Annotated in this window: 89 protein-coding genes, 1 tRNA gene and 2 pseudogenes; 48 read left to right on the forward strand and 44 right to left on the reverse strand. The window is 71.7% G+C overall.

What is annotated here, in order from left to right; all coding sequences use genetic code 11:
• Positions 1–52 precede the first annotated feature (52 nt).
• Positions 53–1,138 (forward strand): rhamnose ABC transporter substrate-binding protein, encoded by a 1,086-nt coding sequence (gene rhaS, locus BFF76_RS14100; RefSeq protein ID WP_031092087.1) that lies wholly within the window; start codon positions 53–55, stop codon positions 1,136–1,138.
• A 17-nt stretch (positions 1,139–1,155) separates the two neighbouring features.
• Positions 1,156–1,470, forward strand: coding sequence for an L-rhamnose mutarotase (locus tag BFF76_RS14105; protein WP_065848341.1), 315 nt, complete (start codon positions 1,156–1,158; stop codon positions 1,468–1,470).
• 162 nt (positions 1,471–1,632) lie between these two features.
• On the opposite strand, the gene BFF76_RS14110 is transcribed toward BFF76_RS14105, so the two are convergent.
• The 3 genes and pseudogenes from BFF76_RS14110 to BFF76_RS14120 all read right to left on the reverse strand — a co-directional run bounded on the left by BFF76_RS14110 (position 1,633) and on the right by BFF76_RS14120 (position 7,003).
• On the reverse strand, positions 1,633–3,213 hold the full coding sequence (locus BFF76_RS14110; protein WP_065848342.1) for a vWA domain-containing protein: 1,581 nt from the start codon (positions 3,211–3,213) through the stop codon (positions 1,633–1,635).
• Positions 3,214–3,339: 126 nt separating this feature from the next.
• Positions 3,340–4,226, reverse strand: a pseudogene (locus BFF76_RS14115) (ABC transporter permease).
• Entirely contained in the window at positions 4,223–7,003 is a 2,781-nt protein-coding gene (locus BFF76_RS14120; RefSeq protein WP_065848343.1) for an alpha/beta fold hydrolase, read from the reverse strand. The pseudogene BFF76_RS14115 and the gene BFF76_RS14120 overlap by 4 nt, the downstream one beginning before the upstream one ends.
• Positions 7,004–7,141: 138 nt before the next feature.
• Between BFF76_RS14120 and BFF76_RS14125 the strand changes: the two genes are divergently transcribed.
• Positions 7,142–7,561 (forward strand): GNAT family N-acetyltransferase, encoded by a 420-nt coding sequence (locus BFF76_RS14125; protein WP_053928707.1) that lies wholly within the window; start codon positions 7,142–7,144, stop codon positions 7,559–7,561.
• Between the two features lie 157 nt (positions 7,562–7,718).
• On the opposite strand, the gene BFF76_RS14130 is transcribed toward BFF76_RS14125, so the two are convergent.
• The 7 genes from BFF76_RS14130 to iolC are packed head-to-tail and all read right to left on the reverse strand — an operon-like array spanning position 7,719 to position 15,738.
• Positions 7,719–8,339 carry a DUF4291 domain-containing protein gene (locus BFF76_RS14130; RefSeq protein WP_065848344.1) on the reverse strand — a complete coding sequence of 207 codons (621 nt, stop codon included), beginning with the start codon at positions 8,337–8,339 and terminating at the stop codon, positions 7,719–7,721.
• Between the two features lie 50 nt (positions 8,340–8,389).
• Positions 8,390–9,430 (reverse strand): aminoglycoside phosphotransferase family protein, encoded by a 1,041-nt coding sequence (locus tag BFF76_RS14135; protein ID WP_065848345.1) that lies wholly within the window; start codon positions 9,428–9,430, stop codon positions 8,390–8,392.
• Positions 9,431–9,471: 41 nt separating this feature from the next.
• The gene (gene mmsA / locus BFF76_RS14140) at positions 9,472–10,971 is read right to left on the reverse strand and encodes a CoA-acylating methylmalonate-semialdehyde dehydrogenase (protein WP_031092112.1); all 1,500 of its coding nucleotides are present in this window, start codon (positions 10,969–10,971) and stop codon (positions 9,472–9,474) included.
• Positions 10,972–10,983: 12 nt separating this feature from the next.
• A complete protein-coding gene (gene iolD, locus BFF76_RS14145; protein WP_065848346.1) occupies positions 10,984–12,897 on the reverse strand; it encodes a 3D-(3,5/4)-trihydroxycyclohexane-1,2-dione acylhydrolase (decyclizing) in 1,914 nt (637 codons plus the stop codon).
• Positions 12,894–13,778 (reverse strand): 5-deoxy-glucuronate isomerase, encoded by an 885-nt coding sequence (iolB, locus tag BFF76_RS14150; protein ID WP_031092118.1) that lies wholly within the window; start codon positions 13,776–13,778, stop codon positions 12,894–12,896. Before iolB ends, iolD begins: the two co-directional genes overlap by 4 nt.
• Positions 13,779–13,807: 29 nt before the next feature.
• Positions 13,808–14,698: a Cgl0159 family (beta/alpha)8-fold protein gene (locus tag BFF76_RS14155; RefSeq protein WP_053928626.1), complete on the reverse strand. Its 891-nt coding sequence runs from the start codon at positions 14,696–14,698 to the stop codon at positions 13,808–13,810.
• Complete coding sequence (iolC, locus tag BFF76_RS14160) at positions 14,695–15,738, reverse strand: 5-dehydro-2-deoxygluconokinase (protein WP_053928627.1); 1,044 nt, start codon at positions 15,736–15,738, stop codon at positions 14,695–14,697. Before iolC ends, BFF76_RS14155 begins: the two co-directional genes overlap by 4 nt.
• Positions 15,739–15,929: 191 nt before the next feature.
• Here iolC and BFF76_RS14165 point away from each other — a divergent pair, with 191 nt between their 5' ends.
• Together BFF76_RS14165 and BFF76_RS14170 are read left to right on the forward strand one after the other, a co-directional pair.
• A complete protein-coding gene (locus tag BFF76_RS14165; protein WP_065848347.1) occupies positions 15,930–16,856 on the forward strand; it encodes a sugar phosphate isomerase/epimerase family protein in 927 nt (308 codons plus the stop codon).
• A gap of 169 nt (positions 16,857–17,025) precedes the next feature.
• A complete protein-coding gene (locus BFF76_RS14170) occupies positions 17,026–17,217 on the forward strand; it encodes a helix-turn-helix transcriptional regulator (protein WP_031092125.1) in 192 nt (63 codons plus the stop codon).
• An 18-nt stretch (positions 17,218–17,235) separates the two neighbouring features.
• Here BFF76_RS14170 and BFF76_RS14175 read toward each other — a convergent pair whose 3' ends face one another.
• Complete coding sequence (locus BFF76_RS14175) at positions 17,236–18,288, reverse strand: zinc-dependent alcohol dehydrogenase family protein (RefSeq protein WP_031092127.1); 1,053 nt, start codon at positions 18,286–18,288, stop codon at positions 17,236–17,238.
• 240 nt (positions 18,289–18,528) lie between these two features.
• Here BFF76_RS14175 and BFF76_RS14180 point away from each other — a divergent pair, with 240 nt between their 5' ends.
• Together BFF76_RS14180 and BFF76_RS14185 are read left to right on the forward strand one after the other, a co-directional pair.
• Positions 18,529–18,834, forward strand: coding sequence for a heavy-metal-associated domain-containing protein (locus BFF76_RS14180; RefSeq protein WP_065848348.1), 306 nt, complete (start codon positions 18,529–18,531; stop codon positions 18,832–18,834).
• A 97-nt stretch (positions 18,835–18,931) separates the two neighbouring features.
• Positions 18,932–21,406, forward strand: coding sequence for a heavy metal translocating P-type ATPase (locus BFF76_RS14185; protein ID WP_065848349.1), 2,475 nt, complete (start codon positions 18,932–18,934; stop codon positions 21,404–21,406).
• 537 nt (positions 21,407–21,943) lie between these two features.
• Here BFF76_RS14185 and BFF76_RS14190 read toward each other — a convergent pair.
• Positions 21,944–23,242, reverse strand: coding sequence for a citrate synthase (locus tag BFF76_RS14190; RefSeq protein WP_031092133.1), 1,299 nt, complete (start codon positions 23,240–23,242; stop codon positions 21,944–21,946).
• A 168-nt stretch (positions 23,243–23,410) separates the two neighbouring features.
• Positions 23,411–25,672, reverse strand: coding sequence for an SF1B family DNA helicase RecD2 (gene recD2, locus BFF76_RS14195; protein WP_065848377.1), 2,262 nt, complete (start codon positions 25,670–25,672; stop codon positions 23,411–23,413).
• Between the two features lie 195 nt (positions 25,673–25,867).
• Here recD2 and BFF76_RS14200 point away from each other — a divergent pair, with 195 nt between their 5' ends.
• Positions 25,868–26,503: an SMI1/KNR4 family protein gene (locus BFF76_RS14200; protein WP_065848350.1), complete on the forward strand. Its 636-nt coding sequence runs from the start codon at positions 25,868–25,870 to the stop codon at positions 26,501–26,503.
• A gap of 65 nt (positions 26,504–26,568) precedes the next feature.
• Here the strand turns inward: BFF76_RS14200 and BFF76_RS14205 are convergent, their stop codons facing one another.
• The gene (locus BFF76_RS14205) at positions 26,569–26,976 is read right to left on the reverse strand and encodes a RidA family protein (protein WP_053928631.1); all 408 of its coding nucleotides are present in this window, start codon (positions 26,974–26,976) and stop codon (positions 26,569–26,571) included.
• 127 nt (positions 26,977–27,103) lie between these two features.
• On the opposite strand from BFF76_RS14205, the gene BFF76_RS14210 reads away from it, so the two are divergent.
• Positions 27,104–27,487 (forward strand): winged helix-turn-helix transcriptional regulator, encoded by a 384-nt coding sequence (locus BFF76_RS14210; RefSeq protein WP_031092140.1) that lies wholly within the window; start codon positions 27,104–27,106, stop codon positions 27,485–27,487.
• A 61-nt stretch (positions 27,488–27,548) separates the two neighbouring features.
• On the opposite strand, the gene BFF76_RS14215 is transcribed toward BFF76_RS14210, so the two are convergent.
• From BFF76_RS14215 to BFF76_RS14230, 4 genes are all read right to left on the reverse strand, one after another.
• Positions 27,549–28,115 (reverse strand): hypothetical protein, encoded by a 567-nt coding sequence (locus tag BFF76_RS14215; protein ID WP_065848351.1) that lies wholly within the window; start codon positions 28,113–28,115, stop codon positions 27,549–27,551.
• Between the two features lie 220 nt (positions 28,116–28,335).
• Positions 28,336–29,169 carry a sugar phosphate isomerase/epimerase family protein gene (locus BFF76_RS14220; protein ID WP_031092143.1) on the reverse strand — a complete coding sequence of 278 codons (834 nt, stop codon included), beginning with the start codon at positions 29,167–29,169 and terminating at the stop codon, positions 28,336–28,338.
• On the reverse strand, positions 29,166–30,308 hold the full coding sequence (locus BFF76_RS14225; RefSeq protein WP_065848352.1) for a dihydrodipicolinate synthase family protein: 1,143 nt from the start codon (positions 30,306–30,308) through the stop codon (positions 29,166–29,168). The genes BFF76_RS14220 and BFF76_RS14225 overlap by 4 nt, the downstream gene beginning before the upstream one ends.
• Positions 30,305–31,456: a Gfo/Idh/MocA family protein gene (locus BFF76_RS14230; RefSeq protein ID WP_053928634.1), complete on the reverse strand. Its 1,152-nt coding sequence runs from the start codon at positions 31,454–31,456 to the stop codon at positions 30,305–30,307. Before BFF76_RS14230 ends, BFF76_RS14225 begins: the two co-directional genes overlap by 4 nt.
• Positions 31,457–31,567: 111 nt before the next feature.
• Between BFF76_RS14230 and BFF76_RS14235 the strand changes: the two genes are divergently transcribed.
• The 5 genes from BFF76_RS14235 to BFF76_RS14255 all read left to right on the forward strand — a co-directional run bounded on the left by BFF76_RS14235 (position 31,568) and on the right by BFF76_RS14255 (position 41,218).
• The gene (locus tag BFF76_RS14235; RefSeq protein WP_053928635.1) at positions 31,568–32,632 is read left to right on the forward strand and encodes a LacI family DNA-binding transcriptional regulator; all 1,065 of its coding nucleotides are present in this window, start codon (positions 31,568–31,570) and stop codon (positions 32,630–32,632) included.
• Between the two features lie 84 nt (positions 32,633–32,716).
• Positions 32,717–35,842, forward strand: a complete 3,126-nt coding sequence (locus BFF76_RS14240) for a type 2 lanthipeptide synthetase LanM family protein (protein WP_079122386.1) — start codon at positions 32,717–32,719, stop codon at positions 35,840–35,842.
• An 11-nt stretch (positions 35,843–35,853) separates the two neighbouring features.
• Positions 35,854–36,048, forward strand: a complete 195-nt coding sequence (locus tag BFF76_RS32970) for a hypothetical protein (RefSeq protein ID WP_031092153.1) — start codon at positions 35,854–35,856, stop codon at positions 36,046–36,048.
• A 78-nt stretch (positions 36,049–36,126) separates the two neighbouring features.
• Positions 36,127–39,042 carry a helix-turn-helix transcriptional regulator gene (locus tag BFF76_RS14250; RefSeq protein ID WP_065848354.1) on the forward strand — a complete coding sequence of 972 codons (2,916 nt, stop codon included), beginning with the start codon at positions 36,127–36,129 and terminating at the stop codon, positions 39,040–39,042.
• Positions 39,043–39,319: 277 nt separating this feature from the next.
• A complete protein-coding gene (locus BFF76_RS14255; protein ID WP_065848355.1) occupies positions 39,320–41,218 on the forward strand; it encodes an AfsR/SARP family transcriptional regulator in 1,899 nt (632 codons plus the stop codon).
• 29 nt (positions 41,219–41,247) lie between these two features.
• Here BFF76_RS14255 and lanKC read toward each other — a convergent pair whose 3' ends face one another.
• From lanKC to BFF76_RS32975, 3 genes are all read right to left on the reverse strand, one after another.
• Positions 41,248–43,845 (reverse strand): class III lanthionine synthetase LanKC, encoded by a 2,598-nt coding sequence (gene lanKC / locus BFF76_RS14260; protein ID WP_065848356.1) that lies wholly within the window; start codon positions 43,843–43,845, stop codon positions 41,248–41,250.
• 88 nt (positions 43,846–43,933) lie between these two features.
• Entirely contained in the window at positions 43,934–45,208 is a 1,275-nt protein-coding gene (locus tag BFF76_RS14265; protein WP_053928641.1) for an MFS transporter, read from the reverse strand.
• 200 nt (positions 45,209–45,408) lie between these two features.
• Positions 45,409–45,564 carry a hypothetical protein gene (locus BFF76_RS32975; protein WP_167359494.1) on the reverse strand — a complete coding sequence of 52 codons (156 nt, stop codon included), beginning with the start codon at positions 45,562–45,564 and terminating at the stop codon, positions 45,409–45,411.
• 363 nt (positions 45,565–45,927) lie between these two features.
• On the opposite strand from BFF76_RS32975, the gene BFF76_RS14270 reads away from it, so the two are divergent.
• The 8 genes from BFF76_RS14270 (at position 45,928) to BFF76_RS14305 (ending at position 55,712) form a co-directional block, all read left to right on the forward strand.
• The gene (locus BFF76_RS14270) at positions 45,928–47,025 is read left to right on the forward strand and encodes a radical SAM protein (protein WP_065848357.1); all 1,098 of its coding nucleotides are present in this window, start codon (positions 45,928–45,930) and stop codon (positions 47,023–47,025) included.
• Positions 47,022–47,756, forward strand: a complete 735-nt coding sequence (locus BFF76_RS14275; RefSeq protein WP_031092159.1) for an iron-containing redox enzyme family protein — start codon at positions 47,022–47,024, stop codon at positions 47,754–47,756. Before BFF76_RS14270 ends, BFF76_RS14275 begins: the two co-directional genes overlap by 4 nt.
• Positions 47,753–47,998, forward strand: a complete 246-nt coding sequence (locus BFF76_RS14280; protein WP_065848358.1) for an aroma-sacti cluster domain-containing protein — start codon at positions 47,753–47,755, stop codon at positions 47,996–47,998. Before BFF76_RS14275 ends, BFF76_RS14280 begins: the two co-directional genes overlap by 4 nt.
• A gap of 133 nt (positions 47,999–48,131) precedes the next feature.
• Positions 48,132–51,308, forward strand: a complete 3,177-nt coding sequence (locus BFF76_RS14285; RefSeq protein WP_065848359.1) for an adenylate/guanylate cyclase domain-containing protein — start codon at positions 48,132–48,134, stop codon at positions 51,306–51,308.
• A 3-nt stretch (positions 51,309–51,311) separates the two neighbouring features.
• A complete protein-coding gene (locus BFF76_RS14290; protein WP_065848360.1) occupies positions 51,312–52,193 on the forward strand; it encodes a S8 family peptidase in 882 nt (293 codons plus the stop codon).
• Positions 52,174–52,782, forward strand: a complete 609-nt coding sequence (locus tag BFF76_RS14295) for a GAF domain-containing protein (protein ID WP_031092163.1) — start codon at positions 52,174–52,176, stop codon at positions 52,780–52,782. Before BFF76_RS14290 ends, BFF76_RS14295 begins: the two co-directional genes overlap by 20 nt.
• Positions 52,783–52,889: 107 nt before the next feature.
• A complete protein-coding gene (locus tag BFF76_RS14300; RefSeq protein ID WP_031092164.1) occupies positions 52,890–53,678 on the forward strand; it encodes a sugar phosphate isomerase/epimerase family protein in 789 nt (262 codons plus the stop codon).
• 192 nt (positions 53,679–53,870) lie between these two features.
• Entirely contained in the window at positions 53,871–55,712 is a 1,842-nt protein-coding gene (locus tag BFF76_RS14305; RefSeq protein WP_065848361.1) for a glycoside hydrolase family 3 protein, read from the forward strand.
• Positions 55,713–55,821: 109 nt separating this feature from the next.
• Here the strand turns inward: BFF76_RS14305 and BFF76_RS14310 are convergent, their stop codons facing one another.
• The 7 genes from BFF76_RS14310 to BFF76_RS14340 all read right to left on the reverse strand — a co-directional run bounded on the left by BFF76_RS14310 (position 55,822) and on the right by BFF76_RS14340 (position 67,340).
• Positions 55,822–57,309: a S28 family serine protease gene (locus BFF76_RS14310; RefSeq protein ID WP_031092167.1), complete on the reverse strand. Its 1,488-nt coding sequence runs from the start codon at positions 57,307–57,309 to the stop codon at positions 55,822–55,824.
• Between the two features lie 77 nt (positions 57,310–57,386).
• The gene (locus BFF76_RS14315) at positions 57,387–57,830 is read right to left on the reverse strand and encodes a hypothetical protein (RefSeq protein ID WP_381822349.1); all 444 of its coding nucleotides are present in this window, start codon (positions 57,828–57,830) and stop codon (positions 57,387–57,389) included.
• A 93-nt stretch (positions 57,831–57,923) separates the two neighbouring features.
• On the reverse strand, positions 57,924–61,616 hold the full coding sequence (locus BFF76_RS14320; RefSeq protein ID WP_107418435.1) for an ABC transporter ATP-binding protein: 3,693 nt from the start codon (positions 61,614–61,616) through the stop codon (positions 57,924–57,926).
• Between the two features lie 304 nt (positions 61,617–61,920).
• Positions 61,921–62,796 carry a serine hydrolase gene (locus BFF76_RS14325; RefSeq protein WP_053928646.1) on the reverse strand — a complete coding sequence of 292 codons (876 nt, stop codon included), beginning with the start codon at positions 62,794–62,796 and terminating at the stop codon, positions 61,921–61,923.
• 224 nt (positions 62,797–63,020) lie between these two features.
• On the reverse strand, positions 63,021–64,703 hold the full coding sequence (locus tag BFF76_RS14330; protein ID WP_053928647.1) for a thiamine pyrophosphate-binding protein: 1,683 nt from the start codon (positions 64,701–64,703) through the stop codon (positions 63,021–63,023).
• Positions 64,700–65,677: an agmatinase gene (speB, locus tag BFF76_RS14335; RefSeq protein ID WP_065848362.1), complete on the reverse strand. Its 978-nt coding sequence runs from the start codon at positions 65,675–65,677 to the stop codon at positions 64,700–64,702. Before speB ends, BFF76_RS14330 begins: the two co-directional genes overlap by 4 nt.
• A gap of 199 nt (positions 65,678–65,876) precedes the next feature.
• Complete coding sequence (locus BFF76_RS14340) at positions 65,877–67,340, reverse strand: sodium:solute symporter family protein (RefSeq protein WP_053928648.1); 1,464 nt, start codon at positions 67,338–67,340, stop codon at positions 65,877–65,879.
• 124 nt (positions 67,341–67,464) lie between these two features.
• On the opposite strand from BFF76_RS14340, the gene BFF76_RS14345 reads away from it, so the two are divergent.
• Positions 67,465–68,943 carry a PucR family transcriptional regulator gene (locus tag BFF76_RS14345; RefSeq protein WP_031092182.1) on the forward strand — a complete coding sequence of 493 codons (1,479 nt, stop codon included), beginning with the start codon at positions 67,465–67,467 and terminating at the stop codon, positions 68,941–68,943.
• A 32-nt stretch (positions 68,944–68,975) separates the two neighbouring features.
• Here BFF76_RS14345 and BFF76_RS14350 read toward each other — a convergent pair whose 3' ends face one another.
• Entirely contained in the window at positions 68,976–69,311 is a 336-nt protein-coding gene (locus tag BFF76_RS14350) for a hypothetical protein (protein ID WP_065848363.1), read from the reverse strand.
• Positions 69,312–69,422: 111 nt separating this feature from the next.
• Positions 69,423–69,896, reverse strand: a complete 474-nt coding sequence (locus BFF76_RS14355) for a hypothetical protein (RefSeq protein WP_065848364.1) — start codon at positions 69,894–69,896, stop codon at positions 69,423–69,425.
• Positions 69,897–69,997: 101 nt separating this feature from the next.
• Between BFF76_RS14355 and BFF76_RS14360 the strand changes: the two genes are divergently transcribed.
• Entirely contained in the window at positions 69,998–70,408 is a 411-nt protein-coding gene (locus BFF76_RS14360) for a RidA family protein (RefSeq protein ID WP_031092187.1), read from the forward strand.
• Positions 70,409–70,560: 152 nt separating this feature from the next.
• Positions 70,561–71,136, forward strand: coding sequence for a M23 family metallopeptidase (locus BFF76_RS14365; protein WP_031092189.1), 576 nt, complete (start codon positions 70,561–70,563; stop codon positions 71,134–71,136).
• Positions 71,137–71,244: 108 nt separating this feature from the next.
• Here BFF76_RS14365 and BFF76_RS14370 read toward each other — a convergent pair whose 3' ends face one another.
• The 3 genes from BFF76_RS14370 to BFF76_RS14380 all read right to left on the reverse strand — a co-directional run bounded on the left by BFF76_RS14370 (position 71,245) and on the right by BFF76_RS14380 (position 75,619).
• Positions 71,245–74,133, reverse strand: coding sequence for an AfsR/SARP family transcriptional regulator (locus BFF76_RS14370; protein WP_065848365.1), 2,889 nt, complete (start codon positions 74,131–74,133; stop codon positions 71,245–71,247).
• A 206-nt stretch (positions 74,134–74,339) separates the two neighbouring features.
• The gene (locus BFF76_RS33775; protein ID WP_167359493.1) at positions 74,340–74,564 is read right to left on the reverse strand and encodes a hypothetical protein; all 225 of its coding nucleotides are present in this window, start codon (positions 74,562–74,564) and stop codon (positions 74,340–74,342) included.
• 617 nt (positions 74,565–75,181) lie between these two features.
• Positions 75,182–75,619: an Asp23/Gls24 family envelope stress response protein gene (locus BFF76_RS14380; RefSeq protein WP_065848379.1), complete on the reverse strand. Its 438-nt coding sequence runs from the start codon at positions 75,617–75,619 to the stop codon at positions 75,182–75,184.
• Between the two features lie 279 nt (positions 75,620–75,898).
• On the opposite strand from BFF76_RS14380, the gene BFF76_RS14385 reads away from it, so the two are divergent.
• Both BFF76_RS14385 and BFF76_RS14390 read left to right on the forward strand, forming a co-directional pair.
• A complete protein-coding gene (locus tag BFF76_RS14385) occupies positions 75,899–77,056 on the forward strand; it encodes an acyl-CoA dehydrogenase family protein (protein WP_031092198.1) in 1,158 nt (385 codons plus the stop codon).
• Between the two features lie 19 nt (positions 77,057–77,075).
• On the forward strand, positions 77,076–77,951 hold the full coding sequence (locus BFF76_RS14390; protein WP_065848366.1) for an acyl-CoA thioesterase: 876 nt from the start codon (positions 77,076–77,078) through the stop codon (positions 77,949–77,951).
• Between the two features lie 285 nt (positions 77,952–78,236).
• On the opposite strand, the gene BFF76_RS14395 is transcribed toward BFF76_RS14390, so the two are convergent.
• The 4 genes from BFF76_RS14395 to BFF76_RS14410 all read right to left on the reverse strand — a co-directional run bounded on the left by BFF76_RS14395 (position 78,237) and on the right by BFF76_RS14410 (position 82,943).
• The gene (locus BFF76_RS14395) at positions 78,237–79,034 is read right to left on the reverse strand and encodes a phosphatase (RefSeq protein WP_065848380.1); all 798 of its coding nucleotides are present in this window, start codon (positions 79,032–79,034) and stop codon (positions 78,237–78,239) included.
• Positions 79,035–79,231: 197 nt separating this feature from the next.
• Positions 79,232–80,755 (reverse strand): glycerol kinase GlpK, encoded by a 1,524-nt coding sequence (glpK, locus tag BFF76_RS14400; RefSeq protein ID WP_065848367.1) that lies wholly within the window; start codon positions 80,753–80,755, stop codon positions 79,232–79,234.
• A 76-nt stretch (positions 80,756–80,831) separates the two neighbouring features.
• Entirely contained in the window at positions 80,832–81,677 is an 846-nt protein-coding gene (locus BFF76_RS14405; protein WP_065848368.1) for an MIP/aquaporin family protein, read from the reverse strand.
• Positions 81,678–82,325: 648 nt separating this feature from the next.
• Complete coding sequence (locus BFF76_RS14410) at positions 82,326–82,943, reverse strand: SACE_7040 family transcriptional regulator (protein ID WP_065848369.1); 618 nt, start codon at positions 82,941–82,943, stop codon at positions 82,326–82,328.
• A gap of 99 nt (positions 82,944–83,042) precedes the next feature.
• Here BFF76_RS14410 and BFF76_RS14415 point away from each other — a divergent pair, with 99 nt between their 5' ends.
• The 7 genes from BFF76_RS14415 to glmS all read left to right on the forward strand — a co-directional run bounded on the left by BFF76_RS14415 (position 83,043) and on the right by glmS (position 92,885).
• Positions 83,043–84,659: a carboxyl transferase domain-containing protein gene (locus BFF76_RS14415; protein ID WP_065848370.1), complete on the forward strand. Its 1,617-nt coding sequence runs from the start codon at positions 83,043–83,045 to the stop codon at positions 84,657–84,659.
• 13 nt (positions 84,660–84,672) lie between these two features.
• The gene (locus tag BFF76_RS14420) at positions 84,673–86,718 is read left to right on the forward strand and encodes an acetyl-CoA carboxylase biotin carboxylase subunit (RefSeq protein ID WP_065848371.1); all 2,046 of its coding nucleotides are present in this window, start codon (positions 84,673–84,675) and stop codon (positions 86,716–86,718) included.
• A 17-nt stretch (positions 86,719–86,735) separates the two neighbouring features.
• Complete coding sequence (locus tag BFF76_RS14425) at positions 86,736–87,665, forward strand: hydroxymethylglutaryl-CoA lyase (RefSeq protein ID WP_031092207.1); 930 nt, start codon at positions 86,736–86,738, stop codon at positions 87,663–87,665.
• A 7-nt stretch (positions 87,666–87,672) separates the two neighbouring features.
• Positions 87,673–88,839, forward strand: coding sequence for an acyl-CoA dehydrogenase family protein (locus BFF76_RS14430; RefSeq protein ID WP_065848372.1), 1,167 nt, complete (start codon positions 87,673–87,675; stop codon positions 88,837–88,839).
• A 241-nt stretch (positions 88,840–89,080) separates the two neighbouring features.
• Entirely contained in the window at positions 89,081–90,109 is a 1,029-nt protein-coding gene (locus BFF76_RS14435) for an ABC transporter substrate-binding protein (RefSeq protein ID WP_031092213.1), read from the forward strand.
• Between the two features lie 614 nt (positions 90,110–90,723).
• Positions 90,724–90,999 (forward strand): hypothetical protein, encoded by a 276-nt coding sequence (locus BFF76_RS14440; protein ID WP_031092215.1) that lies wholly within the window; start codon positions 90,724–90,726, stop codon positions 90,997–90,999.
• A gap of 56 nt (positions 91,000–91,055) precedes the next feature.
• Complete coding sequence (gene glmS, locus BFF76_RS14445; RefSeq protein WP_065848373.1) at positions 91,056–92,885, forward strand: glutamine--fructose-6-phosphate transaminase (isomerizing); 1,830 nt, start codon at positions 91,056–91,058, stop codon at positions 92,883–92,885.
• Between the two features lie 193 nt (positions 92,886–93,078).
• Here glmS and BFF76_RS14450 read toward each other — a convergent pair whose 3' ends face one another.
• Positions 93,079–93,600 carry a universal stress protein gene (locus tag BFF76_RS14450; protein WP_053928654.1) on the reverse strand — a complete coding sequence of 174 codons (522 nt, stop codon included), beginning with the start codon at positions 93,598–93,600 and terminating at the stop codon, positions 93,079–93,081.
• Positions 93,601–94,413: 813 nt separating this feature from the next.
• Here BFF76_RS14450 and BFF76_RS14455 point away from each other — a divergent pair.
• The 14 genes from BFF76_RS14455 to BFF76_RS14520 all read left to right on the forward strand — a co-directional run bounded on the left by BFF76_RS14455 (position 94,414) and on the right by BFF76_RS14520 (position 103,014).
• Positions 94,414–95,643 carry a helix-turn-helix domain-containing protein gene (locus BFF76_RS14455; protein WP_053928655.1) on the forward strand — a complete coding sequence of 410 codons (1,230 nt, stop codon included), beginning with the start codon at positions 94,414–94,416 and terminating at the stop codon, positions 95,641–95,643.
• A gap of 10 nt (positions 95,644–95,653) precedes the next feature.
• Positions 95,654–96,259 carry an oligoribonuclease gene (gene orn, locus BFF76_RS14460; RefSeq protein ID WP_031092222.1) on the forward strand — a complete coding sequence of 202 codons (606 nt, stop codon included), beginning with the start codon at positions 95,654–95,656 and terminating at the stop codon, positions 96,257–96,259.
• Between the two features lie 126 nt (positions 96,260–96,385).
• Positions 96,386–96,458, forward strand: a tRNA-His gene (locus BFF76_RS14465).
• 450 nt (positions 96,459–96,908) lie between these two features.
• Positions 96,909–97,217: a gas vesicle protein GvpO gene (locus BFF76_RS14470; protein WP_031092224.1), complete on the forward strand. Its 309-nt coding sequence runs from the start codon at positions 96,909–96,911 to the stop codon at positions 97,215–97,217.
• A 63-nt stretch (positions 97,218–97,280) separates the two neighbouring features.
• On the forward strand, positions 97,281–97,730 hold the full coding sequence (locus BFF76_RS14475) for a gas vesicle structural protein GvpA (protein WP_053928656.1): 450 nt from the start codon (positions 97,281–97,283) through the stop codon (positions 97,728–97,730).
• A 3-nt stretch (positions 97,731–97,733) separates the two neighbouring features.
• Positions 97,734–98,447 (forward strand): GvpL/GvpF family gas vesicle protein, encoded by a 714-nt coding sequence (locus tag BFF76_RS14480; protein ID WP_031092227.1) that lies wholly within the window; start codon positions 97,734–97,736, stop codon positions 98,445–98,447.
• Positions 98,448–98,480: 33 nt separating this feature from the next.
• On the forward strand, positions 98,481–98,738 hold the full coding sequence (locus tag BFF76_RS14485; protein WP_031092229.1) for a gas vesicle protein GvpG: 258 nt from the start codon (positions 98,481–98,483) through the stop codon (positions 98,736–98,738).
• A 26-nt stretch (positions 98,739–98,764) separates the two neighbouring features.
• Positions 98,765–99,355: a hypothetical protein gene (locus tag BFF76_RS14490; protein WP_065848374.1), complete on the forward strand. Its 591-nt coding sequence runs from the start codon at positions 98,765–98,767 to the stop codon at positions 99,353–99,355.
• Complete coding sequence (locus BFF76_RS14495; protein ID WP_065848375.1) at positions 99,348–100,517, forward strand: SRPBCC family protein; 1,170 nt, start codon at positions 99,348–99,350, stop codon at positions 100,515–100,517. Before BFF76_RS14490 ends, BFF76_RS14495 begins: the two co-directional genes overlap by 8 nt.
• A 61-nt stretch (positions 100,518–100,578) precedes the next feature.
• Positions 100,579–101,013 carry a gas vesicle protein gene (locus tag BFF76_RS14500; RefSeq protein WP_078850560.1) on the forward strand — a complete coding sequence of 145 codons (435 nt, stop codon included), beginning with the start codon at positions 100,579–100,581 and terminating at the stop codon, positions 101,011–101,013.
• Entirely contained in the window at positions 101,010–101,834 is an 825-nt protein-coding gene (locus BFF76_RS14505) for a GvpL/GvpF family gas vesicle protein (RefSeq protein ID WP_234351761.1), read from the forward strand. The genes BFF76_RS14500 and BFF76_RS14505 overlap by 4 nt, the downstream gene beginning before the upstream one ends.
• A gap of 37 nt (positions 101,835–101,871) precedes the next feature.
• On the forward strand, positions 101,872–102,048 hold the full coding sequence (locus BFF76_RS14510) for a gas vesicle protein (protein WP_031092239.1): 177 nt from the start codon (positions 101,872–101,874) through the stop codon (positions 102,046–102,048).
• A 52-nt stretch (positions 102,049–102,100) separates the two neighbouring features.
• Positions 102,101–102,505, forward strand: coding sequence for a gas vesicle protein K (locus BFF76_RS14515; RefSeq protein ID WP_042836310.1), 405 nt, complete (start codon positions 102,101–102,103; stop codon positions 102,503–102,505).
• 53 nt (positions 102,506–102,558) lie between these two features.
• Positions 102,559–103,014, forward strand: a complete 456-nt coding sequence (locus BFF76_RS14520; protein ID WP_031092243.1) for a hypothetical protein — start codon at positions 102,559–102,561, stop codon at positions 103,012–103,014.
• Between the two features lie 82 nt (positions 103,015–103,096).
• On the opposite strand, the gene BFF76_RS14525 is transcribed toward BFF76_RS14520, so the two are convergent.
• The 6 genes and pseudogenes from BFF76_RS14525 to BFF76_RS33780 all read right to left on the reverse strand — a co-directional run.
• The gene (locus BFF76_RS14525; RefSeq protein ID WP_053928659.1) at positions 103,097–104,143 is read right to left on the reverse strand and encodes a LacI family DNA-binding transcriptional regulator; all 1,047 of its coding nucleotides are present in this window, start codon (positions 104,141–104,143) and stop codon (positions 103,097–103,099) included.
• Between the two features lie 235 nt (positions 104,144–104,378).
• Positions 104,379–105,836 carry a GH1 family beta-glucosidase gene (locus tag BFF76_RS14530; protein ID WP_031092246.1) on the reverse strand — a complete coding sequence of 486 codons (1,458 nt, stop codon included), beginning with the start codon at positions 105,834–105,836 and terminating at the stop codon, positions 104,379–104,381.
• 160 nt (positions 105,837–105,996) lie between these two features.
• Positions 105,997–106,920: a carbohydrate ABC transporter permease gene (locus tag BFF76_RS14535; RefSeq protein ID WP_031092248.1), complete on the reverse strand. Its 924-nt coding sequence runs from the start codon at positions 106,918–106,920 to the stop codon at positions 105,997–105,999.
• A 15-nt stretch (positions 106,921–106,935) separates the two neighbouring features.
• Positions 106,936–107,934, reverse strand: a complete 999-nt coding sequence (locus tag BFF76_RS14540) for a carbohydrate ABC transporter permease (protein WP_031092251.1) — start codon at positions 107,932–107,934, stop codon at positions 106,936–106,938.
• A 166-nt stretch (positions 107,935–108,100) separates the two neighbouring features.
• The coding region (locus BFF76_RS14545; RefSeq protein ID WP_244167280.1) for an ABC transporter substrate-binding protein at positions 108,101–109,129 on the reverse strand (1,029 nt) is incomplete at its 5' end.
• 2 nt (positions 109,130–109,131) lie between these two features.
• Positions 109,132–109,267: pseudogene (locus BFF76_RS33780) on the reverse strand (carbohydrate ABC transporter substrate-binding protein); the annotation flags it as partial.
• Positions 109,268–109,908 lie beyond the last annotated feature (641 nt).

A 109,908-nucleotide genomic window follows, 5' to 3' on the forward strand; every position in this document is an offset into this window, starting at 1 on the left:
GCTCCCCTCCCCTCCCCCGTCTTCGCTCCCTCTCCGAAAGGCACACGCCGCCATGATGCTCCGCAATGCCGCTGGGCGCCGCGCCGTCGCGACCGCCGCCACCGCCGTCTCCCTCGCCCTCGCTCTCACCGCGTGTTCCGGCACCACGAAGGACAGCGCGGAGAGCGGGAGCGCGAAGGCCGGCAGCTCCGCGAAGGCCGACCCGGACGCGCCGCTGAAGAAGGGCCTGAAGCTCGCCTTCCTGCCCAAGCAGATCAACAACCCGTACGAGAAGATCGTCGACGAGGCGGGCATCGCGGCGGCGAAGGAGTACGGCGGCACGGGCAAGGAGGTCGGCCCGTCCGACGCCAACGCATCCTCGCAGGTCAGCTACATCAACACGCTGATCCAGCAGCGCCAGGACGCGATCCTGATCGCTGCGAACGACCCGAACGCGGTGTGCGGCCCGCTCAAGCAGGCCATGAAGAAGGACATCAAGGTCGTCGCGTACGACTCCGACACCGCGAAGGACTGCCGCCAGCTCTTCATCAACCAGGCCGGCTCCGAGGAGATCGGCCGCAGTCTGGTGCAGCACCTCGGCGAGCAGATCGGCCACAAGGGCAAGATCGCGATCCTGTCGGCCACGCAGAACGCGACGAACCAGAACACCTGGATCGAGTTCATGAAGGAGGAGCTGAAGCTCCCGGAGTACAAGGACATGGAGCTGGTGAAGGTCGCGTACGGCGACGACGCGGACCAGAAGTCCTTCCAGCAGACGCAGGGCCTCATGCAGGCCTACCCGGACCTCAAGGGCATCATCTCGCCCACGACGGTGGGCATCGCGGCTGCGGCGCGCTATCTGAGCGACTCCTCGTACAAGGGCAAGGTCGTGCTCAACGGGCTCGGCACGCCGAACCAGATGCGCAAGTACGTCAAGGACGGCACCGTCGAGCAGTTCTCGCTCTGGAACCCGCAGGAGCTCGGCTACCTCGGCTCGTACGCGGCCGCCGCGCTGGCTTCGGGGCAGATCACCGGTGCGGAGGGCGAGAAGTTCAAGGCGGGCAAGCTCGGTGAGTACACGATCGGCAAGGACGGCGAGGTCATCCTCGGCGAGCCGACCGTCTTCGACTCCAAGAACATCGACTCGTTCAACTTCTGACCGGAGGGCCCGGCTCCATGCAGCGCGTCTGCTTTCTGCTGAAGGTCCGTGAGGACCGCAAGGACGAGTACCGCGAGCGCCATGCCGCGGTGTGGCCGGACATGCTCGCCGCACTGTCGGAGGCGGGCTGGCACAACTACTCGCTGTTCCTCCGCGAGGACGGCCTGCTGGTCGGCTACCTGGAGACGGAGGACTTCGACGCGGCCCGGGAGGCGATGGCGGCGACGGAGGTCAACGCGCGGTGGCAGCGGGAGATGGGCGAGTTCTTCGAGCAGCCGGAGGCCGCGGACGAGGTGATGGTCCCGCTGACCGAGGTGTTCCACCTGGCTTAGCGGGTCTCCGCCCCGGCGGACGCGGGCGGCCGGGGCGGACGGCGTTCAGGAGGCGGCGAGAGAGCCAGTATCTCCAAGATGGCTGTTCGACGTGTTCTGTCAGCCGCCACCGACAGGACGGGCCCGGCGGGGGCGACACCCCGCCGGGCCCGGGAGTCCGTGTCAGCCGAGCTCGCCTTCGCCGTCGTCGCCCGGCGGTTCCTCCCCACCGCCGTTCCTGATCCGGTCGGCCCGCTCGATCGCCGTGGCGAGCTTCTCCACCGAGCTGTCCTCGGTGGTGGAGGCCAGCTTCCTTGCCCGCTCGGCGAGTTCGCCGAGTGCGGGCGCTCCCGGCAGGTCGCCGCCGCGCAGCGTGTCCGCGAAGTACGCGGCCACCGCGGTCACCTGGAGCCGTGCCGTGGCGCCGTCCCAGAGCTTCCCGCCGATCGCACCGGTCGCCACCGCCCCGGTCTCCTCGTGCGCCTTCCGTGTCTTCGGGTCCAGCCAGCGCACGGTCGCCGTCGCCACATGGCCGGAGGCGCCCTCACGGAGGCGTACGGCGTAGAGCGCGGTCACCGTGTGGCCGGGGCCCACCTCGCCGCCGTCGACGCTGTCGTCCCGGAAGTCGTCGTCGGCGACCTTGCGGTTCTCGTAGCCGATCAGCCGGAACTGCTGGACGGTTTCGCGGTCGAAGGCCACCTGGGCCTTGGCGTCACGGGCCCGGAGTTCGACGTGGGCGGGGAGCTGGTCGACGAAGACCTTCCTGGCCTGGGTCTCGTCCGCGATATAGGTGGTGTTGCCGTCGCCCTTGTTGGTGAGGCGTTCCATCAGCTCGTCGCCGTAGTCGCTGCCGACCCCGACGCCGAACAGGGTGATGCCGTACTCCTCACGTGCGCCCCCGATGCGTTCCAGGATCGCGTCGGCGTCCGTCTCCCCGGTGTTGGCGAGCGCGTCGGAGAGCAGGACGACGCGGTTGGTGGCGCCCTTGCGGTGGCCCTCGACCGCCTCCTCGTAGCCCCGCTCGACACCGGCTGCCACGTTCGTCGAGTCGGCGGGCTCCATCCCCTCGATGGCGTCCCTGACCTCGGTGCGGTTGCCCTGGAGCCGGGTCATCGGGAGCCGGGTCTCGGCCTCGTCGCTGAATGTGACCAGGGATACGGAGTCGTCGTCGCGCAGTTCGTCGGCGAGGATGCCCAGCGAGGTCTTCGCCAGGTCGAGGCGTCCGGGCTCGGACATCGACCCGGAGATGTCGACGACGAAGGTCAGTGCGGCCGGCGGGCGTTCGCCTGCGTCCTGGGCGGCCTTCGTGGCCAGCCCGACCCGCAGGAGCGACCAGTCGGCGGCATCGGACCGGGCGCCGTCGACGCTGACCGCGAAGCCGTTGCCCTCCGGCCGCTCGTAGCCCTGGCGGAAGCTGTTGACGAACTCCTCCGGACGCACCGTGCCGGCGGCCGGCAGCTGCCCGTCGCCCAGGGTGCGGCGCGCGTATCCGTAGCTGGCGGTGTCCACGTCGAGGGCGAAGGTCGAGAGGTAGTCGGGCGCCACGCTCTCCCGGCTGCCGCTGTCCTTCGCCGCCCCGTCCGCTTCCTCCGTCCGCTCCGGCGCGGCGTACGGGGGCTGTTTGCCCCCGGCCGGCCCGCCACCGGTGCTGCGGTCGGCGGACGACTTGGCGCCGTCCGGACCCGAAGCGCTGCAACCGGTGATCAGGACCGCGCCCAGGAACAGGGCCAGCGCTCCCCTGTACGTCCTTGACCTGTGTGCCATCGGTACCCCCCACGTCGTCGGCATCTGTTCATGTGACGTGCGGGGCGGCCCGGCGGAGTCGTCGGAAGCGTTGCGGAACGGTCTCGATGACGCAACGACCGGGCCCGGTCCGGCAGGACATCGGTTTCAGGACACGATGTCCTTACGGCTGAACCCCCGGAAGGCGAGAGCGAACAGGATCAGGGCATAGGTCACCGATACGGCCGCGCCCTTCACCATCCCGCCCCATTCGAGGTCGGGCTGGAGCGCGTCCGCCCATGCGAACTGCCAGTGTGCGGGCAGGAATTCGCGCCACGTCCCGAGTGCGGTGACCGCGTCGAGGACATTGCCGACGATGGTCAGCCCCACGGCGCCGCCCACCGCGCCGAGCGGCGCGTCCGTCTTCGTCGAGAGCCAGAACGCCAGCCCGGCGGTGACGAGTTGGGAGACGAAGACGAAGGCCACGACGAGCGCGAGGCGCGGCACGGTGTCCGAGCTGGTGAGCGCGCCCCCGGTCGGCAGCTTGAGCGGCCCCCAGCCGTACGCGAGGGCTCCCGCGCCCAGCGCGACGAGCGGCAGCAGCACCATGGCGGCGAGGCTGAAGCCGAGCGCCACGACGAGCTTGCTCCACAGCAGCCGGGCCCGTGGCACGGGCGCCGCGAGCAGGTAGCGCAGCGAGGACCAGCTGGCCTCGGAGGCCACGGTGTCGCCGCAGAACAGGGCGACCGGCACCACGAGCAGGAAGCCGGCCGAGACGAAGAGGCAGGTCGCCGCGAAGTTCGCCGCGGACTCCGTCGCGACGTCCATGAGGTTGATCCGCGAGCCGCCTCCCCCGCCACCCTGCTCATGGGCGGGGTGCCCCCGACCGCGAAGGCGATGATCAGGATGAACGGCAGGGCCGCGAGCACCCCGCCCATGAGCAGGGTGCGGCGCCTGCGCAGCTGCCTCATCGCCTCCACACGAAGCGGCAGGGTGCGGCGGGCGTGGTATCCGGGGGCTTCGGCAAGGGCCTGGATCTCTGTTGCGGAGCTCATGCGGATCCTTGGGAGATGAGGGTGAGGAAGGCGTCCTCCAGGCGGCGGTGCGGCCCGACGCCCGTCACCGGCACGTCGAGACGGACCAGGTCCGAGACGAGTTGCGCGGCTGTGGCGCCGTCGAGACGGACCAGCAGTCCGTGTCCGTCGTCCAGGCGGACGGCGGAGCCGATGCCGGGGAGAGCTGCGACCTTCTCCGCGAGGGGTTCGGCCACCTCGGCGTCCGTGGTGACGAGCAGCATGTCGCCGGAGCCGGTGATCTCGGCGACCGGACCGGCCTGGACGAGCTGTCCCCGGTCCATGACGACCAGGTGGGTGCAGGACTGTTCGACCTCGGAGAGGAGGTGGCTGGAGACGATCACGGTCCTGCCCCCGGCCGCGTACCGGATCATCACGTCCCGCATCTCGCGGATCTGGGGCGGGTCGAGACCGTTGGTCGGTTCGTCGAGGATGAGGAGGTCCGGCATGCCGAGCATGGCCTGGGCGATGGCGAGGCGCTGCCGCATCCCCTGGGAGTAGGTGCGTACGGCGCGGGCCAGGGCGTCGCCGAGTCCGGCGATCTCCAGGGCCTCGTCGATGTGGGCGTCCTCGGTGGGCCGCCCGGTCGCCTGCCAGTACAGCTCCAGGTTGGAGCGGCCCGACAGGTGCGGGAGGAAGCCGGCGCCTTCGACGAAGGACCCCACCCGGGACAGCACGGGCGCTCCGGGACGGATCGCGTGCCCGAAGACCCGGATCTCTCCGGCGTCGGGGGTGATGAGCCCCATCAGCATGCGCAGGGTGGTGGTCTTGCCCGCGCCGTTCGGCCCGAGGAGTCCGAGGACCTGCCCCTTCTCGACCCGGAAGCCCAGGTCGCGCACGGCGTACCGGTCGCTGGACCTGGCGTACTTCTTGGACAGGCCGGTGATCTGCAGCGGTACACCGGTCAGCGCCGGATCGGGCGCTGGGGTCGCCGTACGCCGGCGCGCGGTGAGCAGGAGGGCGGCGGCGATGACCACGGCGGCCGCGGGGAGTCCCCAGGTCCACCAGGGCATGGTGGCCGCGGCGGTCTTCACGGCAGGCGCCGTGGGCACCGTCAGCGCCCCGTCGTCGAGGGACACGGTGTAGGTCGCGGGCTCGGCGGGTGAGGCGTAGGCGAGGTCCGTCGCGGAGAGGACGAGACGGAGCCGGTGCCCCGCCTCGACCTCGTGGTCGACGGCGGGCAGGGTCAGCTCGACGGGCTTCCCCTGCTCCGCCGGGGTGAACCGGTAGGGGGAGACGAGCTGGGAGGGCAGCACCTGCTGCTTCCCGTCCGGCGAGACGTCGTAGACCTTGCCGAAGAGCACCGCGTCGCCCTGGTCCGCCTTCACGTTCACGCGGACCGTGGGCGATCCGGTGACGTGTACGGCGCTGTCCAGCGGGGCGGACTCGAAGCGCGCGTACTGCCCGGGGAAGTCGAGGGAGAGCCCGACGCCGAGCGAGGACAGCTGGGAAAGCCCGCCCCCGATGCCGGGGACGGCGGAGATGGACGGCGGGTTGGCCCCGGCGGGGTTGCGGAAGGTCTGGGTCTCCCCGCCGGCGGGGGCGTTCCGCCCTCCTCCGGCCGAGGCGCCCTGGCCTTCGTCCGTCCCGGGCTGCTGCCCGCCGCCCGTCATCGTGCCGCCCTGTCCGCCGTCGTCCGGGCGCTGCTGCCCGGCACCGGTCAGGGTGATCTTCCGCCCGCCGCTGGTCAGTCCCGGGTAGGTGGCGCTGCTCGCGCCGCGCTTGAGGGCGGCGCCGTCGGTGGAGTCGACGCCTCCGGTCCGGGTCACCCGGAAGCCCGGCCCGGTGTCGGCGCCCTTGTCCTCCTTGAGGTACCGGTCGAACCAGTCACCGATCCGGCTCTCGACGCGGTCGCCCTCGTCGTCCCCTCCGTCGTGCCCGCCCGCGATCCAGTCGACGGACACGGGTGCGCCGTTGGCCTTGACGGCCTTGGCCATGGCGTCGGCGTGGCCGAGCGGGAAGAGCGAGTCGCTCTGGCCCTGGAGGATCAACGCGGGTACGTCGATCCGGTCGGCCACGGCCTCGGGGGAACGCTCGTCGAGCAGTTCACGCGCGGCGGCGTCCGGCTTGCCGCTGACCGCGACCCGCTCGTACATCTCGCACAGCTGCTTCTGGAACCTCTCGCAGCCACCGCCCGAGCTGACGAAGATCCCGGACCAGAGCTTCTTGAACACCCCGTCCGGGAAGAGCGCGTCGGAGAGGTTCCAGTAGCTGATCACCGGGGCGATGGCGTCGACCCGATCGTCGTGCCCGGCGGCGAGCAGCGACACGGCGCCGCCGTACGAGGCGCCGGTGACACCGACGCGCGGGTCTCCCTTCGCGTCGAGCTCCACCTCGGGGCGGTCCGCGAGCCAGTCGATCAGCCCGGACACGTCCTTCACTTCGCCGTCGGGGGCGTTGAGCGTGATCTCCCCGGTCGTCTTCCCGAATCCGCGCGCGGACCAGGTCATCACGGCGTATCCGTCGGCGGCCAGCTTCTCGGCCTGGGCGCGCACGTCGTTCTTGCTGCCGCCGAAACCGTGCCCGATGAGGACGGCCGGCCGGGGCTCGGTGCCTCCGGACGTGAAGTACGAGGTGTCGACCGACACCCCGTTCATCTTCATCATCCGGTCCTGCCGGTGCACGGGCGGCGCGCTGTCGTCGGCGGTAGCGGTCCAGGTACCGGCACCCGCGAGCACGGCGAGGACGGCGACGACCGCGGCCCACCGGCCTCGGGTACGGGGCAGCCGGTGCCGCCACCGGGAAGTCGGGTTCTCCATGACTCGACCCTAAACGGAGCGGTCCGCCGGCCGGAGTGCCCCCGGGGTGAGGTGCACAGCATCCCTGGGAGGTACGGTCGGCCCTCCCCGTACTCCGCCTGCGGTACACCGCCGTCACGAAAGGGCCTTTACGTGGACATCCGCATCCGCCCCGCCGCCACCGCCTCGGAGCTGCTCGCCGCCGCCCACCTCTACGACGCCGAGCCCCGCCCCGAGTGGGCGGACCGCTTCCTCGCGGCCGGCGGCCATCTGATGCTGATCGCGTACGCGGGGGACTTCCCGGCCGGGTTCGTGTCGGGCGTCGAGATGCTGCACCCGGACAAGGGTACGGAGATGTGCCTGTACGAACTCGGCGTCGACGAGCGGTACCGCCGCCGGGGCATCGGGCGGGCGCTGACGGAGGCCCTGGCAGCCGAGGCCCGGGAGCGCGGCTGTTACGACATGTGGGTCGGGGTGGAGCGCGACAACGAGGCGGCACTCGCCACGTACCGCTCGGCGGGTGCGGCGGACGACGGGGTGTTCGCCATGCTGACCTGGGAGTTCGGCGCCGAGCACTGAACGGCGGGCAGGCGGGTCGGCTGCACCCGGCCCGCCGGCTCGCGTGGCGCGGCCGGTGTGATCCGGTCCATCGACAGGTCCAGCACCACGGAGGCCGCGATGCTTGCCTGCCGACCGTCCCGCGCCGTGACCGGGGCCGTCGGGCGGGTCCGGGTGCTCATCCACCGGCCGCGACGGGGAGTGGCGCACCAAGTCCCGCAAGCGGAGTCTCCGCCGGGAGCAGCCGGGCCGCCTCGTCCGGATGACCCGCCCTGACGAGACCGTGGATCTCGTGGGCGAGCGGCGTGACGTCGGTGACGGAGACCAGCCACTCGTCCGCGTAACGACGTGCCGCCTCACCGCTCAGTCCGAGCTGGAGGGAGCGGTACGGCAGAGGGTTCAGGCTGAGATCGCGCTCCGGATCCCACTGGACACGGCTGGGGCTGCGGCGCAGGCTGTTCCGCCAGGCGGCACGGTCGGGGTGTACGCCCCTTGCGTAATGGGAGAGTTCGGCGTTCTCCAGCGCCCACGCGAAGCCCTCGCGGCTGATCTCGACGGCGAGCACGGTCTCCTGTCCCTCCTTCGTGCCCCATCCGCAGCGGTACATCATCCACAGGAAGCTCGGCTTGATCCAGGTCATGCGGTCGCGCTTCCAGGCTGACGGGAAGCGCCCGTCACGGGCGGCGGGCAGGCCGATGGACGGCTGGTACGCCTGGTAGACGGTGACCGTGGTGGCGGTGTGCTGGGCGCGGATCTCGTGCTGCGGTGTGGAGCGGATCTCGTGCTGCGGTGTGGACATGACCCCAGGATGGCCGGGGCGGTGTGCCTCCTGCCACGGAATTTCGGGAGCTACGGGCGCCTCTTCGGCACCGGGCGCACTGCCGGCCAGCGGTCGAGGGCGGCACGGCGCAGGGCCGCCGCCAGTGCGCCGAGGTGCGGCAGGTCCGAGTGGTCCGCGGTCATGTCGGCGACCACGCCGAGCCGGTGCACGAGGCGCCGGCGGGCGGTCGCCGTGCCCCAGGTCCAGTCCTCGTCCGGGAGGCGGGCCAGGTGGTCGGTGGTGCCTCGCTGGGCCCGCTGGACCAGGGCGTCGCCCCGGATCAGCCAGCCCGCGCAGGCGTCGGCGAGGCCGGTGTCCGGCAGCGCTGTGCCGGTCTCGGTGTGCCAGGCCGTGCGGTAGGTGGCCTCCGCCCGCTCCAGCAGGGGCCCGGACGCCCTCGTGACGCACCAGCAGGTCGGGAAACCGATGCGGAGGTAGGCGAGTTCCATCAGGCCGCTGCCCAGGGACGCCTGCTCGAAGTCGATGAACCTGACCCCGTCCGGGGTGTGCAGGTCGTTGCCGGGGCACGGGTCGCCGTGGAGGAGCGCGGTCCCTTCCGTCCGGCCGAGACGCTCCACGAGGGCGTGGAGCTCGTCCCGTACGCCCGATGGCGCGACGACCCCGAGGGTCTCGGCCAGGGTGAGGAACGACGTGACGTCGGCACCGGTCGGCCCCTGCCAGCGGGGCAGGACTCCCGCGTCGCCGGGACGGGCGGTGCTGTGCAGCCGCGCGAGGGCGGCGGCGTAGTCGACGATCCAGTCGGCGGGCGGCCGCCGGTCGTCGAGGTCCTCGATGACCAGGACCCGCTCGGCCGGATCGGTGCCGAGGAGCGCGGGCACGACCGGGGTGCCGGATGCCCGGGCGCCGATGCGCAGGGCGGCCACTTCACGGGCGTACCGCTCGTCGGCCCCGGGGCCTGCCACCAGGTGTTTCAGCACGGCCGGGCGCCCGGCCAGCTCGATGCGCCAGACCTGTGAACGGGGGCTGCTCTCCAGGACGCGGGGGTACGCGGGCGGGCCCAGACGGGCTGTCAGGATCTCGCCGAACGGAAGCCGCGACGCCGTCTCCATGCGGTCGGTCCTCCATTCGGCGAGCGTCCGTGTCCGGCGTGTCAGTGGTTGCGGGGGAAGCCGAGGTCCACGCCCGCCGGGGCGTCTGCCGGGTCGGGCCAGCGGGTGGTGACGACCTTGCCGCGGGTGTAGAAGTGCACGCCGTCGTTGCCGTAGACGTGGTGGTCGCCGAAGAGGGAGTCCTTCCAGCCGCCGAAGGAGTGGTAGCCCACGGGTACCGGGATCGGGACGTTGACGCCGACCATTCCGGCCTCGATCTCCAGCTGGAAGCGGCGGGCCGCGCCGCCGTCGCGGGTGAAGATCGCGGTGCCGTTGCCGAAGGGCGAGGCGTTCATGAGGGCGACGCCGTCCTCGTACGTGTCGACGCGAAGGACGCACAGGACCGGGCCGAAGATCTCGTCGCGGTAGGCGTCGGAGTCGGTGGAGACGTTGTCCAGGAGGGACAGGCCGATCCAGTGGCCGTCCTCGAAGCCCTCGACCGTGTGGCCGGTTCCGTCGAGTACGACGTCGGCGCCCTGCGCGGCGGCGCCGGTGACGTAGGAGGCGACCTTGTCGCGGTGGGCGGCGGTGATCAGCGGGCCCATCTCGGAGGCGGGGTCCGTGCCGGGACCGATCGTGATCTTCTCGGCGCGCTCGCGGATCTTCGCGACCAGCTCGTCCGCGACGGAACTCACCGCGACGACCGCTGAGATGGCCATGCAGCGCTCGCCGGCGGAGCCGTAGGCGGCCGAGACCGCGGCGTCGGCGGCGGCGTCCAGGTCGGCGTCCGGGAGGACCAGCATGTGGTTCTTCGCGCCGCCGAGTGCCTGCACGCGCTTGCCGTTGGCGGAGGCTGTGGCGTGGATGTAGCGGGCGATGGGGGTGGAGCCCACGAAGGAGACGGCGGCGACGTCGGGGTGGGCGAGGAGCCCGTCCACGGCGACCTTGTCACCGTGCAGGACGTTCAGCACGCCGTCGGGCAGCCCCGCCTCGGCTGCCAGCTCGGCCAGCAGGTTGGCGGCCGACGGGTCCTTCTCGCTGGGCTTCAAAACGAAGGTGTTACCGCAGGCGATGGCCAGCGGGAACATCCACATCGGCACCATGGCGGGGAAGTTGAACGGCGTGATGCCGGCGACGACGCCGAGCGGCTGCCGGATCGAGGACACGTCGACCCGGCTGGATACCTCGGTCGACAGCTCGCCCTTGAGCTGTGTGGTGATGCCGCAGGCCAGCTCGACGATCTCCAGGCCGCGGGCGACCTCGCCCAGAGCGTCGGAGTGCACCTTGCCGTGCTCCGCGGTGATCAGCGCGGCGATCTCGTCGCGGTGGGCGTCGAGCAGGGCGCGGTAGCGGAAGAGGACGGCGGTGCGGGCGGAGAGCGAGGAGGTGCCCCAGGTCTCGTACGCCGTCCTCGCGGCGGAGACCGCGGCGTCGACCTCCTCGGTGGAGGCGAGCGCCACCCGGGTCGTGACGGCACCGGTCGCCGGGTCGGTGACCGGACCGTGGTTGCCCGACGTGCCCTCGACGGTCTTGCCACCGATCCAGTGGTTGACGGTCTTCATGACGGGTCTCCTTCACAGGTGGCGGCGTCGGGCTGCGATCTGCCGGTCGTACTCTTTCCTGGCCTCGACCGCCGGCGGGCGGGTCGCGGCTTCGGCTACGGGAACATCCCACCACGCCTGCGCCGGAGGGGGCCCCGACACTGTGTCTGGCGTTTCGGTCTCGACGTAGACACAAGTAGGACGGTCCGCGCCGCGCGCCTCGGCGAGGGCCAGGCGCAGCTCACCCACCGTCCCGGCGCGCAGCACCCGCATGCCGAGGGAGGCCGCGTTGGCGGCGAGGTCGACGGGCAGCGGGGGGCCGGTGAACGAGCCGTCGGCGGTGCGGTGCCGGTAGGCGGTGCCGAAGCGTTCGGCGCCGACCGATTCGGAGAGGCCGCCGATGGACGCGTACCCGTGGTTCTGCAGGATGACGAGCTTGACGGGCAGGCCCTCCTGTACGGCGGTGACGATCTCGGTGGGATTCATCAGGTACGTGCCGTCTCCGACCAGGGCCCACACGGGGCGGTCCGGTGCCGCGAGCTGGACCCCGAGGGCGGCGGGGATCTCGTATCCCATGCAGGAGTAGCCGTATTCGACGTGGTACTGGCGCGGGGAGCGGGTCCGCCACAGCTTGTGGAGGTCGCCGGGGAGGGAGCCCGCCGCGTTGATCAGGATGTCGTCCTCGGTGACCAGCTCGTCCAGCAGCCCGAGGACCTGGGCCTGGGTGGGGCGGGCGTCCGGATCGGCGGTGGCGCAGGCGGCGTCGACGCGCTGCTCCCAGCGGTCCTTGGCGTCGGTGTACGCGCTCTCGTATCCGGGGTCGACGCGGTGTCCGAGTGCGCCGAGGGCCTCGCCGAGTGCTCCGATCGCGGTGCGCGCGTCCGCGACCAGGGGGAGGGCGGAGAGCTTGTGGGCGTCGAATCCGGTGATGTTGAGGTTGAGGAAACGGACGGCTGGGTCGGCGAAGAGGGTGCCGGAGGCGGTCGTGAAGTCGGTGTAGCGGGTGCCGATTCCGATGACCAGGTCGGCCTCGCGGGCCAGCGCGTCGGCCGTGGCGGTGCCGGTGTGGCCGATGCCGCCCACGTCGGCGGGGTGGTCGTGGCGCAGGGACCCCTTGCCGGCCTGGGTGGAGGCGACGGGGATGCGGGTGGCGGCGGCGAACGCGGCGAGAGCCTCCTCTGCGGCGCTGTGGTGGACGCCTCCGCCCGCGACGATCAGCGGACGGCGTGCGCTGCGCACCGCGCGGACGGCCTGTTCGAGTTCGTGCCGGTCGGGGGCGGGCCTGCGTACGTTCCAGACGCGCGTCGCGAAGAACTCCGCCGGCCAGTCGTACGCCTCGGCCTGCACGTCCTGCGGCAGCGCGAGCGTGACGGCTCCGGTGTCCGCCGGGTCGGCGAGGGTGCGCATGGCCTGCAGGGCGGCCGGGATCAGTGCCTCGGGGCGGGTGATCCGGTCGAAGTAGCGGGAGACGGGGCGCAGGCAGTCGTTGACCGACACGTCGCCCGCGTGGGGCACTTCGAGCTGCTGGAGCACGGGATCGGCGGGGCGGGTCGCGAAGGTGTCGCCGGGCAGGAGCAGCACGGGGAGGTGGTTGACGGTCGCGAGCGCCGCACCGGTGACGAGGTTGGTGGCGCCGGGGCCGATGGACGTGGTGACGGCGTGGGCGGAGAGCCGGCCCGACTGGCGGGCGTATCCCACGGCGGCGTGCACCATGGCCTGTTCGCTGCGTCCCTGGAGGTACGGCATCGCGGGGCCGGCCTCGACGAGTGCCTGTCCGATGCCCGCGACGTTGCCGTGGCCGAAGATGCCCCAGGTGGCGTTGATCAGACGGTGACGCCGGCCGTCGCGCTCGGTGTACTGGCGGGCGAGGAAGGCGATGAGGGCCTGGGCGGTGGTGAGCCTGCGGGTGGGCGCGGCCTGGCCGGTGGTGCGGCGTGGTGTGGTCACCGGGCGGCCTCCGGGCCGTGGAGGGGGAGTCGGGGGTCGGCGGGCTGCCCGGGCCAGGTGTCACGGATCCAGCGGTGGTCCGGGTGGTCGCGGATGAGCCACTCGCGCTGCTCGCCCGGGCCGGCCATGACGTTCAGGTAGTACAGGGTGCGGCCGGGCGGGGCGATGGACGGGCCGTGCCAGCCGTCGGGGATGAGGACGGCGTCCCCCGTGGCGACCTCGGCGAGTACGTCCGTGCCGCCGGGGCGGGACGGGGACACCCGGTGGTAGCCGAGGCCGCCGTCCTCGACCTCGAAGTAGTAGATCTCCTCGAGCACGGACTCGGTGCCGGGGTGGTGCTCGTCGTGCTTGTGCGGCGGGTACGAGGACCAGTTGCCGCCGGGGGTGAGGACCTCGACGGCGATGAGCCGGTCGCAGTCGAAGGTGTCGGCCGCGGCGAAGTTGTTCACCTGGCGCGAGCAGGCGCCGGCGCCGCGGAGTTCGACCGGTACCTCCGGCGCGGGGCCGTAGCGAGCGGGGAGTGGGCGCTCGCACTTCGCTCCTGCCAGGGCGAAGCGGCCTCCTGCGCCGGAGGCGATCTGGGCGGTGATGTCGCGTGGGACATAGGCGAAATCGGTCACCGCGCTGAACACGTCTTCCCTGCCCAGCAGTTCGAAGATCTCACCTGCTGCACGCACCGTACAGCCACCGGACAACGGCAGGATGATCCATTCACTTTCCCCGGTTACGAGGGTATGAACACCTCCTGGCCGAAGCTCCAGGACGCGCAGGCCCGACCGCTCCCATCCGGCCCGCTCCGGGCCGATGTCGAGGGCGTAGGGGCCGCGCGCGGCCTCGCCTGCCCTGAGGTGGTACTTCTGCTGCTCGTCGCTCGTCGTCATGGTCGATCCCTACCCGTCGTGCCGCTCGTTCACAGGAGCCCCACGGCCGTGTCGACCGCGGCGGCCACGTCGCCGTCGGCGGGGTAGAGCAGCGACCGCCCCACCACCAGCCCCTTGACGGTCGGCAGCCGCAGCGCGCCGCGCCATCTCTCGTACGTCGCGTCGGGGTCGCCCGCCACCTCGCCGCCGAGCAGGACGGAGGGGAGGGTCGAGGCCCGCATCACCCGCTCCATGTCGTCGGGGTTCTCGGTGACGGGAACCTTGAGCCAGGTGTACGCGGACGTCCCGCCCAGGCCCGAGGCGATGGCGATGGACGTCGTGACGGCGGCGGCGCCCAGGTCGGTGCGGATGCCCTCGGGAGTGCGCCGGCAGAGGAACGGCTCGATGAACACGGGCAGCCGGTGGGCGGCCATGGCGTTCACGGTGCGGGCGGCGGTGTGCAGGGTGTCCAGGGAGCCGGGGTCGTCGTGGTCGATCCGCAGCAGCAGCTTGCCCGCGTCGAAGCCCTGCTGGGAGAGGTCGACCGGACGGTGTCCGGTGAAGCGGTCGTCGAGCTCGAAGGAGGCTCCCGCGAGCCCGCCGCGGTTCATGGAGCCGATGACGACCTTGTCCTCCAGCGCGCCGAGGAGCAGCAGGTCCTCCAGGACGTCGGCGCCCGCGAGCACCCCGTCGACGCCCGGACGGGACAGCGCCGTGCGGAGGCGTTCGAGCAGGACGAACCGGTCGGCCATGGCCAGGTCGTCGTCACCTACGGCCAGCGCGCCGCGGGCCGGATGGTCCGCCGCGATGATCATCAGACGTCCGGTGGGGCCGACGAGGGGCCGCCTGCGGCGGGCGGCGGCCGCCTCGGCGACGGCCTCGGGCCGGTGGGCGCGGAGCCGGACGAGGTCGGCGACGCCGGCCGCGGCGGGCGGGGTCACGGGGTGGGGCCCGTGGCTGCGCCGGCCACGCCGTCGCCCGTGGCTGCGCCGGCCACGCCGTCGGCGAGGGCCTGCTCGACCTCGTGCGGGTACGGCATCGCGGACGAACAGGCGAGGCGGGAGGCGACGATGGCCCCGGCCGCGTTGGCGTAGCGCATGACGCGTTCGGTGTCCCAGCCGGCGAGGAGCCCGTGGCAGAGGGCGCCGCCGAAGGCGTCCCCGGCGCCCAGTCCGTTGACGACGTCGACGGGCAGGGGCGGGATCTCGGCGGTGGTGCCGTCGCGGTGGACGGCCAGGACGCCCGCCGGTCCCTGTTTGACGACGGCGAGTTCGGGACCGGCTGCGAGCAGGGCGCGGGCGGCGGCGTGGGGTTCGCGCTCCCCCGTGGCGACCTCGCACTCGTCGAGGTTGCCGACGGCCACCGTGGCATGGGCGAGCGCCTCGCGGTAGTGGGCGCGGGCGGATCCGCCGTCGCCCGCCTCCCCGCCCCAGAACATGGGGCGCCAGTCGAGGTCGAAGACGGTCACGCGCGGGGTGCCGGGCGAGTCGGGTGCCTGCGCGGCGCTGCGGGCCCGGAGCGCGGTGAGGGTCGCGGCGCGGCTGGGTTCGGCGCACAGGCCGGTGCCGGTCATCCAGAAGACCCGGGCGGCCCGCACCGCGTCCAGGTCGAGCTCCCCGCCGCGGATCTCCAGGTCGGGTGCCTTGGGCTGTCGGTAGAAGTAGAGCGGGAAGTGGTCCGGCGGGAAGATCTCGCAGAAGGTGACCGGGGTCGGGAACTCCGCCACGGCGCTCACCCACCGGTCGTCCACCCCGAACTCCCCCAGCGCCTGGTGGAGGTAGTCGCCGAAGGCGTCCTGGCCGGTCCGGGTGATCACAGCCGTGCGGCGTCCCAGCCGGGCGGCGGCCACCGCCACGTTGGACGGTGAACCGCCGAGGAACTTGCCGAAGGTCTCCACCCGGGCCAGCGGTACGCCGGTCTGCAGCGGGTAGATGTCCACCCCGATCCGCCCCATGGTGATCACGTCGTACGGCTCAGACATACGCATCCCTTCGACCCGGCGCTCCGGCCCGGCCCGTGGTCCCGCAGGTCGTCCCGGCCCGTCGTCCCGGTGGCAGGCCACGGCCCGGACCGCTCCCAGGTCTAGCCCCCGCCCGGACCCCTGTCAACACTTTGTCCGGACATTCGGACGAACTCTTGACACTCCCTTCCGAGCGCTGGAGGGTGGGCGATATGACCTCCTCCGTGCCCTCCCCGGCCCGCATCCGCATCGGTTCGGCACCCGATTCGTGGGGGGTGTGGTTCCCCGACGACCCGCAGCAGGTGCCCTGGGAGCGATTCCTCGACGAGGTCTCAGAGGCGGGCTACGAGTGGATCGAGCTCGGCCCGTACGGCTATCTGCCGACCGATCCCGCCCGGCTCGCGGACGAGACCTCCCGCCGGAACCTCGCGGTCTCCGCGGGCACCGTCTTCACCGGATTGCACCACGGGCCGGCGGTCTGGGACCGGACCTGGGAGCATGTCGCCGGCATCGCGGCACTCACCCGGGCGATGGGCGCCGGACACCTGGTGGTCATCCCGTCGTTCTGGCGGGACGACAGGACGGGCGAGGTGCTGGAGGACCGCACGCTCACCGCCGCGCAGTGGCGTGAGCTGACCACACAGACGGAACGACTGGCCCACGAGGTCCAGGACCGCTACGGGCTGCGCATCGTGGTGCACCCGCACGCCGACACGCACATCGACAGCGAGGAGAACGTCAACCGTTTCCTCGACGCCACCGACCCCGGCCTGGTCTCCCTGTGCCTCGACACCGGCCACTACGCGTACTGCGGCGGGGACAGCGTGAAGCTCATCAGGACCTACGGCGAGCGGCTCGGCTATCTGCACCTCAAGCAGGTCGACCCCGAGGTGCTCGCCGACGTCGTGGCGAACGAGGTGCCGTTCGGTCCGGCCGTGGCACGCGGCGTGATGTGCGAGCCGCCGGGCGGGGTGCCCGCACTGGAACCCGTACTGGACGCGGCGCGCGCCCTGGGCACCGACCTGTTCGCGATCGTCGAGCAGGACATGTATCCCTGCCCGCCCGAGAAGCCGCTGCCCATCGCGCGGCGCACCCGCGAGTTCCTCCGCATCTGCGGGCCCGCGCGGCCTTCCTCCTGAGCCGCACGGCCCCCTCGCACCACAGCTGTCACCTCCCTGTCACGTTTGTCCGCGTTCCGCTGAGCCCGTGTCACGGGCTCGCGACGCACGCTGCCCGGCCCGGCCCCCTGTCGTTCACCGGGGCAGAGGCGCACGGACGTGCGGAGAGACGTACAGAGAGGTGCCGTACATGACGGACAGGACGCTCTGGTCGTACAAGGACATCGCGGCACACATCCAGGTCCAGCCGGAGACGATCCGTTCCTACCGCAAGCACGGGCTTCTGCCGCCTCCCGACGACGTACGGCACGGAAGGCCCTACTGGTATGTCGACACCGTCCTCGCGTGGATCGCGTCCCGGCCCAGCAACAGGGGCCGTTGAGCCGGACAGCACGACCGTTCAGGCGGCCTTCGCCGGTTCGATGATCGTGACGCCCGCCCCGGGCGCGGTGCCCATCGCGGCGAGGGCCGCCGGGGCGGCGTCCAGGGCGATGGTGGAGGTCACCAGCAGATCCGGCCGCAGGGTGCCGGCCCGGACCATGTCCATCATCGGCGGGTAGTCGTGGGCGGCCATCCCGTGGCTGCCGAGGATCTCCAGCTCCAGCCCGATCACCCGCGCCATGGGCACGACGGGGTCTCCGGCCGCCGACGGCAGCAGCCCGACCTGCACATGACGGCCCTGGCGGCGCAGGCTCCGCACCGAGGCGGCGCAGGTGACCGGGGAGCCCAGCGCGTCGAGCGACAGATGCGCGCCCCCGCCGGTCAGTTCGCGTACGGCCTCGTCCGCACCGGCAGGGTGCGCGGAGGCGTCCACGCAGGCGGACGCGCCGAACGCCCGTGCCAGCTCCAGCGCCCGCTGCGACACGTCGACCGCGACGACCCTGGCTCCGCACGCCACCGCGATCATCACGGCCGACAGCCCGACCCCGCCGCAGCCGTGCACGGCGACCCACTCCCCCGGCGCCACCCGCCCCTGGCCGGCAACGGCCCGGAACGCCGTGGCGAACCGGCATCCGAGTCCGGCCGCCGTGGCCGAGGACAGCCCTTCCGGCACGGCGACGAGATTGACGTCGGCCTGCTCCAGCGCCACGTACTCGGCGAAGGAGCCCCAGTGTGTGAAGCCCGGCTGGGTCTGCCGTTCACAGACCTGCTGGGCGCCCGCGGCGCAGGCGGAGCACCGGCCGCAGGCACAGACGAAGGGCACGGTGACCCGGTCACCGGCGTGCCAGTTGTGCACGCCGGAGCCCACTTCCTCGACCACACCCGCCAGCTCGTGCCCGGGTACGTGCGGCAGGACGATGTCCGGGTCGTGGCCCATCCAGCCGTGCCAGTCGCTCCGGCACAGCCCCGTGGCCTCGACCCGGACCACGACTCCCCCGGCCGAGGGGGCGGGATCCGGAAGATCCCGGACCCTGGCCTCCTGCCCGAACTCCTCGAACACCACTGCCCGCATCGGCCCCGCCTCCCGTGGTCCGGTTCGCGCCCGGCCCGTCGATCCGGCGAATCTACGCTCCGGCGGTGATCCTGTCCCGCCCCCATCGGCGTGCGACCCGCGCGATGGAGTGACGGCAGAGAAACAGTTAATACCCCCTAGGGGTATAGTGGGTAGCGGCGGGCAGGCGCACCGGGCTCCCCAGTAACCTCTTGTGCCACAACCGCCGCATCTGTACGCGTCTGTGAAGAGGAGAACGCCATGACCGTCGAGACCGACACGCCCCGGACCTCCGGCTCCTGCTGCTCGTCCACCGGCTCCTGCGACGACGGGGCGGCCAGCGCCCGGGCCGGCGGCGTCACCACGGTGTACGAGGTGAAGGGCATGACCTGCGGCCACTGCGAAGGGGCGGTCTCCGAGGAGGTCTCCGGCATCGAGGGGGTCACCTCCGTCAAGGCGGAGGCCGCCACCGGCCGGGTGACCGTCGACTCCGCGGCACCGCTGACCGACGACGCCGTGCGCGCCGCCGTCGACGAGGCGGGCTACGAGCTCGTGGGCCGCGTCTGACGAGCCGCCCCGGTGCCCGGTCGGGCCGGTTCCGCCATCGGGGAGGCGGATACTGAGGCGGAACCGGCCCGACTGCCCGACCCAGGAGTCCGCACACATGGCCAGCACCACGGCAGCCGAGGCCCCGGCGCCGGAGACCTCCGACGCCGAGCTCGCCATCGGCGGAATGACCTGCGCCTCGTGCGCGGCCCGCGTCGAGAAGAAGCTCAACCGGATGGACGGCGTCACAGCCACCGTCAACTACGCGACCGAGAAGGCCCGCGTGTCCTACGGCGCCGGGACGACGCTCGACGACCTGGTCGCGACCGTCGAGAGGACCGGCTACACGGCGCGGCACGTCATCCGCCCGGTACCCGCGCCGCACCGACGGCGGTCCGAGCAAGCCCTCGCGCCCCGTGCCGGGTCCCCGGACCGGGGCGGCGGAGCCGATGACCCCCGCGATGCCGCAGGGCGCGCGGCGGAAGACCCCGGCCACGCCACCGGACCCACGCCCGAGGACCCCCGCCACGCCGCCGGACCCACGGGTGACGGCCCCCACGACACGGCCGAGCGTGCGGCCGATGACGCCCTCTCCGCGCTCCGGCAGCGACTGCGGGTCTCGGCGGTCCTGGCCGTACCGGTCGTCCTGATGGCGATGATCCCCGCCCTCCAGTTCGACAACTGGCAGTGGCTCTCCCTCACCCTCGCCTCCCCCGTCGTCATCTGGGGCGGCCTGCCCTTCCACCGCGCCACGTGGGCGAACCTGAGGCACGGCGCCGCGACGATGGACACCCTGGTGTCGATCGGCACGCTCGCGGCCTTCGGCTGGTCGCTGTGGGCCCTGTTCCTCGGCGACGCGGGCATGCCCCGGATGCGGCACGGCTTCGACGTCACAGCCTCCGGGTCCGACCCCTCCTCCGCCGTCTACCTGGAGGTCGCGGCAGGAGTCGTCGGCTTCATCCTGCTCGGCCGCTACCTGGAGGCCCGGTCTAAGCGCAAGGCCGGCTCCGCCCTGCGTGCGCTGCTCCACCTCGGCGCGAAGGACGTCACGGTCCTCCGCACGGATGCGGGAACCGCGGCAGGAGCGGGACAGCAGCACGGCCCCACGGAAGTACGCGTCCCCGTCGGCCGGCTCCTCGTCGGGGACCGCTTCGTCGTGCGGCCCGGTGAGAAGATCGCCACGGACGGCACCGTCGTCGAGGGCTCATCGGCCGTCGACGTCTCCATGCTCACCGGGGAGTCGCTTCCGGTGGATGCCGCGCCGGGAGACCCCGTGACCGGTGCCACCCTCAACATGTCCGGACGGCTGGTCGTCGAGGCCACCCGCGTCGGGGCCGACACCCAGCTGGCCCGGATGTCCAGGCTCGTCGAGGACGCACAGAGCGGCAAGGCCGCCGCACAGAGGCTCGCGGACCGGATCTCCGCGGTCTTCGTGCCCGTGGTGCTGCTGATCGCGCTGGGGACACTGGTCGTCCAGCTGCTCGCCACCGACGACATCACCGCCTCGTTCACCGCCGCCGTCGCCGTGCTGATCATCGCCTGCCCCTGCGCGCTGGGTCTCGCCACACCCACGGCCCTCATGGCCGGCACCGGGCGCGGCGCACAGCTCGGCATCCTCATCAAGGGCCCCGAAGTCCTGGAGACCGCCCGGCGGATCGACACGGTCGTCCTCGACAAGACCGGCACGGTCACCACCGGCCGCATGGCCCTCGGACGCGCCCACACCGCGCCCGGCACGGCCGAGGCGGACGTACTGCGCCTCGCGGGGGCCCTCGAACACGCCTCCGGGCACCCCGTGGCCCGCGCGGTGGCCGCCGGGGCTGCTGCCCGCACCGGCGCCGCCCTGCCCGCACCGTCGGACTTCACCGACGTCCCCGGCCTCGGAGTGCGCGGCACCGTCGAGGGTCACCACGTGCTGGCCGGGCAGCCGCGGCTCCTCGCCGATGCCCGGATCACGCTCCCGCCCTCCCTTGCCGGAGCCCTGGAGCGGGCGGCGGGCCAGGGGCGTACGACCGTCGCCGTGGCCTGGGACGGGGAGGCGAGGGGCGTGCTGGAGGTCTCGGACACGGTGAAGGAGACGAGTGCGGAGGCCGTAGCGGAGCTCCGCGCGCTGGGTCTCGACCCGATTCTGCTGACCGGCGACAACCGGGCCGCGGCGGAGGCCGTGGCCCGCGAGGTCGGTATCGACACGGTCCACGCGGAGGTCCTTCCGCAGGACAAGGCCGAGGTCGTACGGCGCCTTCAGGCCGAGGGCCGGTCCGTCGCGATGGTCGGCGACGGCGTCAACGACGCGGCCGCACTCGCCGTGGCCGATCTGGGCCTGTCGATGGGGACCGGCGCCGACGCGGCGATCGAGGCGGCCGACCTCACGCTGGTTCGTGGAGATCTCAAGGTTGCCCCTGCCGCCATCCGCCTGTCGAGGCGTACTCTGTGCACCATCAGAAGCAACCTCTTCTGGGCCTTCGGCTACAACGTGGCCGCCCTGCCTCTCGCTGCGTTCGGGCTGCTCAGCCCCATGATCGCGGGTGCGGCAATGGCGTTCTCGTCGGTCTTCGTCGTCACGAACAGTCTGAGGTTGCGCTCCTTCACATAATTTCTACAAAGAGACTTAGATCACACCGATTCGAGGGTAACCATCTGATGAGTTGGTGAGTCTAAGAGTGCGATGCCATGGATGTCTTGGGGGACGTCCGATGGAGTGTCTTGGGGGACGCTCCTGGCACACGCAGGCCGGGGCACGTGCACCGGGGAGCTTGAGCGGCCCTCCCGTACGTACCCCGGCAGTCGCACAGCAGGACCGAACCGAATAGGCACCACCTGAATAACAACGGGAGTTCAGGCTCCCTGCAGACGCCCGGCCGGATCCCGTGGGGGGAATCCGCTCCGGGATATGGGAAACGCCCTGTCCGTCGACCCGTGGGGGGATCGACGGCGGGGCGTTTCTCGCGTGCGCCCACCCGCCACACCGGGCCGGCCGCACGGCAGGCGCCGCACGGCACACGGCCTTCCGGGAACGGGGCCCGGAACGCCGAATCGCCCCGGACACCGCGCTCTGAATGTACGAGCGCGGTACGCGGGGCGAAGGATGCCCGGCCGGAGCGGCCGGGGTGCAGCAGCGGTACTAAGGGCTTCAGCGGCCCTCGACCGGGACGAAGTCGCGCAGGACCTCGCCGGTGTAAATCTGGCGCGGGCGGCCGATGCGGGATCCCGGCTCCTTGATCATCTCGTGCCACTGGGCGATCCAGCCGGGGAGCCGGCCGAGCGCGAACAGCACGGTGAACATCTCGGTCGGGAAGCCCATGGCGCGGTAGATCAGGCCCGTGTAGAAGTCCACGTTGGGGTAGAGGTTGCGCGAGACGAAGTACTCGTCGGAGAGCGCGTGCTCCTCCAGCTTGAGCGCGATGTCGAGCAGCTCGTCGGACTTGCCGAGCGAGGACAGCACGTCGTGGGCGGCAGCCTTGATGATCTTGGCGCGCGGGTCGAACGACTTGTACACCCGGTGGCCGAAGCCCATCAGGCGGACGCCGTCCTCCTTGTTCTTCACCTTCTGGATGAAGCTGTCGACGTCGCCGCCGTTGGCCTGGATGCCCTCGAGCATCTCCAGCACCGACTGGTTGGCGCCACCGTGCAGCGGTCCCCACAGCGCCGAGATGCCGGCGGAGATCGAGGCGAACATGTTCGCCTGCGAGGAACCGACCAGGCGCACGGTGGAGGTCGAACAGTTCTGCTCGTGGTCCGCGTGCAGGATGAGCAGCTTCTCCAGCGCCGAGACGACGACCGGGTCCGGCACGTACTCCTGGGCGGGCACGGAGAAGGTCATGCGCAGGAAGTTCTCGACGTAGCCGAGGTCGTTGCGCGGGTAGACGAACGGGTGACCGATCGACTTCTTGTACGCGTACGCCGCGATCGTCGGGAGCTTGGCCAGCAGCCGGATCGTCGAGAGGTGACGCTGCTCCTCGTCGAACGGATTGTGGCTGTCCTGGTAGAACGTGGACAGCGCGCTGACGACCGAGGACAGCATGGCCATCGGGTGGGCGTCGCGCGGGAAGCCGTCGAAGAAGCGCTTGACGTCCTCGTGCAGCAGCGTGTGCTGGGTGATCTCGTTCTTGAAGGCCGACAGTTCGTCGGCCTTCGGAAGGTCACCGTTGATCAGCGTGTACGCGACCTCGAGGAACGTCGAGCTCTCGGCGAGCTGCTCGATCGGGTATCCGCGGTACCGCAGGATGCCCTGCTCGCCGTCGAGGTAGGTGATGGCGGATTTGTACGCGGCCGTGTTGCCGTATCCGCTGTCCAGCGTGACCAGGCCCGTATTGGCCCGGAGCTTCCCGATATCGAAGCCCTTGTCGCCGACGGTGCTGTCGATCACCGGGTAGGTGTACTCGTCATCGCCGTACCGCAGTACTACAGCGTTGTTGGTGTGCTCGCTCACGTCATCCCTCACCGACGTAGTGCCTCTTCTTCGAGGTGCCCTGACTGTCTCCACCCTCCCCCATTTGGCTCAGGAGAGTGCACTCGGGGTCGTCCATTGGACCTACTGGCGGCACTGAGTGCCGTCAACTTTCTCATCCTGCCCGCTGAGATCCGGTTCCGGAAGAGCTCAGTGATGTTTCCCACCGTTTTGATCGATCATTTTTTCGGGGAAGTCTTCGACGGTCCCGCCACGCAGCCGGAAATCCAGCGCCGTACAGCGCCTGCCTGCGGAAACAGTGCGGACCGCCTGGCCGATGGCCTTGCGTGAACCGACCAGTACGACCAGCTTCTTGGCCCTGGTCACAGCGGTGTAGAGCAGGTTCCGCTGCAGCATCATCCAGGCGCTGGTGGTGACGGGGATGACGACCGCCGGATACTCACTGCCCTGCGAGCGGTGGATGGTCATCGCGTAGGCGTGGGCCAGTTCGTCCAGTTCGTCGAATTCGTACGTGATCTCCTCGTCCTCGTCCGTGAGGACGGTCAGCGTCTGCTCGTCCGCGTCGAGAGCGGTGACGACACCCACCGTGCCGTTGAAGACCCCGTTCTCCCCCTTGTCATAGTTGTTCCTGATCTGGGTCACCTTGTCGCCTACCCGGAAGACCCTGCCTCCGAACCGCTTCTCGGGCAGGTCCGGGCGGCCGGGGGTGATGGCCTGCTGGAGCAGGCCGTTGAGATGACCGGCACCCGCCGGGCCCCTGTGCATCGGGGCGAGGACCTGCACGTCACGGCGGGGGTTCAGGCCGAACTTGGCGGGGATTCGGCGGGCCGCGACATCCACCGCGAGCACCCCGGCGTCCTCCGTCTCGTCCTCCACGAACAGGAAGAAGTCGTCCAGTCCCTGGGTCAGCGGCGGCACTCCGGAGTTGATCCGGTGGGCGTTGGTGACGACGCCGGACTTCTGGGCCTGCCGGAAGATCGTGGTCAGCCTGACCGCCGGAACCGGGCCGCCCTTGGCGAGCAGGTCCCGCAGCACCTCCCCCGCGCCGACCGAGGGCAGCTGGTCCACGTCGCCGACCAGCAGCAGATGTGCACCCGGTGCCACCGCCTTGACCAGCTTGTTGGCGAGGAGCAGATCGAGCATCGACGCCTCGTCGACGACGACCAGATCGGCGTCCAGCGGCCGGTCCCGGTCGTACGCCGCGTCCCCGCCGGGCTTCAGCTCCAGCAGCCGGTGCACGGTGGACGCCTCGGCGCCGGTCAGCTCCGAGAGCCGCTTCGCGGCCCGCCCGGTCGGCGCCGCCAGCACCACCTTGGCGTTCCTGGCGCGGGCCAGCTCGACCACGGAGCGGACGGTGAAGGACTTCCCGCAGCCGGGGCCGCCGGTGAGGACGGCGACCTTCCTGCTGAGCGCGAGGCGGACGGCCGCCTCCTGCTCCGGGGCCAGGCTGGCCCCCGTACGCTGCGCGAGCCAGGCCAGCGCCTTGTCCCAGTCGACGTCCTGGAAGGCCGGCATCCGGTCCTCAGGTGTGCGCAGCAGCCGCTGCACCTGGGCGGCGAGGGAGATCTCGGCGCGGTGGAAGGGGACCAGATACACGGCGGTGACCGGCTGCCCGTCCTCGGGCCCCGGCACCTTCTCCCGTACGACGCCCTCCGGGTCCTGTGCGAGCTCGGCCAGGCAGTCGATGACGAGCCCGGTGTCGACCTGGAGCAGCTTCACCCCGTCGGCGATCAGCCGCTCCTCGGGGAGGAAGCAGTGCCCCTGGTCGGTGGACTGCGACAGGGCGTACTGGAGCCCGGCCCTGACCCGCTCGGGACTGTCGTGCGGGATGCCGACGGCCTGGGCGATGCGGTCGGCGGTGAGGAATCCGATGCCCCAGACGTCGGCGGCCAGCCGGTAGGGCTGGTTCTTCACGACGGAGATCGAGGCGTCCTCGTACTTCTTGTAGATGCGGACGGCGATGGAGGTGGAGACGCCCACGGTCTGCAGGAAGACCATGACCTCCTTGATAGCCTTCTGCTCCTCCCAGGCCGCGGCGATCATCTTCGTCCGCTTCGGACCGAGCCCGGGCACCTCGACGAGCCGCTTGGGCTGCTGCTCGATGATGTCCAGGGTGTCGACGCCGAAATGGGTGGTGATCCGGTCGGCCATGACCGGCCCGATGCCCTTGATCAGCCCGGAGCCGAGGTAGCGGCGGATGCCCTGGATGGTGGCCGGGAGGATCGTCGTGTAGTTCTCGACGGTGAACTGCCTGCCGAACTGCGGGTGGGAGCCCCAACGCCCCTCCATCCGGAGGGACTCGCCGGGCTGCGCGCCGAGCAGTGAGCCGACGACCGTGAGCAGGTCTCCGGCCCCACGACCGGTGTCGACGCGGGCGACGGTGTAGCCGTTCTCCTCGTTGGCGTAGGTGATCCGCTCCAGGACGCCTTCGAGGACGGCGGTGTTGGACATGGCTCCGACGGTATCGGGTGCGTCCGACAGCATGCGTCCGCACCCGGGAGAGCCTCGGCCCATACCGCAGGACTACGTCCAGCACCTCGTGGACACCTGCACGCGCGTCACCAGCCGGGTCGGCGCCCGGGCGGGCCGGCAGCGAAGTGACGACAAGGCGTCGGGCATGTCAGTGCGGGCGTCTACCTTCGACGCATGAAACAGGTGGACATCACTGCGTTCGATCACGAGTGGGCTCGATTCGAGTCGTGGCTTTCGGCCCATTCGCCCGCCGATCGGGCGGCCTTGAGAGGGCCGGCGGACCCCGAGAGGATCGCAGGGCTGGAATCGCGCCTGGGGTTCGCCCTGCACCCGGAGATGAGGAGGCTTCTGGAACTGCACGACGGCGCGGCCCTGCCCGTCGCCGAACCGGGTTCCTTCCCTCTGCCCGCCGGAGCGTTCCTGCCGTTGGGACACCGCCTGAGCGGTCTGGACGACATCGTGATTATGCACGACATACTCGTGGACGTCGGCGAGAACAACATCGAAGCCGACCTGTGGGAGGACGAGGCGCTGGCCGTGAATCTGCACCTGTGCGTGCCGATCGCCCTGCCCAATGACGGAGGCGTCGCCTTTGTCGATCACCGCCCAGGGCCTTCGTACGGACATGTGTACGAGATGGGCATCGGATCGGGAGACCTCGACGGGACTCTCTGGGCGACCGGTCCGGCCGCGCTCTTCCGGGTCCTGGCCGATTCCCTGGAGACGGGCTCGCCCTTCCTCTACTACCGGCCGTCGACCTACGAACACGAGTCGGGCCGTCACTGCGTCCAGTGGGAGATCGAGACCTGACAGTCCCTCGGTGCGCCTGGCCTGCGAAGGGGGCGAGAGACACACCCCGGCCGCGCTCCGACCCCTCAGTCGATGACCGCTGTGACCTCGATCTCGACCAGGTGTTCGGGGATGTCCAGCGCCGCGACCCCCAGCATCGTGGCCGGCGGTACCGGGGTGGCCCCCAGCCGGGCGGAGGCCCGGGAGATCCCCTCCAAGAGCAGGGGCATCTTGTCGGGGGTCCAGTCGACGACGTGGACGTTCAGTTTCGCCACGTCGTCGAAGGTGGCGCCGACGCCCGCCAGCGCGGTGGCGACGTTGACGTAGCACTGCTCGACCTGGGCCGCCAGGTCGCCTTCGCCGACCGTGACGCCGTCGGCGTCCCAGGCGACCTGCCCGGCGACGAAGACCAGCTTCGACCCGGTCGCGACCGACACCTGCCGGTAGACGTCGATCTCCGGCAGTCCCGCGGGGTTCGTCAGGGTGATGGCCATGCTGTCCGCCTCCTTGCCGCGCAGCCCGGACGGGGCGACACGTGCTCTCTTGTGGTTACTCAGGAACCGTAGGAGAGTGAGCGCTGACGTGGAAGAGCGCACTTTTCAGTGACAGGGGAACCAGAAGGTGACCAAGCAGTTCAGCGGTTCGCCCGAGGAGCAGGCCGACCTGAGGCGCGCGGATTCACTGGCGCGGGAGATCTTCTCGGACGTCGCCAACAAGTGGGCGCTCCTGATCATCGAGGCCCTGGGCGACCGCACCCTGCGCTTCAGTGAGGTGCGGAGCGAGGTCGAGGGGATCAGCCACAAGATGCTCACCCAGAACCTGCGGATGCTGGAGCGCAACGGCCTCGTCGAGCGGACCGTGTATCCCACGGTCCCGCCGAAGGTCGAGTACACCCTCACCGAACCGGGGCAGGGGCTGCGGAAGACGGTCGACGTGATGTGCGAATGGACCCACCGGAACATCGGTCACATCGAGGCGGCCCGGAGCGGCTTCGACGGCGGCTGAGGTCACGGACGAGGGCGGCCGACGGGCTCCGGGGACGGTCCGGAACCCGGTCGCCCGTTGCTCAGAAGGCTGTCAGGCCCAGCTGCCGGTGGAGCGCTTTCCTCTGCTCGGGTGTGGCGAGGACCATGATGCTGTCGTAGCCGACGCCCGGCTCACGCGCGAAGCCGACGTTGTGCCAGGAGCGCGGGTCGTCGCCGTGGGCGGTCTCGGCGATGGCCCGGCAGGCCGCCTCGTGGTCGTAGTAGTCCTCCGCGAAGTGCTCGGCCGGGATGGACACGGGCTCGGCGTTCCGCCTGAACTCCAGAAGGTCGGAGCGGCCCCCCTCGAGACCGCCTTCGCCCTCGACGACCCTGACGTCGGAGATGGTGACCCTGCCGTCGGCGACCTGGGCGGCGTGCGCCAGCAGGCCCGCGTAACCGCTGTGGATGGAGTCGATGTCGTCGGCGTGGACCGAGACCGCCACACCGAAGCTCTCCAGGGCCTGGGCTGCGGCGTACGGGGCCAGCTCATCGTCCGCGTAGGTGGCCGCGGCTTCGAGGGTGCTGCGCGTCTTCTCCTCGGACACCATGCCGGTTCCGCTGAGGAGGGCGCCTATGCGCCTGTAGGTCGTCGGGGAATTCTTCGGCATCCCGGAGATCCTGCCAGATCGGTGAGCCCGCCGCGGATGTCCCAGGAAGCGGAATGGGGCCCGGCCCTGAGGCCGGACCCCCCTCGCTCTCCCCCTCCGTCGGGCTTCCCGATCCCCCCGGACCCCTCCCCGGAAGTCCCGACGCTGAGTACGACCGGGGAAGGTGCGTAAAGGTTGTACGCCTTTGCGATCTCTTTTGACTCGGTCGTTCCGACGGCTCTCAGCAGGCGTGTTCCAGGTAGCGCGCGGCGACTTCGCCGATCACTTCGGCTCCGTCACGCGCCCACAGCCGCTCGTTGAAGATCTCGACCTCGATCGGTCCGTCGAAGCCCGTCGCCTCGACCTGACGGCGCATCATCCGGAAGTCCACGCAGCCGTCGCCGAGTTGGCCGCGCCCCACCAGAACGCCCGCCGGGAGGGGGGTGATCCAGTCGGCCAGCTGGAAGGAGTGGATGCGTCCGCCCGCGCCGGCCCGGGCGATCTGCGCGGGCACCTGGTCGTCCCACCAGAGGTGGTAGGCGTCGACGACCACCCCGACCTGCTCGGCCGGGAAGCGCTCCGCGAGATCGAGGGCCTGGGACAGGGTGGAGACGACGCAGCGGTCCGACGCGAACATCGGGTGCAGCGGCTCGATCGCGAGCCGGACGCCCCGCTCGGCGGCGTACGGGGCCAGCACCGCCAGCGCGTCGGCGATGCGCTCCCGGGCGGCGTACAGGTCCTTCTCCCCCTCCGGGAGCCCGCCGGAGACCAGGACCAGGGTGTCGGTGTTCACGCCCGCGGCCTCGTCGACCGCCGCACGGTTGTCGTCCAGGGCGCGGGCACGTCCGGCGGGATCGGCCGCGGTGAGGAAACCGCCGCGGCAGAGGCTGGTGACGGTGAGGCCCGCGTCCTTCATCAGCTGCCCGGCTCGCTCGACGCCGTACTCCTGCACCGGGGCGCGCCAGAGGCCGACCTGGCCGATGCCGGCCTTGGCGCAGCCCTCGACGAGCTCCGGAAGCGACAGCTGCCGGACCGTCTCCTGGTTGATGGACAGGCGGGACAGATCGGTGCTCATCGGCTTCCTCCCCGGACGGTCAGGAGGGCACGCATCCGTGCCTCGGCCAGCTCCGGGTCCGGGAACAGGCCCAGGCGGTCGGCCAGTTCGTACGCCTTCGCCAGATGCGGGAGCGAACGCGCGGACTGCAGGCCGCCGACCATCGTGAAGTGGTCCTGATGGCCCGCGAGCCAGGCGAGGAACACCACGCCCGTCTTGTAGAAGCGGGTAGGGGCCTTGAACAGGTGGCGGGACAGCTCGACCGTGGGGTCCAGGAGGGCGCGGAAGCCCTCGACGTCCCCGGTGTCCAGGACCCTGACCGCGTGGGCGGCCAGCGGGCCCAGCGGGTCGAAGATGCCGAGCAGGGCGTGGCTGAAGCCCCGGTCGTCGCCGGCGATCAGCTCGGGATAGTTGAAGTCGTCGCCGGTGTAGCAGCGCACCCCGCTGGGAAGCCGGCGCCGGACGTCGATCTCGCGCTCGGCGTCCAGGAGCGAGATCTTGATGCCGTCGACCTTGTCAGGGTGCTCCCCGATGACCTTCAGGAAGGTGTCCGTGGCGGCGTCGAGGTCCGCGCTGCCCCAGTAACCCTCCAGCGCCGGGTCGAACATGGGGCCGAGCCAGTGCAGGACGACCGGTTCCGTGGCCTGGCGCAGGAGATGTGGATACGTCTCCAGGTAGTCCTCGGGGCCGTCCGCCGCGGCGGCCAGCGCGCGGGAGGCCATGAGGATGGCTTGCGCGCCGCTCGCCTCGACCAGGGCGAGCTGCTCCTCGTACGCGGCGCGCACCTCGGGCAGGGTCGCGGGGCCGGTGAGCTGGTCGGTGCCCACACCGCAGGCGATCCTGCCGCCGACGGACTTCGCCTCGGCGGCCGAGCGGCGGATCAGCTCCGCCGCGCCGGCCCAGTCCAGGCCCATGCCGCGCTGGGCGGTGTCCATGGCCTCGGCGACGCCCAGGCCGTGGGACCAGAGGTGGCGGCGGAAGGCGAGGGTGGCGTCCCAGTCGACGGCGGCGGGACCGTCGGGGCCGATGTCGGCGTACGGGTCGGCGACCACGTGGGCGGCGGAGAAGACCGTACGGGAGGCGAGCGGCGCCCCGGACGGTGCGAGGTCGAGCGGGGTGGTGCGGGGTTCGTACGGGCCCTGCGGCAGGTGGATGGTCACAGGCTCAGCTCCGGTACGTCGAAGCGGCGGCCCTCGGCCGAGGACTTGAGGCCGAGCTCGGCGAGCTGGACACCGCGGGCACCGGCCATCAGGTCCCAGGTGTAGGGCTCGTCGAGGACGATGTGGCGCAGGAAGAGCTCCCACTGTGCCTTGAAGCCGTTGTCGAACTCGGCGTTGTCGGGCACTTCCTGCCACTGGTCGCGGAACGGCTCGGTGACGGGGAGGTCGGGGTTCCAGACCGGCTTGGGGGTGGCCGAGCGGTGCTGGACACGGCAGTTGCGCAGGCCCGCGACGGCGGAGCCGTGGGTGCCGTCGACCTGGAACTCGACGAGCTCGTCACGGTTGACGCGCACGGCCCAGGAGGAGTTGATCTGGGCGACGGCTCCGCCGGCCAGCTGGAAGGTGCCGTACGCGGCGTCGTCGGCGGTGGCGGCGTAGGGCTTGCCGTGCTCGTCCCAGCGCTGCGGGATGTGCGTCTGCACGTGTGCGGAGACGCTGGTGACCTGGCCGAACAGCTCGTGCAGGACGTACTCCCAGTGCGGGAACATGTCGACGACGATGCCGCCGCCGTCCTCGGCGCGGTAGTTCCAGGAGGGACGCTGGGCGTCCTGCCAGTCGCCTTCGAAGACCCAGTAGCCGAACTCGCCGCGCACGGAGAGGATCTCGCCGAAGAAACCGCCGTCGATGAGGCGCTTCAGCTTGAGCAGGCCGGGGAGGAAGATCTTGTCCTGGACGACGCCGTGCTTGATGCCGGCGTCGCGGGCGAGGCGGGCCAGTTCGAGGGCGCCCTCGACGTCGGTGGCGGTGGGCTTCTCGGTGTAGACGTGCTTGCCGGCGGCGATCGCCTTCCGGATCGCCTCGACGCGGGCCGAGGTGACCTGGGCGTCGAAGTAGATGTCGATCGACTCGTCGGCGAGCACCGCGTCGAGGTCGGTCGACCACTCGGTCAGACCGTGCTGTGCGGCGAGCGCCTCCAGCGCGTGGGCGCGCCGGCCGACGAGCACTGGCTCGGGCCACAGCACGTCTCCGTCGCCGAGGTCGAGGCCGCCCTGCTCGCGGATCGCGAGGATCGAGCGCACCAGGTGCTGCCGGTACCCCATGCGTCCCGTGACGCCGTTCATGGCGATGCGCACTGTCCTGCGTGTCACGAAAGTTCCTCCATACAGCCGTAGCAAGCGCTTTCTATGCGGTATGACGCTAGCCTGCCGAGAGCGGCCCGGACAAGAGGGGGCCGCTCCACAACTCCTCGGAGGAGAGCGATGACAGTCACCCTGGCGGACGTTGCGGCCCGCGCCCGGGTGTCCCCGGCCACCGTGTCCCGTGTCCTGAACGGCAACTACCCGGTGGCGTCGTCCACCCGGGAGCGGGTCCTGCGCGCGGTGGACGAACTGGACTACGTCCTGAACGGTCCGGCCAGCTCGCTCGCCGCCGCCACGTCCGACCTGGTGGGCATCCTGGTCAACGACATCGCCGACCCGTTCTTCGGGATCATGGCCGGAGCCGCGCAGAGCGAGATCGGCGGGCCGGGCGACGGATCCGGCCGTGCGGGCGGCGAGAAACTCGCCGTCGTCTGCAACACCGGCGGCTCCCCCGAGCGTGAACTGACCTATCTCACCCTGCTCCAGCGCCAGCGGGCCGCGGCCGTCGTCCTCACCGGCGGCGCGCTGGAGGACCCTGCCCACCAGGCCGCGATGGCCGTGAAGCTGGCCAGGCTCGCGGACGCCGGCACCCGGATCGTCTTCTGCGGACGGCCTCCGCTGCCGGACACCGACGCGGTGGCCGCCGCGCTGGCCTTCGACAACCGGGGCGGCGCCCGACGCCTCACCGAGCACCTGATCGCCCTGGGGCACCGGCGGATCGGCTACGTCGCCGGGCCTCTGGAACGCACCACGACCCGGCACCGGCTGGAGGGCCACCGCGAGGCCATGAAGGCGGCGGGGCTGTACGGGGACGAGGAGAGCGTCACCGTGCACGGCCCGTACGACCGGAGCTCCGGTTACGACGCCACGCTCGAACTCCTGCGCCGCGAGCCCGGTGTGACGGCCGTCGTCGCCGCCAACGACACCGTGGCACTGGGTGCCTGCGCCGCGGTCCGCGACCGCGGGCTCCGCATTCCCGAGGACGTGTCGGTGGCCGGCTTCGACGATCTGCCGTTCTCGGTGGACGCCGTACCGGCACTGACGACCGTGCGGCTGCCGCTGTTCGAGGCGGGGGCACGGGCGGGCCGGCTGGCGATGGGCAAGGAGACGCCGCCGCCCGGGGGTGTCGCGACGATCGGGGCCGAACTGATGGTGCGGGGCTCGACGGCGGCGCCGGCGCGCTGAACGGGCCCGCCCCCACGGCTTCGGCGTCGCGGGCACAAAGATGGGGGCGACTCCCCCATGTGCCCGGCCGGGCCGCCCTCCAGGATGAGTGCGGGAGAACGACCTGGGTCTCCCGCGGCCAGGGAGGTGAACGCGGTGGTGGAGCGCAATGCGGGTGGAGGTGCGGGCCGGACGGCCGCACCGGGCGCCCTGGCCGCGGCCCCGGACCGCCCCGAGCACGCGCATCTGCCGGATGAGGCTCATCTCCTCGGCTCGCGGGTGCCCGGCGATCCGTGGTGGCTTCCGGGCGTGGTGGGACCACACCCCGGTACGGAGCCAGGCTGGGCGAGGTTCGTCCGGGAGGCCGTGACGGGCGCGCCGCGGGAGGCACGGGTCGCGGACCGGGCCTATCCGGACCTGACCGGCTTCGAGGTGGTCGTCGCGCCGTTCGCGGTCCGCGCCGCCGGCCGCCTGGCGGACGCGGCGCCCGGAGACGGCGCACGGCCGGGGACGGCCATCTGCCCCGCGGCCGTGCTGGAGGGCTTCCGGCAGGACGTCGCGCGCCACCTGGCCCGGCTGGCCGCCAGGACACTCGTCTCCGAGCTGCACGGGGTACGGCTCGGCGGCGGGCTGAGCGGGGACGCGCCCGAGGAGCGCTTCCGGGACTTCCTGCGGCTGACCGCCGGCCGGGCCGGCCTCACCTCCCTGGTCACCGGGTATCCCGTCCTCGCACGGGTCCTCGCCCAGGCGGCGATGAACGCGGCGGACGCATTCGCCGAGATGCTCCGCAGACTCGCGGCGGACCGGGACCTCCTGGACTCGTCCGGCGTACTGCGGGGCACGGGCGCGGCTGGGTCCGCCGGTTACGGGCCGCATGCTCTGACGGGGGTCACGGCCGGCACGGGCGACAGCCATCGCGGGGGCCGGTCGGTGATGCTGCTGCGGTTCGCCGACGGCGCCCGGCTGGTCTACAAGCCGCGCCCGCTCACCGCGCACCGGCACTTCGAAACCCTGGTCGAGTGGTTCAACTCCCTTGCCGGGACGCCCGGTCTGCGTGCCCCCCGGGTCCTGGACCGGGGCGAGTACGGCTGGGCGGAGTTCGTCGAGGAGGCACCCTGCCGCTCGGCGGCCGAGACCACGCTCTTCTACCGGCGTCTGGGCGCGCTGCTGGCGCTGCTGCACATCCTGGACGGCACGGACCTGCACCACGAGAACCTCATCGCCTGCGGCCCGCATCCCGTCCTGGTCGACGTCGAGACGCTGTTCCACCCGCCCCTGACACAGGCACCGCCCGCCGATCCGGCCGCACGCGCCCTGCACGCCTCGGTCCACCGCGTCGGGCTGCTCCCGCAGTTGCTGGTCGGGGACACGACCGCGCTCGACATGTCCGCCGTCGGCGGCGGCCGGGCGGACCGGTCACCGCTGGAGACGGCCTCCTGGGCGGGGGCGGGCACCGACACCATGCATCTGACGCGTACCGCCGGACGGTTCACCGAATCGGCCAACCGCCCCACGCTCGACGGGGTCCGGGCCGACCCGTTCCGGTTCACCGACGCGCTGTGCGAAGGATTCCGCGCCGCGTACACGGCTGTCAGCGACTCGCGCGACGAACTGCTGGGCGAGAGGGGCCTCCTGCAGATCTTCGCGCGGGACGAGATCCGCTTCGTACCGCGGCCGACCTGGACGTACGCCACGCTGCTGCACGAGTCGACGCATCCCGACCTGATGCGGGACGCCACCGAACGGCAGCAGGTGTTCGGGCTGCTGCGTACCGGAGCCCTGGGAACTCCCGCTCTGCCCGGTCTGGAGGACGAGGAGATCGCGGAGCTGTGGCAGGGCGACGTCCCGGTGTTCACCACCCGCCCGGACTCCACGTACGTGTGGAGCGGCGGCGGGCACAGGTTGCCGGGCCCGGCCGGGGCGACCGGGCTGGCGCGGGTGGAGTCGAAGATCCGCGCCCTGGACACGGTGGACCGGCAGGACCAGGAGCGGATCATCCGTACCGCCATGGTGAGCACCTCCACCGAGCCCCCGCACCGCGCGGCCGGTGGCGGCAGGCCGCGGGCCGAGGCGACGGCACCGGAGCCGGAACGCCTGCTCTCCGCCGCGCGCTCGGTGGGCGACCAGCTCGTCTCGCTCGCCTACCACGGCGGGGGCCGGGCCAACTGGATCGGCCTGGAGCTGCTCGGTGAACGCTACTGGCGCCTCACACCGCTGGCGGCGGATCTCGCGGGCGGCTACACGGGGCCGGCGCTGTTCCTCGCGCAGCTGGCCTCACTCACCGGTGCGGCCAGGTACGCCGATGCGGCCCGTGCGGCGCTGGCGCCCGTACCGGGCCTCCTGGACACCCTGCACCAGCGCGGTGACGACCTCGGACTGCTCGGCTCCGGAGCCTTCTCGGGCCTCGGCGGCATCGCCTACGCCCTGACCGAGGTCGGGGAACTGCTCGACGACCGCCGGGTGTCGGACTGGGTGGGCCCCGCCACCCGGCTGAGCTGCGCGGCGAGTTCGGCCGAGGAGGGGCTCGGGGTGCGAGGCGGGGCCGCGGGCGGCCTGGTGTCGCTCCTCGCCGTGCACCGGACCACGGGCCGGGCGGAGGCATGGCGTGGCGCCGAACGCTGCGCCGAACGGATCGCGGCGGCGGAGCTCCCCGCATCCGAAAACTTCGCGGACGGGGCCGCGGGCATCGGCTGGGCCCTGCTGCGGTTCGCCGGGGCGGGCGGCGGTGCGCGTTACCGGAACGCCGGGCTGGAGGCCCTGCGCCGGGCCGCGCTCGGCGAGCACGGTGGGCCGGCCTGGTGCGAGGGCACCACGGGGGTCGCGCTCGCGGTCGCCGACAGCCCCGAGGCCGTGGCCGATCCGGAGCTCCGCGACTGGCTGACGGCACGGGCCGGCGCCCTGGCGCGGGCGACGCCCCCGGGCGACGACAGTCTCTGCCACGGCGAGCTGGGCGTGCTGGAACTGCTCGGACACGGAGCCCTGCCCCGCCTCCGCCCCCACTGGCTGCGCCGGACCGGCACCCTGCTGGCCGCCGCCGACCGGGCGCAGCCGCAATGCGGAACGCCCGCACACGTACCTCACCCCGGGCTGCTCACCGGCCTGTCGGGCATCGGACACGGGCTGCTGCGGGCGGGGTTCCCCGACCGGATCGGCTCGGCACTGCTCATGCGCCACTCCGTGGGGGCCGACCGGTCCCCCGCACCCATGACGTTGTCGCTCAACGACCAGTAGAAGAGGCAGAGATGACGCAGATCAGCGAGTCGGCCGGATACGCGGACGTCGCCACGGCGCACGAGAGAGCCTTCGAGCACCCCGCCGGCCGGATATCGCTCGGCAACAGCGGCGGGCTGGGGCTGCGCAGCAGGCTTCTCGGCGCTTCGGACGGGGATCCGTCCGGCCCCGACCTGCCGTACACCACCTTCACCGTTCCGTTGTAACCCTTTCGTGCATGGGCGCACCACCTTCGCGGAATGTGCCTACTGCCGCACTCTGTACGGTTCCAGTAGCCTGCGGCCATGCATGCGAATTCGCCGGTCACCATCGGGCGTGACGAGGAGATCGGCCTGCTGAGCAGCGCCCTGGACGCCGCACGACGGCGTTCGGGGCGCGCTCTGTTCCTCGCCGGTGAAGCGGGTATCGGCAAGTCCAGGCTGGTCGGCGAATGCGCCTTCCGTGCCTACGGGTTCGGCATGCCGGTGCTGCGCGGACGGGCGGGCTCGACCGGCCTGGTCGTACCGTTCCGCCCCCTGATGGAGGCGCTCTCGTCCCACTTCCGGGCGGCCGGCACACCGACCGACCCGGAACTGGTGCCGTATCACCCGGCGTTGGCCAGGCTGGTGCCGGAATGGCGGAGCGGCGCCCCTTCGGGATACACGGAGACCGTGGTCGAGCTGGCCGAGGCCCTGCTGCGGCTGCTTTCGGTCCTGGGCCGGGACACCGGCTGCGTGATGCTGCTCGAGGACCTGCACGACTGCGACACGGAGACCGTCGCGGTCGTCGAGTACGTCATCGACAACCTGGCGGACCTCCCGGTCCTGCTGCTGGGCACCCTGCGCCCCGAGCCGGGCACGGCGCTGGACCTCGTACGCTCCGCCGAGCAGCGTCACACGGCGACGGTGGTGGAGCTGCGGGGGCTCGGTGACGACCAGGTGCGGGCCCTGACCGGTGCCTGCCTGGAGACCCCGCCCGAGCTGATACCCACGGCTGTCCAGCAGCGGCTGGTCGAACGCGCGGCGGGCAACCCGTATCTGGTCGAGGTGCTGCTGGACGATCTGCTGGAGACGGGCGGGCTGCGGCGCACCGAGGGCGGCTGGGAGGCGGCGGAGCAGCCGGACCGGGCCCTGCCTTCGCGGATTCTCCGGAGCTGGTCCCTGCGGCTCGACCGGATGGACGAGCCGGTGCGGGACCTTCTGCTGACGGCGGCCACCCTGGGCAGCCAGTTCTCCGTGGCGGTGCTGCAGACCGTCACGGGTCTGGAGGACCGGGTCCTGTTCACCCACCTGAGATCCGCCGTCGAGACCGGGGTGATCGCCCCCCACGGAGCGGCGCCCGACCGCTACGCCTTCCGGCACACGCTCACCGCGGAGGCGATCGTCTCCTCCCTCGCGCCGGCGGAGCGGGCCGCACTCGCCCGGCGTGCCGCAGCGGCCGTCGAGCACTCCGGGGAGCCGCTCGACGAGGACCGGCGCCAGCTCGTGGCCTCCCTGGAGCTCGCGGCGGGCAACCGCGCGGGCGCGGCCCTCCAGTTCGCCGAGGCGGGACGGCGGATGCTCGCCGCGGGCTCGCACGGCTCGGCCGTGGTGCTGCTGGAACGTTCCCGCTCCCTGGCCGACGAGAGCGACCTGGCCGCCGTCACCGAGTCCCTGGCGGTGGCACGGGCCGAGGGCGGCGACCTGGACGGCGCACTCGCGCTTGCCGGTTCCCTGCCACCCGTACCCGCTCGGTCCGAGGCGGCCGCGCGGCGCGGGGACGCCCACATCAAGATCGCCTGGGTGGCGGTCATGGCTGAGCGGGCCGCCGACACAGCACGTCAGATCGCCCTGGCGAACGGCCTGTTCGGCCCGTCACCGTCCCCAGCGCGCCGTGCGTCGCTCGCGGTCGTCGACGGCCACCTGTCGCTGCTCCCCGGTGGGGAGCGGCGGGAGCCGGAGACGGCCGAGCGGGCCGCCCGCTCGGCCGCGGAGACCGCCGAGGCGCAGGGGCTCCCGGTCGTGGCCTGCCAGGCCTGGCAGTTACTGGCACTGCTCTCGCGGGAGAGGGGTTTCGACGCCGCCGACGCGTGCCTGGAACGGATGCTCGCGCTGTCCACCGAGCACGCCCTGCCGCTGTGGCGGGTGGAGGCGCTGGTGCGCCTGGGGGTGAACGGTTTCATGCGGACCGGTGACGCGGCCCGTCTGCACTCCGCACGGGGGGCGGCGGCGGCGCTGGGTTCGCTGCTGCTGACCCAGACGGTCGACGGGCTCCTCGCGATGAACGCGGTGATGTGCGCCCGGTGGGACGAGGCGGAGGAGATCACCGGGCGGTCGGTGGAGGCCAGCGCCAGGACCGGCAACCACGGTGCCCACCGGTACCTGCTGCTGGCCGGGGCGGCGGCCGCGGCGCACCGTGGCCGTCGCCGGGAGACGGAACGGTCGCTCGCGGCGTTCCGCAGGGCCGGGGGCGACGAGTCCGCGCTGGTGCCCCTGCGGCTGGGCTTCTGCGGCGCCATCGGCGCCCTCCTGGAGGAGGACCGCGTACGGGCCCTGGCGGACCTGGACGCCGCGCTGGACTGGGAACGTGACCACCCGAGCTACTACTACCTGAGCGGCCGCTACGGTCTGCGCCCGTTGCTGCGGGTGCTGGAGGGTGAGGCGACGCGCGACGAGTACGAGGTGGCGGCGGGTACGCCCGGGGCCGCCCTGGCCTGGAACAGGCAGTTCCTTGAACTGGCGGAGGCGGTGCTGCTCGGCCGGGAGGGCGACCATGCGGGGGCCGCCCGGCGGATGACGGCCTTCCACGCCAGGTCCTCGGCCTTTCCGGTGGCCCGGCACCTCGGTCTGCGGCTGGTCGCCGACGCGGCGTTCGCCGACCGCTGGGGCGAGCCGGTCGTGTGGCTGCGCACCGCGGAGGAGTTCTTCCACGGCGCAGGGGTGCAGCCCGCGGCGGCGGCGTGCCGGGCCGCTCTGCGGCAGGCCGGGGTGAGCGTCACCCAGCACCGTGGCGGCCGGGACAGGATCCCCTCGCCGCTGCGGACGAGCGGGGTGACTCCACGCGAGTACGAGGTGTTCGTGCTGCTGGCGGAGCGGCCGGGCAACCAGCAGATAGCCCAGCGGCTGTCCATCTCGCCCCGCACGGTGGAGAAGCACCTGGCCAGCCTGCTCAGCAAGACGGGCCGGGCGAACCGTACGGCCCTGTGCGAGTTCGCCGCGGAGTGTGTCGTCGACCAGCCCTGAGCACGTGGGACGCCCCTCACTGGCGTACGCCGGGACGCGGGCATGCCTCCCGACGCGGAGGCGGGCGCCCCGAGACGGGTGACCGGCCGCCCGGGATGCGGGAGCCGGCCCCCAGGGTGGGGGAACACACCGTCGGCATGGGGGACTTCGGCGGCGGAGGTCGGGCACGCCCCCCGGAATATGCGGGTCGCCCACCGATGTGCCCCGTTCGGCATCCCGGCAGGATTCGGCGGAGTACGGCAGCTTGTCACCCCTCCCCCGACCAGGAGGCCCGCTGATGACCCGAACCACCACCGGACCCGGCACCGCAGGCGCCGTGTACTTCTCGCTGCTGGGGCCGCTCTCGGCGGTGATCGACGGCAGGCCGCTGCCGCTCGGACCGCGCAAGCAGCGGCTGGTACTGGCCACTCTGCTGTCCCGCCCCAACACCCCCGTACCGGTCGATGTGCTGACCGACGTGGTGTGGCCCGAGGGGCCGCCACGGACCGCGCGCAAGAACCTGCAGGTCTATGTCAGCGCCGCCCGTGCGCTGTTCGGGGCCGTGGACGGCGACGACCGGGACCGGGTGGTGCACGACTGCGGCGGCTACCGGCTGCGCGTGGCGGAGGGCGAGCTCGACACCCTGCGCTTCCGGACGCTGGCCCGGGCCGGCCGGACGGCCGGGGAGCGCGGCGACCTGCGTACCGCCGCCCGGCTGCTGCGGGAGGCACTGGACCTGTGGGGCGAGCGTCCGCCGCTGCACGACCTGCGGGACTCCGCACGGGTGGCCGAGGAGGCCGAGCGGCTGGAGGCCCGCTGCCTCACGGTCTACGAGGACTGGGCGGAGGCCGAGATCGAGACGGGCCGGGCCGGCGTGGCCCTGGACGGCCTGCGGGACCTCGTGGAGCGCCATCCGTTCCGGGAGCGGCTCCGGGCCGCGTGGATGAACTCCCTTCACCAGACCGGGCGGCAGGCGGAGGCACTGGCGGTGTACGACGACTACCGGCAGTTGCTGGCCAGGGAGCTGGGTCTGGAACCCAGCCCGGCGATGGCGGCTCTCTACCGGGTGATGCTCGGCGAGGGCCGGACGAACCGGCCCGTCACTCCGCGCAACGCCGCGTGCGGTGTGTCACTGCCCGCGGGCAGCAGGCACTTCACCGGCCGGGACGATGAACTGGCGCGGGTGCTCGATGTGTCGGGCGACCCGGAGGGCGCGGTACTGATCGTCTCCGGTCCGGCCGGGGTGGGGAAGTCGGCTCTGGCCGTCCGGGCGGCCCACCTGCTCGCGGACCGGTTCCCCGACGGGCGTGTCCACGTCCGGGCCCGGCAGGAGGACGGTACGGCCCGCAGCCGCAACGACATGCTGGACGAACTGGGACGGCTGTGCGACGTCGGCGGGCCCGGCCGGCCGGATCCGGCGCAGGCCGAGAACACCTGGCAGGACTGGCTGTCGCGGCACCGGGCCCTGATCGTGCTGGACGACGTGGCGGACGAGACGTCGGTGCGCGGGCTGCTGCCCCGGTCCGGACGGTGTTCGGTCGTGCTGACCGCGCGCGGTCAGCTGGCCGGGCTGGAGGCCGCCCACCGGGAGGCGCTGGCCGTCCCGGAGGACGGCGAGGCACTGGAGCTTCTGGCGACGCTGATCGGCGAGGACCGGCTGCGGACGGATCCGCCGGCGGCGCTGCGCATCGTACGGGCCTGCGGAGCTCTGCCGTTGGCGGTGGCGGTGAGCGGGATGCGGCTGGCGGTCCTGCGGCACCTTCCGCTGGCGGAGTACGCGGACCGGCTCGACGACCCGACCGCGGCCCTGGACGAGCTGGTCGCCGGAGACGTGTCCGTACGCTCCCGCCTCGCCGCGGGCTGGCGGGACCTGAGCGCCCGTGACCGGGGGGTGCTCGCGCGGCTCGCGGGGCTCGGGCGGGACGGCGGTTTCACGCTGGAGCGGGCGATGACGGCACTGGAGCGCGACGAACGGGGCACCATACGCGCGGTCGAGGCGCTCATCGACAGCGGTGCGGTGACCTCGCCGACCGGTGAGGTCACCGCACACGCCGCGCTGTACGAAGTGCCGCGGCTGCTCTGTCTGTACGCCCGCGAGAGCGCGGGCGCCGAGCGGGACACCGGTGCTCCCGGCACGGTCCGGGGGCCGGCCCGCCCCCTCGGCAGCGGTGCCTCCCTGGTCCTCGGCCGGGGGTGAGCAGGTGCAGCACGGCCTGGTACTCAGCCTCAGCCGAGGGTGAGCAGGTCCAGCAGGCCGGGGAGGGTTTCCCCGGCCGCCTCCCCGTCGCCGGTGTCCCGGCCCCCGGACAGGAAGTGCAGCGCGAGCAGCAGCCCTGCCGCGCCCGTGCCGAGGTCGGCGGAGAAGCGCCGCAGCGTCGCGCCCGGGACCAGAAGCCGGTCCTCGTCGGCGACGAGGTGCCAGGTGAGGTTGCGTACGGAGGCCAGGACGGCGGGCCCGGTCCGGGTTCCGGGGTCGAGCTGGCCGACGGCTGCGGCGAGGCCCGCGCGCCCGGTGAACAGCCCCGGCTCACGGACGAACTCCATGGCGCAGCCCCTGGCAACCCCCGGGATCAGGGCACTCAGGGCGGCGTCCTCGTGCCGGGCGACGTATCGCTGGGCCACCAGCGCGACACCGGAACTGCCCTGGCCGAGGTAGAGCAGATGGCGCCGGCCGTCCTTCACCTGGAGTGTGCCGTCCGGCATGGCGACGATGTGCCCGGCCTCGCGCTCCAGGGCGGTGCGCGCGGCCTCGGCAAGCCACGCCTCGCCGGTCAGTGTGTGCAGTTCCAGGAACAGCAGGGCGGCGCCGCTCAGCCCGCGCAGCAGCCCGGCCGACTCCGGCGGGCACACACCGTCCACCGGCTCGCCCCGTACCAGCCGGTCCAGGTCCCGGGCGGTGCGCAGGGCGGTGTCGATCAGCCCGGTGTCGGGCGCGGTACCGCCGGCGCGGGCCATGCGGACAGCGGCCAGCGCGATGCCCGCGCGTCCGGTGAACAGGTCCGCCGACGCCGTCGGCGGTGCGGCGGACACCGCACGGTCCCACAGCTCCCGCCCCCGGTCCGCGCGGCCCAGCCGCGAGAGGACCAGGGCCGTGCCCGGCAGCCCGTCGAAGAGCCCGCCGGACCCGGCGGGGTCCCTGCGGAACGCCGCCGACTCGAGCCAGTCGGTCCACTCCCCGGGGACGGGGGCACCCGTCCGGTGAAGGGCGTACAGGACACCGGCCGCACCGTTCGCGAGGTCGGTCCCGCCGGTGGCGAAGAGGTCAGGGCCGCCCGGGAAGAGGCGGTCCGGACGCCCGGGTGTGGCTCCGGCGTGGATTCCGGCCAGCAGACCTGTGCGGATCCCGGCCCAGTCCACGTCCGGTCCCTCGAACAGGGCGGCCACCTCGGCCTCGCGTCGCCGTGAGGCGTCCAGGCCGAGCAGCAGCCCGGGCCGCCGCGGGCCCGCCCCGGCCGGCAGGCCGTACCGCCGGCGGGCCCAGCTCTCCAGGGTGAGGGCCTTCGCCCTCTCCAGTCCGGCCATCTCCATCACCGGCATCAGCATGTTGAGCCAGGTCGCCCAGAGCGCGTAGGCGTCGGCGTCGGCCCCCGGGGTGCCGGGGGGCGCCTGGAGACCCTGGGCACCGGCCAGCGGGGTGACGTCGTCGTCGAGCGCGGTGGCGTACTCGAAGTCGACGAGGGCGACGCGCCCGTCGGGCCGGACGATGATGTTGGAGGGGTGCAGATCACCGAAGCGCAGCCCGCGCGCGTGGATGGCCTCCAGTGCCCGGGAGAGCTCGCCCACCACCGAGTCGGTCCAGGCGACGTAGGGGGCGAGATCGTCCGCGGGTCCCGCACCCCGTACGAGGGCGAACCGCGCGACGATCTCCTCGAGCAGTGTGTTTCCCTCGATGTGCTCCTCGATCAGGAAGTGGTGCTCCCAGACGGTCCGTACCCCGTACACCTCGGGGACGCAGTCCAGTCCGGCGAGGGCCGTCAGCGCCCGGTGCTCGCGGTGCAGGCGGGTGACCGCGTCGTCGCCCACGCCGTCGAGGCCGCAGTGCGGACGTGCCTCCCGCAGCACCACGCGCCGGCCCGTCTCCCGGTCCACGGCCAGGTAGATCCCCCCGGCGTTGGAGAACTGGAGGGCCTCGGTGACCGTGTAGGGGAAGGTGTCGTCGCGGGCGGCGGCGCGCGCCGCGAGGTGCGGCCGCAGGGCCTCGGGTACGTCGACCCAGTCGGGCACCCGGAAGACGACACCGCGTTCGTCCGGTACCAGCTGCCCCGAGGGGTCCCGCAGGGCGAGGACCCGGCGGCCCTCGGCGTCGGCACACCAGCGGGGGACGAAAGCGCCGTAGCGCGTGTACACCGGCGCGTCGCCGATCCGCAGATCGCTGAGGACGTAGGGGCCTCGGCGCCCCGCCAGCGCGCGGGACAGTTCGTCGGCCAGCGCCAGGAACACGGTCTCGTCGGGCGGGTAGACCGCGATGAACTTGCCCGCGCCGCTGCGGTTCATGTGCTTGTCCGCCATCAGCAGCAGCGCCTTCTCGCTGCGCAGGAACTTGAACGGCACGCCGTGGCGGAGGCAGATCCGGGCGGTGTCCCGCAGGGTGGCCTCGGCCTCGTCGGGGACGGTGGACACATGGATCTTCCAGCCCTGCTCGGCCGGTTCGGTGTGTCCGGGCACCAGCGAGGTCCACAGACCGACGGCCTCCCGGCGCCAGCCGGCCGGAGGCGGGTCGGTGTCGAGCCGGTACCGGGACTCCTCGTCGGGCAGCCGGGCCGGGGTTTCGAAGTACGTACGGTCGGCGAGGCAGTAGAGCTGGGTTTCCTGGATCCCTGGCACGCTCGGCTCTCTCTTCTCGAAGCCCGCCACGAGCGCGGACGTTGGGGTGGCGCCCCCGGTTCGGGGCGGGGGCTCCCCGGTTCGCGGATCAGTCCCCGGGGACGGCGCTCTTCGCGCCGGCAGTTGTGTGGTCAGGGCCGGGGGGCCGCGCCGCGTCGTGCGGGGACGGCTCGGCCCGCGCCGAGACGGCGAAGGTGACCACGAGGGCGGAGACGGCCAGCACGCAACCGGTGAGGGTGAAGGCCCAGCGGACACCGAAGGCGGTCAGCAACGCCCCGCCGGCCAGCGGTCCGAGCGGCTGGACGACGGAGGACAGGAAGCCCGCCGCGCTCTGTACGCGGCCGACCCGTTCCTCCGGGGTCAGGACCAGGAGCTTCGAGAGGAATCCGATGCTGGCGATGGTCGACAGGCACATGCAGAGCGCGCACATGACCCCGGCCACCAGCGGCCGGCTGATCCAGGCCATCACTCCGGCCGCCGCCACACAGGTCCAGCAGGTGACGAGGATCAGGGCCCGGGTGTGCCGGTCGGGGCTGATCCGGGGTGCGAGCAGCGCACCGGCCAGCGCACCTGCGGAGACGCAGGTGATGACGAAGCCGCCGCCGATGCCGGAACGGCCGCCTTCGGAGAACGCGGTCAGGGCGGTGAAGGTGAGTGCCCCGAACGCGAAGTTCATGCCCAGGCCGAAGACGAGAAGGACGGTCCGCAGATAGGGGATTCCCCACAGGAACGTCAGGCCCGCCATGAGCTCGCGCCTGCTGAACACCGCGCCCGCCGTCTTCCTTGCGCGGGAGCGGGTGCGTACGAGGGCCACGCAGACGGTCGACAGGAGCAGGCCCAGTGCCTCGACGGCGAACGGCAGGGCCGGGTGGACGCCGAACAGCGCGCCGCCGACGAGCGGTCCGACCAGCCGGGCCGTGTGGGTACGCGCCTGGAGCCGTGCGGTGGCGGTGCCCATCTGCTCGGCCGGGACGACCGCGCGCATCAGGCCGAAGGCTGCCGGCCCGTAGACGCTGCTGAGCACCGCACCCGCCGCGGCGACGAGCAGGACGAGTGCCATCGGGGTGTGACCGGACCAGACGGCCGCGGCGAGGGCGGTGACCACGGTCAGGCTGCCGACGTCGCACAGCCTCATCAGCCGGCGGCGTTCGACACGGTCCGCCATCACCCCGCCGGGCAGCATCGTGAGCAGCACGGCTCCCACGGACACCGTTCCGACAGCTCCGGCCTGCACCGCGGAACCGGTCTCCTTGAGTACCAGGAGAGGAAGGGCGAGGGCACTCATCTGTCCGCCCAGGACCGCGAAGAGGCCACTCAGCCAGAGCAGCCGGAAATCCCTGTTGCCGCTCAGCGGCATGGTCATCGTGAACTCCCGGTGATGGTCGGGGCCGTAACGAGGGGTGCGGGGCCGTTCAGGTGGGAGGACGCCTCGCACGGGTCGGGGCCGGAAGCGGCGGTGGGGCGGCTCCGTCAAGACGGAACCGCCCCACATCACCGACCGGCCGGGCGCCACGGCGGGAGGGCCTGTCCCCGGCCTCCGTGGCGCCGCCCTGGTGTCTCCGGTCAGTTGGCGTCCATGACGACGCTGAGCACGCTGACACAGCTGCCCGGAGCCTCGATCTCCTGGGCGGCCGTCTCCTGGAGGTCCAGCACGGAGTGCGCCTCGACCTCGGGGGTCTCGTTGTTGTCGTCGGCGGCGGGCTTGGTGTTCTCGGACATGGTGGTCTCCGTCCACTCGTGACTGCACTGGTTCCCGGGAGCCCCGAGGTTCCGGGTTCCGGTGGGCGGGCCGTTGCCTGCCGTTGCCGAGAAAGTTAGGACGCCCCGCCTGGCGATCGCTTCGACGGCGGTATGGCTCCGGTATCGGCCCAGTTCGCAGGGGGTACGCCCGCCGCACCACTGGTCCGGTGCCGGGTGCGGACCCTCGCTGAGCAGGGAACATACCGCTCCCGAAGCGTCCTCGGACCGTCGTCGAACCGTCACGCCGCACCCTGGGGACGCTTCCGCGCACGCCGGTGGGCCGACGGACAACGGCCCCTTCGGTACGCGCGCTCCCGGCCCCCCAGAAGGAGGCGGCCCCGCATGGAACTCGGCGAACTCGTCGGACGGCGGCCCTTCCCCGCCGCCGGCCTGCTGCTCGGCCTCACCCGACGCTGCCCCCTGAGCTGTTCCCACTGCTCGACCGGATCGTCCCTGACGACACGGGAGGAGCCGGACGCGGGCCATCTCGTGCGCTTCGTCGGCTCGTTCACCGAGGAGAACCGACCCGACGTGGTGATGCTGACCGGGGGTGAACCGCTGCTGCTGCCCGGGCTCGTCCGGGAGCTGAGCGCCCGCGCCCGCGCCGCCGGATCGCGTACGGCGCTGCTCAGCGGCATGTTCTTCGCACGCTCCGGGCGCGTTCCGCCGCAGGTCCTGCGGGCGATCGAGGGCGTGGACCACTTCTCCGCCAGTCTCGACGCCCCTCACGAACGGGAGATCCCCCGGGCCGATGTGTTCCGTGCGGTGCACCGCGTCCGGGAGGCGGGTGTGGCGGTGAGTTTCCATCTCACCGGCACGGGAGCGGACGACCCCTATCTCGCGGACATCACCCGGGCCGTCGACGAGGAGTTCGGCGGCCAGGTGCCCTCGCTGGTCAACGAGGTCCGGCCGTTCGGCCGGGCGGCTTCCTGGGCCGCGCCCGCCAGGACCGGTCCCGAGGCGGGTGAAGTCTCCCCGTGCGCCATGGCCGCCTGGCCCGTGGTCGCCTTCGACGGGGCGGTACTGGCCTGTTGCAACCAGGACACCGTGGACCTGCGGCCGGCCCCCGGCCATCTGTACCTCGGGCACATCGCCACGGACGACTGGGAGGCCGTACGCCGGCGGGCCCTGGAGTCGCCGGTGCTGCGCATGATCCGTACGGTCGGACCTGCGCACCTGGCCGCCCGCTCCGGTGCGCCTTCGGGCGGCGCCTCCTACTGCGACGGGTGCCGCGCCCTGGGTACCGACAACCGGGTGGCGGCCGAGGCCCGTTCGGTGGCGGCGGGTGCCGCGGGGGCGCTGCTGGACCTGGCCGCGGCCGGCCGCGGGGCGGCCGAGGGGCCGGTGGGCGTCGTACGGCACCACGGCTGTGCCGCGTACGCACCCCTGGTCCTCGCTCGCCGGCCGGTCGTCCCCATGGCCGCGGGCGGTTCCCGGTGAACGCCGCGGGGCCGAGCACCTCGGCACGTCTGCGGGTCACCCTGGGGCTGCTGGACGGGGAGCTCCTCGACGCGATGGACCGCATGTGGAGCGCCGAGGACCTGCTGCCGCGCTACCACCGCTATCTGTGCACCATGCACGCGGTCGTGCGGGCCTCCGTTCCGCTGATGCTCCGAGCCCTGGAAAGGGCCAGGCTGCTGGAGGCCAGCGGCGACCGGCTGGCCGGCCCGCTGGCGGCGTATCTGCGCGAGCACATCCGGGAGGAGCAGGGCCACGACGCCTGGCTGCTGGAGGACATCCGGGCGGCGGGCTCGCTGCCCGGGGACGCGCTCGGCCCCATGCCCGCACCTGTGGTCGCCGCGCTCGCCGGCTCGCAGTACTACTGGATCGAGCACCACCACCCGGTGACCCTGCTCGGCTACATCGCGGTGCTGGAGGGTTACGCGCCCGCCCCGGACCTGACCTCCCGGATCGCGCGCACGACCGGCCTGCCGGACGCCGCCCTGCGGACGGTGCGGGAGCACGCGGCGCTGGACACCGGGCACCTGGACGAACTGCACGCGCTGCTGGACCGGCTGCCGCTGACCCGTGGCCAGGAGTCCGACGTGACGGTCAGCGCCATGCACTCCCTCGACGCGCTCACCCGGCTGTTCGTCCGGCTCGGGCGCCCCGCGACGGCGCCGCCGCCGCGGGGGGCCGGACCTTCCTCACCGACGGGAGTCACCCCATGACCGGACCACCCGAGAGCAACGCCGCCCCCCGGCCGCCCGGAGTAGGTGAACCGCCCGTGCTGCCGGACGTGCTGTACGAGGCGGGCCTGCCGGTGGACATGCTCACCGACGAGCAGCGCCTGGTGCTCAGCGAGCTCACGGAGGAGGAGCTCGCCGTGCTGCTGGACATCAAGAGCCGGCTGGACGCGGTGGAACCCGAGGTCCGGGCGCACGGCGAGATCGCCGGCGGCGCCCTGTTCTGAGCGTACCGGCGCGGTCCGCCACCGGGGTCCCGCCGCGGGCACACCCCGGACGGTCCTGTGCGGGTACGGGCCGGCACGCACGCCCCCGTACCCGCACGGCAGCACCAGCACCGCCCGCAGAGAAGGGATCGTCATGACCTGCCCCACGTGCCGCCAGGACCTGCCGGACGACGCGCGGTTCTGCTCGTCCTGCGGAACGCCGTGCGCCGTCGCCGCCGCCCCCGCCCCCGCCCCCGTGGAGGACGAACGCAAGCCGGTGACGGTGCTCTTCTGCGATCTCGTCGGCTCCACCGCGCTTTCGGGAGTGCTGGACCCGGAAACGCTGCGCACGGTGACGCTGCGGTACTTCGAGGCGATGAGCTCACAGATCGTGGCGCAGGGCGGCACCCCGGAGAAGTTCATCGGCGACGCGGTGATGGCCGTGTTCGGCGTACCGGTCGTCAGGGAGGACGACGCCAGGCGCGCGCTGGCGGCGGCGCTGGGGATGCGGGACGCGCTGGCCGCGCTCAACGAGGAACTGCACACCACGCTCGGCATCCGGCTCGCCACCCGTATCGGGGTCAACACCGGTCAGGTGGTGGCCGGTGGCGACGCGACTGCCCGCCAGGCCCTGGTGTCGGGGGAGACCGTCAACATCGCCGCCCGCCTGGAGCAGAACGCCGGGGCGGGCGAGATCCTCATCGGCCCGGACACCCTGCTGGCCGCCGGTCCCACGGTCTCCGCCGAGCCCACCGGGCCGCTCCGGCTGAAGGGCAAGCAGGACAGTGTGGAGGCCCACCGGCTGCTGGCCCTGGGCGCGGACGACCCGGCGCTGTTGCGGCGCTTCGACGTGCCCTTCGTCGGGCGCCTCGCCGAGCAGGGCGCACTGGACGCGGCCCTGTCGGACACCGTGCTCGGCAGACGGACCGGTCTGCTGCGGGTGACCGGGGAGCCCGGTATCGGCAAGACCCGGCTGATACGTGAATGGCTGGCGCGGCGCTCCGCCTCGGGCGCCCTCGGCTACGGCGCGGGCCGGTGCCGCGGGCACGGGGACCAGGGCACGCTCACTCCCCTCGCCGACGCCCTGCGCGCCCTGCCACCGCTCGCCCTCGCCGCGGACCGGCCGGAGGACGGCGGCCCCGGCACGGGCGCGGCCTCCGACGACGCGATGACCCTGCTGTCGGAGGGACTGCTGCGCGACGGCACCCCGAACGCCCCGTTCGAGGACATGTGTGCCGCACTGACGACGGCGCTGGGCAGGGCCGCCCGGGAGCGGCCTTTCGTACTGGTGCTGGACGACGCGCACGAGGCGGCTCCCCTGCTGATGCGCACACTGGAACGTCTGGCCGAGAGCTCGGGCCCCGCACGGGTGCTGTTGCTCTGTGTCGGCCGCCCCGACGGGACGGCCGACGCCACGGGCTGCCTCCAGCTCACGGGGCTGCCGCACGAGGACAGTGTCCGGCTCGCCGGGCGGCTGACCCGGCTCGACGGCGGGGCGGGGCCGGTGGACGAGCGGCTGCTGTCCCGCGCCGAGGGCAACCCGCTCCATCTGGAACAGCTGCTGGTCGACGGCCGGGCCGGCGGAGCCGCGGACGGCTCCGCCGCCGGACTGCCGCCCACACTCCAGGCCTTGCTCGGCGCCCGGATCGGGGCGCTGGCCCGGAACGAGCGGACCGTCGTCGATCTCGCCGCCGTGATCGGCCGTGAGTTCACCTCGGTGGAACTCCTGCAGTTGGAGACGTCCACGCTGCCGGCGGCGGTGCGGGGCTCCGCGACCGTGAGCGTCCCCTCTCCCGACCGGGCCCGTCACCTGGGCCGCATCGAGGACGTACTGGTGGCGCTGACCCGGCGGCGCCTGGTGGAGCCGACTCCGGCGGGCGGCCCGGAGGCGGCGGCCTACCGGTTCAGCAGCGGGCTGGTGCACGAGGTGACGTACGCGTCGTTGTCCAAGCGCGCCAAGGCGGACCGCCACGCCTGGGCGGCCGAGTTGCCCAGGGTGCTGCGGGCCGGGGACGGCGCCGTCGGCGGTCATCTCGAACGCGCTTGCCGCTACCGGACCGAACTCGGGCTGCTCGATGCCAGGACCGGGCAGTTGCGGACCCGCGCCGCGACGGCGCTGGGCAGAGCCGGGGCCCAGGCCGCTGCCCGGTCCGACCTGGCCTGGGCGCACAGCCTGCTGGAGCGTGCCGTCGGACTCGACCCCGACGACGCGGGCTCGGTTCGCAGGCTCGGTGAGGTGCGGGTGGCACTCGGGCAGACCGTGAGCGGGGCCCGACTGCTGCGCCAGGTACGCGACATGGACTCCGCGACGGTGGAGTCGGCGCACGCCAGACTCGCGCTCGCCGTACTGGACCCCGCGGGTCCCGGCGCGGGGCTCACGGCCACGGCGCGGGCGGTGCTGCCGGTCTTCGAGGCGGCGGGCGACGCGGTCGGCCGGGCCCGGTCGCACCTGAGGCTCGCCCAGCACCTCCAGCAGGCAGGCCGGCACGAGGAGGCGGAGCGCGATCAGGCGTGCGCCCTGGAACAGGCGGTCCTGGCGGGAGCCGAACCGGAGCGGGCCGGTGCGCTCGGAGCCATCGGCATCTCCCTCTGGCGCGGTCCGGTGCCGGCCCCGGAGGCGGTGGCGCGCTGCCGCGCACTCCTGGACGCGCACGGAGAGGGCCGCCCGACGGTCAGGCTCACCCTGAACTGCCCCCTGGCCGTGCTGTACGCGCTCCAGGACCGGCCGCACGAGGCACATGCCTGCCTCGCCGAGGCACAGGAGCTGGCCGGGAAACTGCGGTTCGCCGAGGCAGAGGTGTTCCTGCCGGTCTTCCGGGCCGCGGTGGAGGCGCTGCTCGGGCACACCGGCGCGGCGCTGGAGCTGCTGGCGGCGGCGGACGAGGCGGCCCGGCACGCCGACGCGGGCGGGATGCGGACGGCCGTGGCGCTGGACGCCGCCCGGATCGAACTCGACGAGGGCCGGACGCGTCGGGCGGCGGTCTGGATCGCGGGCGTCGGGACCGCCGCGGAGCTGAGCCGCGCGGACGCCGTCGACCTGAACGGACTGCGCGGCCGGCTGGCGGCCGCCGCCGGACGTCCGGTGGAGGCGGCCGACCACGCGGAGCGGGCCGTGCGGGCATCGCTGCTGACGGACTCCCCACTGGTCCGGGCGACGGCCGAGCTGGACCGTGCCCGCACCCTGTTCGCCCTGGGGCGGCGGGGTCCCGCCCTTGCCTCGGCGCGTTCGGCACGGGAGCACTTCACGAGCAAGGGGCATCTGCCGGGGGCCCGCCGGGCCGCCGGCTGCGTGCCGGACGAGGCCATGGTCACCACGACGGACAGGAGCTGACCGATGGGAACCAGCGGAGGGGGGACCGTGCCGGGGCAGGGGCTGACCTGGAGCCTGCGCGGGCGCGGCCCGGACGACGTGCCGGTACCCGCGGACGAGGGGCCTCCGGGCGGCCTGCCCGCGCGGCAGGCGACCGGGCGCGGGGTGCGGGTGTGCGTGGTGGACTCCGGTGTGGAGCGGGACCATCCACTGGTCGGGCCGGTGGAGAGTTCCTGGGTGGTGGTCAAGGATCCGGCGAGCGGGTCGATCACGGTCGAGCCGACCGTCACCGGGGACACCTGCGGGCACGGGACCGCGTGCGCGGGGATCATCCGCCGCACCGCCCCCGACTGCGAGATCCACAGTGTCCGGGTCCTGGGCGAGCGCTTCTCCGGCACCGGTGACGTCCTGATGGCCGGGCTGCGGTGGGCCGTGGAGCAGCGCTTCGACGTCGTGAACCTGAGCCTGTCGACCACCCGGTCCCGGTTCGCGCCGGAGCTGCACGGCCTCGCCGACCGCGCCTACTTCGGCCGTACGGTGATCGTCGCGTCGGCCCACAACACCCCGGTGGAGAGCTTTCCCTGGCGGTTCGCCTCGGTGATCTCCGTGGGCAGCCACCAGGAGGACGCCGAGCTCCACCTGTACAACCCGGACCCCCCGGTGGAGTTCTTCGGGCCGGGGCAGAACGTGTCCGTGCCCTGGCTGGGCGGCAGGACGATCCGCACCACGGGCAACAGCTTCGCCACCCCGTACGTCGCCGGGCTCTGCGCCCGTGTCCTCTCCGGTCACCCCAGCATGACGGTCTTCCAGCTCAAGAACGCCCTCTATCTGTCCGCGGCCAACGTGCACGCCGGCCCGCGTCCTTCCACAGCGGCAGGAGATACCAGTGACGACTCCGAGAACTGATGCCACTCTTCCCCCGGCGCCCTTCGCCGTCCCCGCCGCCCCCGGTGACGACGCCCGGCGCGAGCTGCTGCAGTCGGTCGTCGACGTGGCGCGGGCGATCTTCGGGGCCGCGGCCAGCTCCGTCTTCCTGCTGGACGAGGAGGCGGACGAACTGGTCTTCCAGGCGGTCTCCGGGGAGGGCGAGGAGTTCCTGGTGGGCCGCAGGTTCCCCGCGGGGCGCGGCATCGCCGGCTGGGTGGCGAGCTCGGGTGAGCCGATGGTGGTGGACGACCTGAGCCAGGACTCGTCCTTCGACCGTTCGCTGGCGGAGTCCACCGCCTACGTGCCTGACGCCCTGATGGCGGCCCCGCTGATCAGCGACGCGCGCGTCCTCGGGGTGCTGGAGGTGCTGGACCCCTCCCCGCAGGCCCGGTCGGGGGTCCGTGAGCTGGACCTGCTGGCGATGTTCGCCCGGCAGGCGGCGGCCGCCCTGCGCGTGCTCGCCACGCAGCCGGCGGTGAGCGCCGCGCGGCCCCTGGACGGCGAACGGCGTGAGGACGCGCTGCAGCTCCTGGGCAGCCTGGAGCGACTGCTGCGGGGCACGGGATGAGGGCCCGTAGGCTGGACGTCACGCAGGAGTGACGGCCGGAGCGACGGGCAGGAGCCGGGGTGACACCAGGCCGTTCCCGCACCGGAACCCCAGCGGAAGGACTCATCGTGAAGCTCGCTTTCTCGACCCTCGGAGTGCCGGGGATGCCCGTCGCGGACGTGGTGCGGCTCGCAGCCGGGAACGGCTACCAGGGGGTCGAGCTGCGCGCTCATCCGGAGGAACCGGTGCACCCCGGACTGACCCCGGCCGAGCGGGCCGCCGTGGCAGATGAGTTCAAGCGGGGCGGGGTCGAGATCCTGACCGTCGCCGGGTACGTGAGGGTCGCGGCCGGGGGTGAGGACGAGCCGGTGCTCGCGGAGCTCGCCGCGCTGGTGGAGCTGGCGCACGACCTGGGTGCGGCGTACGTCCGGGTGTTCCCCGGCGGCGGGGACCAGGACCCCGCCGAGGCCGACGCGGTCGCCGCGCGACGGCTGGGGGCCGCCGCCCCGTACGCCGCCGACATGGGCGTACGGATCCTGCTGGAGACCCATGACTCGCACCGCGCCGGAGCCGATGTGGCCCGCGTGGTGGGGACCGTCGGGCACGGGCAGATCGGCGCGATCTGGGACGTCATGCACACCTGGCTGGCCGGCGAGGACCCTGCGGCGAGCCACGCGGTGCTGGCCCCGCACCTCGGATACGTACAGGTGAAGGACATCGCCTCCGCCGAGGACACCACACCCCTGCCCCTCGGCGCCGGGGTGCTGCCGCTGAAGGAATGCCTGGACACACCGGCTGCCGACGGCTGGGTGTGCTGGGAGTACGAGAAGCGGTGGTACGCCGGAGCCCCCGGACTGCCGGAGCTGCTGGCCGCGGGGCGGGAGCACCTGTTGCGGCTCGGCGCACCGAAGCAGTAGCCCCGGCTCCCGCTCCCGGCAGCGGGCCTGACCAGGCGGTCGGGCGGCGGGAGGTACCTCGTCGGGACACCACACGCCCTTCGCGCGCCCTTTCGCGTGTCACACCGTTCTCGACGATCCCCTTGACTGGTAGTTACTTTCCATATATCCGTACCTTCTTGGAAGTTTCTTTCAGCACCGGAAGGGGCTCACGTGCACCACCGCACCTCCAGACGCACCCTCCTCACCGCCACGGCGGCCACCGCCGCGGCCGCGGCGACCGGCGTCGGCGTTCTGCCCGGCGCCGCGCAGGCGGCCGTGACCGCCGCCACCTCCACGGACAGCCGTCTCAAGCGGCTCATCGCCCGGATGAGCCTGGAGGAGAAGGTCGGCCAGCTCTTCGTGATGCGGGTGTACGGGCACTCCGCCACCGAGCCCGACCAGGCTGACATCGACGCCAACCTCGCCGAGATCGGGGTCCGTGACGCCGCCGAGCTCATCTCCACGTACCACGTGGGCGGCATCATCTACTTCGCCTGGGCGCACAACACCCGCGACCCGCACCAGATCGCCGGCCTCTCCAACGGCATCCAGCGCGCCGGGCTCGCCGGGCCCACCCCGCTGCCGCTCCTCGTCTCCACCGACCAGGAGCACGGCATCGTGTGCCGCGTCGGCGAGCCCGCGACGCTGCTGCCGGGCGCGATGGCACTGGGCGCGGGCGGCTCACGCTCGGACGCGCGCACTGCGGGGAGGATCGCCGGGGCCGAGCTGGCGGCGCTGGGCATCAACCAGAACTACGCCCCTGACGCGGACGTCAACGTCAACCCGGCCAATCCCGTCATCGGCGTACGCTCCTTCGGCTCCGACCCGGACTCGGTCGCCGGCATGGTCGCCGCGCAGGTGAAGGGGTATCAGAGCTCGGGGATCGCCTCCACCGCCAAGCACTTCCCCGGCCACGGGGACACCAGCACCGACAGCCACACCGGCCTGCCCGTCATCCACCACACCCGCGAGCAGTGGGCGGAGCTCGACGCCCCGCCGTTCCGGGCGGCGATCGCCGCGGGCATCGACTCCATCATGACGGCGCACATCGTGGTGCCGGCCCTGGACCCGTCGGAGGACCCGGCCACCCTGTCCCGGCCGATCCTCACCGGCATCCTGCGCGAGGAGCTCGGCTACGACGGAGTCGTGGTCACGGACGCCCTGGGGATGGAGGGTGTCCGCACGAAGTACGGCGACGAGCGCGTCCCCGTCCTCGCGCTGCTGGCAGGCGTGGACCAGCTGCTCAACCCGCCGGACCTCGAGGTCGCCTGGAACGCCGTGCTGAACGCCGTGAAGAGCGGCGAGATCAGCGAGGCACGCATCGAGGAATCGATCCTGCGCATCCTGCGGCTGAAGACGAAGCTCGGGCTGTTCCGCGACCCGTACGTCACCCACCGGGGCGTCGAACGCACCATCGGCATCCCGTCGCATCTCGCCGCCGCCGACCGGATCGCCGAGCGGACGACCACGCTGCTGGCCAACACCGGTTCGCTGCTGCCGCTCTCCCGCCGGTCCCTCAGGAACCTCCTGGTGGCCGGCGCCGATCCGGCGTCGCCCTCCGGCACGACCGGCCCCCCGACCACCACGCTCGCGGGGGCGTTCGAGGAGCTGGGCTTCGCGGCGACGGCGCTGTCCACCGGCACGGCACCCTCCCAGGCGAAGATCGCCGAGGCCGTGGCCGCGGCGGAGGGGAAGGACGCGGTGATCGTCGCCACGTACAACGTCTCGGCGTCGAGCTCCCAGCGCACCCTGGTCGGCGCACTCGCGGCGGCCGGCGTCCCGGTGATCACGCTCGCGATCCGCAATCCGTACGACATCGCCCAGCTGGCCGGGACGGGCTACGCCGCGAGCCTCGCCGCCTACTGCTGGACGGACGTCGAGCTGCGGGCCGCCGCCCGCGTGATCGCCGGGCGGGCCCGCCCGGAGGGCAGGCTCCCGGTCCCGGTGCAGCGGGCGGACGCTCCCGCTCAGACGCTGTATCCCGTCGGCTTCGGGCTGTCGTACCGGAGCTGAGCACCGCCGGCGCCGGTCAGGGCCGGGCGGTGACAGACCTGTGGGCCGTGTCCACCGGGTGTGAACAACACCCGGTGGACACGGCCCACTTCGGCGCGGCGCGGCGGGGCTACGGGCGCAGCGTGCCCCGGTCCCGCTTCAGTTCGTCGTCCCGCACGTCCAGGCGGGCGTCGAACTTCGCGAGGGGCCTGGCCTTCGCCGGGTCGGCCTCGACGGCCGCCGGCGCCACCCCGGCCCAGCGCAGGATGGCCGCGGTGGCGTTCGCCTTCTCGTCGGCGACGAGGCCGGCGACCTTGGAGCCGTGGTTGCCACCCGGCACGGTGTAGACGTAGCTGTCCCGGGCGCCCTTGCCGAGACGGAAGGGCTCGGCACCCCAGGGGTCGTTCTCGCCGTAGACGTACAGCATGTTCCGGGCGTTGTTCCTGACCCAGCTGTCCACGTCACGCATGACCGAGGGCTGGAACTTCATCGGGATGGAGCGCGGCACGAAGTTGCGCGGCGGCTGGTAGCCGTAGCGGCTCAGGTTCCCGAGCCAGGGCTGCTGGATGTCGGGCGAACCGAGCTGGGTGCCGGCCTGGTAGTAGTACGGCGTGTAGGTCCCGAGGCCCTGGTCCGCGTAGGCGGAGAAGCCCGAGATGCCGTCGATGGAGTCCCAGATCTCCTCGTCGGTGGCGTTCGGGGCGTCGGCCGGGATGGAGTCGCAGTCGGCGAGCAGGCTGTACTGCCAGTACGCCCAGACGTAGTCCATGACGACGGCCTCGTACGCCTTGTCGAGCGAGCCGACGGTGTCGAAGGTCAGGCCGTTCTCGGCGGCGTACGCCTCGTACTTCTTCTCCAGGGCCTCCCGGCGGACGAGGGCCTCGCGCTGGACACCGCCCAGCCGGTCCCGGCACTCCTTGGTGCCGACGCGTGCGAAGAACCGGTCGTACGCCGAGTCCTCGTTGTTCACCACGTCGTTGGGGGCGACGTAGGCGACGACGCCGTCCATGTCCTTGGGGTAGAAGCGCTCGAAGTAGGTGGCGGTCATGCCGCCCTTGGAGCCTCCGGTGGTGAGCCAGTTCTCGGAGTAGATCTTCTTCAGCGCCTTGAAGACCCGGTGCTGGTCGCTGGCGGCCTGCCAGATGTCGAGCTTCGACCAGTCGGCGGGCGCGGGGCGGGACGGGGTGAAGAACCGGTACTCCAGGGACACCTGGTTGCCGTCGATGATCTGCGTCGGCTCACTGCGGCTGGGGTTCGTGGAGACGTTGTAGCCGCCGGTGAAGAAGACCGTGGGCCGGGTCGTGTCCTTGTGCAGCAGGGTGACGCGCTGCTGGAAGGTTCCCTTGGACGGGTTCCTGTGGTCGACCGGCTGGGTGTAGTTGAGGACGAAGTAGCGGTAACCGGGGTACGGCTTCTCCTGGGTCAGACTCATTCCCGGGATGGCCAGGATGCGGTCCTTGATGTCCTCGCTGCTGCTCTCGCCGCTGCTGCTGACGGAGCCGCTGCTCTGCTTCTCGGCCGGTACTGCGGCGGTGGCCGCACCGGCCGAGGCGCCGGTCGCACTCACTGTGCCTATGAGCACCGCGAGCGACAGAACGCCTCTGAGCGCCTTGCGCATGCACCCTCCCCTTGATTCACGACAGTGGCCGTGAACCTAGCGGGGGTGACACCTCCCACGCCAGACCTGTTCGCGTGTCAGCACAAGATCCATCCAGTGGAACCGGAGGAGCCGCCGACGGAACCCGACGCCCGGACGCAGCGGTTCAGCGCGTGCACCGTGACCGGGCCGGCCAGCTTCGTGAACCTGCCGCTGTCGACGACCGCCCGGCCGCCGCGCGGCTGGAGCGACACCCGCATCGCCCGGCGTGCCCCCGGCTCCCTGGCGACGGTCACGGCGCACGCGTAGGCGCGGCTCTTGTAGACACGCAGCGAACCGGTGGCGAACGACACCGTCTTGACCAGCCGCCCGGAGCAGGCCGACGCGGCATGCGCCGGGGCCGCTCCGGTGGGCCCCAGCACCAGGCCGAGGGCCCCGAGCAGCGGCAGGACGAGGAACGCCGCCGCCATGCGCCGTCCCGCCCCCGGCCTCGGCCGTTCCGATGGCCTCAGTGATCCCGCCACGCCGTCCACCCCGTTCATCCCGCCCGCTTCATCGAACACTCCGGCCTCCACTGAACACACGTACGCATGGGTGTACGACGCGGGGGCCGGGCTTTCAGTTGCGGACCGGGGTCATACGCCTGCCGGAGTGTCCTCTCCCATGTCCTCCCCTATGAAGGTGCGCCACAGCCGCGCGTAGGCGCCTTCCCTGGCCAGCAGCTCGTCATGCGTGCCGTCCTCGGCGACCCTGCCCCGGTCCATCACCACGACCCGGTCGGCGCGCGCCGCCGTCGTCAGCCGGTGGGCGACCACCAGCGTGGTGCGCCGGCCCGCCAGCCGGTCGGTGGCCTGGTTGACCTGGGCCTCACTGGCGAGGTCGAGGGACGCGGTGGCCTCGTCGAGCAGCAGGATGTCGGGGTCGACCAGTTCGGCGCGGGCGAGTGCGATCAGCTGCCGCTGGCCGGCCGAGAGATTGCGGCCCCGTTCGGCGACCTCGTGCAGATAGCCGTCCTCCAGGGTGGCGATCATGTCGTGGGCGCCGACCGCCCGGGCCGCCGCCTCCACCTGCGCGTCGGTGGCCTCGGGAAGTCCGTAGGCGATGGCGTCACGGACCGTCCCCTCGAAGAGGTATGCCTCCTGGGGTACGACTCCGAGCCGGTGCCGGTACGCCGTCCTGTCGAGCCGGCGCAGATCCGTACCGTCCGCCGTGACCCGTCCGCTCGTCGGATCGTAGAAGCGGGCGACGAGCTTGACCAGCGTGGACTTGCCGGCGCCCGTCTCGCCGACGAATGCGACCGTCTGGCCCGCCGGGATGCGCAGATCGATGCCGGTGAGGGCCTCCTCCTCGCCGGCGTACGCGAACGACACGTCCTCGAACGCGATCTCACCGCGCAGCGAGGTCACGTCCTGCGCCTTCTCGTGGTCGGCGGTGGAGGTCGGCTCCCGCAGGAGTTCCTGGATGCGGCCGAGCGAGACGGTGGCCTGCTGGTAGCCGTCGAAGACCTGGGACAGCTGCTGCACGGGGGCGAAGAACAGGTCGATGTAGAGCAGATAGGCGACCAGCGCGCCCGTGGTCAGCGTGCCGTTGTCGACCCGGCCTGCGCCGACGATCAGCACGGCGGCCGCCGCGACCGAGGCCAGCAGCTGGACGAACGGGAAGTAGACCGAGATCAGCCACTGCCCGCGCACCCTGGCCTGGCGGTAGTGGTCGCTGCGCGCCGCGAACCGCTCGGCGCCGTCGCGCTCGCGCCGGAACGCCTGGACGATCCGCATCCCGGAGACGGACTCCTGGAGGTCGGCGTTGACGACGCTGATGCGTGTCCTGGCCAGCTCGTACGCCTTCACGCTCTTGCGGCGGAAGAAGACCGTGCCGACGATCAGCAGCGGCAGCGTCGCGAAGACGACCAGGGCCAGCTGGACGTCGAGGACGAGCAGCACGACCGTGATGCCGAAGAAGGTGACGACGGAGACGAAGGCGGTGACCAGACCGGTCTGCAGGAATGTCGACAAAGCGTCTACATCGGTCGTCATCCGGGTCATGATCCGGCCGGTCAGCTCGCGCTCGTAGTAGTCGAGACCGAGCCGCTGGAGCTGCGCGAAGATCTTGAGGCGCAGGGAGTACAGCACGCGTTCGCCGGTGCGGCCCGTCATCCGGGTCTCACCGATCTGCGCCGCCCACTGCACGAGCACGGCGAGCAGCCCGAAGCCGGCCGCCGCCCAGACCGCGCCGAGCGCCATCTTCGTGACACCGTCGTCGATGCCGTGCCGGATCAGCACGGGCAGGAGCAGGCCCATGCCCGCGTCGACGGCGACCAGCGCCAGGCTCGCCAGCAGCGCGGCCCCGAAGCCGTGCAGCAGCCTGCGCAGCCCGTACGACTTCTCCGGGCGCACCGCGCTCGCCTCGTCGATGGCGGGGACGTCGGTGGCGGGCGGCAGCGCGTCGACCTGGGCGAGCAGCTCGGGAGTGGCGGGCATGCCGGCGGCCGCCGCGTCGCGCTCCTCCTCCTTGCGGATCCAGAGTCCGGGGGTGACCCCGCGCCCGGCGTCGAACTCGGCGTCCAGCTCCTCCTGGAGGGCGAAGTCGTCCTCCGGCGCCGCGACCGCCGACGGCTGGTGGCCGGGAGAGGTGCCGCCCAGCTCGTCCGGGTCGGTGAGCAGCCGCCGGTAGAGCGCCGAGCGGCGCTCCAGCTCCGCGTGCGTGCCGATGTCGGCGAGCCGCCCCCGGTCGAGTACGGCGATGCGGTCGGCGAGGCCGAGCGTGGACCGGCGGTGGGCTATCAGCAGGGTCGTGCGGCCCTCCATGACCTGCGCCAGGACTTCGTGGATCTCGTGCTCGACCCGGGCGTCGACGGCGGAGGTGGCGTCGTCGAGGAGCAGCAGGCGGGGGTCGGTGAGGAGGGCGCGGGCGAGCGCGACGCGCTGGCGCTGGCCGCCGGAGAGGGTGAGCCCGTGCTCGCCGACCTTGGTGTCGTAGCCGTCGGGCAGCTCGGAGATGAAGCCGTGCGCCTGGGCGGCCCGCGCGGCCTGCTCGATCTGCTCCTGGGTGGCGCCCGGGTGTCCGTACGCGATGTTGGCGCCCACGGACTCGGAGAAGAGGAAACTGTCCTCCGGCACGAGCCCGATGGCGGCCCGCAGCGAGTCCCAGGTCAGCTCACGGACGTCGTGGCCGCCGACCAGGACGGCGCCGTGCGACACGTCGTAGAAGCGGGGCAGCAGGAGCGAGACGGTCGACTTGCCGCTGCCGGAGGCACCGACGACGGCGACCGTCTCGCCCGGCTCGATGGTGAGGGAGAAGCCGTCCAGGACCGGCCGGTCGTCGTCATAGCCGAAGCGGACGTCGTCGAACTCCACGCTCGCGGGGGCGTCGGCCGGGAGCGTCCTGGTGCCGTCCGCCATGGACGGCTCGGTGTCGATCAGCTCCAGGACGCGCTCCACACCGGCCCGGGCCTGCTGGCCGACGGTGAGGACCATGGCGAGCATCCGGACCGGGCCGACGAGCTGGGCGAGATACGTGGAGAAGGCGACGAACGTGCCGAGCGTGATCTCGCCCCGGGTGGCGAGCCAGCCGCCGAGGGCCAGCATCGCGACCTGGCCGAGCGCGGGAACGGCCTGGAGCGCCGGGGTGTAGCGGGAGTTCAGCCGGATGGTGCGCAGCCGGCCCGCGAAGAGCCTGCGGCTGACCTCGCGGAGCTTGCCGGTCTCCTGCTCCTCCTGGCCGAACCCCTTGACGACCCGGACCCCGGAGACGGCCCCGTCGACCACTCCGGCGACGGCGGCGGCCTGGCTCTGGGCGTACCAGGTGGCGGGGAAGAGGCGGGTCTTGGATCGGCGGGCGATGAACCACAGCGCGGGGGCCACGGCGAGGGCGACGAGGGTCAGGGGCAGCGAGAGCCACGCCATGATCACCAGGGAGATGAGGAAGAGCAGGATGTTCCCGATGGTCATCGGGAGCATGAAGAGGAGGCCCTGGATCAGCTGCAGGTCGCTGGTGGCGCGCCCGACGACCTGTCCGGTGGAGAGCTCGTCCTGCCGCTTCCCGTCGAGCCGGGTGAGCGTGCCGTACATCTCGGTCCGCAGGTCGTGCTGCACGTCCAGGGCGAGCCGCCCGCCGTAGTAGCGGCGGATGAAGGTGGCGATGTAGACGAGGACGGCCGCGCCGATGAGCAGACCGGTCCACACGCCGAGGGAACGGGTGTGGCTGCCGACGACGTCATCGATGATCACCTTGGTGATCAGCGGGACGAGGGCCATGACGGCCATGCCCGCCAGGGACGAGCCCAGCGCCAGCACGACGTTGCGCCGGTAGCGCCAGGCGTACCCGGTCAGCCGCCGGCCCCAGCCCTGCGCCTCGGTGCCCGGTTCCCCGGCGCCTGGTCCTTCCGCGCCCGGTACCTCCGCGCCCTTCTTCTCCGCGCCCGACACCCGTGCCTCCTGAATTCGCCCCGTCGCCCCGCCTGACCTACCGCATGTCCCCAACGCGGCCGGCGGCGGATTTCATCCTTCCGCAACAATTCTCGGCCGATGGACGTAGACGGGGGCGGTTGGACGTAGGACCCGGGGCCGGCCGACCGGTCCTACGACCACTCGTCCCGGCAGACGCGGACGGGCCGGCCGGCAGCGGTGGCAGGGATCAGCCGTGCGCGGGGCGGGCGGGCCCGATGCTCTCGTGGACCGCCCTGGAGACGGCCTGAATGGTGTCGATGCCGTCCTGCATCGTCCTGTTGTCCTGCGTGAGCACGGTGATCACGTAGTCATGGCCCTTGCCGCTGAACGCGCCGACGCTGTGCACCCGCCAGCCGTGGGTGGACCGTTCCAGCCAGCCGTTCTTGAGCTGGACCGTCGCGTCGCCCGGGGCGCCGGCCGGCACTCCCCAGCGCTGTTCCGGCACGACCTTGCGCATCCGCTCCAGGACGAAGGTCCGCGACCTGTCGTCGAGGACCTTGTTCCTGGCCGTCACCAGGGTCAGCAGACGCTGTTCGTCATGGGCGGTGATCTGGGTGAGCCCCCACGCGCCCTTGGCGTCCAGTGCCGTGCGGGTCATACCCGCCGCCTTGAGGAACCCCTTGACCTTCGCAGGGCCCAGCCTGTCCCACAGCTCACTGGTCGCGTCGTTGTCCGACTCGGTGATCATGGCCGTGGAGAGCTCGCCCTCGTGCCGGGTGAGCGGCCGGTCCGCCTTCTGCGCGTCCCAGAGCAGTGCGGCGAGGACCGTGACCTTGACCACGCTCGCCGAGTCGACCTGCTGGGTGGGCCGCAGCGTGCAGCTCGTGTGCGTCCGGTGGTCCTGCACCGCCAGGGCGGTGGTGGACCTGTGGCCCTCGAGGGCTGCGGTGATGTCCTTGGACAGTTCCGCGGCGAGCCCTGCCCGGTCCGAGGCGCAGGAGACGGCAGGGGCCGGGGCTGCGGTGGCAGGCGACGCCGCCAGGGCCGCGGGGGCGAGAACTCCGCCGACCAGGGCGGCTCGGAACGCGGCGCGGGAGTACCGGGTCAATCGCTGGTGGGCCATGCCGTCCTCCGCACTGTCTCGCTGGTCGCCCCGACGGAGCACCCGGACATGATGCATGGAAGCGGACAAACCGACCTATGGTCTGGGACACAGCCTGGTCGGCCACCCCTGGTGCCGGCCCGTGGCGCCAGACCTCCGGGCCGGGCGCAGTGACCGACGCCACGCCGTTGCCCCTCGCCGGGTCCGGGCCGGAAGCCGGCTCCGGACCGGGCGAGGGGGCGGGCTCAGAGGTGCGTCGGCTCGAACATCCTCAGCAGCGCCGGGAGCACCACCACCGACGGGCCGGGGGCCGCGAGGGCCTTGCCGAGGTCGGCGGCCAGGGCCTCGGGTGTCGTACGGACCGCGGGCACGCCGAAGGACTCGGCGAGTGCGACGAAGTCCGGGCGGGAGAGTTCGGTCGCCGTGGCTTCCCCGAAGGCGCCCGTCATGTACTCCCGCAGGATGCCGTAGCCCCCGTCGTCGACGATCAGCCAGGTGACGGGCAGGTCGTACTGCCGGGCGGTGGCGAGTTCGGCGATCGAGTACATCGCGCCGCCGTCCCCCGAGACCGCGAGCACCGGCCTGGTCCGGTCGGCCGCCGCGGCGCCGATCGCGGCGGGGAAGCCGTAGCCGAGACCGCCCGCGCCCTGCGCCGAGTGCATCGTGTTGGGATGACGGGCGTCGAAGGCGGACCAGGCCCAGTAGGCCAGGATCGTCATGTCCCAGAAGCTGGGTGAGGTGTCGGGCAGTGCCTCGCGGACCGAGGCCAGCACCTGCTGCTCCAGGGCGAGGTCCTGGGCCGCGATCCGCTCGTGGACCTTCGCCAGCAGCGACCTGACGCGCTCCGGAGCGGTGTCGTCCTCGCGGGGCTCCACGGCGTCCAGGAGGTCGGCGAGGGCCTCCCGGGCGTCGGAGTGGATGCCGAGCGCGGGGTGGTTGGACTCCAGCTTCCCGGCGTCGGCCTCGATCTGCACGACACGGCCGCGCGGGGCGAACGTGTGGTAGTTCGAGGAGAGTTCGCCGAGTCCCGATCCGACGACCAGCAGGACGTCGGCGTCCTCCAGGAAGTCGGTGGTGTACCGGTCCTCCAGCCAGGAGCGGAGCGAGAGCGGGTGTTCCCAGGGGAAGGCGCCCTTGCCGCCGAAGGTGGTGACGACCGGGGCGTTGATCTTCTCGGCGAGCGCACGCAGCTTGCCGGCCGCGTCGGACCGTACGACTCCGCCGCCCGCGATGATCGCCGGACGCTCGGCGTCCGACAGCAGACGGGCGGCCGCGAGGGTCAGCTCGGGGCGCGGGTACAGCTCGCGCGGGGTGGCGTCGAGCGCGCTGACCACGGGCAGGACCGTCTCGGCGAGCAGCACGTCCTGCGGGATCTCCACCCAGACCGGGCCGTGCGGGGCCGTCAGCGCGGACTCCCAGGCGGCGGCGATCGCGGACGGGATCTGCGAGGCCGTGCGCACGGTGTGCACGGACTTCACGATGTCGCGGACGGACGCCTTCTGGTCGCGGAGCTCGTGCAGATAGCCGTGGCGTCCGCCGCCGAGCCCGGCGCTGGGGATCTGGCTGGAGATCGCCAGCACGGGCGCCGACGCCGCGGCCGCCTCCTGGAGCGCGGCCAGGGAGGTCAGGGCCCCCGGACCGGTGGAGAGCAGCAGGGGCGCGACCTCGCCGGTGATCCGGCCGTAGGCGTCGGCGGCGAAGCCCGCGTTGTTCTCGACGCGCAGTCCGACGTACGAGAGCGAGGAGCGGCGCAGCGCGTCGAACATGCCGAGCGCGTGCTGACCGGGCAGCCCGAAGACGGTGGTGGCGCCGAGGCCCTGGAGGGTCTCGACGACGAGGTCGCCGCCGTTGCGGCCGGACGGAGGGTTCAGGGCCGCCTCGGCCTGGGCCGCCGTGAGCTGCGGCCGGTCGTCGTGGTCGTGACTCACTTGCCCCGCGCCCCCTTCGCCGCCGCGATCTGACGGGACATGATCGTCGTCAGTTCGTACGCCGTGTGCGAGGCGGCGACGGAGGTGATCTCCGCGTGGTCGTAGGCCGGGGCGACCTCGACCAGGTCGGCCGAGACCAGGTTGCACGAGGAGAGTCCGCGCAGGATCTCCAGGAGCTCGCGCGAGGTGAGTCCGCCGGCCTCGGGGGTGCCGGTGCCGGGGGCGTGCGCCGGGTCGAGCACGTCGATGTCGATGGAGATGTAGAGCGGCCGGTCGCCGATGCGCTGCCGCAGCTGGTCGGCGATCTCGTCGACGCCGCGCCGCATGACGTCGGCGGAGGTGACGATGCCGAAGCCCATCTTGGCGTCGTCGGTGAGGTCCTGCTTGCCGTACAGCGGGCCGCGGGTACCGACGTGGGAGAGCGCCTCGGTGTCGAGGATGCCCTCCTCGACGGCACGGCGGAACGGGGTGCCGTGGGTGTATTCGGCGCCGAAGTAGGTGTCCCAGGTGTCCAGGTGCGCGTCGAAGTGGAGCAGGGCGACGGGGCCGTGCTTCTTGGCGACGGAACGCAGCAGCGGCAGCGCGATGGTGTGGTCGCCGCCGAGCGTCATCAGCCGGGCGCCGGTGGCGAGCAGGTCGTCGGCCGCGGCCTCGACGGTCTCGACGGCCTCGTTGATGTTGAACGGGTTCGCGGCGATGTCACCGGCGTCGGCGACCTGGGCCAGGGCGAAGGGCGAGGCGTCCTGCGCCGGGTTGTAGGGGCGCAGGAGCCGCGAGGCCTCGCGGATGGCGTTGCCGCCGAAGCGTGCGCCGGGGCGGTAGGAGACACCGGAGTCGAAAGGCACGCCGACGACGGCGACATCGGCGGTACCGACCTCGTCGAGCCGCGGCAGCCGGGCGAACGTCGCGGGTCCGGCGTACCGGGGCACGCGCGAGGAGTCGACCGGGCCGCGCGGCGTTTCGTTGCTGCTCATGGGTGCGGGTACCTTTCGTCGGGCCATGTACGCCTTGTGGGCGTTCATACGTTAATCAGTGTGCCAGGGGCGGAATCTCGGTCCGGCCGGGCAGTCGGACCACGATGCGGCCGGGTAGTCGGGCAGTCGGACCACGATCCGGCTCGGGCCGTGGCCCGGTCGGTCAGCCGGCCAGACGTCGGGCCGGCCGGCAGACCGGTCAGACGGTCGCCGGCTCCGGGGTGCCGGCCGGATCGCCGGCCCCCCGCCCGGCCAGCCGCTCGCGCCACGCGGTCAGGACGGCCGCGTCGGTCGGCTTCGTCGCCAGCGAGACGATGACGTACACCGCGAACGAGGCGATCAGCCCGTAGTAGACCGGCTCGTTGGCGAGGATTCCGTATCCCGCCATCAGCCCGATCACGGACGCGCCGCCGACGGCCACGGCTGCCAGAGCACCCGCCGCCGTGCCCCGGCGCCAGAGCAGACCGCCGAGGATCGGCACCAGCAGCCCGCCGACCAGCAGGTTGTAGGCGACGGTGAGTGCCTCGACGACGTTGTTGAGCGCGATGGCGATCACGATGACGGCCACGCCCATGATGAGGATGAAGGCCCGGTTGCCCTTCACCTCGTCCCGTTCCCCGCCGTCCTTGGCGACCACGCCCCGCAGCCGCGACCAGATGTCGTTGTTGGCCACGGTCGCGCAGGCGATCAGCGCACCGGAGGACGTGGACATCACCGCGGCGAGCGCGGCGGCCAGCACCAGACCGCGTACGCCGACGGGCAGTTCGTCCTTGACTATCGTCGCGAAGGCCGCGTCCGCGCTGGGCAGCTTCGGGTACAGCACCTTGGCCGCCGTCCCGATGACGGCACCGGCGACCGCGTACACCAGGCAGTACGTGCCGGCGACGGTGCCGCCCCACCGTGCCGTCCGGTCGCTGCGGGCGGTGAACACGCGCTGCCAGATGTCCTGGCCGATGAGCATGCCGAAGGTGTAGATCAGGACGTACGTGAAGATCGTCTCGCCGCCTATGCCCAGCGGGTCGAAGTACTCCGTGGGCAGCTTCGCCTTCATCTCGCTGAAGCCGCCCGCCTTGACGACGGCGATCGGCAGGAGGAGGAGCAGGATTCCGATCGTCTTGACGACGAACTGCACCATGTCGGTGATCGTGATCGACCACATGCCGCCGAGCGTCGAGTACGCGACGACGATGGTGCCGCCCAGGATGATCGCGACGGTCCTGTCCACGTCGAACAGGACGTCGAAGATGGTGGCGTAGGCGATGGTCGAGGTGACCGCGAGCATCAGCGTGTACGCCCACATGACGACACCGGAGATCACCCCGGCCCGGCCGCCGTAGCGCAGGTCGAGCATCTCGGAGACGGTGTAGACCTTCAGCCGTGCGATGCGGGCCGAGAAGAAGACGGACAGGGCGAGCAGCCCGAGGCCGATCGTGAAGACCATCCAGGCGCCGGAGAGCCCGTACTGGTAGCCGAGACCCACGCCGCCGATCGTCGAGGCACCGCCGAGGACGATCGCGGCCATGGTGCCGGAGTACATCCAGGGGCCGAGCCGCCGTCCGGCGACCAGGAACTCGCTCTTGGACCTGGCGCGGCGCATGCCCCACCAGCCCATGGCGAGCATGCCGACCAGATAGACCACGATCACCGCGTAGTCGACAGCCATGGGCTTTCCTCCGTCTCGTTTGCGCTCAGGGTGGGGTGTGGTGAGGAAGACGGTAGGTGGCCGAAAGCCGACGCTGAAGTGTACGTTCCATCCATCCTCGCCCCACCGAGTGGATGGACCATCCATGCCGGACTCCCCCGCCGGGCCTCCCGCCCCTCCCGTCCCCCTGACCGAACTGCTCGGCAGGGAGGAGCTCGGGCTGCGCCGGATCGCGGGGCCGGAGCAGGCGGACGTCTCGTGGGTGCACACCTCGGAGATGGCCGACCCGTATCCGTATCTGCTCGGCGGCGAGCTGCTGCTGAGTGCCGGGGTCCAGCTCACGGACGCGGACACCTATGTGGCCCGGCTCGTGCAGGCGGGGGCGGCGGCCCTCGGCTTCGGGCTGGCGCCGGTGCACGACACCGTGCCGGCCGCTCTGGTGGAGGCGTGCGACCGGCACGGGCTGCCCCTGGTGGAGGTGCCTCCCGGGACCCGCTTCACCGCGATCGCCCGGGCGGTGTGGCGGCTGATGGCGGAGGCGCGGCACCGTGAGCTGCGCAGGGTGACCCGCGCCCAGCAGGCCCTGGCGACGGCGGCGGCCCGCCCGGACCCGGTCTCGGCGGTGCTGCGCCAGCTCGCCGTACAGCTGGAGGGCCGGGTGGCGCTGTTCACGGCGGGGGGCACCGAACTGCACGCGGCGGGGGGCCGCCCGGCACCGGACGTGGAGGCGGCGCTCGCCCGGCTGGCCAGGGTGGTGGCCCCGCCCGCGTCCGCCGCCACCGGCCGCAAGCCGCGCCCCTCGTCGGCCACCGACACCCGGGGCGGCACCCATCTGTCGGCGTACCCGCTGGGCGGGTCCCAGGGCCTGGCACTGGTCCTGGCGACGCCCCGGCGCGACGCCGGCGACCACACCGTCGCCGGGATCGCCGTCGTGCTCCTCTCCCTGCTCACCGCCCCGCACCAGGGCGCCGACGCGGCGGGCCGCTCGGCGGCGCTCGTACGGCTCCTGCTGGGTGCGGCCCCCGAGGACGTGGCCCCGCTGCTGGGCGACGGCGACTCCTGGACGGTGGTGCACGCCCGCCGCGCCGACGGCGCCCCGACCGGACCTCTCGACGCCGGGGCCCTCGGCGCGGCACTGGGCTCGGCACTGTCGGACGTGGACCGCGAGACCGTACGGGTCCTGCTCCCCGGCCCTCCGGAGGCAGTGGCCCCGCGACCGGGCTGGACCCTCGGCGTCTCCGGGCCCGCCCCGGTGACCGCCCTGCCCGACGCCGACAGCCAGGCGTCACGCGCCCTGGGCCACGCCGAGGCGACCCGCGTCCCGCTGACCACGCACCGTCCCGGCGCCGGGGGCCTGGCCGCCCTGATCCCGCCGGACCGCGCCGAGGCCCACGCCCGCGCCCTGCTGGCCCCCCTCACCGAGCCCCTGGCCGAGACCCTGCGCTGCTGGCTGAGCCTCCACGGCAGCTGGGACCGCACAGCGGTGGCCCTGCGGGTCCACCGCAACACGGTCCGCCAGCGCATCGCCCGGTGCGCGGCGCTGCTGGACATGGACCTGGACGACATGGACGTACGGACGGAGCTGTGGTTCGCGCTGCGGGGACGCGGGGCGGGCGGTGCCTGAATCCTGACGCTGTGACTGAGGCCGCGGACGCCTCACGCGTGGCTGAGGATGACCACCAGCGCCGTTACCTCCGCCAGGAGTTGCGCGGCGAGCGCGTTCCGGCGCACCCGCACCGTGGACGCTGCCAGCGCGACGGTGCAGGCCACAACAGCCAGCCCGAGGCCGCATGTGAACAGCCACCCGGGAAGCGGCTGGCCGCACCCCTCGCCGTAGGTCAGGCAGCGGCCGGCACGCTCGGAGGAAAGGGTCAGCACCCCGGTCACCAGCGCCGCGGGCACGAAGAGGATCGCGGCCAGGACGGACCGGAAGCGGGTGCGATCCTTGACTTCTTCGGTCGCCGGCTCGAGCAGTGGGGCTGTTTCGTTCATGCCTCCATCCAACGCCCCGACCCGGAGCGCCACCCCGGTCGGCGTACTCAAAGTGAGCGGCGCGAGGTACTCAGACGGCGAAGCTCTTTCGGGCCCCAGGGTCCCCCGCGCCTACACGGGCGGGCACGCACGGGCAGCGCCGATTCCATCAGTCTTGAGCGACATCCGCACCAGCGTTCCCGACTCACTGATCAGCAGGTCCGGCACATGGTCCTCGTAGAAGCGGATCTGCCCGATGACGCCCTCGGTGCCGGAGTGCTGTGCCAACTGCTCCAGCAGCGGGTCCAGGTCGGGGAGGGACTCCGCGTGCACTTCCTGGCGTGCCGTGAGAGCCCACCCGCCGTCCGTACGGTGCAACTCGCCCACCAGCAGCCCCCCGATGCGCGCCGCCGGTCCACGCTCGGCGAGGAGAGGGCAGACGTCGTCCGGTTCGGCCTGCTCTTCCGTGGACGCGTCCACCGTTCCCTCCGGCCGCCCGGCACCCCTACCGCTGATCCCGAGATGCCGTCGCAGCTCGTCCACGACCGCGCCCGGCGCCGTGGCGCGGAGGTTCAGAGCGAGGTCGACTGCGTACGTGTCACCCATCCCGCCAGCCTAATCGCGGTGGTCGGGGAAAAGATGAGGAAGCCCCGACGGCAATCTGCTAGAAAGGCGAACTTCCGATCACACCAGAGGACTTGGATTCCATGCCCCGCGCCGTCACGCTCATCCGTTCCACCGCGCTGTCCGACGTGGCCGAGTACGCCTACGCCGCCACCGCACCCGCCGAAGCACGGCTGATCTTCCTCGCCGGGGCGTGCCCGCTGAACGAGGACGGGTCCACAGCGGCCGTCGGCGACTACGCCGGCCAGGCGGCGAAGGCTCTGGAGAACATGAGGACCGCACTCGCCGCGGCGGGGGCCGGCCTGACGGACGTGATCAGCACGCGCGTACTGGTCGCCTCCACGCGGCGGGAGGACCTGGTGACCGCCTGGGATGTGGTCCGGAACGCCTTCGGCGAGCACGACGTCCCGAGCACGTTGCTCGGCGTCACCGTCCTCGGCTACGACGATCAGCTGGTGGAGATCGAAGGCGTCGCCGCGGTGCTCGACTCCTGATCGGCCGGCACCTGGCAACCGGCTCAGCCCCGGCCCGGCCCCGCTCCCCGGCCGCCGGGCGAGCAGCTGTGCGGGGTCGGCAGGCGGAATGTATCCGCTGTGTATGCCCGCCTCCTTGAATCGCCGTGTCACCCGACGACAAGGGGAGAACCATGCACAGGAAGTTTCGCCGGTCGCTGACCGCCATGGCCGCGTTCGCGGCCGTCACGCTCACCGCTCCGGTCGCTGTCGCGGCGCCGGTGGCGGATTCGTCGGAGGCCGCGATCACCGCGCGGCCCGCCTTCAAGATGCCCTTCGAGTGCAACCAGACATGGCTCGGCAGCAACTGGTCCGGGCACAGCCCCGCGCACTCGATCGACTGGAACCACTACGACGCGAACGGCACCCCTGACGACCTGGGCCGCCGGGTGTTCGCCAGTGCGGGTGGCACGGTGCTCGAGTCGTACTACTCCACGGGCGCCGGGTACGGGAACACGATAGTCATCGGCCACGGGGGCGGCTGGCAGACGCGGTACGCCCATCTGAGGACGCGTTCGGTGAACGCCGGTGACACGGTCAACGTGGGCCAGAAGATCGGCGAGGTCGGCGAAACGTCCGCCCTCTACGACATCACCCCGCACCTGCACTACGAGCAGAAGCTCAACGGGGCGGTCGTCGTCGCGGTCGTCCAGGGCGTCACCTGGAGCGACTACCTCAAGCGCAACCAGACCAGCACCAACAGATGCTGATCCGCCATCGGGTGCAGGCGGGAGGACGGACCGCCACCCGGTGACCCCCTCCTGTGCCGGGTGCGGGTGCGACGGCGGTCGCACCCGCACCCGTCTCCGGCGGACCGCTCAGCGCATCGAGCGGAGTCTGGCGTCCACCAGTCCGGCCTCGTCGGGCAGACCCAGACGGTGCCAGGTCGCCAGGGAGCGGTGGAAGTAGTGCCTCGCGGTCTGCTTCCGGCCGGTCGCATCGTGCAACTCGCCCAGCAGGCCGGCCACCCGGGCCTCGGCGCGGCGGTCACCGAGCTGCTGCTGCACGGCGAGGGCACCGATCAGCAGTGCGGACGCCTCCCGGGCATCGCCCTGCCGTAGGCACAGTTCCGCGATGCTCTGCTGCACGTAGGCGGCGCAGTGCAGGTCGGCCAGCTCGTCGAAGATGCGGAGGGCGCGCTCCAGCTCGCCACGCGCCGACCGCGCCTCACCGCGCAGTTCGTGCAGGACGGCGACCCGGCGGCGCACCTGCGCCTCGCGGTGGCGGTCCCCGACGACGCGGGACAGCTCCAGCGCCCCGCGCAGCCAGCCGGCCGCGGCCTCCGGTTCCTTGCGCTCCAGCCAGACGGAGGCGATCGCGTTGCGTGCCACCGCCTCACCGTGCGGGTCACCCGCGGCGGCGAAGTCCTGGAGCGCGGCGGTGAACGCCCCGAGGGCGGCGCGGAGATCACCCACGACCCGGTGGACCGAGCCGGCCCCCACCGCGGCGACGGCCTCCCCCGTCGGGTGGCCGAGTCCGGCGAAGAGCGCGCGGGAGCGGTCGAAGGACGTCAGCGCGTCCGCGTACCGGTCCTGGTAGAGGTGGAGCTGGCCGAGGTTGCGCAGCAGGGCCGCCGCCCTGACGTCGTCGTGGCGCGGCATGGCGTCGAGCACGAGCCGGTGGGTCCGCAGCCAGTCCCCGTAGTAGCCGCGCATGTCGAAGAAGCCCGCCAGTTCGATGGCAAGGTCGGCGGCCCGGTCGGTCCGCCCGAGCCGGACGGCCGCGTCGACGGCGGCCATGAGGGTGCGGTGCTCACTCTCGAACCAGTCCACCGGCCGGGCGCGCACCTTGGCCGCGACGGCGTGCGCCGGTCCGTCCGGCGGGCCGTGCTCGTCGGGTCCGCCCAGGACACCGAGGAAACGGGTGGGCATCGCGGCGTTGGCCGAGCGTGCGAGGGCGATGAGGGCGTCGATGACCTGGAGGCGGCGACGGTGCCGGTCCTCCTGATCGTCCGTCAGGGTCAGTTCGCGGGCGTAGGAACGCAGCAGGCCGTGCATGCGGTAGCGGTTCAGACCGAGACCGTCCCTGCCCACGACTTCCACGAGGTGTTCGTCGAGCAGGGTCTCCAGGCCCCCCGCCTCACCGTCGCACCCCGTCGCCACGGCGACGAGCCAGCCGGGTACGGCGTCGTCGGGCAGGTCCCCGAAGGTGCGGAAGGCGTGGGCGGCGGGCTCGGGAAGATGGCGGTAGCTGAGCTCGGCGCCGGCACGTACCTCCAGCTCACCGGAGCGGACCGCGCCGAGACGCCCGCGTTCGTCGCGCAGCGAGTCGGCCAGGGTGCCGACGCTCCACCCGGGCCGGTTCACCAGCCGCGCGGCAGCGATCCGTACGGCCAGCGGCAGCGATCCGCACTCGGCGAGGACGCGGTCGGCGTCGGAGCGTTCCCGGAGCAGCCGGTCCGCGCCCACGATGGTCCCGAACAGGGCGCGGGCGTCGTCGGGCCGCATCAGCCCGAGCGGGCAGGGGTGCGCAGGCAGTCCGGGCATCCGGCGCCGGGAGCTGACCAGTACGGCCGAGCCGCCGGTGCCCGGGAGCAGCGGGCTCACCTGTGTGCCGTCCAGGGCGTCGTCGAGCACGACGAGGAAGCGCCGCTGTGCCAGACGGGAGCGGAACATCGCGGCGCGTTCGCCCGTTTCACCGGGTATCGCGCTGTCGATGACCCCGAGGCCGCGCAGCATCTCCGCCAGGACGTCCGCCGGTTCACGGGGGCACTCGCTCGTCCCGGCGAGGTCGACGAAGAGCTGACCGTCGGGAAAGGTGTCACGCACCCGGTGGGCGACGTGTACGGCGAGCGTGGACTTCCCGGCACCCGGTGGTCCCGACACCGCCGCGACCACGGGCTGTCGCCCTGCGGTGGACAGCAGCTCCTCCAGGTCGGCGACCTCGACGGCGCGGCCGGTGAAGTCGGGGATGTCCATCGGCAGCTGGCAGACGGACGCGGGCGCCGCCGCGTGGCGCCCGCCCCCGTAACCGTTCACCTCGGCACCGATGGCCCGTAGCGGAGCGCTCGGCTCGATGCCCAGCTCGGCGGCGATCACCCGCTCCGCCTCGGCGTACGCGGACCGCGCCTCGGCGCTGCGGCCCGCGTCGTGAAGCGCGTGCACGAGCATCCGCCACAGGTCCTCCCGCAGCGGGTTCTCGGTCAGCCGGGACCGGAGGCCGGAGACCAGATGGGCGTAGTCCCCGAGCCGGAGCCGTAACTCCAGGCACTCGTCGACCGCGACCGACCGCAGCCCCTCCATGCGCGTGATGGCCGGGTCCCACACCACGCTGGAGGGCACGTCCTGGAGCATCCCGCCGCGCCACAGCTCCAGGGCCGATTCGTAGGAGCGCAGCGCGACGACGTCCTCACCGCGGTCGCGAGCGGCGCGGGCTGCCGCGAGCTGCTGCTCGAAGAGCAGCATGTCGACCTCGCCGGGGGCAGCGTCCAGCGAGTACCCCGAGGGCATGGTGCGCAGCCCCTCGACCGCCGCGGGCGGCAGCAGACGCCGCAGCGTCCTTACGTAGGTGCGCACGTTGGCGACCGCGGACCTCGGTGCGCCGCCGGGCCAGAGGACCTCGGTCAGCAGGTCGAGCGAGACGAAACCGTTCGGCTGGAGCAGCAGGGTGGCCAGCAGGGCCCTGGGCTTCGCCCCGTTGATCCGCACCGGGACCCCGTGGGCCCGCACCTGGAGCGGCCCCAGGATCCCGAACGTCGGCTCCCCCACCGCGGCCTCCGTGACTGTCGCTGACTGCGGTGCAGCGTAACGATGTTCGAGCCCGTGGAAAGGAAATCCAGGTGACGACTCCCACTCGATTCGCCTCGTGGACGGTCAGCGGGTTCGCGACGCCCCCGGGCCCCCGCCCGGTGAGGGAGATCTCGCCCCTGCGGCCCGTCGCGACCGGGGCGACTTTTCCTTCCCGCGCCCTCAGGTCAGGTACCGCGGCTCTCCTCGCGCCGCCGCCGTCGCCGTTCACGCCGGCGGTCGGTCCTGCGCGCCCGGGACCGTGCCAGCCGTTCCTCACGCATTCGGCGTTCGCGCTCCTGGCGGCGCGCCTCGCGCGCCCCATCGGTGTGGCGCCGCGCAGCCCACGGGATCACGACGCCGGCCGCGACGAGGACGAGTGCCACGATCCAGTGGCCGGCAGACGTGCCCATGGTCAGCGCGACCGCCGCCCCGGCAATCGCTCCGGCCGAGTGACCCAGAGCCGGTCGCCAGTCCGTGCGGTAGCGCCCGAGGACCCTCGCCCATGACGGCCAGCGGCCAGAGCGCGGCCATGAAGGCCGTGAAGTACTTCCCGCCGCCCTCCGGAACGCCACAGCCCCCCTTCGGATGCGGCTCGCACCCCAAGGTCACCAGACCGGCCAGGCCCCAGCCGAACCAGAGCATCAACCCAGCCGCGAAGGCGGCCCCCACCCATCTCGCTCCCATGTGCGGAGCATAGGGGTGACGTGACTGCCCCCCGCCGTCCCTGGCGGGGACCGGTTCGACGCACCGGCACCGGTGAGCTGCGTGGTCCACGTCGCCGGCACCGGCGCCCGTCCACTGCCGGAGACCGTCCGGCTCTACGTACGCCGCGTGGTCTCCGGGACCTCGCGGTCCCGCGTTCGCGTCCGGACCACGGATGACGACGGCGGGCGGTCGCCCGCCGCGCTGCTCCGGGACGGTGCGGCCGCTCCGCCGGCGGGCGCCCCTTCAGGCGCCCCGGTGGCCGAGGCACCTGCCATCTCCCGGGTGCAGGCGGCGGGCGCCGGGGCTCGGACCCGGCGCGGCCTCACTGCACGCGGGCGGACGACCGGCCACCGTCGCCCTCTTCGTCGCTGTCGTCGCCCGGGATGTGGACGTCGAAGACGTTGATGTTGATCTCGACGACCTCCAGGCCCGTCATCGTCTGCACCGCGTCGGTGACGTTGCCCCTGACCTTGTCGGCGAGTTCATGGATCGGGATGCCGTAGTCGACCTCGATGTCGACGTCGACCGCGGTCTGCTTCTCTCCCACCTCCACCTTCACGCCACGTCCCCCGCCGGAGGACCCGCCCACGCGTCCCGCGACGGCCCCTATCGCCTTGGACGCTCCCCGGCCCACCGAGTGCACGCCCTCGGTCTCACGGATCGCGATTCCGGCGATGGTTGCCACCACTCCGTCGGCGATGGTCGTCCTGCCTCGCGTCTTCTCACCCGAACTTCCGCCCGAGGTCCCGAATTCAGCCATGACTGCCTCACAGAGAGTCGATGCGGCGAGGCGGCTCACCTCCTCGCCGGCTCCTCATTTCACTGTGCGCCCGCCCGGCGTCCCCCGCCATCGAGACGTACACAGCGCTCGCCGCGACCACGCTCAGCGACCACCCACGCGCGGCGACCCGGCCATGGGGCCGGGCGTGCTCAGCATCACCCTGGACAGCCACCGTGACCGGCGGGTAACTTTTGCCCAGGACTGAGCAAGCGCTTAGCCACTGCGACCGAAGCCGAAGCTGACACCAGGAGGCACCCCGTGCGCCGTACGGTTTACAACGAGGACCACGAGGCGTTCCGGGAGACCATCCGCGCCTTCATCGAGGCCGAGGTCGTCCCCGTCTACGACGAGTGGTTCGCGGCGGGCCAGGCGCCTCGCGACTTCTACTACAAGCTCGCCGAGCTGGGCATCTTCGGCATCGAGGTGCCCGAGGAGTACGGCGGCGCGGGCGAGGAGTCCTTCAAGTTCGAGGCGGTGCTGTACGAGGAGACCGCCCGCGCGGGCATCTCCTTCGGCGGCTCCGGCGTGCACGTCCTGCTCTGCCTGCCCTACCTCAAGGCGTACGCCACCGAGGAGCAGAAGAAGCGCTGGCTGCCGGACTTCGTCTCCGGCAAGTCCATGTACGCGATCGCCATGACCGAGCCGGGCACCGGTTCCGACCTGGCCGGCATGAAGACCACCGCCAAGCTCTCCGAGGACGGCACGCACTACGTCCTCAACGGTGCCAAGACCTTCATCACGGGTGGTGTGCACGCCGACAAGGTCATCGTCTGTGCCCGCACGGACGCCCCCAAGGCCGACGACCGCCGCCACGGCATCTCGCTCCTGGTGGTCGACACCAAGTCCGAGGGCTACTCGGTCGGCCGCAAGCTCGACAAGCTGGGCCTGAAGGTCTCCGACACCGCCGAGCTGGCCTTCGTGGACGTCAAGGTTCCCGTCGACGACCTGCTGGGCGAGGAGAACAAGGGCTTCTCCTACCTCGGCCAGAACCTCCCGCAGGAGCGTCTGGGCATCGCGGTCGGCGCGTACGCGCAGGCTGCCGCCGCCGTGCGCTTCGCGCAGCAGTACACGCAGGACCGCACCGTCTTCGGCAAGACCGTCGCGTCCTTCCAGAACACCAAGTTCGAGCTGGCCGCCTGCAAGGCCGAGGTCGACGCGGCCGAAGCCGTGTGCGACCGGGCCATCGAGGCCCTGGACGCCGGTGAGCTCACGCCCGCCGAGGCCGCCTCCGCGAAGCTGTTCTGCACCGAGGTCGCGCACCGCGTGATCGACCGCTGCCTCCAGCTGCACGGCGGCTACGGCTTCATGAACGAGTACCCGATCGCCCGCCTCTACACGGACAACCGGGTCAACCGCATCTACGGCGGCACCAGCGAGGTCATGAAGTCGATCATCGCCAAGTCCATGGGTCTCTGAGAGCGGCTACGTTCTCTCCATGAGCTCAGCACTCGACTCCCTGCTCGATCTGCTCGACCTGGAGCGGATCGAGCAGGACATCTTCCGGGGCATGAGCCGTTCGGCGGTCGTGCCCCGCGTCTTCGGCGGCCAGGTCGCGGCCCAGGCCCTGGTCGCCGCCGGGCGCACGGTCCCCGACGACCGGGGCGCCCACTCCCTGCACGCGTACTTCCTGCGCCCCGGCGACCCGGGCGCGCCGATCGTCTACAGCGTGGACCGGATCCGGGACGGGCGGTCCTTCACCACCCGCCGGGTCGTCGCCGTCCAGCACGGCAAGCCCATCTTCCACCTCTCGGCGTCGTTCCAGGTGCACGAGGAGGGCATGGACCACCAGGCGGTGATGCCCCACGCCCCCGACCCGGAGACCCTGCCGACGGCGGAGCAGATGCTGCCCCGGTACGCGGACCGCTTCACCGATCCGCGCATGGTGGACCGGCTGCTGGAGGCACGGGCCGCGGTCGATCTGCGATATGCCGACGCCCCGCCGTTCGCCACCGCCGGTGAGGCGCGCGAGCCGCGCTCCCAGGTCTGGTTCCGCACACACGGCAAGCTGGCGGACGACCCGCTGCTGCACGTCTGCATGGCGACGTACGTCTCCGACATGACCCTGCTCGACTCGGTGCTGCTCGCCCACGGGCGCGGCGGCTGGTCGGTCGGCGACGTGGTGGGCGCGAGCCTGGACCACGCGATGTGGTTCCACCGTCCCTTCCGGGCGGACGAGTGGCTCCTCTACGACCAGGAGTCGCCGTCCGCGTCCGGCGGGCGCGGTCTCGGCCAGGCCAGGATCTACACCGCCGACGGGAAGCTGGCGATCACGGTCATCCAGGAGGGCCTGATCCGCGTCCCGAGGGAGTGAAGCCGCGCAAGCGGACGCACCGCCCACGATCGGTGACGAGCGGGCTGGGGTCCACGTCGGCCGTCGTCGCGGCGGGCGCCGCCCGGCGGCAGCGTGCCCGGGTGACGGTCCACGTGCCCGCCGCGGCGGTACCGGAGCGGATCGACCCGCGGTGGGCCCCGTCGGGCCCAGGACGCGGAGACCCGCGTCCCGGGCCCGGCTCGCCGCCCGTCCGGGCAATCCGCGGCTCCGGCTCCGCCTCGCGGTGACCGGAACCGGCCCCGCCGGTCGCCCACCGGCGGCGCGTTACCCCCGGTCGCCGGAGGGAAGCAGCCCGGCCGCGTCCAGCAGGTAGTCGGTCATCGGGTCGTAGTAGCGCGGGTCGGCGACGTGGTCGTCCAGCGGCACCGTGACCTGGAGGGTGCCCTCCGCCTCGCCCAGGAACAGCGCGGGGTCGTTGCAGTCCGCGTAGCCGATCGAGTCGATCCCGCGCTGCCCCGCGCACCCGGCCCAGCCGTGGTCGGCCACGACCAGGCCGGGCTGCGGCCGCCCCTCGCGCTCCAGGCCGTCCAGGATGGCGGCCATCGGGACCGGTGAGTGCGTGTGCCACAGGGTCGCGCCGCGCTCCAGCACGGCGACGTCGGCGAACTGGAAGACCATGCCCTCGTCCGCCATCAGGCCGCCGGGAATCCGCACGATCTCGCACCCGGCCGCCCGCAGGGCGTCCGCGGTCCGCCGGTGCACGTCGAGCAGCCCGCCCGGGTGGCCCGTCGCGAGCAGCACCCGTTCCCCGTCCGCCGCGGCCTTCCGCAGGCGGGCGGCCATCCGGTCGAGGGCGTCGACGGTCAGCTCCGGGTCGATGGTGTCCTGCCCCTGCCGGTGCTCGGGATCGTCGATCACTCCGCATCTCTCGGCCATCACGGCCAGCACGTCCTGCTCGTCACGCCAGCGGTCGCCGAGCTCCAGCCCCAGCCAGAAATGGCGGTTGCCGTTGGCGAGCTGACGGTAGTGGGAGAGGTTGTTGTCGCGGGGGGTGGCGACGTCGCCGGCGATACGGGTGCGGACGAGGTGCTCGACGAGGGCGGCGCGGCTGGGTATCGGCATGCGCCCATTGTGCCGTCGGTGACGCGCCGTGTGCCCGGTGTCCCGCACCTCGGACGGAACGTGGACGCGGACCATGGCCCGTCCGGTGCGGCGAACGGCCGCGGGCTGCACCGGGGGCCGCGGGTCCCCGGTGCAGCCCGCGTCGTCGTCGGCCCGAGGCCCACGGCCTGCGGGCCGGAGCGGGCGTCACCGCGCAGTCAGTCGGTATTCACCTTCACCCAGTCCAGGGTGCGCTCGACGGCCCGCTTCCATCCCTCGTATCCCTCTTGGCGCTGCTCCTCGCTCCATTGCGGTTCCCAGCGCTTCGACTCCTGCCAGTGGGAACGCAACTCGTCGGTGTCCCGCCAGAAGCCGGTGGCGAGCCCTGCCGCGTAGGCCGCGCCGAGCGCCGTGGTCTCCGCGACCACCGGGCGGCTCACCGGTACGCCCAGCACGTCCGCCTGGATCTGCATGCACAGGTCGTTGGCGGTCACGCCACCGTCGACCCTGAGTACGTCCAGGTGCACGCCCGAGTCCTGTTCCATAGCGTCCACCACGTCGCGGCTCTGGTAGCAGATGGCCTCCAGGGTGGCGCGCGCGATGTGCGCGTTGGTGTTGTAGCGGGCCAGGCCCACCATCGCGCCCCGCGCGTCGGAGCGCCAGTAGGGTGCGAACAGCCCGGAGAAGGCGGGTACGAAGTACATCCCGCCGTTGTCCTTCACCGACCTGGCCAGTTGCTCGCTCTCCGGAGCACTGCCGATGATCTTCAGCTGGTCGCGCAGCCATTGCACGGCCGCGCCGGTGACGGCGATGGATCCCTCCAGGGCGTAGACGACCGGGCTCCCGCCGAACTGGTAGGCCACGGTGGTCAGCAGGCCGCTCCGTGAACGCACCAGCTCGGTCCCGGTGTTGAGGACGAGGAAGTTGCCGGTGCCATAGGTGTTCTTGGCCTCGCCCGGTGCGAAGCAGACCTGGCCGACCGTGGCCGCCTGCTGGTCGCCGAGGACACCGGTGATCGGGATGGCGGCGCTCAGCGGTCGGGACGTACGCGCGGTGCCGTAGGACTCCGCGTCCGATGACGGATGGATGCTCGGCAGCATCGCACGCGGGATCCCGAAGATGCCCAGCAGCTCGTCGTCCCAGTCCAGCGTTTCCAGGTTCATCAGCATCGTGCGGCTGGCGTTGGTGACGTCGGTGGCGTGCACACCGCCGTTCGGTCCACCGGTGAGGTTCCACAGCACCCACGCGTCCGTGTTCCCGAACAGGGCGTGGCCCGCCTCGGCCGCCTGCCGGAGCCCGTCCACGTTCTCGAGCAGCCACTTGATCTTGCCGCCGGAGAAGTAGGTGGCGGGCGGCAGGCCCGTCCTGTGCCGGATGACCTCCCCGTGACCGTCGCGTTCGAGCGCTGCGGCGATGCTGTCCGTGCGGGTGTCCTGCCAGACGATGGCGTTGTAGTACGGGCGCCCCGTGCGCGGGTCCCAGACCACCGTGGTCTCCCGCTGGTTGGTGATGCCGATCGCCTTGAGGTCCGATGCGTTCAGGCCACCGGTCCGGAGGGCGTTCTGGATCACCGTGTTGGTGCGTTCCCAGATCTCCACGGGGTCGTGTTCGACCCACCCCGACCGCGGCAGGATCTGGTCGTGCTCAAGCTGGTGCCGGGCCACCTCGTTTCCGGCGTGATCGAAGATCATGAAGCGGGTGCTGGTGGTCCCCTGGTCCACCGCGCCGATGAACTCCGGCATCGCTGCCGTCCCTTCTCCTGGGGTTGAGGTCCGCGATCGGACCGGTTTCCTTGCGTACGCTCCTGGCGCCGCCGGGTCAGCCTTCCGCGGTCGGCTTCTCGGGGACGCGGCCCTCCTGCTCCGGGCCGCTCCGCGCCTTGACCAACGGGCTGATCATCAGGTCGTAGGCCAGCATGCCGATGACTCCGCCGATGAGCGGTCCGACGATGGGAATCCACCAGTAGCCGCTGTACCAGTCGAACGTGCCCGGCAGTGCGATGTCGCCCCAGCCCTCGAAGTACGCGAACAGCCGGGGCCCGAAGTCGCGGGCGGGATTGATCGCGTACCCGGCGTTCGTGCCGAAGGTCATTCCGATCGCCACGACGACGAGGCCGGTGATGTAGGGAGCGAGGTTGGCCAGTGGCGCCATGTTCCTGCCGTCGCTGACCGCGCAGATCAGGAGGAGCAGAATGCCGGTGCCGACGATCTGGTCGAGCAGCGGACCCCACCAGGAGTTCCCGAAGTACTCGGAAGGGAAGGTGGCGAAGATCGAGAAGGTGGGAAGCGATTCGTCCCGGGCCAGCCCCTCCTTCTGGTTGAAGAAGTCGATCGCCCACCGGTACGAGGCGTACACGAGTGCGGCGGCCACGAAGGCTCCCGCCACCTGGGCGAGCCAGTACGGAAGCACCTTCCGCCAGGCCAGCGTGCGCCGGACGGCGAAGGCCAGCGTGACCGCCGGGTTCATGTGTGCGCCGCTCACACCACCGGCTACGTAGACGCCGAAGACCACTCCCAGACCCCAGCCCCAGCAGATGATGATCCAGTCGGCGGCCCCGAAGGGGTCCATCCGGCGGCCGGACCCGGGCAGGCCGGCGACGGTCAGGGCCACCGACCCGACACCCAGCAGAATGAGAACGAAGGTGCCCAGGAACTCGGCGAGCATCTCGCCGCCGAGACCCTCGCGGTACCCCCGTCGACGTGTCGTGCTAACAGCCACAGCTATCGGCCTTCCTCGGTCGGACTGCACATCTGGTGGCCCCGCGGCGGGCGGTACGGCGCTCTCCACCACGCGCGTCGGGCCCTGGCGTCAGGTGGAGGCGCCGAGGGATATCGCCGGGTCCGCCCGGCGGAGCCGCGCAGGGAAAGGGCAGGGAAACGCACGTCCGCGGGCACCGGTGCCCGCGGTCTGCGCGCGGTCGGCGCGCGGCGCCTTGCCCTGCGGGAACGGAGCCCGCGGAACGCATCGGCACACCTGCACGTACGGTCCCTCACTTCCGTCCGGCCCTGCCGGCTGTGCGACCGCCCGAAGACGTGTGCGCCCGGCGTCGGCATTCCAGGGGTAAGGAGTCACGGCGATTGCGTGCCAGCTTGACCGATTCAGCTCATACATCGGTGACGACACCCGCGCGGCTCGCCCCAACGGCGGCATACGGCGCGGGCGCCACGGACGCGGGCACGACCTCAGGACCTGGAGCCCGGCTCAACAGGTCCCGGCGCCGGGCCGCAGCGGCCCCGGGAGCGGCGCGTACGGCGGGTCCGTCGTCCGGCGGGGCAGCGTGCGCGCGCCGGGGCGCCGCCTCCGGCGGACAGTTCAGGAACCCGCCGCGGCCTCGAAGGCGCCCCGGGCCAGCCGGTGCAGCAGGGCGGCCGTGGCGGTGCGGTCCGGGAGCGCCTCGGGGCGGGTCAGGTGGGGGGTGGAGTTCAGCAGGCCGAAGACCGCGTGGACGGTGACGCGGGCCTCGCTCTCCGCGAGGTCCGGGTAGCGGGCGCGGACGACCCCGACCCAGACCTCCACGTACTGCCGCTGGAGCTGGCGCACCCGCTTGCGGTCGGTGTCGCGCAGCCGGTCCAGCTCACGGTCGTGGAGGGTGATCAGGGGGCGGTCGTCGAGGGCGAAGTCGATGTGGCCCTCGATGAGGGCGTCCAGCAGGGCGTCCGGGGAACCGTCGCGTGAGGCGCCGTCCTCGGTGACGCGCAGCCGGCCGCCGGCCAGCAGGCGCTCGCTGATGCCGACGAGCAGTTCGGCCAGCATCGCGTCCTTGCCGGGGAAGTGGCGGTAGAGGCCGGGGCCGCTGATACCGACCGCGGCCCCTATCTCGTCGACCCCGACACCGTGGAAGCCGCGCTCGGCGAAGAGGCGTGCCGCCTCTCTGAGGATCTGCTCGCGGCGGGTGGGAGCGGCGACACGGGCGGCGGCATGGGTGCTCATGAGAATTCATTCTAGACAGGCGGGTTAGCGCTCGTTAACCTGAACGTCACGCGTTAACGCTCATTAACTACCGCGGTACGGGCAAGGGGGCTCGACAGGATGCAGCAGGCACCGGTCCTGGTGAGCGCGGCCGATCCCGCCTCGGAGGCCTGGCAGGCCAACGAGGCGGCGCATCACGCGCTCGCCGAGGAGCTGCGCACGCGGCTCGCCACAGCACGGCTCGGCGGGGGTGAGAAGGCACGCGCCCGGCATGTGGCGCGCGGCAAGCTGCTGCCCCGGGAGCGGGTGGACGCGCTGCTGGACCCGGGCTCGCCCTTCCTGGAGCTCGCGCCCCTGGCGGCCGAGGGACTCTACGGGGGCGCGGCCCCTGCCGCCGGAGTGATCGCCGGGATCGGGCGGGTCAGCGGCCGGGAGTGTGTGATCGTCGCCAACGACGCGACGGTCAAGGGCGGCACGTACTACCCGATGACGGTGAAGAAGCACCTCCGCGCCCAGGAGGTCGCGCTGGAGAACCGGCTGCCGTGCCTGTACCTGGTGGACTCGGGGGGCGCGTTCCTCCCGATGCAGGACGAGGTGTTCCCCGACCGGGACCACTTCGGGCGCATCTTCTTCAACCAGGCCCGGATGTCGGGCGCCGGCATCCCGCAGATCGCCGCCGTGCTCGGCTCCTGCACCGCGGGCGGGGCGTACGTCCCGGCGATGAGCGACGAGGCCGTCATCGTCCGGAACCAGGGCACGATCTTCCTGGGCGGTCCGCCGCTCGTGAAGGCCGCCACCGGCGAGGTCGTGACGGCGGAGGAGCTGGGCGGCGGCGAGGTCCACTCCCGTACGTCCGGGGTCACCGACCACCTCGCCGAGGACGACGCGCACGCGCTGCGGATCGTGCGGAACATCGTCGCGACGCTCCCCGGCCGCGGCCCGCTCCCCTGGTCGGTGGAGCCCGCCGAGGAGCCGAAGGCCGACCCCGCCGGTCTGTACGGGGCGGTGCCCGTCGACTCGCGCACGCCCTACGACGTGCGGGAGGTCATCGCCCGCGTGGTGGACGGCTCGCGCTTCGCGGAGTTCAAGGCGGAGTACGGCCAGACGCTGATCACCGGCTTCGCCCGGATCCACGGTCATCCCGTCGGCATCGTCGCCAACAACGGGATCCTGTTCGCGGAGTCCGCCCAGAAGGGCGCGCACTTCATCGAGCTGTGCGACCAGCGCGGCATCCCGCTGGTGTTCCTGCAGAACATCTCCGGCTTCATGGTCGGCCGGGACTACGAGGCCGGGGGCATCGCCAAGCACGGCGCCAAGATGGTGACGGCCGTGGCCTGCACGAGGGTGCCGAAGCTGACGGTCGTGGTCGGCGGGTCGTACGGCGCGGGCAACTACTCCATGTGCGGCCGGGCCTATTCACCGCGCTTCCTGTGGATGTGGCCCAACGCCAAGATCTCCGTGATGGGCGGCGAACAGGCCGCCTCCGTGCTGGCCACCGTCAAGCGGGACCAGATCGAGGGACGCGGTGAGCAGTGGCCCGCCGAGGAGGAGGAGGCGTTCAAGGATCCGGTCCGCGCGCAGTACGAGCAGCAGGGCAACGCCTATTACGCCACCGCCCGGCTCTGGGACGACGGTGTGATCGACCCGACGGAGACCCGGCAGGTGCTGGGGCTCGCCCTGACCGCGTGTGCCAACGCCCCACTGGCCGAGCCCAGTTTCGGCGTCTTCCGGATGTGATGTGAGGACTTCCATGTTCAGCACTGTTCTGGTCGCCAACCGTGGCGAGATCGCGGTCCGGGTCATCCGGACGCTGCGCGAGCTCGGCGTGCGGTCGGTAGCCGTCTTCAGCGACGCCGACGCGGACGCCCGGCACGTCCGCGAGGCGGACACAGCGGTACGGATCGGGCCCGCCCCGGCCGCCGAGAGCTATCTGTCGGTGGAGCGGCTGCTGGACGCCGCCCGCCGTACGGGTGCCGAGGCGGTCCACCCGGGCTACGGCTTCCTCGCCGAGAACGCGGGCTTCGCCCGGGCCTGCGCGGAGGCGGGACTGGTCTTCATCGGCCCGCCCGCCGAGGCGATCTCCTTGATGGGCGACAAGATCCGCGCCAAGGAGACCGTCGCCGCGGCGGGTGTCCCGGTCGTCCCGGGTTCCTCGGGGAGCGGGCTCACCGACGCACAACTGGCTTCAGCCGCACGGGAGATCGGGATGCCGGTCCTGCTGAAGCCGTCTGCGGGCGGTGGGGGCAAGGGCATGCGGCTGGTGCGCGACGAGTCGCTGCTGGCCGACGAGATCGCTGCGGCCCGGCGTGAGGCGCGCGCGTCCTTCGGGGACGACACGCTGCTCGTCGAGCGTTGGATCGACCGTCCGCGCCACATCGAGATCCAGGTCCTGGCCGACGGCCACGGCGACGTGGTGCATCTCGGCGAGCGCGAGTGCTCGCTCCAGCGCCGGCACCAGAAGATCATCGAGGAGGCGCCCTCGGTCCTGCTGGACGAGGAGACCCGTGCCGCGATGGGCGAGGCAGCCGTCCAGGCTGCACGCTCCTGCGGGTACGTCGGCGCGGGGACGGTCGAGTTCATCGTCCCGGGCAACAACCCCTCCTCGTACTACTTCATGGAGATGAACACCCGCCTCCAGGTCGAGCACCCGGTCACCGAGCTGATCACCGGCCTCGACCTGGTGGAGTGGCAGCTCCGGGTGGCCTCGGGTGTCCGGCTTCCCTGCTCCCAGGCCGACATCACACTCACCGGGCACGCAATCGAGGCCCGGGTCTGCGCCGAGGACCCGGCACGCGGCTTCCTGCCGTCCGGCGGCACGGTGCTGGCCCTGCACGAGCCGCAGGGCGGCGGGGTGCGCACGGACTCGGGGCTCAGCGAGGGCGTGCCGGTCGGCAGTACGTACGACCCGATGCTCTCGAAGGTCATCGCGTACGGCCCCGACCGGCCGACGGCGCTGGCCCGGCTCCGGGCGGCGCTCGCGGACACGGTGGTGCTGGGCGTCCCGACGAACGCCGGCTTCCTGCGGCGGCTGCTGGCCCACCCGGCGGTGGCCGCGGGCGAGCTGGACACCGGTCTGGTGGAGCGGGAGGCGGACGGCCTGGTCCCGGAGGGGGTGCCGGAGGAGGTGTACGCGGCGGCGGCGCTGCTGCGGCAGGCTCCGGCAGCCCCGGCCGGCTGGGTCGATCCGTTCTCGGTGCCGAGCGGCTGGCGGCTGGGCGGCACACCCGCGGAGACCTTCCACCACTTCCGCGTACCGGGCCACGACCCGGTGCGGGTGGGTCTTCGTGCGGGGGCGGAGGGCACGGCCGCGCTGACGTTCGGCCACGCCGGGGACCGGGAGGAGGCCGCCGACGCGTGCGGCCCGATGCCGTCGCCGCGCGGCGCCGGGCCGGCCAGGCTCGTCGAGGCGTCCGGACGGAGGGTCGTCGTCGAGGTCGACGGTCTGACCCACACGTTCGGCCTGGCCGCGTCCCCGCACGGGGTCTGGCTCGGCCGGGACGGGGACACCTGGCACGTGCAGGACCACGACCCGGTGGAGGCGTCCCTCGGCGGCGCGGGCCGCTCGGGCGTGGACACGCTCGCCGCGCCCATGCCCGGCACGGTCACGGTGGTGAAGGTGGCGGTCGGGGACGAGGTCGCGGCGGGGCAGAGTCTGCTGGTCGTCGAGGCGATGAAGATGGAGCACGTCATCTCCGCCCCGCACTCGGGCACCGTCACCGAGCTGGACGTCACCGCCGGTGCCACGGTCGCCATGGACCAGATCCTGGCCGTGGTGGCCCCGAAGGAGGAAGCGTGAGCGACACCGGACTGCCCATGACGGTTCCCGTGCCGGGGCTGCCGGACCGGGTCCGCATCCACGAGGTCGGCGCCCGGGACGGACTGCAGAACGAGAAGTCCGTCGTACCGACCGAGGTCAAGGCGGAGTTCGTCCGCCGGCTCGCGGAGGCCGGGCTCACCACCATCGAGGCGACCAGCTTCGTCCACCCGAAGTGGGTGCCCCAGCTGGCGGACGCGGAGCAGTTGTTCCCGATGCTCGCGGACATCGCGGAGATCGGGGACGTGACGCTCCCGGTCCTCGTGCCGAACGAGCGCGGCCTGGACCGGGCGCTGGCGCTCGGTGCCCGCCGGATCGCCGTGTTCGGTTCGGCGACCGAGACGTTCGCCTCGAAGAACCTCAACCGCACGGTGGACGAGTCGCTCCGCATGTTCGAGCCGGTCGTGGCCCGCGCCAAGGATGCCGGGGTGCATGTGCGCGGCTATCTGTCGATGTGTTTCGGCGACCCCTGGGAGGGTGCCGTACCCGTCGCCCAGGTCGTCCGGGTCGCGAAGGCGCTGATGGACCTCGGCTGTGACGAGCTCTCGCTGGGCGACACGATCGGCGTCGCCACCCCGGGCCATGTCATGGAGCTGCTGTCCGCGCTGAACGGGACGGGAATCCCCACCGGCACGATCGGGGTGCACTTCCACGACACGTACGGCCAGGCGCTCTCCAACACCCTGGCCGCGCTCCAGCACGGGGTGACGACGGTGGACGCCTCGGCGGGCGGCCTCGGCGGCTGCCCGTACGCGAAGAGCGCTACCGGAAACCTCGCCACCGAGGATCTCGTGTGGATGCTCGACGGTCTCGGTGTCCACACCGGGGTCGATCTCGGCGCACTCACCGCCACGAGCGTGTGGATGGCCGAACAGCTGGGCCGCCCGAGCCCGTCCCGTACCGTCCGCGCGCTGTCCCACAAGGAGTGAAGCACCCATGTCCCTTGACCACCGGCTGACCGCCGAACACGAGGAACTGCGCCGCACCGTCGAGGAGTTCGCACACGATGTGATCGCCCCGAAGATCGGCGACTTCTACGAACGCCATGAGTTCCCGTACGAGATCGTGCGGGAGATGGGGCGGATGGGCCTCTTCGGGCTGCCCTTCCCGGAGGAGTACGGCGGTATGGGCGGTGACTACCTCGCCCTCGGGATCGCCCTGGAGGAGCTGGCGCGGGTCGACTCGTCCGTGGCGATCACGCTGGAGGCCGGGGTCTCGCTCGGCGCCATGCCGGTCTACCGCTTCGGGACCGAGGAGCAGAAGCAGCGCTGGCTGCCGAGGCTCTGCTCGGGCGAGGCACTCGGCGCGTTCGGGCTGACGGAGCCGGACGGCGGCTCGGACGCGGGCGGCACGCGCACGACGGCCGTGCTGGACGAGGCCACCGGCGAGTGGGTGATCAACGGCTCGAAGTGCTTCATCACCAACTCCGGTACGGACATCACGGAGCTGGTCACGGTCACGGCGGTCACCGGCCGCAAGGAGAACGGCGCCCCGCGCATCTCCGCGATCATCGTCCCGTCCGGCACCCCGGGCTTCACGGTGGCCGCCCCGTACTCGAAGGTCGGCTGGAACGCCTCCGACACCCGCGAGCTGTCCTTCTCCGACGTACGCGTCCCGGCGGCGAACCTGCTGGGCGAGGAGGGCCGCGGGTACGCCCAGTTCCTGCGGATCCTGGACGAGGGCCGCATCGCCATCTCGGCGCTGTCCACGGGCCTGGCACAGGGGTGTGTGGACGAGTCGCTGAAGTACGCGAAGGAGCGGCACGCCTTCGGAAAGCCGATCGGCGCCAACCAGGCCATCCAGTTCAAGATCGCGGACATGGAGACGCGGGCGCACATGGCCCGCATCGGCTGGCGCGACGCGGCCTCGCGGCTGCTGGCGGGCGAGCCGTTCAAGAAGGAGGCGGCGATCGCGAAGCTGTACTCGTCGACGGTGGCGGTGGACAACGCCCGCGAGGCGACGCAGATCCACGGCGGCTACGGCTTCATGAACGAGTACCCGGTGGCCCGGATGTGGCGCGACTCCAAGATCCTGGAGATCGGCGAGGGCACGAGCGAGGTCCAGCGGATGCTGATCGCCCGGGAGCTGGGCATGGACGCCTGACGGACGGGCCTGACCGCTCCGCCCCGGCATCGGGATGCTGCGCCCGCAGCCGGTCACCGGCTGGCATCGGACGCCGCGAATGCCGCCTTCCCCTGGTCCACGGGAAGGCGGCATTTCCGTGCGCGGATAACGGAACGGCCGCTCCCCCTTGCCCTCCCCGCCTGCGACATGTGAGGTTAGGCTAGCCTTCCCTCGAACCGTCAGCGGGCGCCCTGGGGCGCGTACGAAAGCAGATCCACTCATGTCCAGTGTCCGGACCAGCTCACTCTCCCGCCGCGGCCTGCTGGCCGCCGGTGGCGCCGTAGGCCTCGGTGCCGTTCTCGCGGCCTGCGGCGACGGCGACGAGAAGGGCACCGCCTCCGGTCCGGGTGCGGAGAAATCCGGCCCCTGGTCCTTCAAGGACGACCGCGGGCAGACGGCCGAGGCCGATTCCGCGCCGAAGAACATAGTCGCGTTCGTCGGTGTCGCCGCCGCGCTCCATGACTACGGCGTCGAGGTCAAGGGCGTCTTCGGCCCGACGAAGACCACCGACGGCAAGGCCGACGTGCAGGCCGGCGACCTCGACATCAGCAAGGTCGAGGTGCTCGGCAACGTCTGGGGCGAGTTCAACGTGGAGAAGTACGCCGGTCTCGCACCGGAACTCCTCGTCACCGCCATGTGGGAGAAGGACGCTCTCTGGTACGTGCCGGACCAGTCCAAGGACAAGATCCTCAAGCTGGCTCCGAGCGTCGCCCTGTGGGCCGCGCAGACCACGATCCCGAAGGCCATCCAGCGGCACGAGGACCTCGCCGCCTCCCTCGGCGCGGACGTGAAGGCCAAGAAGGTCACCGACGCCAAGGCCGCGTTCGAGAAGGCGGCGGCCCGGCTTCGCGCCGCCGCCAAGTCCCAGCCGAACATCAAGGTACTGGTCGGCTCGGCCAGCCAGGACCTGTTCTACGTGTCCCTCGCCAAGACGTCCGCCGACACCCTCTACTTCCAGGAGCTCGGCGTGCAGTTCGTCGAGCCGAAGGTCAACGAGGCGGGCTTCTTCGAGGAGTTGAGCTGGGAGAACATCGACAAGTACGACGCCGACATCATCATGATGGACAACCGCTCCTCGGCCCTGCAGCCCGGCGCCCTGACCTCGAAGCCCACCTGGGCCGGGCTGCCCGCCGTCAAGGCCGGCCAGGTCATCCCCCGGACGGCGGAGCCCATCTACTCCTACGACAAGTGCGCGCCGATCCTCGACTCCCTCGCCGAGGCCATCGAGAAGGCCAAGAAGGTCAGCTGACCTCCGGGCCACGGCCCGGGCAGGGCGGCCCCCGGGCCTGACAGCCACCTCGTCCGGGCCCGGCTGAACGGTACCCATTTCAACCAAACCGTTCAGTCGGTTACGCGCGACGGGATGGCTGCCCGTACTCCCCCGCACCCCGGCGGCACGACGACGGGGCGGCCGGAGCGCACTCTTCCCGCGCGGCACCGCACCGGGTCTCCGCCGGACCGGCCCCGCCCCGGCAGGCGGCACAGGCACGGCCGGCATCTCCCGCCACTGACTGGCTGGAACCGCGCACCCGCGCACCCAGGAACCGACCACCGCGGCGCAGCCCGCCCTGGCCGGTTTCCGGGCTGTCGGCCCCGGGACCACCCGGAGGCACCCTCCGCTTCGCCGTCGGTCACGGGCGACTCCGCCCCGGAGTCGACGGGCATCGCGCTCAGACCCCCGCGGCCGCGACCGTAATCCGGCCGGTCCGGACGTCCTCCCGACGCGTTCTCGCCACCTTTGACGCCGGGCACCAGACTCGAAGTAACGGGCATTTAAGACATACACACCCCATCGAGTGAGATACCTGCCCGATTTCGGGCAGATTTCTTGCGTATCGGCACCGGTCCACGCAATATCGACGAGTGCTCGAACGCCGCCAGACGCATGACGACCTCATCGACCACCTCGTACGCTCCACCGCGCTCCAGCGCGGCGAGGCCGCCAGGGTGATCCTCGACGTGCTGGCTTACTTCGACGAGACGACCGAGGACTTCGTCCGGCGCCGCCACCGCGAACTGCAGGCGGGCGGCCTGGTGAACACGGAGATCTTCGAGCGGATCGCGGCCGAGCTGCCGCACCGCGCGGTGGCACCGCAGGAGCTCTCGCTCCGCCAGCTGCGCCGCATCGTCTACGGCTGAGCGGGACAGGCGGGCCGGGCACGGAACTTTTGTACGTCGATGGAGGGCAGAAACCCATGTGCGGGATCGTCGGTTACATCGGGAAGCGTGACGTGGCTCCACTGCTGCTGGAGGGCCTGCAGCGGCTGGAGTACCGGGGTTACGACTCCGCGGGCATCGTCATCACGGGCAAGGCCGCGGCGGGCAGGCCGGGTGTGCTCAAGATGGTCAAGGCCAAGGGCCGGGTCCGCGAGCTGGAGGCCCGCGTGCCCAAGCGGTTCGCCGGCACCACCGGCATCGCCCACACCCGCTGGGCCACCCACGGCGCCCCGAGCGACGAGAACGCGCACCCGCACCTGGACGCGGAGAACAAGGTCGCCGTCGTCCACAACGGCATCATCGACAACGCCTCCGAGCTCCGCGCGAAGCTCGTCGCCGACGGGACCGTCTTCCTCTCGGAGACCGACACCGAGGTGCTCGTCCACCTGATCGCCCGGGCCCAGGCCACCACCCTGGAGGAGAAGGTCCGCGAGGCGCTGAAGTCCGTCGAGGGCACGTACGGCATCGCCGTCCTGCACTCGGACTTCAACGACCGCATCGTCGTCGCCCGCAACGGCTCCCCGGTCGTGCTCGGCATCGGCGAGAAGGAGATGTTCGTCGCCTCCGACGTGGCCGCCCTGGTCGCACACACCCGCCAGATCGTCACCCTGGACGACGGCGAGATGGCCACCCTCAAGGCCGACGACTTCCGTACGTACACCACCGAGGGCTCGACCACGACGGCCACGCCGACCACCGTGGAGTGGGAGGCCGAGTCGTACGACATGGGCGGCCACGACACGTACATGCACAAGGAGATCTCCGAGCAGGCCGACGCCGTGGACCGCGTGCTGCGCGGCCGCATCGACGACCGCTTCTCCACCGTGCACCTGGGCGGCCTGAACCTGGACGCCCGCGAGGCCCGCGGGGTCCGCCGGATCAAGATCCTCGGCTGCGGAACCTCGTACCACGCGGGCATGATCGGCGCCGGGCTCATCGAGGAGCTGGCCCGTATCCCCGCCGACGCGGAGCCCGCGTCCGAGTTCCGCTACCGCAACCCGGTCGTGGACCCCGACACCCTGTACGTCGCCGTCTCGCAGTCCGGTGAGACCTACGACGTGCTGGCCGCGGTGCAGGAGCTCAAGCGCAAGGGCGCACGCGTCCTGGGCGTCGTGAACGTCGTTGGCTCGGCGATCGCCCGCGAGGCGGACGGCGGCATGTACGTCCACGCGGGCCCCGAGGTCTGCGTCGTCTCCACCAAGTGCTTCACCAACACCGTGGTCGCCTTCGCGCTGCTCGCCCTGCACCTGGGCCGCATCCGGGACCTGTCGGTCTCCGACGGCAAGCGGATCATCGAGGGCCTGCGCAAGCTGCCCGAGCAGATCGGCCGGATCCTCGAGTCGGAGGATGAGATCAAGAAGCTGGCCGAGGAGTACGCGGGCGCACAGTCGATGATGTTCATCGGCCGTGTCCGGGGCTACCCCGTCGCGCTGGAGGCCTCCCTGAAGCTCAAGGAGATCTCCTACATCCACGCCGAGGCCTACCCGGCGTCCGAGCTCAAGCACGGCCCTCTCGCGCTCATCGAGCCGGCGCTCCCCACGGTCGCGATCGTCCCGGACGACGACCTGCTGGAGAAGAACCGCGCCGCGCTGGAGGAGATCAAGGCCCGCAGCGGCCGCATCCTCGCCGTGGCCCACCGCGAGCAGGAGAAGGCCGACCACACGATCCTCGTCCCGAAGAACGAGAACGAGCTGGACCCGATCCTGATGGGCATCCCGCTGCAGCTGTTCGCGTACCACACGGCGCTGGCCATGGGCCGTGACATCGACAAGCCGCGCAACCTGGCGAAGTCGGTCACCGTCGAGTAGCAACCGGGCGGCAGACGCCGCGCCGGTCCGCCCTGAGCACCGGACACGAGGCCCCTGACGTCACGTCAGGGGCTTTGTGCGTAGAGGGAGATGGTTCCCGGCGGGGCAGGAGGTTGCTGCGCGGGCGGGCGGGCGTTTCCACGTGCGGGCGTTTCCACGTGCGGGGGATTTCGTGTGCGGGGGAACTCGCGTGTCAGGGGATGACGATGACCGGGCGCTGGGCACGGCGCGCGAGACGGCCCGCCACTGATCCGAAGATCCGGCCCACGATGCCGTGCGTCGAACCGACCACGATGGCGTCGGCCGAATACTCCCGGCCGACCTCCTCCAGCTCGTGGCAGATGTCCCCACCACGCTCCACGAGCACCCAGGGCACCTCGGCGAGGTACTCCGCGCATGCGAGCTCGAGACCGAGGACCTCGGTGCGGTGATCGGGCACATCGACGAAGACGGGCGGCTCACAGCCCGCCCAGACCGTGGTCGGAAGCCGGTTGGCCACATGGACGATGATCAGTCCCGAGCTGTGCCGGTGCGCCATGCCGATGGCGTACGCGAGGGCCCGCTCGCTGGACATCGAGCCGTCGAAGCCGACCACAACGCCGTGACGGAAGGCCGGATCGCAGGAAGGGCGCGACTCTTCGACCGTCAGGGGCTCCGACCCGGGGTCGGCTACCTGCTTGCGGTCTGCGGGTTCAGGGATTTCGTGACCGGCCATCGATGTCTCGGCGAAGAGAGTCCTCGTGAGGAGAGCGGTTTGGAGGTGTGTCTGCGAGCGGTGAAGCAGTGTCCGGGAAACATCTTCCCAACCCCCTACCCCCAAGGGTACGGCGCCACTCCTCCACTGCCCAGTCCTCGCACGGCGCAGGCGGCGATGGAGGGAGCATGCCGGAGACAGCCCCTGTATGGCAATGCCGGTTGTGTCCTACATCCAGCTCGTGGAGGCTCTGACGGGTTCCGGTCAGAGCCGTCGGCCGGCTCTCGCGGCGGCCCGGACAGGACGGCCGAATGTGCCACCCACCCCTCCACTCCCGGACCGTCACACCCCGCCATCGGCCGACTGCGGATCGTCCACATCCCCTGCCCCCGACGCCCTGAGGCACACGGAGGCTTCTTGGATCAGGGGGCGTACGCCGGTCACATGACTGGAATGCGCGCGCACAACCATCGGTTTTCAGCCAACTTCGCCTCCACCCGCTTTTCTTGGCCTCCGGGCCGCCCAACCCACGTGCCACCAGGCAGGAATAGACCGCGCGGTACGCTTTGACCCTATGGGGACGCGCCATGATCGCGATGCGCACTTCCCTGTGGGGCCTGCGAGTGGAACGCTTCGTGATCGAACGCTTCGCGCCAGGTTGCCTTGTCGACTTAGTGCCGGTGGGGGAACGTGTCACGCCGGCACCACGGGACGCAGTAGATTCGATCATGAGTGTCGAGGACTGGGGACGCGTGCGAGACCGAGGGGAAACGTGCAGGTGCGACAGGCCCGTAGGGACCAGGAAGACGCGAACACCGAGGGGGGCTTAGCGTCATGAGCCAGGACTCCGCCACCGCAACGGAGGCCGCACGCAAACTGACCGGGCGGCGGCGCCGGGAAGTCGTAGCCGTACTGCTGTTCAGCGGCGGCCCTATCTTCGAGAGCTCCATTCCGCTCTCAGTTTTCGGAATCGACCGGCAGGACGCGGGAGTTCCGCGCTACCGCCTGCTGGTCTGCGGGGGTGAGGAAGGACCGCTGCGCACCACCGGCGGGCTCGAACTCAGCACGCCGTACGGCCTGGAGGCGATCAGCAGGGCCGGCACCGTCGTGGTGCCCGCCTGGCGGTCCATCACCTCCCCGCCGCCCGCAGAGGCCCTGGACGCGCTGCGCCGCGCCCATGAGGAGGGTGCCCGCATCGTCGGACTCTGCACGGGGGCCTTCGTCCTCGCGGCAGCCGGCCTGCTGGACGGCCGCCCGGCCACCACGCACTGGATGTACGCGCCGACGCTGGCCAAGCGCTATCCGTCGGTGCACGTCGATCCGCGTGAGCTCTTCGTCGACGACGGCGATGTGCTCACCTCGGCCGGGACCGCGGCCGGAATCGATCTGTGCCTCCACATAGTCCGTACCGACCACGGCACCGAGGCGGCGGGGGCGCTGGCCCGCCGGCTCGTCGTACCGCCGCGGCGCAGTGGCGGTCAGGAGCGCTATCTCGACAGGTCTTTACCTGAGGAGATCGGCTCCGATCCGCTCGCCGAGGTCGTGGCCTGGGCGCTGGAGCATCTCCACGAGCAGTTCGACGTGGAGACGCTGGCCGCGCGCGCCTACATGAGCCGGCGGACCTTCGACCGCAGGTTCCGCTCGCTCACGGGCAGCGCACCGCTCCAGTGGCTCATCACCCAGCGCGTGCTGCAGGCACAGCGGCTGCTGGAGACCTCCGACTACTCGGTCGACGAGGTCGCGGGCCGCTGCGGCTTCCGTTCGCCCGTCGCGCTGCGCGGGCACTTCCGCCGCCAGCTGGGCTCCTCCCCCGCCGCGTACAGGGCCGCCTACCGGGCCCGCCGTCCGCAGGTCGGGGCGCTGGAGGTCACCACGGTGCTGGAGGCGTCCGTGCCCGCCCAGGGCACGGCATCGAGCCGGCGGGCCGCTGCGGCGTCCTCGGCCGGCCCGTCCCAGGTCACCGCGACGGCTGCTCCCGGCGGCCCCGCGGAGCGCTTCGGACCGGTTCCCGAGGCGTACGCTCCCGGGCGCCCGGCCCTGCCGGGGCCGCGCAGCGCACCGTAGGGTGGGGCTCATGAACGACCGCATGGTGTGGATCGACTGCGAGATGACCGGGCTCTCGCTGACGGACGACGCACTCATCGAGGTGGCCGCACTGGTCACCGACTCGGAACTGAACGTGCTCGGCGAAGGGGTGGACATCGTGATCCGCCCGCCGGACGCGGCCCTGGAGACCATGCCCGAGGTGGTGCGGCAGATGCACACCGCCTCGGGTCTCCTCGACGAGCTGGCCGGGGGCACGACCCTGGCCGACGCGGAGGAGCGGGTCCTGGCGTACATCCGCGAGCACGTGAAGGAGCCGGGCAAGGCCCCGCTGTGCGGAAACTCGGTCGGCACCGACCGGGGCTTCCTCGCGCGGGACATGCAGTCGCTGGAGGGCTACCTCCACTACCGGATCGTCGATGTGTCCTCGGTCAAGGAGCTGGCGCGCCGCTGGTACCCGAGGGCGTACTTCAACAGTCCGGACAAGAACGGCAACCACCGGGCACTGGCCGACATCCGCGACTCCATCACCGAGCTGCGCTACTACCGGGACGCGGTCTTCGTGCCGCAGCCCGGCCCCGACTCGGCGCGCGCCAAGGAGATCGCGGCACGCCACACGCCGGCCACCGGAGCGTAGGCGCACCACCCCTGGTCACGGGCCCCCCGGGGCCCGTGCACCAGCCCCGGAGAACTCGGGCGCGAGCACCCGCTCGGACCCTGTACACTTTTTCTCGGCCGGTCAGGAAAGCGACCGGGCGACATGGTGGGTATAGCTCAGCTGGCAGAGCACCTGGTTGTGGTCCAGGATGTCGCGGGTTCAAGTCCCGTTACTCACCCTGAATGATCAGCCCCTGACCTGGGACAACAGGTCGGGGGCTGAGTCTTTTCCGAAACGCGGACATGCGCCGCCCGCCACTTCCACGGCTCCGTACCCGTCTCCTCGCCGACGGGCCCGGACGGACCTGGGGCCGCCGGCGAAGGCGCCCCCTCTCCCCCCACGGGCCGCTCCGGCTCGGTGACACCCGCCACACGAGATCCCGCCCCGCATGGCGAGCCCCGCACGGGGCATCCGGCTTCACGGTCCCTGCCGCACCGTCCCCCGACGCGACAGGGACCACTTGTGTCCGTGTGATGTCTGCCGGGTGCGCTGCGTGCCGAAAATCCGCAGCTGTGTGGAAGGCGTGAGGAAGCTTCATGCATACGTTCGGATCCCACGGGCACCCGCAGTGGAGCCCCGCCGAAAGAGCCAGACAGAAAGCCCCGACGAAGCGCGGCAGGTGAAACAGATGACGACGACCGGAAACACCAAGAACGATCAGAGCAGCAGTGGCGGTGACCGCCGGGTCGGTGTCTCCACGGCGATGAAGAACGCAGCCGTGCAGCTTGCCGAACTCCTTCAGCGAGAACCCGATTCGGTGTCTTCGCTGAATGCGACGGACGACGGCTGGACGGCGGATGTGGAAGTCATCGAGATCGAGAAGATCCCGGACACCATGAGCGTGATGGCCTCGTATCGCGTGAGGCTCGACACCCAGGGGCAACTCGTGGGTTACGAACGAATCAGACGGTATTCGCGAGGACAGGTCGACCGCTGAGGTCGAACTGCCCGCCGATCACCGAGCCCGTAGAAAAACCACTCATTGGAAGGACGACCGACCATGAGTCTCGTTCAGCAGAGCAACGCCTCCGGCAGTGGGGGCGGATCCGGAAATCTCTACGACGTTCTTGAGCTCATTCTCGACAGGGGGCTCGTCATCGACGCCTTCGTTCGTGTCTCGCTCGTCGGAATCGAGATCCTCAAGATCGACGTACGTGTCGTCGTGGCCAGCGTGGATACGTATCTGCGTTTCGCCGAGGCGTGCAACCGGCTGGACCTGGAGTCCGGCCGCAAGGCTCCCGCCCAGCTCACCGACATAGTCGGGGACACGATGGAGAGCGGCGCCAAGGGCAAGTCGAAGGGCGCCCTGACCGGCGCGGTCGAAGCCTTCACGGACTCCTTCCAGGGCGGCCGTGACGGCTCCGACGACGAGGAGAAGGAGAAGCGGCCGGCGCGCAAGAGCTCCGCTTCGAGCAGCAGCCGCCGGACGAGCCGGCGGGGGGAGGAATAGACCGTGTCGACCTACATCTACGCCATCACCGCGGCCGATCACCCGCTGCGGCTGGACGGCCTGTCCGGTGTCGGGGAGTCGGCGTCGGAGCTGCGCACCCTGACATCGGGGAAGCTCGCCGCCGTGGTCAGCGACACCCCGCCCGAACTGCGGGCCAAGCGACGTGATCTCGTCGCGCACCAGAGCGTGCTGGAGAGGCTGATGGCCGACGGCGCGGCCCTCCCCATGCGCTTCGGCCTGGTGGGGCCGGACGACGAGCAGGTACGTGCCGCGCTGGAGCAGGGCAAGGACACCTACACGGCCCGCCTCTCCGAACTGGACGGCCGGCTCGAGTACAACGTGAAGGTATCGCGCGACGAGGAAAGCCTGCTCCGGGAAATTCTCGCGGAATCGCCGGAGGCCCGGCAGCTCAGCGAGTACACCCGTCGGAATCCGGCGGCCCAGGACAAGAAGATGGCCCTCGGCGAACTCGTGTCGCGCGAAGTCCAGGCCAGGCAGGAAACGTTGGGAAGGGAAGTGGCGAACGCGCTGGCGTCCGCTGCGGAACGGGTCTCCGAGGGAGAACCCACGAAGACCCATTTCCTGAACGTGTCCTACCTCGTGCAGCGGGACGAGGCGGCCGCCTTCTCGCAGGCGGTCCACGAAGAGGCCGAGCGCAGGGGGGACGAATACGAGTTCGCTCTCAACGGCCCCCTCCCGCCCTACAGCTTCGTCTGACGTAAAGCCCTCGCAGAGGGGAGATGCCCGGGCATGGGTCTCATTTCGCAACTGCTCACCCTTCCACTGGCCCCGGTTCGCGGGTCGGTGTGGGTTCTCGACCAGGTGGTGCTGGCCGCCGAACGCGAGCACTACGACCCGGGAGCAGCGCGCACGCGACTGGCCGAGCTGGAGCGTGAACTGCTGAGCGGAAACATCGACGAAGAAGAATTCGACCGGCGCGAGGACGAATTGCTGGACTGGCTCGCCGAGTGCGAGGAATACCAGAAACGTTTGAACGACAATTCCTGATAGCGGGAGATCGAGGTGCTTCACAGATGACCGGCAATGCCAAGATAGGCGCGGCCCTGGTGGGCGGATACCTGCTGGGACGCACGAAGAAGGCCAAGCTGGCGATCGGCTTCGGCATGTTCCTGGCGGGCAAGAAGCTGAGCCTGGACCCGAAGCAGCTGGGCAGGATGCTGGCCGACTCACCGGTCCTCGGCAGCCTCAACGACCAGGTCCGCAAGGAGCTGGTGGGCGCGACCAGGACGGCCGCCACCAACGCCCTCACGCAGCGCGCCACCGGCCTCGCCGACTCCCTGCACAAGCGCACCCTCGAACTCGACGACCCCTCCGGCGCACAGTCGCGGGACACACGCGAGGAAGACGACGCGGACGCCACGGAGGACGAGGACCGCGACGCCCGGGACGACGAGGGCGGGGCGGACGACGAGGGCGCGGAGGAGAAGCCGGCCCGTCGCCGCACGACGGCGGCGAAGAGGACGGCCAAGTCCACGGGAGGCACCGCCGGCGGCGCCCGGAAGAAGGCCGCTCCGGCCACCCGTAAGGCAGCCTCCGGAGCCCGCAGGACGACTTCGTCGAAGTCGTCGGGCGCACGCCGGAACGGGGGTGGCAGCAATGCCTGACACCGCTTTCAGCAGGCTCAAGGACGACGTGGCGAAGAATCCCGCCACCGACCGTCTCAAGGAAGAGCTGCAGAACTACCTCTCGGCACGGGCGCAGCACGCGGTCACGAGCCTCGGCCACAAGCTCGGTGAAGGGGTCGGCAGGCTCGCGGACGGCAAGGAGGCCCCCAGCGGGGCCGTGAAGAGCCTCGCCAAGGGCGGCAAGGCACTCAGCGAGGGCAAGTCGCCCGCCCAGGCCGCCGTCAGCGCCGGTGCCTCCCATCTCAAGGAGACCGTCAAGGACAAGGTCAAGGGATTGTTCGGCAAGGGGCGCAAGAGCGGCGGCGGCAAGTCGAAGAGCGTCACGATCTCCGAGGACATCGACGTCGGTGTGCCGCTGCGTGAGGCGTACGACCAGTGGACGCAGTTCCAGGAGTTCAGCACCTTCGCCAAGGGTGTCGTGAGTGTCGAGAAGTCCGACGACACCAGCAGCAACTGGAAGGTGAAGGTCGCCAAGTCCACGCGCAGCTGGAAGGCGAACGTCACCGAGCAGATCCCGGACGAACGGATCACCTGGACCACCGAAGGTGCCAAGGGGACGGTCAAGGGGGTGGTGACCTTCCACGCCATCACCGACGACCTGACGCGGGTGCTGCTCGTTCTCGAGTACTTCCCCAAGGGGCTGTTCGAGAAGACCGGCAACATCTGGCGTGCCCAGGGCCGCCGGGCCAGGCTCGATCTGAAGCTCTACCGCAAGTTCATCATGATGCGCGGCGAGGCGACCGACGGCTGGCGCGGTGAGATCCGCGACGGCGAGGTCGTCATGGATCACGACGAGGCCGTCGAGAAGGAGGAGGCGCGCTCCGAGGCGGAGGAGCCGGAGTCCGACGCCGACGAGGTGGACCCCGAGGAGTCCGAGAACGCCGACGAGGCCGACGAGGCAGACGAGGCAGACGACGACGAACTCGCCGACGGGGAGGACGAGGAGCCCGCCGCGGAGTACGACGACGAGGACGGCGACGAGGACGGCGACGAGGACGAGGAACTCCGCCCGGAGGAAGAGGACTACGAGGACGAGGACGACGAGGATGCGGAGGAGGAGCCCCTTGACGAGGACCAGGACGAGGACGAGGACGAGCCGGCCCCCCGTGCCCGTCGCCGTACCGCCTCCGCACGTGGCTGAGATGCTCCGCCTACAGCACGGATGGGACTGATCCGAAGTGTCCGATTCACTGGCCGGCCGTATGGGTGCCTCTTCGGCGGCGTCCCCGTACGGACAGCAGCAGTCCTCCGCGAATCTGGCCGACATCCTCGAACGCGTGCTGGACAAGGGCGTCGTCATCGCGGGTGACATCCAGATCAACCTGCTCGACATCGAACTCCTGACGATCAAGCTGCGGTTGCTGGTCGCTTCCGTGGACAAGGCCAAGGAGATGGGCATCGACTGGTGGGAGCACGATCCTTCGCTCTCCTCCCGGGCCCGCACCGAGCGGCCGGAGGCGCGCGGCGCCTCCCGGGACGATGCGGCAGGCAGTCAGGTGGAAGCGGAGAACGCCCGTCTGCGGGCCGAGATAGCCGAGCTGAGGGCCGCCGTGGGGCTGCCTGCCGCCGGGTCCGGCCAGGAATCGCTGCCCGGCCGGCCCGGGGTGGAGCACGCGGAAGGTGAGGAATCGAAGTGACTGCGGAAATGGACCCGGCGACGGACGGTGCGATGTCCTACGTCTACGCCGTCGGCCGCGCGGGAACGCCGGTCGAGACGGCGCTCGCGGGGCGGCAGGGCCTGGAGGGCACCCCTCTGCGGACGGTCCGTGCCGGGGACCTCGTGGCCCTGGTCTCGTCGGTTCCCTCCGCCTCGTACGGGGCGGAGGGCGTGCAGGCGCAGATGGAGGATCTCGGCCGCCTCGAAGTGCTGGCCCGTACCCACCACGCGGTCGTCGAGGCGGCCTACGAGCACGCCACCGTGCTGCCCATGCGCCTGGCGACGGTCTATCTCGGCGACGGACGCGTACGGGAGATGCTCGGGGAACGCGAACCGGAGTTCTCCGCCCTGCTCGCCCGCCTCGAAGGTCATGTCGAACTCGGCGTCAAGGTCTACGCGGACCCGCGTGAGGCCGTCGCGGTGAGCAGCCGGGAGGCGGAGGCGGACACGACGGACCGTCCGGGGCGGGCCTACCTGCAGCGGCGCCGTGCCCAGCAGCAGAACCACCGTGCGACCTACCGGGCAGCGGGTGCGGTGGCCGCCGGGGTGTCCGACCGGGTGGCCGGCATCGCCGAGGCGCACGTCACGCACCGCCCGCAGCAGGGAGAACTCACCGAGGCGGCGGGCGAGAACATCGTCAACGATGCCTACCTGGTCCATGGCACCCGGGCCGGGGCGTTCCGCGCGGCTCTCGCGGGGCTCGGCGACGACGTGCCGGGCGTACGCGTCGAGATCACCGGCCCCTGGGCGCCGTACTCCTTCGCGACGCCGCCCGAGGCGGGCGGCGGGGAGCCGCGATGAACGACGGACTGAGCGCGGCCGTGCCCGGCGCGAATCCATCGAGTCCCTGGCCGGGCGCCAGGTGGCACTCGTCGACCTGCTGGACCGTCTGCTGAACGGCGGAGCGGTGCTCACGGGCGACCTGGTCCTCTCCATCGCCGAGGTCGACCTGGTGCACATCAATCTGAGGGCTGTGATCCGGTCGATCACGTCGGACGAACCGTCGCCGTGGTGAGGACCGTACGCAGGTCCCGGCACAGCAGCCGCTGATGAACGAGGAGCAGTCCATGGCCGAGGAAGTACGGGGAACGGAATCGCGCCCGCAGGCGGCGAACCTCGAGGAGGTCGCCCGGGCGGCGGCCCGCGCCTTCGACCTCGTGCCCGCGGGGCCCGAGGAGCAGAGCACGCGCAGCGGACTCGCCCAGCGGCTGGAGACCGACCCGGACACGGTGGAACGCGATCTCATCAAACTGGTCCTGACGATCGTCGAACTCCTGCGTCAGCTCATGGAGCGCACCGCTCTGCACCGGGTCGACGTCGGTGATCTGCGTGAGGACCAGGAGGAACGCATCGGGATGACGCTGATGATCCTTCAGGACCGGATGTCGGAGCTCTGCGAGCGCTACGACCTCACCATGGAGGACCTCAACTTGGATCTGGGCCCGCTGGGTTCACTGCTTCCGCGCAATTGAGGGCGAGTTCCGCAACTCCGTTTCGAGCCGCACAGAGAGGTAACACGAACACCATGACTGCAGAGAACGAAGAAACCAGCAACGTGAACGCTTCTGCGGCGAAGGCCCGTACGGGCGCGAGGACGGCCGCCGCCAAGTCCGGCGCGTCGGCCGCGTCCTCGAAGGCCAAGTCCTCGGCGAAGGAGGCCAAGTCGTCGGCCGGGGAAGCCAAGTCGTCGGCCCGGAACGCGGCCGAGTCGGCAGGCACCGGTGTGCGGTCGGCCGGTCTGGCCACGAAGCGGACCGCGGCCGCCGGCTGGGACACCGGCCGGCAGGCCGTCGTGGACACCGCGGGCAAGGTCACCTCGACCGTGGGCACCGCGTGGACGGTCGTCAAGCACCGCAAGGCCATAGCCGTGGGCACCGCAGCGGGCGTCGGTGGCCTCGTGGGTGGCGCGTTCGCCCTGGGCCGCCAGACGGCCAAGGCCCATGCCGGGCCGATCACCCGTCTCACCGGCGGCCGGATCTGACCGGGCCGCGCGACGCACCGCACCACTGGAGGGCCGGCTGATCCAAGCCGGCCCTCCTTTCATGACCCGGTGCCCGAACGCCTCAGGACGACTCCCGCACCACCAGCTCCGTGGGCAGCACGATCCTCGGGCGTTCCTCGGTGCCGTCGCCCGAGGAACGGTTCGCGATCTCCTGGAGCAGGACGCGGGTCATCGTGCGGCCCATCTCCTCGATCGGCTGGCGCACGCTCGTCAGGGGCGGGTCCATGTGGCGGGCCACCGCGGAGTCGTCGAAGCCGACCAGTGCCACGTCGTCCGGGATGCGGCGGCCGGACTCCCGCAGGACCTGACGGGCGCCCGCCGCCATCACGTCGGAGGCGGCGAAGACCGCGTCCACGTCGGGGCGGCGCTCCAGCAGCTCCCGCATCGCGCGGGCGCCGCCCTCCTCGCTGAAGTCGGCGGGCGCGATCAGCCGCTCGTCGGGGTCGAGCCCGGCCGCGGCGACGGCCTTGCGGTAGCCGTCCAGCCGGCGCTGGGCGCCGTAGACGTCCAGGCGGCCGGTGATCGTGGCGATGGAGCGGCGGCCGCGCGCGATGAGGTGGTCGACGGCCGCCCGGGCACCCTCGAAGTTGTCGGAGTCGACGGAGGGCAGTGTCTCCGCCGCGTGCCTGCGGCCGCTGATCACCGAGGGCATGCCGAGCTGCTCGAGGAGGTCCGGCAGCGGATCGTCGGCGTGGACGGAGACCAGGAGCACCCCGTCGACCCGGTGCGCGGTCAGGTACTGGGCCAGCCGGCGCCGCTCGCGGTCGTTGCCCGCGAGGGTCAGCAGCAGCTGCATCTCGGTGTCGGCGAGGGCGGCCCCGACGCCCCGCACTATGTCGGAGAAGTACGGCTCGGCGAAGAACCGCGTCTCGGACTCGGGGACGACGAGCGCGATGGCGTCCGTGCGGTTGCCCGCGAGCGCGCGGGCCGCGCGGTTGGGTACGTATCCCAGCTCGGCGACGGCAGCCTCGACGGCCTCCCTGGTCTGTGCGCTGACCCGTGGCGAGCCGTTGATGACGCGTGAGGCCGTGCCCCGCCCCACTCCGGCCCGGGCCGCTACCTCTTCGAGCGTGGGCCGCCCGCCACTCCGTACTCGCGCTGCCGCCATGGCTGCCTCCCGTTCGCGGTCAATTTCTCACAGCGCCCTGGCCAAACCAAGTCCCGCTGTCCGATCCCCTGACACTCGTACGGACCCGCCGGCCCTCCCAGCGCCACAACTCTTGGGAGCGCTCCCAAGCGTACGGGTCCGGATGTCGGACACATGGGGCGGGCCACTCCGGGGCGGGCACAGAACAGCGGGGCCGGGTGGTGTGCACCGGGCCCCGCTGTCGTTACCGGTCGGTTCAGACGGTGCCGGCCGGCGGCAGTGCGTGGCGGCGGATCACGTCGGAGTACCAGTGCGCGCTCGTCTTGGGGATGCGGCGCTGGGACGCGTAGTCGACGTACACCGCACCGAAGCGCTTCGAATAGCCGTACGCCCACTCGAAGTTGTCCATCAGCGACCAGAGGAAGTAGCCGCGCACATCCGCGCCGTCGGCGACCGCCCGCTGCACGGCGTCGAGGTGCCCATGCAGATAGGCGACGCGCTCCGGGTCCTCCACCCTGCCCTCGGGCGAGACGTAGTCGTCGAAGGCGGCACCGTTCTCGGTGACCATGAGAGGGAGGCCCGGGTGGTCCCGGTGGGTGTCCATGAGGAGGTTGTAGAGCCCGTCGGGGTCGATCGGCCAGTCCATCGCGGTGCGCTCCTTCCCCTCGGCGAGGTGGAAGGCGACGTGCTCGGAACCGGGCCACGGGGAGTGGTCGCTGGCACCGTGGGCGTCGCTGCGCGCGTAGTCGGCGCCTGCCACCGGGGTGGAGACCAGCGTCGGCGTGTAGTAGTTGATGCCGAGGGCGTCGACGGGGCGGGAGATGGTGGCGAGGTCGCCGTCCCTGACCAGCTTCGACCAGTCCACCAGGTGCGAGGTGTCGGCGATCAGGTCCTCGGGGTACTCCCCGCGCAGCATCGGACCGGTGAAGACACGGTTGCCGACGGCGTCGATGCGGCGGGCGGCGTCCGCGTCGGCCTCACTGCCGGTGAGCGGGCGGACCTGGTGGAGGTTGAGGGTGACCGAGGTCTGCGCGGCAGCGGGGAGTTGGTCGCGCAGAACCTCGATCGCCCGGCCATGGGCGAGGTTGAGGTGATGGGCCGCCTGCAGCGCCGCTGCGGGCTCGGTGCGGCCGGGGGCGTGCACGCCCGAGCCGTAGCCGAGATAGGCCGAGCACCACGGCTCGTTGAGGGTGGTCCACATGCCGACGCGGTCGCCGAGGGCGCCCGAGACGATGGCTGCGTAGTCGGCGAAGCGGTCGGCGGTGACGCGCTCGGGCCAGCCGCCGGCGTCCTCCAGCTCCTGGGGCAGGTCCCAGTGGTAGAGGGTGGCGACGGGCATGATGCCGGCGTCCAGCAGCTCGTCGACGAGCTTGCGGTAGAAGTCCAGACCCCGCTCGACGGCCGGGCCCCGGCCGGTGGGCTGGACCCGGGACCAGGATACGGAGAAGCGGTACGCCTTCAGCCCGAGCCGCTTCATGAGCGCGACGTCGTCGCGGTAGCGGTGGTAGTGGTCGGCGGCGATGTCACCGGTGTCACCGTTGCGGACCTTGCCGGGCGTGCGGCTGAAGGTGTCCCAGATGGACGGCGTGCGGCCGTCCTCGGCGGCGGCGCCCTCGATCTGGTAGGAGGCGGTCGCCGCGCCCCAGATGAAGCCCGTGGGGAACTGCGTCCCGGGCGCCTGCTTCGGGGTGATGTCGGGTCGTACGGCAGTCATACGGGAGCGCTCCCATGGATGGAGGGGCAGGACGGGAAGTGCGGTGGCCCCCGGCTCCGTACGGCCTGTCGTCAGGTACAGGCCGTACGGATCGGCGGAGGCCGGACCGGGGACGGAGCAGCGGACCGGGACCGGACCGGAGGGAACAGCGGGGCCTGGGTCAGCCCTTGACGGCGCCGGACATGATTCCCCCGACGATCTGCTTGCCGAAGATCACGAAGACGACGAGCAGCGGCAGGGTGCTGATCAGCGCGCCCGCCATGACGATGCTCTGGTCGGGCACATAGGACGCGCTCAGCTGGCCGAGTGCCACCTGGAGCGTGGGGTTCTCCTGGTTCAGCGCGAGGTAGGGCCAGAAGAAGTCGTTCCAGGCCTGGACGAAGGTGAGCATGCCGAGCACCATCATCGCCGGGCGGGCGACCGGAAGCACGATGCTCCACACGATGCGGAGGTTGTTCGCCCCGTCCACCCTGCCCGCCTCGATGAGCTCGTACGGCAGGGCCTCCAGGAGGTACTGCCGCATGAAGAACACGCCGAACGCGCTCACCAGGGTCGGGAAGATCACCGATTCGAGCTGACCGCCCCAGCCGATGTCCGACATCATCATGAACAGCGGCACGACGCTGAGCTGCGGGGGAATGGTCAGCGTGGCGATGACCATCGTCATCAGCACGCCGCGGCCCTTGAAGCGCATCTTGGCGAAGGCGTAGCCGGCCAGGGTGCAGAAGAACAGGGTCGCCAGGGTGATGCTGGAGGACACGATCACCGTGTTGACGATGGCCTTGCCGAGGTTGGCCTGCTCCCAGGCCGCCTCGAGGTTGTCGAACAGGTTGCCGCCCGGGATGAGCGGCGGCGTGGTGTCCAGGATCTCGTCCTGGGTGCGGGACGCGGCGACGAGCGTCCAGTAGAGCGGGAACAGCGAGCCGAGCCCGACGACGACGAGTGCGAAGTAGGCGAAGGGGCCGGCGTGGTGCTGGCGGCCGGCTCCGGGCTTGAAGCGGCGGCGGCGCGGGGGCTCACCACTGACCGGGGCCTTGGAGACCCGTCGGCGGTCCGGAGCGGTGACGGTGCTGGTGGTGGTCATGGATATCGCTCCCCGTCAGGCCGCGGTCTTGCGCACGAAGCGCCCGACGAGCCAGTTGATCGCGGCAATGAGCAGCAGCAGGACGAGCATGGCCCAGGCGACCGCGGCGGCCTTGCCGAGGTGTCCGAGGTTCCAGCCGTAGTTGTAGAGGTAGATGCTGAGCGTCTCGTACTGGTTCTCGGTGCCGCCCGTCGCGCCGTTGGTGCCGCCCTCCAGCAGGAGGGGTTCCCCGAAGAGCTGCATCGAGCCGATGGTCGAGATGACGATCGTGAAGAGGATCGTCGGCCGCAGCGCCGGGATCGTCACATTGCGGAACTGCTGCCAGCGCGAGGCACCGTCGAGCGAGGCGGCCTCGTACAGATCGGACGGGACGGCCTGCATGGCGGCGAGGTAGATCAGCGTGTTGTAACCCGTCCAACGCCAGATCACGATGATCGCGATGGCGATGTTGGACGTCCAGTGGCCGTTGACCCAGTTCGTCTCACCCGCGCCGAAGAACCCGAGCACCCAGTTCAGCAGACCTCCGTCCGCCCGGAACACCAGGGCGAAGACGAGGGCCGCGGAGGCCACCGAGGTCGCGTACGGGGTGAGGATCACCGTGCGCCAGAAGGTGCTGGCGCGCAGTTTGTAGTTCAGCAGGTGGGCCAGGCCCAGGGCGATCATCAGCTGTGGGACGGTCGAGATGACGCCGATGACGAACGTGTTGGTGACCGCGGTCCAGAACTCGGAGTCCTGCAGGATGGTGCTGAAGTTCTCCCAGCCCACCCACTCCATCTGGTCGAGGCCGGTCATCTCCACCTTGTGCAGGGCGATCCAGCCGGTGTAGACGAGCGGATACAGCCCGAAGGCGGCGAAGACGAGGAAGAACGGGGCGATGTAGGCGTACGGCGACGCCTTGTCGTCGAAGCGCCAGAGCCGGGTGCGCCACGCCTGGCGGCTGGGGGTCATGGGCTTCGGAGCGCGTCCGCCGCGCTGTGAGCCGTGCGCGCTCCGGTCGGGGGTCGTGATTGCCACGGGTGGGAGTCCTTCCCTGGGTGTGCCGACACCGCAGGGGCAGGCCGGACCTGTGTCAGGTCGGAGGCGGGTGTCGGAAGGTGCTCGGTGCCGGCGGGTGGACCGGCACCGGCGCGGGCGGCGGGGACGCGTGGAAGACGTCCCCGCCGCCCGCACCGGCGGATGATCAGCCGACGACCTTGTCGATGGCTTCGATGGCGGCGTCCCAGGCGGCGTCCGGCTTGGTGCCCCGCTGCTCCATGTTGTTGATCTGCTTGGAGAAGGTGTCCTTGATGTTGCCGTCCTTCGCGCCGAGTACGGCGGCGGGGATGGCGTTGGCCTCTTCGGCGTAGATCTCGCCGATGGGGGCGTTGTTGAAGTACTCCAGCTTGGCGGTCTTCACGTCAGGCAGGGCGTAGGCGCCCTTGTTCGACGGGAAGAGACCGGCGGCCTTGAACACGGCGGCCTGCTGCTCCGGCGCGGTCAGCCACTTGACGAGCTCGCCCGCCTCCTTGACGTGCTTGCCCTTGGCGGGCACGGAGAGGAAGGAACCGCCCCAGTTGGCCGCCGTGTCGCCCGGGGCACGGGTGATGTCCCACTTGCCCTTGTACTTGTCACCGGAGTATTCGGCGATCTGGGCGGCCATCCATGCGGGACAGGCCACGGTGGCCATGGTGCCCTGGCGCAGAGCGGCCTTCCACGGGTCCTGGAACTGGGCCAGTCCCTGGGTCAGCTTCTTGTCGACCGCCTCGGCCGCCAGCTTCCAGCCCTCCTTGACGCCGGCGCTCTCCTTGTAGATCGGGTCGCCGTTCTTCGCGTAGTACTGCTCCGAGTGGGAACTGACCACACCGTTGTACATGGCGCTGGCGGAGTCCATGTAGAAGGTGCCCTTGGGCGCCTTCTTCTTGTACTCCTCACCGAGCTTGAGGTAGTCCTCCCAGCCGCCGGCGAGCTTCGCGGCGACTTCCTCGCGGTCGCTGGGCAGCCCGGCCTGCTCGAAGAGGTCACGGCGGTAGCAGATGGACATGGGGCCGATGTCGGTGCCGGCGCCGATGACCTTGCCTTCGTCGGTGGTCGCCTGCAGCGCCTTCCAGTTCACCCACTGGTCGGTGTCGACCACCTTGGAGAGGTCGGCGAAGGCGTCCGCCTTGGTGTCGACGAGCTCCTTGGCGCGGCCGACCTCGATGCCGTGCACGTCGGCCAGACCGCTGCCCGTNNCGTTCGAGTCGGCCCCTTCCGAATCCGAGCCGGAATCGCCGCAGCCGGTCAGCAGCAGGGCGGCGGCCGTGAGGCCCGTGGTAGCCATGACGGCGGTTCTGCGGCTTCGACCTGCGACGGTGCGGGTGATGCGCATTCCACTACTCCTTGTTCCAGGGTGGGACTGGCGTTCAGCTGCTCGGCATACGCGCTGATGGGTGCGGGTGCCGGTGGTACGGAGAGGACATGGGCGGTGCCGTCCCCGTACGAGCGAAAAACCTCGTTCGATATGGGAGCGCTCCCATGCGCTGATGCCGGAAGATTGCTGCCTCAGGGGGGTGGGTGTCAAGACTTGAAGACGCTTCCGTTGCCCGAGTGTGTCCTGCAAGTCACGGGAACGTGTCCGACCGAGAGCTTGCGTTTACTTACGCGGCCTGCATGCGGTGGATACCGAAGTCTGAATTCCCCCAGCTCAGAGCGGTGTTGGGTGCAGTTCCGCCCCTTCCGCCCCGGTGGAGGCCGGTCACCGGGGCAGATTCGCGCGCCACGCCGGAAAGGGCGCCGCCGGCCTCCTGCCGTCCGGAGGCGACGCCGGAAGATGAAGGGGCCAGGGCCTCATGGGGTTGCACAGGGGGGCCACGGGGCGTTTCCGTGTTCTTTCCCCGAACTCCACTGCCCGGCGGGGAGGTTCCGCTTCTTTCCGTACGGGTGGGACGAGCGCGGACACGGCGTCCCCCTCCGCGCACCGAGGGGGCCCGAAGGGGGGCGCGCCCCGGCCGGATGTGGGGGGTGCGTGGG

The organism is Streptomyces mutomycini (genome assembly GCF_001700505.1).
GTDB lineage: Bacteria > Actinomycetota > Actinomycetes > Streptomycetales > Streptomycetaceae > Streptomyces > Streptomyces mutomycini.

Bases quoted from the DNA above. Each gene is read 5' to 3' on its own strand.
- rhaS (WP_031092087.1), top strand. From the start codon at position 53: ATGATGCTCCGCAATGCCGCTGGGCGCCGCGCCGTCGCGACCGCCGCC.
- BFF76_RS14105 (WP_065848341.1), top strand. From the start codon at position 1,156: ATGCAGCGCGTCTGCTTTCTGCTGAAGGTCCGTGAGGACCGCAAGGAC.
- BFF76_RS14110 (WP_065848342.1), bottom strand. From the start codon at position 3,213: ATGGCACACAGGTCAAGGACGTACAGGGGAGCGCTGGCCCTGTTCCTG.
- BFF76_RS14120 (WP_065848343.1), bottom strand. From the start codon at position 7,003: ATGGAGAACCCGACTTCCCGGTGGCGGCACCGGCTGCCCCGTACCCGA.
- BFF76_RS14130 (WP_065848344.1), bottom strand. From the start codon at position 8,339: ATGTCCACACCGCAGCACGAGATCCGCTCCACACCGCAGCACGAGATC.
- BFF76_RS14135 (WP_065848345.1), bottom strand. From the start codon at position 9,430: ATGGAGACGGCGTCGCGGCTTCCGTTCGGCGAGATCCTGACAGCCCGT.
- mmsA (WP_031092112.1), bottom strand. From the start codon at position 10,971: ATGAAGACCGTCAACCACTGGATCGGTGGCAAGACCGTCGAGGGCACG.
- iolB (WP_031092118.1), bottom strand. From the start codon at position 13,778: ATGACGACGAGCGACGAGCAGCAGAAGTACCACCTCAGGGCAGGCGAG.
- iolC (WP_053928627.1), bottom strand. From the start codon at position 15,738: ATGTCTGAGCCGTACGACGTGATCACCATGGGGCGGATCGGGGTGGAC.
- BFF76_RS14165 (WP_065848347.1), top strand. From the start codon at position 15,930: ATGACCTCCTCCGTGCCCTCCCCGGCCCGCATCCGCATCGGTTCGGCA.
- BFF76_RS14170 (WP_031092125.1), top strand. From the start codon at position 17,026: ATGACGGACAGGACGCTCTGGTCGTACAAGGACATCGCGGCACACATC.
- BFF76_RS14175 (WP_031092127.1), bottom strand. From the start codon at position 18,288: ATGCGGGCAGTGGTGTTCGAGGAGTTCGGGCAGGAGGCCAGGGTCCGG.
- BFF76_RS14180 (WP_065848348.1), top strand. From the start codon at position 18,529: ATGACCGTCGAGACCGACACGCCCCGGACCTCCGGCTCCTGCTGCTCG.
- BFF76_RS14185 (WP_065848349.1), top strand. From the start codon at position 18,932: ATGGCCAGCACCACGGCAGCCGAGGCCCCGGCGCCGGAGACCTCCGAC.
- recD2 (WP_065848377.1), bottom strand. From the start codon at position 25,672: ATGTCCAACACCGCCGTCCTCGAAGGCGTCCTGGAGCGGATCACCTAC.
- BFF76_RS14200 (WP_065848350.1), top strand. From the start codon at position 25,868: ATGAAACAGGTGGACATCACTGCGTTCGATCACGAGTGGGCTCGATTC.
- BFF76_RS14205 (WP_053928631.1), bottom strand. From the start codon at position 26,976: ATGGCCATCACCCTGACGAACCCCGCGGGACTGCCGGAGATCGACGTC.
- BFF76_RS14215 (WP_065848351.1), bottom strand. From the start codon at position 28,115: ATGCCGAAGAATTCCCCGACGACCTACAGGCGCATAGGCGCCCTCCTC.
- BFF76_RS14220 (WP_031092143.1), bottom strand. From the start codon at position 29,169: ATGAGCACCGATCTGTCCCGCCTGTCCATCAACCAGGAGACGGTCCGG.
- BFF76_RS14235 (WP_053928635.1), top strand. From the start codon at position 31,568: ATGACAGTCACCCTGGCGGACGTTGCGGCCCGCGCCCGGGTGTCCCCG.
- BFF76_RS14240 (WP_079122386.1), top strand. From the start codon at position 32,717: ATGAGTGCGGGAGAACGACCTGGGTCTCCCGCGGCCAGGGAGGTGAAC.
- BFF76_RS32970 (WP_031092153.1), top strand. From the start codon at position 35,854: ATGACGCAGATCAGCGAGTCGGCCGGATACGCGGACGTCGCCACGGCG.
- BFF76_RS14250 (WP_065848354.1), top strand. From the start codon at position 36,127: ATGCATGCGAATTCGCCGGTCACCATCGGGCGTGACGAGGAGATCGGC.
- BFF76_RS14255 (WP_065848355.1), top strand. From the start codon at position 39,320: ATGACCCGAACCACCACCGGACCCGGCACCGCAGGCGCCGTGTACTTC.
- BFF76_RS14265 (WP_053928641.1), bottom strand. From the start codon at position 45,208: ATGACCATGCCGCTGAGCGGCAACAGGGATTTCCGGCTGCTCTGGCTG.
- BFF76_RS32975 (WP_167359494.1), bottom strand. From the start codon at position 45,564: ATGTCCGAGAACACCAAGCCCGCCGCCGACGACAACAACGAGACCCCC.
- BFF76_RS14270 (WP_065848357.1), top strand. From the start codon at position 45,928: ATGGAACTCGGCGAACTCGTCGGACGGCGGCCCTTCCCCGCCGCCGGC.
- BFF76_RS14280 (WP_065848358.1), top strand. From the start codon at position 47,753: ATGACCGGACCACCCGAGAGCAACGCCGCCCCCCGGCCGCCCGGAGTA.
- BFF76_RS14285 (WP_065848359.1), top strand. From the start codon at position 48,132: ATGACCTGCCCCACGTGCCGCCAGGACCTGCCGGACGACGCGCGGTTC.
- BFF76_RS14290 (WP_065848360.1), top strand. From the start codon at position 51,312: ATGGGAACCAGCGGAGGGGGGACCGTGCCGGGGCAGGGGCTGACCTGG.
- BFF76_RS14310 (WP_031092167.1), bottom strand. From the start codon at position 57,309: ATGCGCAAGGCGCTCAGAGGCGTTCTGTCGCTCGCGGTGCTCATAGGC.
- BFF76_RS14315 (WP_381822349.1), bottom strand. From the start codon at position 57,830: ATGAACGGGGTGGACGGCGTGGCGGGATCACTGAGGCCATCGGAACGG.
- BFF76_RS14325 (WP_053928646.1), bottom strand. From the start codon at position 62,796: ATGGCCCACCAGCGATTGACCCGGTACTCCCGCGCCGCGTTCCGAGCC.
- speB (WP_065848362.1), bottom strand. From the start codon at position 65,677: ATGAGCAGCAACGAAACGCCGCGCGGCCCGGTCGACTCCTCGCGCGTG.
- BFF76_RS14340 (WP_053928648.1), bottom strand. From the start codon at position 67,340: ATGGCTGTCGACTACGCGGTGATCGTGGTCTATCTGGTCGGCATGCTC.
- BFF76_RS14345 (WP_031092182.1), top strand. From the start codon at position 67,465: ATGCCGGACTCCCCCGCCGGGCCTCCCGCCCCTCCCGTCCCCCTGACC.
- BFF76_RS14350 (WP_065848363.1), bottom strand. From the start codon at position 69,311: ATGAACGAAACAGCCCCACTGCTCGAGCCGGCGACCGAAGAAGTCAAG.
- BFF76_RS14355 (WP_065848364.1), bottom strand. From the start codon at position 69,896: ATGGGTGACACGTACGCAGTCGACCTCGCTCTGAACCTCCGCGCCACG.
- BFF76_RS14360 (WP_031092187.1), top strand. From the start codon at position 69,998: ATGCCCCGCGCCGTCACGCTCATCCGTTCCACCGCGCTGTCCGACGTG.
- BFF76_RS14365 (WP_031092189.1), top strand. From the start codon at position 70,561: ATGCACAGGAAGTTTCGCCGGTCGCTGACCGCCATGGCCGCGTTCGCG.
- BFF76_RS33775 (WP_167359493.1), bottom strand. From the start codon at position 74,564: ATGGGCACGTCTGCCGGCCACTGGATCGTGGCACTCGTCCTCGTCGCG.
- BFF76_RS14380 (WP_065848379.1), bottom strand. From the start codon at position 75,619: ATGGCTGAATTCGGGACCTCGGGCGGAAGTTCGGGTGAGAAGACGCGA.
- BFF76_RS14390 (WP_065848366.1), top strand. From the start codon at position 77,076: ATGAGCTCAGCACTCGACTCCCTGCTCGATCTGCTCGACCTGGAGCGG.
- BFF76_RS14395 (WP_065848380.1), bottom strand. From the start codon at position 79,034: ATGCCGATACCCAGCCGCGCCGCCCTCGTCGAGCACCTCGTCCGCACC.
- glpK (WP_065848367.1), bottom strand. From the start codon at position 80,755: ATGCCGGAGTTCATCGGCGCGGTGGACCAGGGGACCACCAGCACCCGC.
- BFF76_RS14405 (WP_065848368.1), bottom strand. From the start codon at position 81,677: ATGCTCGCCGAGTTCCTGGGCACCTTCGTTCTCATTCTGCTGGGTGTC.
- BFF76_RS14410 (WP_065848369.1), bottom strand. From the start codon at position 82,943: ATGAGCACCCATGCCGCCGCCCGTGTCGCCGCTCCCACCCGCCGCGAG.
- BFF76_RS14415 (WP_065848370.1), top strand. From the start codon at position 83,043: ATGCAGCAGGCACCGGTCCTGGTGAGCGCGGCCGATCCCGCCTCGGAG.
- BFF76_RS14420 (WP_065848371.1), top strand. From the start codon at position 84,673: ATGTTCAGCACTGTTCTGGTCGCCAACCGTGGCGAGATCGCGGTCCGG.
- BFF76_RS14425 (WP_031092207.1), top strand. From the start codon at position 86,736: ATGACGGTTCCCGTGCCGGGGCTGCCGGACCGGGTCCGCATCCACGAG.
- BFF76_RS14430 (WP_065848372.1), top strand. From the start codon at position 87,673: ATGTCCCTTGACCACCGGCTGACCGCCGAACACGAGGAACTGCGCCGC.
- BFF76_RS14435 (WP_031092213.1), top strand. From the start codon at position 89,081: ATGTCCAGTGTCCGGACCAGCTCACTCTCCCGCCGCGGCCTGCTGGCC.
- glmS (WP_065848373.1), top strand. From the start codon at position 91,056: ATGTGCGGGATCGTCGGTTACATCGGGAAGCGTGACGTGGCTCCACTG.
- BFF76_RS14450 (WP_053928654.1), bottom strand. From the start codon at position 93,600: ATGGCCGGTCACGAAATCCCTGAACCCGCAGACCGCAAGCAGGTAGCC.
- BFF76_RS14455 (WP_053928655.1), top strand. From the start codon at position 94,414: ATGAGCCAGGACTCCGCCACCGCAACGGAGGCCGCACGCAAACTGACC.
- orn (WP_031092222.1), top strand. From the start codon at position 95,654: ATGAACGACCGCATGGTGTGGATCGACTGCGAGATGACCGGGCTCTCG.
- BFF76_RS14470 (WP_031092224.1), top strand. From the start codon at position 96,909: ATGACGACGACCGGAAACACCAAGAACGATCAGAGCAGCAGTGGCGGT.
- BFF76_RS14475 (WP_053928656.1), top strand. From the start codon at position 97,281: ATGAGTCTCGTTCAGCAGAGCAACGCCTCCGGCAGTGGGGGCGGATCC.
- BFF76_RS14485 (WP_031092229.1), top strand. From the start codon at position 98,481: ATGGGTCTCATTTCGCAACTGCTCACCCTTCCACTGGCCCCGGTTCGC.
- BFF76_RS14490 (WP_065848374.1), top strand. From the start codon at position 98,765: ATGACCGGCAATGCCAAGATAGGCGCGGCCCTGGTGGGCGGATACCTG.
- BFF76_RS14495 (WP_065848375.1), top strand. From the start codon at position 99,348: ATGCCTGACACCGCTTTCAGCAGGCTCAAGGACGACGTGGCGAAGAAT.
- BFF76_RS14500 (WP_078850560.1), top strand. From the start codon at position 100,579: ATGGGTGCCTCTTCGGCGGCGTCCCCGTACGGACAGCAGCAGTCCTCC.
- BFF76_RS14515 (WP_042836310.1), top strand. From the start codon at position 102,101: ATGGCCGAGGAAGTACGGGGAACGGAATCGCGCCCGCAGGCGGCGAAC.
- BFF76_RS14520 (WP_031092243.1), top strand. From the start codon at position 102,559: ATGACTGCAGAGAACGAAGAAACCAGCAACGTGAACGCTTCTGCGGCG.
- BFF76_RS14525 (WP_053928659.1), bottom strand. From the start codon at position 104,143: ATGGCGGCAGCGCGAGTACGGAGTGGCGGGCGGCCCACGCTCGAAGAG.
- BFF76_RS14530 (WP_031092246.1), bottom strand. From the start codon at position 105,836: ATGACTGCCGTACGACCCGACATCACCCCGAAGCAGGCGCCCGGGACG.
- BFF76_RS14535 (WP_031092248.1), bottom strand. From the start codon at position 106,920: ATGACCACCACCAGCACCGTCACCGCTCCGGACCGCCGACGGGTCTCC.